At 69.0% G+C, this 115,343-nt stretch carries 84 protein-coding genes and 19 pseudogenes (1 of these 103 cut by a window edge); 47 read left to right on the top strand and 56 right to left on the bottom strand.

Translation table 11 applies throughout. From position 1 onward, the window contains the following. The 4 genes and pseudogenes from OHT74_RS40115 to OHT74_RS40100 form a co-directional block, all read right to left on the bottom strand. A protein-coding gene (locus tag OHT74_RS40115; RefSeq protein WP_266673795.1) for a TetR/AcrR family transcriptional regulator crosses the window boundary here: on the bottom strand, positions 1-652 show its 5' portion. It extends 20 nt beyond the left edge of the window; only the first 652 of its 672 coding nucleotides appear in the window; it begins with the start codon at positions 650-652; its stop codon lies off the left edge, out of view. Positions 653-716: 64 nt separating this feature from the next. Next, positions 717-1,919, bottom strand: a complete 1,203-nt coding sequence (locus tag OHT74_RS40110; RefSeq protein WP_328623126.1) for a cytochrome P450 family protein — start codon at positions 1,917-1,919, stop codon at positions 717-719. A gap of 140 nt (positions 1,920-2,059) precedes the next feature. Beyond that, positions 2,060-3,300, bottom strand: a pseudogene (locus OHT74_RS40105) (NAD(P)/FAD-dependent oxidoreductase). A 118-nt stretch (positions 3,301-3,418) separates the two neighbouring features. After that, positions 3,419-4,258, bottom strand: a complete 840-nt coding sequence (locus OHT74_RS40100; RefSeq protein WP_328623125.1) for a patatin-like phospholipase family protein — start codon at positions 4,256-4,258, stop codon at positions 3,419-3,421. Between the two features lie 398 nt (positions 4,259-4,656). Here OHT74_RS40100 and OHT74_RS40095 point away from each other — a divergent pair, with 398 nt between their 5' ends. The 4 genes and pseudogenes from OHT74_RS40095 to OHT74_RS42325 form a co-directional block, all read left to right on the top strand. Continuing rightward, on the top strand, positions 4,657-5,181 hold the full coding sequence (locus OHT74_RS40095; RefSeq protein WP_328623124.1) for a hypothetical protein: 525 nt from the start codon (positions 4,657-4,659) through the stop codon (positions 5,179-5,181). A gap of 390 nt (positions 5,182-5,571) precedes the next feature. Beyond that, entirely contained in the window at positions 5,572-5,847 is a 276-nt protein-coding gene (locus OHT74_RS40090; protein ID WP_328623123.1) for a hypothetical protein, read from the top strand. A 1,026-nt stretch (positions 5,848-6,873) separates the two neighbouring features. Beyond that, complete coding sequence (locus OHT74_RS40085) at positions 6,874-7,956, top strand: GNAT family N-acetyltransferase (RefSeq protein WP_328623122.1); 1,083 nt, start codon at positions 6,874-6,876, stop codon at positions 7,954-7,956. 103 nt (positions 7,957-8,059) lie between these two features. Then, positions 8,060-8,305 (top strand): annotated as a pseudogene (locus OHT74_RS42325) (GFA family protein); the annotation flags it as partial. A 132-nt stretch (positions 8,306-8,437) separates the two neighbouring features. On the opposite strand, the gene OHT74_RS40080 reads toward OHT74_RS42325, so the two are convergent. Further along, positions 8,438-9,469 (bottom strand): HEAT repeat domain-containing protein, encoded by a 1,032-nt coding sequence (locus OHT74_RS40080; RefSeq protein WP_328623121.1) that lies wholly within the window; start codon positions 9,467-9,469, stop codon positions 8,438-8,440. Between the two features lie 166 nt (positions 9,470-9,635). Here OHT74_RS40080 and OHT74_RS40075 point away from each other — a divergent pair. Beyond that, a pseudogene (locus OHT74_RS40075) lies at positions 9,636-10,064 on the top strand (transposase); the annotation flags it as partial. A 71-nt stretch (positions 10,065-10,135) separates the two neighbouring features. On the opposite strand, the gene OHT74_RS40070 reads toward OHT74_RS40075, so the two are convergent. The 3 genes from OHT74_RS40070 to OHT74_RS40060 all read right to left on the bottom strand — a co-directional run bounded on the left by OHT74_RS40070 (position 10,136) and on the right by OHT74_RS40060 (position 14,376). Then, positions 10,136-11,848, bottom strand: a complete 1,713-nt coding sequence (locus OHT74_RS40070) for a glycerol-3-phosphate dehydrogenase/oxidase (RefSeq protein ID WP_328623120.1) — start codon at positions 11,846-11,848, stop codon at positions 10,136-10,138. 39 nt (positions 11,849-11,887) lie between these two features. After that, a complete protein-coding gene (gene glpK / locus OHT74_RS40065) occupies positions 11,888-13,405 on the bottom strand; it encodes a glycerol kinase GlpK (protein ID WP_328623119.1) in 1,518 nt (505 codons plus the stop codon). Positions 13,406-13,527: 122 nt separating this feature from the next. After that, a complete protein-coding gene (locus tag OHT74_RS40060; protein ID WP_328623118.1) occupies positions 13,528-14,376 on the bottom strand; it encodes an MIP/aquaporin family protein in 849 nt (282 codons plus the stop codon). A gap of 315 nt (positions 14,377-14,691) precedes the next feature. Between OHT74_RS40060 and dhaK the strand changes: the two genes are divergently transcribed. Further along, positions 14,692-15,699, top strand: coding sequence for a dihydroxyacetone kinase subunit DhaK (gene dhaK, locus OHT74_RS40055; protein ID WP_267004110.1), 1,008 nt, complete (start codon positions 14,692-14,694; stop codon positions 15,697-15,699). Positions 15,700-15,915: 216 nt separating this feature from the next. Here dhaK and OHT74_RS40050 read toward each other — a convergent pair. Together OHT74_RS40050 and OHT74_RS40045 are read right to left on the bottom strand one after the other, a co-directional pair. Beyond that, positions 15,916-17,048 (bottom strand): annotated as a pseudogene (locus OHT74_RS40050) (IS630 family transposase). Positions 17,049-17,088: 40 nt separating this feature from the next. Beyond that, on the bottom strand, positions 17,089-17,616 hold the full coding sequence (locus tag OHT74_RS40045) for a nucleotidyltransferase domain-containing protein (protein ID WP_328623489.1): 528 nt from the start codon (positions 17,614-17,616) through the stop codon (positions 17,089-17,091). Between the two features lie 283 nt (positions 17,617-17,899). Here OHT74_RS40045 and OHT74_RS42320 point away from each other — a divergent pair, with 283 nt between their 5' ends. Further along, positions 17,900-18,427, top strand: coding sequence for a hypothetical protein (locus OHT74_RS42320; RefSeq protein ID WP_443047660.1), 528 nt, complete (start codon positions 17,900-17,902; stop codon positions 18,425-18,427). Here OHT74_RS42320 and OHT74_RS40040 read toward each other — a convergent pair. The 3 genes from OHT74_RS40040 to OHT74_RS40035 all read right to left on the bottom strand — a co-directional run bounded on the left by OHT74_RS40040 (position 18,375) and on the right by OHT74_RS40035 (position 19,937). Continuing rightward, positions 18,375-19,022, bottom strand: a complete 648-nt coding sequence (locus tag OHT74_RS40040; protein WP_443047659.1) for an IS5 family transposase — start codon at positions 19,020-19,022, stop codon at positions 18,375-18,377. The genes OHT74_RS42320 and OHT74_RS40040 overlap by 53 nt on opposite strands. After that, the gene (locus OHT74_RS42315; protein WP_443047763.1) at positions 18,944-19,162 is read right to left on the bottom strand and encodes a transposase; all 219 of its coding nucleotides are present in this window, start codon (positions 19,160-19,162) and stop codon (positions 18,944-18,946) included. The genes OHT74_RS40040 and OHT74_RS42315 overlap by 79 nt, the downstream gene beginning before the upstream one ends. A gap of 271 nt (positions 19,163-19,433) precedes the next feature. Further along, on the bottom strand, positions 19,434-19,937 hold the full coding sequence (locus OHT74_RS40035; protein WP_073492597.1) for a GNAT family N-acetyltransferase: 504 nt from the start codon (positions 19,935-19,937) through the stop codon (positions 19,434-19,436). A 204-nt stretch (positions 19,938-20,141) separates the two neighbouring features. Here OHT74_RS40035 and OHT74_RS40030 point away from each other — a divergent pair, with 204 nt between their 5' ends. The 4 genes from OHT74_RS40030 to OHT74_RS40015 all read left to right on the top strand — a co-directional run bounded on the left by OHT74_RS40030 (position 20,142) and on the right by OHT74_RS40015 (position 26,688). Continuing rightward, the gene (locus tag OHT74_RS40030; RefSeq protein WP_328623117.1) at positions 20,142-20,768 is read left to right on the top strand and encodes a hypothetical protein; all 627 of its coding nucleotides are present in this window, start codon (positions 20,142-20,144) and stop codon (positions 20,766-20,768) included. 752 nt (positions 20,769-21,520) lie between these two features. After that, positions 21,521-21,898, top strand: a complete 378-nt coding sequence (locus OHT74_RS40025) for a CU044_2847 family protein (protein WP_328623116.1) — start codon at positions 21,521-21,523, stop codon at positions 21,896-21,898. 18 nt (positions 21,899-21,916) lie between these two features. Further along, positions 21,917-26,155, top strand: coding sequence for an nSTAND1 domain-containing NTPase (locus tag OHT74_RS40020; protein WP_328623115.1), 4,239 nt, complete (start codon positions 21,917-21,919; stop codon positions 26,153-26,155). Between the two features lie 11 nt (positions 26,156-26,166). Further along, a complete protein-coding gene (locus tag OHT74_RS40015) occupies positions 26,167-26,688 on the top strand; it encodes an LppP/LprE family lipoprotein (RefSeq protein WP_328623114.1) in 522 nt (173 codons plus the stop codon). A 384-nt stretch (positions 26,689-27,072) separates the two neighbouring features. Here the strand turns inward: OHT74_RS40015 and OHT74_RS40010 are convergent. Together OHT74_RS40010 and OHT74_RS40005 are read right to left on the bottom strand one after the other, a co-directional pair. After that, a pseudogene (locus tag OHT74_RS40010) lies at positions 27,073-27,404 on the bottom strand (transposase); the annotation flags it as partial. Positions 27,405-27,723: 319 nt separating this feature from the next. Then, a complete protein-coding gene (locus OHT74_RS40005; protein WP_328623113.1) occupies positions 27,724-28,629 on the bottom strand; it encodes a S41 family peptidase in 906 nt (301 codons plus the stop codon). Between the two features lie 57 nt (positions 28,630-28,686). Between OHT74_RS40005 and OHT74_RS40000 the strand changes: the two genes are divergently transcribed. Beyond that, positions 28,687-29,229, top strand: a complete 543-nt coding sequence (locus OHT74_RS40000; protein ID WP_328623112.1) for an ArsR/SmtB family transcription factor — start codon at positions 28,687-28,689, stop codon at positions 29,227-29,229. A 355-nt stretch (positions 29,230-29,584) separates the two neighbouring features. On the opposite strand, the gene OHT74_RS39995 is transcribed toward OHT74_RS40000, so the two are convergent. After that, positions 29,585-29,956, bottom strand: a complete 372-nt coding sequence (locus OHT74_RS39995; protein ID WP_266671948.1) for a winged helix-turn-helix transcriptional regulator — start codon at positions 29,954-29,956, stop codon at positions 29,585-29,587. 84 nt (positions 29,957-30,040) lie between these two features. Here OHT74_RS39995 and OHT74_RS39990 point away from each other — a divergent pair, with 84 nt between their 5' ends. After that, positions 30,041-30,946, top strand: coding sequence for an NAD(P)-dependent oxidoreductase (locus OHT74_RS39990; protein ID WP_328623111.1), 906 nt, complete (start codon positions 30,041-30,043; stop codon positions 30,944-30,946). 160 nt (positions 30,947-31,106) lie between these two features. On the opposite strand, the gene OHT74_RS39985 is transcribed toward OHT74_RS39990, so the two are convergent. Beyond that, complete coding sequence (locus OHT74_RS39985) at positions 31,107-31,244, bottom strand: hypothetical protein (protein ID WP_328623110.1); 138 nt, start codon at positions 31,242-31,244, stop codon at positions 31,107-31,109. 661 nt (positions 31,245-31,905) lie between these two features. On the opposite strand from OHT74_RS39985, the pseudogene OHT74_RS39980 reads away from it, so the two are divergent. Both OHT74_RS39980 and OHT74_RS39975 read left to right on the top strand, forming a co-directional pair. Beyond that, positions 31,906-32,370 (top strand): annotated as a pseudogene (locus tag OHT74_RS39980) (IS3 family transposase); the annotation flags it as partial. A gap of 112 nt (positions 32,371-32,482) precedes the next feature. After that, positions 32,483-32,776, top strand: coding sequence for a hypothetical protein (locus tag OHT74_RS39975; RefSeq protein ID WP_266671945.1), 294 nt, complete (start codon positions 32,483-32,485; stop codon positions 32,774-32,776). 106 nt (positions 32,777-32,882) lie between these two features. Here the strand turns inward: OHT74_RS39975 and OHT74_RS39970 are convergent, their stop codons facing one another. Next, on the bottom strand, positions 32,883-33,314 hold the full coding sequence (locus OHT74_RS39970) for a hypothetical protein (protein ID WP_328623109.1): 432 nt from the start codon (positions 33,312-33,314) through the stop codon (positions 32,883-32,885). A gap of 328 nt (positions 33,315-33,642) precedes the next feature. Here OHT74_RS39970 and OHT74_RS39965 point away from each other — a divergent pair. After that, positions 33,643-33,843 (top strand): annotated as a pseudogene (locus tag OHT74_RS39965) (IS630 family transposase); the annotation flags it as partial. A 78-nt stretch (positions 33,844-33,921) separates the two neighbouring features. Here the strand turns inward: OHT74_RS39965 and OHT74_RS39960 are convergent. Both OHT74_RS39960 and OHT74_RS39955 read right to left on the bottom strand, forming a co-directional pair. Then, the gene (locus OHT74_RS39960; protein WP_328623108.1) at positions 33,922-34,254 is read right to left on the bottom strand and encodes a hypothetical protein; all 333 of its coding nucleotides are present in this window, start codon (positions 34,252-34,254) and stop codon (positions 33,922-33,924) included. A gap of 88 nt (positions 34,255-34,342) precedes the next feature. Further along, positions 34,343-36,190, bottom strand: a complete 1,848-nt coding sequence (locus OHT74_RS39955) for a ricin-type beta-trefoil lectin domain protein (protein ID WP_328623107.1) — start codon at positions 36,188-36,190, stop codon at positions 34,343-34,345. 671 nt (positions 36,191-36,861) lie between these two features. On the opposite strand from OHT74_RS39955, the gene OHT74_RS39950 reads away from it, so the two are divergent. Together OHT74_RS39950 and OHT74_RS39945 are read left to right on the top strand one after the other, a co-directional pair. Next, positions 36,862-39,897 carry an ATP-binding protein gene (locus tag OHT74_RS39950; protein ID WP_328623106.1) on the top strand — a complete coding sequence of 1,012 codons (3,036 nt, stop codon included), beginning with the start codon at positions 36,862-36,864 and terminating at the stop codon, positions 39,895-39,897. Between the two features lie 238 nt (positions 39,898-40,135). Then, on the top strand, positions 40,136-41,644 hold the full coding sequence (locus OHT74_RS39945; protein ID WP_328623488.1) for an ISL3 family transposase: 1,509 nt from the start codon (positions 40,136-40,138) through the stop codon (positions 41,642-41,644). Between the two features lie 503 nt (positions 41,645-42,147). Here OHT74_RS39945 and OHT74_RS39940 read toward each other — a convergent pair. Further along, complete coding sequence (locus OHT74_RS39940; protein ID WP_266671939.1) at positions 42,148-42,753, bottom strand: DUF1326 domain-containing protein; 606 nt, start codon at positions 42,751-42,753, stop codon at positions 42,148-42,150. A gap of 346 nt (positions 42,754-43,099) precedes the next feature. Here OHT74_RS39940 and OHT74_RS39935 point away from each other — a divergent pair. The 3 genes and pseudogenes from OHT74_RS39935 to OHT74_RS39925 form a co-directional block, all read left to right on the top strand. Beyond that, positions 43,100-43,663 (top strand): annotated as a pseudogene (locus OHT74_RS39935) (IS3 family transposase); the annotation flags it as partial. Between the two features lie 498 nt (positions 43,664-44,161). Then, positions 44,162-44,725 carry a GNAT family N-acetyltransferase gene (locus OHT74_RS39930; protein WP_328623105.1) on the top strand — a complete coding sequence of 188 codons (564 nt, stop codon included), beginning with the start codon at positions 44,162-44,164 and terminating at the stop codon, positions 44,723-44,725. A 15-nt stretch (positions 44,726-44,740) separates the two neighbouring features. Beyond that, positions 44,741-45,079 (top strand): annotated as a pseudogene (locus OHT74_RS39925) (transposase family protein); the annotation flags it as partial. 83 nt (positions 45,080-45,162) lie between these two features. On the opposite strand, the pseudogene OHT74_RS39920 reads toward OHT74_RS39925, so the two are convergent. Beyond that, positions 45,163-45,621: pseudogene (locus tag OHT74_RS39920) on the bottom strand (transposase); the annotation flags it as partial. Between the two features lie 476 nt (positions 45,622-46,097). Here OHT74_RS39920 and OHT74_RS39915 point away from each other — a divergent pair. From OHT74_RS39915 to OHT74_RS39905, 3 genes are all read left to right on the top strand, one after another. Next, positions 46,098-46,898 (top strand): maleylpyruvate isomerase family mycothiol-dependent enzyme, encoded by an 801-nt coding sequence (locus tag OHT74_RS39915; RefSeq protein WP_328623104.1) that lies wholly within the window; start codon positions 46,098-46,100, stop codon positions 46,896-46,898. Between the two features lie 432 nt (positions 46,899-47,330). Further along, positions 47,331-47,756 (top strand): transposase, encoded by a 426-nt coding sequence (locus OHT74_RS39910; RefSeq protein ID WP_328623103.1) that lies wholly within the window; start codon positions 47,331-47,333, stop codon positions 47,754-47,756. After that, entirely contained in the window at positions 47,756-48,121 is a 366-nt protein-coding gene (locus tag OHT74_RS39905) for a transposase (protein ID WP_328623102.1), read from the top strand. Before OHT74_RS39910 ends, OHT74_RS39905 begins: the two co-directional genes overlap by 1 nt. Here OHT74_RS39905 and OHT74_RS39900 read toward each other — a convergent pair. From OHT74_RS39900 to OHT74_RS39885, 4 genes are all read right to left on the bottom strand, one after another. Then, a complete protein-coding gene (locus OHT74_RS39900; RefSeq protein WP_328623101.1) occupies positions 48,078-48,623 on the bottom strand; it encodes a hypothetical protein in 546 nt (181 codons plus the stop codon). The genes OHT74_RS39905 and OHT74_RS39900 overlap by 44 nt on opposite strands. Before the next feature lie 257 nt (positions 48,624-48,880). Then, complete coding sequence (locus tag OHT74_RS39895) at positions 48,881-49,384, bottom strand: hypothetical protein (RefSeq protein WP_328623100.1); 504 nt, start codon at positions 49,382-49,384, stop codon at positions 48,881-48,883. A 365-nt stretch (positions 49,385-49,749) separates the two neighbouring features. Next, positions 49,750-50,778, bottom strand: coding sequence for an ATP-dependent DNA ligase (locus OHT74_RS39890; RefSeq protein ID WP_328623099.1), 1,029 nt, complete (start codon positions 50,776-50,778; stop codon positions 49,750-49,752). A 395-nt stretch (positions 50,779-51,173) separates the two neighbouring features. Next, the gene (locus OHT74_RS39885; RefSeq protein ID WP_328623098.1) at positions 51,174-51,839 is read right to left on the bottom strand and encodes a hypothetical protein; all 666 of its coding nucleotides are present in this window, start codon (positions 51,837-51,839) and stop codon (positions 51,174-51,176) included. Positions 51,840-52,369: 530 nt separating this feature from the next. Here OHT74_RS39885 and OHT74_RS39880 point away from each other — a divergent pair. From OHT74_RS39880 to OHT74_RS39865, 4 genes are all read left to right on the top strand, one after another. Then, positions 52,370-54,034, top strand: coding sequence for a serine/threonine-protein kinase (locus OHT74_RS39880; protein WP_328623097.1), 1,665 nt, complete (start codon positions 52,370-52,372; stop codon positions 54,032-54,034). 1,913 nt (positions 54,035-55,947) lie between these two features. Beyond that, a complete protein-coding gene (locus OHT74_RS39875) occupies positions 55,948-57,201 on the top strand; it encodes a protein-glutamine gamma-glutamyltransferase (protein ID WP_328623487.1) in 1,254 nt (417 codons plus the stop codon). A 441-nt stretch (positions 57,202-57,642) separates the two neighbouring features. Then, positions 57,643-58,524 carry a helix-turn-helix domain-containing protein gene (locus OHT74_RS39870; protein ID WP_328623096.1) on the top strand — a complete coding sequence of 294 codons (882 nt, stop codon included), beginning with the start codon at positions 57,643-57,645 and terminating at the stop codon, positions 58,522-58,524. A gap of 107 nt (positions 58,525-58,631) precedes the next feature. Next, on the top strand, positions 58,632-60,446 hold the full coding sequence (locus OHT74_RS39865; RefSeq protein WP_328623095.1) for an RNA-binding domain-containing protein: 1,815 nt from the start codon (positions 58,632-58,634) through the stop codon (positions 60,444-60,446). Between the two features lie 73 nt (positions 60,447-60,519). On the opposite strand, the pseudogene OHT74_RS39860 reads toward OHT74_RS39865, so the two are convergent. Continuing rightward, positions 60,520-60,921: pseudogene (locus OHT74_RS39860) on the bottom strand (DUF932 domain-containing protein); the annotation flags it as partial. Positions 60,922-60,996: 75 nt separating this feature from the next. Continuing rightward, positions 60,997-62,192 (bottom strand): annotated as a pseudogene (locus tag OHT74_RS39855) (IS3 family transposase); the annotation flags it as partial. Positions 62,193-62,641: 449 nt separating this feature from the next. Here OHT74_RS39855 and OHT74_RS39850 point away from each other — a divergent pair. Both OHT74_RS39850 and OHT74_RS39845 read left to right on the top strand, forming a co-directional pair. Continuing rightward, entirely contained in the window at positions 62,642-68,860 is a 6,219-nt protein-coding gene (locus tag OHT74_RS39850; RefSeq protein WP_328623094.1) for a DNRLRE domain-containing protein, read from the top strand. Between the two features lie 71 nt (positions 68,861-68,931). After that, the gene (locus tag OHT74_RS39845; protein ID WP_266671902.1) at positions 68,932-69,453 is read left to right on the top strand and encodes a hypothetical protein; all 522 of its coding nucleotides are present in this window, start codon (positions 68,932-68,934) and stop codon (positions 69,451-69,453) included. An 881-nt stretch (positions 69,454-70,334) separates the two neighbouring features. Here OHT74_RS39845 and OHT74_RS39840 read toward each other — a convergent pair. Beyond that, a complete protein-coding gene (locus OHT74_RS39840) occupies positions 70,335-71,066 on the bottom strand; it encodes a DUF2625 domain-containing protein (protein WP_328623093.1) in 732 nt (243 codons plus the stop codon). An 849-nt stretch (positions 71,067-71,915) separates the two neighbouring features. On the opposite strand from OHT74_RS39840, the gene OHT74_RS39835 reads away from it, so the two are divergent. Continuing rightward, a complete protein-coding gene (locus tag OHT74_RS39835) occupies positions 71,916-72,815 on the top strand; it encodes a phenylalanine 4-monooxygenase (RefSeq protein WP_328623092.1) in 900 nt (299 codons plus the stop codon). 171 nt (positions 72,816-72,986) lie between these two features. Here OHT74_RS39835 and OHT74_RS39830 read toward each other — a convergent pair. The 3 pseudogenes from OHT74_RS39830 to OHT74_RS39820 all read right to left on the bottom strand — a co-directional run. Continuing rightward, positions 72,987-73,439 (bottom strand): annotated as a pseudogene (locus OHT74_RS39830) (transposase); the annotation flags it as partial. A 55-nt stretch (positions 73,440-73,494) separates the two neighbouring features. After that, positions 73,495-74,157: pseudogene (locus OHT74_RS39825) on the bottom strand (IS701 family transposase); the annotation flags it as partial. 76 nt (positions 74,158-74,233) lie between these two features. Beyond that, a pseudogene (locus OHT74_RS39820) lies at positions 74,234-74,772 on the bottom strand (transposase); the annotation flags it as partial. Between the two features lie 273 nt (positions 74,773-75,045). On the opposite strand from OHT74_RS39820, the gene OHT74_RS39815 reads away from it, so the two are divergent. Genes OHT74_RS39815 through OHT74_RS39805 form a run of 3 tightly spaced genes read left to right on the top strand, consistent with a single transcriptional unit; the run spans position 75,046 to position 79,792 of the window. Further along, positions 75,046-76,482 (top strand): ATP-grasp domain-containing protein, encoded by a 1,437-nt coding sequence (locus OHT74_RS39815; protein WP_328623091.1) that lies wholly within the window; start codon positions 75,046-75,048, stop codon positions 76,480-76,482. Next, positions 76,479-78,479 (top strand): PEP/pyruvate-binding domain-containing protein, encoded by a 2,001-nt coding sequence (locus OHT74_RS39810; RefSeq protein WP_328623090.1) that lies wholly within the window; start codon positions 76,479-76,481, stop codon positions 78,477-78,479. Before OHT74_RS39815 ends, OHT74_RS39810 begins: the two co-directional genes overlap by 4 nt. Before the next feature lie 44 nt (positions 78,480-78,523). Next, on the top strand, positions 78,524-79,792 hold the full coding sequence (locus OHT74_RS39805; protein ID WP_328623089.1) for an MFS transporter: 1,269 nt from the start codon (positions 78,524-78,526) through the stop codon (positions 79,790-79,792). Here OHT74_RS39805 and OHT74_RS39800 read toward each other — a convergent pair. From OHT74_RS39800 to OHT74_RS39780, 5 genes are all read right to left on the bottom strand, one after another. Further along, entirely contained in the window at positions 79,783-80,010 is a 228-nt protein-coding gene (locus OHT74_RS39800) for a hypothetical protein (protein WP_328623088.1), read from the bottom strand. The two genes, OHT74_RS39805 and OHT74_RS39800, sit on opposite strands and share 10 nt — an antisense overlap. Positions 80,011-80,053: 43 nt before the next feature. Then, entirely contained in the window at positions 80,054-80,266 is a 213-nt protein-coding gene (locus tag OHT74_RS39795; protein ID WP_328623087.1) for a hypothetical protein, read from the bottom strand. A 20-nt stretch (positions 80,267-80,286) separates the two neighbouring features. Further along, entirely contained in the window at positions 80,287-80,550 is a 264-nt protein-coding gene (locus OHT74_RS39790; protein ID WP_328623086.1) for a hypothetical protein, read from the bottom strand. 205 nt (positions 80,551-80,755) lie between these two features. Further along, a complete protein-coding gene (locus tag OHT74_RS39785) occupies positions 80,756-80,998 on the bottom strand; it encodes a DUF6766 family protein (protein WP_443047762.1) in 243 nt (80 codons plus the stop codon). A 136-nt stretch (positions 80,999-81,134) separates the two neighbouring features. After that, positions 81,135-81,713 (bottom strand): suppressor of fused domain protein, encoded by a 579-nt coding sequence (locus OHT74_RS39780; protein ID WP_328623085.1) that lies wholly within the window; start codon positions 81,711-81,713, stop codon positions 81,135-81,137. A 624-nt stretch (positions 81,714-82,337) separates the two neighbouring features. Between OHT74_RS39780 and OHT74_RS39775 the strand changes: the two genes are divergently transcribed. After that, complete coding sequence (locus tag OHT74_RS39775; protein ID WP_266671878.1) at positions 82,338-84,365, top strand: protein kinase domain-containing protein; 2,028 nt, start codon at positions 82,338-82,340, stop codon at positions 84,363-84,365. Between the two features lie 560 nt (positions 84,366-84,925). Further along, on the top strand, positions 84,926-85,402 hold the full coding sequence (locus tag OHT74_RS39770) for a (2Fe-2S)-binding protein (protein WP_328623084.1): 477 nt from the start codon (positions 84,926-84,928) through the stop codon (positions 85,400-85,402). Here the strand turns inward: OHT74_RS39770 and OHT74_RS39765 are convergent. From OHT74_RS39765 to OHT74_RS39750, 4 genes and pseudogenes are all read right to left on the bottom strand, one after another. Further along, positions 85,338-86,114, bottom strand: a pseudogene (locus tag OHT74_RS39765) (glycosyl hydrolase family 18 protein); the annotation flags it as partial. The gene OHT74_RS39770 and the pseudogene OHT74_RS39765 overlap by 65 nt on opposite strands. Before the next feature lie 557 nt (positions 86,115-86,671). Further along, a complete protein-coding gene (locus OHT74_RS39760) occupies positions 86,672-87,253 on the bottom strand; it encodes a hypothetical protein (RefSeq protein ID WP_328623083.1) in 582 nt (193 codons plus the stop codon). Positions 87,254-87,901: 648 nt separating this feature from the next. After that, positions 87,902-88,549 carry a hypothetical protein gene (locus OHT74_RS39755; RefSeq protein ID WP_266671872.1) on the bottom strand — a complete coding sequence of 216 codons (648 nt, stop codon included), beginning with the start codon at positions 88,547-88,549 and terminating at the stop codon, positions 87,902-87,904. 580 nt (positions 88,550-89,129) lie between these two features. After that, positions 89,130-91,364 (bottom strand): arylsulfatase, encoded by a 2,235-nt coding sequence (locus OHT74_RS39750; protein ID WP_328623082.1) that lies wholly within the window; start codon positions 91,362-91,364, stop codon positions 89,130-89,132. Between the two features lie 1,287 nt (positions 91,365-92,651). On the opposite strand from OHT74_RS39750, the gene OHT74_RS39745 reads away from it, so the two are divergent. Further along, positions 92,652-93,050, top strand: a complete 399-nt coding sequence (locus OHT74_RS39745) for an STAS domain-containing protein (protein WP_328623081.1) — start codon at positions 92,652-92,654, stop codon at positions 93,048-93,050. A gap of 66 nt (positions 93,051-93,116) precedes the next feature. Here OHT74_RS39745 and OHT74_RS39740 read toward each other — a convergent pair whose 3' ends face one another. Continuing rightward, a complete protein-coding gene (locus OHT74_RS39740; protein ID WP_328623080.1) occupies positions 93,117-93,332 on the bottom strand; it encodes a hypothetical protein in 216 nt (71 codons plus the stop codon). Positions 93,333-93,631: 299 nt separating this feature from the next. On the opposite strand from OHT74_RS39740, the gene OHT74_RS39735 reads away from it, so the two are divergent. Together OHT74_RS39735 and OHT74_RS39730 are read left to right on the top strand one after the other, a co-directional pair. Then, complete coding sequence (locus OHT74_RS39735) at positions 93,632-93,847, top strand: DUF6207 family protein (protein WP_328623079.1); 216 nt, start codon at positions 93,632-93,634, stop codon at positions 93,845-93,847. 677 nt (positions 93,848-94,524) lie between these two features. Beyond that, on the top strand, positions 94,525-94,992 hold the full coding sequence (locus tag OHT74_RS39730) for a hypothetical protein (RefSeq protein ID WP_328623078.1): 468 nt from the start codon (positions 94,525-94,527) through the stop codon (positions 94,990-94,992). A gap of 742 nt (positions 94,993-95,734) precedes the next feature. Here the strand turns inward: OHT74_RS39730 and OHT74_RS39725 are convergent. Together OHT74_RS39725 and OHT74_RS39720 are read right to left on the bottom strand one after the other, a co-directional pair. Continuing rightward, positions 95,735-95,965 carry a hypothetical protein gene (locus tag OHT74_RS39725; protein ID WP_328623077.1) on the bottom strand — a complete coding sequence of 77 codons (231 nt, stop codon included), beginning with the start codon at positions 95,963-95,965 and terminating at the stop codon, positions 95,735-95,737. Between the two features lie 1,205 nt (positions 95,966-97,170). Further along, positions 97,171-97,503 (bottom strand): hypothetical protein, encoded by a 333-nt coding sequence (locus OHT74_RS39720; RefSeq protein ID WP_328623076.1) that lies wholly within the window; start codon positions 97,501-97,503, stop codon positions 97,171-97,173. 149 nt (positions 97,504-97,652) lie between these two features. On the opposite strand from OHT74_RS39720, the gene istB reads away from it, so the two are divergent. Then, on the top strand, positions 97,653-98,573 hold the full coding sequence (istB, locus tag OHT74_RS39715; protein ID WP_328623075.1) for an IS21-like element helper ATPase IstB: 921 nt from the start codon (positions 97,653-97,655) through the stop codon (positions 98,571-98,573). A 173-nt stretch (positions 98,574-98,746) separates the two neighbouring features. On the opposite strand, the gene OHT74_RS39710 is transcribed toward istB, so the two are convergent. The 5 genes from OHT74_RS39710 to OHT74_RS39690 form a co-directional block, all read right to left on the bottom strand. Then, entirely contained in the window at positions 98,747-99,250 is a 504-nt protein-coding gene (locus OHT74_RS39710) for a hypothetical protein (protein ID WP_328623074.1), read from the bottom strand. Positions 99,251-99,372: 122 nt separating this feature from the next. Continuing rightward, positions 99,373-99,690 carry a hypothetical protein gene (locus OHT74_RS39705; RefSeq protein ID WP_328623073.1) on the bottom strand — a complete coding sequence of 106 codons (318 nt, stop codon included), beginning with the start codon at positions 99,688-99,690 and terminating at the stop codon, positions 99,373-99,375. A gap of 166 nt (positions 99,691-99,856) precedes the next feature. Then, positions 99,857-100,207 (bottom strand): hypothetical protein, encoded by a 351-nt coding sequence (locus OHT74_RS39700; protein ID WP_328623072.1) that lies wholly within the window; start codon positions 100,205-100,207, stop codon positions 99,857-99,859. A 297-nt stretch (positions 100,208-100,504) separates the two neighbouring features. Continuing rightward, positions 100,505-100,687, bottom strand: a complete 183-nt coding sequence (locus OHT74_RS39695) for a LexA family protein (RefSeq protein ID WP_328623485.1) — start codon at positions 100,685-100,687, stop codon at positions 100,505-100,507. Positions 100,688-100,752: 65 nt separating this feature from the next. After that, positions 100,753-101,739: an aldo/keto reductase gene (locus OHT74_RS39690; RefSeq protein WP_328623071.1), complete on the bottom strand. Its 987-nt coding sequence runs from the start codon at positions 101,737-101,739 to the stop codon at positions 100,753-100,755. A gap of 158 nt (positions 101,740-101,897) precedes the next feature. Between OHT74_RS39690 and OHT74_RS39685 the strand changes: the two genes are divergently transcribed. Both OHT74_RS39685 and OHT74_RS39680 read left to right on the top strand, forming a co-directional pair. Then, a complete protein-coding gene (locus OHT74_RS39685) occupies positions 101,898-102,806 on the top strand; it encodes a helix-turn-helix transcriptional regulator (protein WP_328623070.1) in 909 nt (302 codons plus the stop codon). Between the two features lie 1,513 nt (positions 102,807-104,319). After that, positions 104,320-104,558 (top strand): annotated as a pseudogene (locus OHT74_RS39680) (transposase); the annotation flags it as partial. A 10-nt stretch (positions 104,559-104,568) separates the two neighbouring features. Here the strand turns inward: OHT74_RS39680 and OHT74_RS39675 are convergent. Together OHT74_RS39675 and OHT74_RS39670 are read right to left on the bottom strand one after the other, a co-directional pair. Then, positions 104,569-106,677 carry a serine/threonine protein kinase gene (locus OHT74_RS39675; RefSeq protein WP_328623069.1) on the bottom strand — a complete coding sequence of 703 codons (2,109 nt, stop codon included), beginning with the start codon at positions 106,675-106,677 and terminating at the stop codon, positions 104,569-104,571. Between the two features lie 251 nt (positions 106,678-106,928). After that, a pseudogene (locus tag OHT74_RS39670) lies at positions 106,929-107,105 on the bottom strand (spore photoproduct lyase family protein); the annotation flags it as partial. A 579-nt stretch (positions 107,106-107,684) separates the two neighbouring features. Between OHT74_RS39670 and OHT74_RS39665 the strand changes: the two are divergent. Together OHT74_RS39665 and OHT74_RS39660 are read left to right on the top strand one after the other, a co-directional pair. Further along, entirely contained in the window at positions 107,685-108,269 is a 585-nt protein-coding gene (locus OHT74_RS39665; RefSeq protein WP_328623068.1) for a hemopexin repeat-containing protein, read from the top strand. 45 nt (positions 108,270-108,314) lie between these two features. Next, entirely contained in the window at positions 108,315-109,652 is a 1,338-nt protein-coding gene (locus OHT74_RS39660; protein WP_328623056.1) for an IS630 family transposase, read from the top strand. 107 nt (positions 109,653-109,759) lie between these two features. Here OHT74_RS39660 and OHT74_RS39655 read toward each other — a convergent pair. Next, a pseudogene (locus OHT74_RS39655) lies at positions 109,760-109,953 on the bottom strand (IS630 family transposase); the annotation flags it as partial. 130 nt (positions 109,954-110,083) lie between these two features. On the opposite strand from OHT74_RS39655, the gene OHT74_RS39650 reads away from it, so the two are divergent. Continuing rightward, complete coding sequence (locus OHT74_RS39650) at positions 110,084-110,518, top strand: ester cyclase (RefSeq protein ID WP_328623067.1); 435 nt, start codon at positions 110,084-110,086, stop codon at positions 110,516-110,518. Positions 110,519-110,872: 354 nt separating this feature from the next. Continuing rightward, positions 110,873-111,334 carry a hypothetical protein gene (locus OHT74_RS39645; RefSeq protein ID WP_328623066.1) on the top strand — a complete coding sequence of 154 codons (462 nt, stop codon included), beginning with the start codon at positions 110,873-110,875 and terminating at the stop codon, positions 111,332-111,334. 44 nt (positions 111,335-111,378) lie between these two features. Here the strand turns inward: OHT74_RS39645 and OHT74_RS39640 are convergent, their stop codons facing one another. After that, complete coding sequence (locus tag OHT74_RS39640) at positions 111,379-111,714, bottom strand: integrase core domain-containing protein (protein WP_328623065.1); 336 nt, start codon at positions 111,712-111,714, stop codon at positions 111,379-111,381. A gap of 422 nt (positions 111,715-112,136) precedes the next feature. Between OHT74_RS39640 and OHT74_RS39635 the strand changes: the two genes are divergently transcribed. Further along, a complete protein-coding gene (locus OHT74_RS39635) occupies positions 112,137-112,523 on the top strand; it encodes a hypothetical protein (RefSeq protein ID WP_328623064.1) in 387 nt (128 codons plus the stop codon). Positions 112,524-112,939: 416 nt separating this feature from the next. Here the strand turns inward: OHT74_RS39635 and OHT74_RS39630 are convergent, their stop codons facing one another. Genes OHT74_RS39630 through OHT74_RS39620 form a run of 3 tightly spaced genes read right to left on the bottom strand, consistent with a single transcriptional unit; the run spans position 112,940 to position 113,865 of the window. Continuing rightward, a complete protein-coding gene (locus OHT74_RS39630) occupies positions 112,940-113,263 on the bottom strand; it encodes a hypothetical protein (RefSeq protein WP_328623063.1) in 324 nt (107 codons plus the stop codon). Further along, on the bottom strand, positions 113,260-113,628 hold the full coding sequence (locus OHT74_RS39625) for a DUF6247 family protein (protein ID WP_328623062.1): 369 nt from the start codon (positions 113,626-113,628) through the stop codon (positions 113,260-113,262). Before OHT74_RS39625 ends, OHT74_RS39630 begins: the two co-directional genes overlap by 4 nt. Before the next feature lie 39 nt (positions 113,629-113,667). Then, positions 113,668-113,865, bottom strand: a complete 198-nt coding sequence (locus OHT74_RS39620) for a type II toxin-antitoxin system prevent-host-death family antitoxin (RefSeq protein WP_266659371.1) — start codon at positions 113,863-113,865, stop codon at positions 113,668-113,670. Positions 113,866-115,343 lie beyond the last annotated feature (1,478 nt).

The following is a 115,343-nucleotide window of genomic DNA, read 5'->3' as shown; positions in this document are numbered from 1 at the left end:
CCAGGTCGAGGAGGACTGCAGCCAGTTGCTCCGCGGTGAGGCCCGGCGCGGGCAGGTCCGACGGGGGGCGCGTCGCGGCGCGCAAGCCGTCCAGGAACAGGGTCAGTTGCCGGCGCCAGGCGTGAGGTGGCCCCGCGGCTGCCAAGGAGGGGACCGAGCGGCCGAGCGTGGCCAGGCTCAGGAGCATGTCCTCGACGGTGACGTCGGGGCGCATCGCGCCGTCACGCTGGGCACGGTCCACGAGCAGGGCGATCGTTTCGTGGTTGTGGACGTGGACGGCGTCGAGGGAGGTCACCCCTTCGATCGGGGTCGTCATCAGGTCGTTGACGCCCCGGTCCGCTGCCAGCACGGTGAAGACCGCCTCCAGGTAGGAGGCCAGCCCCGCCCAGGGATCGGCTGCGCCACGGGCCTCTTCCCCGGCGTCGACCGTGCCCTGGAGCGCGTCCCGGAACACGGCGTCGATGAGGGCGGCGCGGGTGGGGAAGTGCCGGTACAGGGTAGCGTTTCCGACGCCGGCCCGGCGGGCGATCTCGTCGAGGCGGGCGTCCAGGCCCTGGGCGGCGAAGGCCTTGCGTGCGGCGGCTAGCAGCAGCTCGCGGTTGCGCCGCGCGTCACGTCGTACCGGCGCAGGCCGTTCCGTGCCCGGGGTCACTGTCCACTCCTCGCGTCGCCGGTGCCCACGTACGGTACGGATGCTAGCGCCATCGGTGGCGGCGTCACGTGGGGAGCCGCCGTGACCAGCGCACCGGCAGGGCGGCGACGCCCCTGAGCATGGTGCTCGGGCGGCGTACGAGGGAGTCGGGTTCGGTGGCCAGGGCGAGGTCCGGCAGCCGCCGCAGCAAGGTCGCCACGGCGATGCGGCCTTCGACCCGGGCGAGCGGCGCACCCAGGCAGTGGTGGATGCCGTGGCCGAACGCAAGGTGTCCCCGGGCGGCGCGGCGGATGTCGAAGCGGTCGGGGTCGGCGAAGTGCTCGGGATCGCGGGAGGCCGCGGCCAGGGAGAGCATCACGCTGTCGCCGGCCGGGATCCGGACCCCCGCGATCTCCAGGGGTTCCGCGGCGAACCGGAACGCCGCCGCGGTGACGGGCCCGTCGTGGCGGAGCATCTCCTCGACGGCGCCGTCGAGGAGGCCGGGGTCCGCCCGTAGTGCGGCGAGCTGGTCGGGGTGGCGCAGCAGGTTGAGGACACCGCCCGAGATGAGGTTGACCGTGGTCTCGTGCCCGGCGACCAGCAGCAGGAAGGCCATGCCGAGCAGTTCCTCGGCACGGAGCCCGTCGGGTGCCGCGGAGGCCCCGACGAGGGCGCTCATCAGGTCCGGCCCGGGATCACCGGCCTTGGCGGCGATGAGCGCGGCGAAGTATGCACTCATCTCCCCGGCGGCGGCGCCCGCCGCGGCGGGTGAGGACGGTGCGACGAGCTCGGTCGACCAGGTATGGAAGAGGTGCTGGTCCTGGACGGGGACTCCGAGCAGCTCGCAGATGACAGTGAGCGGCAGTGGCAGCGCGTAGTGCGCGACCAGGTCGACGGTCCCGGTCGGCGGGAGGGCGTCGAGGAGGCCGTCGGCGATCTGCTGCACGCGCGGCCGCATCGCCTCGATCCGGCCGGCGGTGAACTCGCGTGCGACCAGGGCGCGCAGGCGGGTGTGCCGGGGGGCGTCGGTCTGCAGCATGTTCAGCCCGATGGCGTTGCCGCCGTCGCTCTCCCACGTCGCGGAGTGCCGTATGTCGTTGCGCAGGCGGGGGTCCGTGAGCGCGGCGCGCACCGCGTCGCGGCCGAGGACCAGCCATACGTCACCGCTCCCGGGGATGTGGACGCGGTGGACAGGGCCCTTCTCGCGCAGTGCGGCGTGGACGGGGTGCGGGTCGGCGGTGAAGTCGGCGCCCGTGGGGGTGAGTTCATCGAGGGTCGGGGCAGGCATGGTGTTCCTCTGGTTCTCGGTGGGACGTTCTGGTGGGTGGCGGTGCGGGGCGGGGGCGGGGCGGGGCGGGGATCCACCGTGGGGGCTGCCGTCGAGCCTTCCGTGGATCGGGATGCGTTCCCCGTCCGGATCGGGGCCAGTCAGACGGGCGACGGGAGGTCGGCCCGGGGTGCGGCGCTCTCGGCCTGTACGAGCCGCGCGGCCCGCGGCCGCCCCGCCCGGCGCCCGGTGCCGCCGCGCTCCATGAGGTGGAGCTTGTAGCCTCCCTGCCTGTCGGCCTCGTCGGCGAGGTGCTTGACGACCCCCGTGCAGACTGCCTCCTTGAGCTTCGCCCCGTGACGGCCGCCGGCCTTGAACCGGACCGCGGTGTCGAACCGGTCGGCGTACTGGAACGCCCCGGTGCCCCGGCTCAGGCTGATGCACTGGGCGCCGAAGGGCTGGTTGAGCACGGCGGGCGGTTCGCCCCCGATCAGGCTGAGCACGGTATCGGCGGCCCGGGCCCCATCGGCCTGGCGGCCTGGCATCTCATCCGCAGCGGCAGACGCGACGGTGCCGCCGAGTCACCGGCCGCGACGATACGGCCGTCGTCCACGCTGATCAGTGTCTCGTCGGTGAGCAGACGGCCCTCGGGGTCGCTGCTCAGCCCGCTACGTACGGCCAGGTCCGGGACGGCGAAGCCGGCGGTCCACACGGTCACCCCGCTCGCCACCTCACGGCCGTCGGCGAGCGACACGGCGGCCCGGGTCACGGCTGTCACCTTCGTTCCGGAGCCTTCGAGCACGCTCACCCCGGGCTTCGCGAGGCGGCCGGCGACCGAGCGCCGGCCGCGGGGGTGCAGGTACGGTCCGAGAGCCCGCCGCGGACCAGCGTTACGACGCGGCCCTCCTCGGCCGGTTCGGCGGCGGTCGCGATGCCGCTCGGGCCGGCGCCGACCACCGTCACCGCGGCCGTCGCCGGCGCGGCCTCCAGGACCGGCCGCAGCCTGACGGCCTCCTCAGCGGCCTCCTCAAGGGTGGCGAGCGGGTGGGCGAACTCCGCGGCTCCGGGAACCGCCGGGTCGGCGCTGCCGCTGCCGACCGCGTAGACCAGGTAGTCGTATGACAGTGTGCCGCCGCCCGCGAGGATGGAGACCGCGGTCGGCGGCGTCGATCCGGGTGACGGTGTCCACGACCAGCCGTACGCGTTCGGTCGGCAGGTCCTCGTACGCGAGGAGCGCGCTGTCCGTCCCGCCGACCAGCTGGTGCAGCCGGATCCGGCGGACGAACGTGGGGCGCGGATTGACCAGGGTGACCCTCACATCGCCGCGCCGGGTGAGGCGGTTGGCCGCCATGGCGCCCGCGTAACCGCCACCGATCACCACGACGTTGGTGTTGCCGTTCATGATCACACTCCGGTTCGAGGGGGGCGGCGCAAGGAGCCGCACGGGTGGTTGCCCATGGGGTGGGCGGCGGCCCGTCGGGAGCGGCGGACGCCGTTGCGCTCCGTACGCGTCCGGTGCATCAGGGGGTCCACACCGCGCGGACGGTGTCCGCGCAGGAGGCCGCCTGGGCACGGCCGGCCCGGGCGGCGGCCGTACGGCGGGTCTGGTCGAGCATGTTGCGGCCGAAGGCCCTGCGGGCCGCGCGGTCGGGGGTGAGGACCACCACCAGCGCACCGTTGGCGGCGAGTTCGGCCCCCTGGGCGGTGGCGCTCGGGTGGGGACCGACGGCTTCGGGGATCGGGGTGACGGCGACGACCCGGCGAGCGCCGCGGGCCAGGTGCACGTTGGCCGTGGAGCGGCTGCCTCCGTCCATCCATCGGCCGCCGGCGACCGATACGGGCGGCCAGACCACCGGCACCGCGCAGCTCGCCGCCACGGCGTCGGGCAGAGCGATGCCCGAGGCGGAGTCGAACGTCGCCAGTTGCCCGCTGCGGGCGTCGACGGCGGTCAGCCGCAGGTCGGCGGCGGGCCAGTCGCGTACGCCCGCCAGGAGGGCGGCGACCGCTTCGTGCACGGCCGACTCGGGGACGGTGCGGGAGGCCAGCGCGGCCCGCCCGAGGCGCTGGGCGGAACGTTGCGGATCGCGTGAGCCGAGTGCGGCCCACAGGAAACGGGCCGTCTGGCGCAGCGTGACGGTGACGTCGAGTTCCGGGGCTCCGTCGAGTTCTTCGCGGTACATCTCCTCGGCCCGTATGCCGGAGGTGAGCCGCGCACCGACCACGGAGCCGGCGGAGGTCCCGATCGTCACGTCGGCGCCGGAGAGGTCAAGGCCCTCCTCGGCCAGCCCGGCCAGCATTCCGACCGTCCAGGCGAGCCCGACCGCTCCCCCGCCACCGAGTACCAAAGCCGTGGTCGTCATGATCCTCCGCCCCCTCCCGCATCCAAAACGGGGATCGGTCCCCGTTTTGCTGACAGGCAGGACGGTAGCACGGAAAGCGGGGAGCAGACCCCGTTTCTTGCAGGCGGGCAGCCCGGGCGCGTAGCCGGCGCGGGACTGCGGGATCGCGGATCGGCAGCCACATCACCACGACGCACGCATCGGTAGAGCAGAAGGTGCGGCCCGAACCGCCCTGGCGGTACAGGGACCGCTCCCGTCCTGCGCTACGTCAGCACCGACGACACCGGCGCCATCACTGTGGTCCCTGCCGGGCGCCGAGCAGTATGTGTGAGACTCCCTCTGAATGATCACTCGGGGGGAGTTTCGCGTTGAACGCGCTGTTGAAGAGGGTGTAGATCGGGCTGGCCGCGACCTTGATCGTGAGTCTGGCCTCCGTGGCCCTGCCGGACCAGATCCAGATAGACGACGAGGGGCGCATCCACCTGGGCGCGCCCACGCCGTCCCCATCCACGGCGGCGCGCGCACCGGAGTCCACGTCACCGCCCCTCACACGGGACGCCGTGGACGAGGTGATCCGGACCGCGGTCAGCGCGGCGGGCCTCGACCCGGCGCAGGGCCGCCCGACCGGCGCGGCCGGCGCCAACTCGAACAGGACGGGCTGGATGGCCGTCCGCGAGAAGACCGCCGCACAGTCGGAGGTGAACACGATCTGCGCCGACCTGGAGCGCCAGGGCTGGACGCTGAACCCGAACGGCGACCGCCCCGACGCCTCCCGCAGCTACAAGCGCGGGGGCTGGCACCTGCTGGTGAGCACGCGCGGGAAGACCCAGGCGCCGTCCACCACCTCGACCTTGACCGACTCACAGACCTACCTGACCCTGACCGGGCTCCAGCTGAACCTCTCCGACATACCCCTCCCCGAGACCACCGTCCGCATCGGCTGACCCTCACGGAGGAGTCGGCACACCCCTGGACCCGTTCGCCGCCCGGACCGACATCCAGAAGATGCAGGCCAGGAGCCAGGCCTTCCGCGACCTTCGCTTCTGAACCCACACGCTCGCGCGGCGGGCCGGCGCGCCGCGCGAGCGGCCCGCCTGGTCGAGCGCTCACGCACACTGCCACGAACCTGTTCGACAAACCCCGGGATGCTGTCGAAACTCGGCGATATCGTCTTCCTCGTCAGCGCGACGCTCTCGCATTCAGACAGCAGACGCTCTCGCTACTCGGGTTCGGGTCCACTTCCTGTGGAGGCTCACGGAAAGTGATGTCAGTGGGGTGTGGTGGTATGGCCTGACTCCGTCGTTGACCTGTTGAGAGGCCACTGTGATGCCCTGATGCCCGTATATCCGTCTCTGACCCGCGCATTGGCCGAGGCTTTGGTCGGTGTCCTGTGGTTCATCGAGGGCAGTGACGACGAAGAGATGGATCCGGACAACGCCGTGAAGGTGCTGGAGGGCATCGCGCATCTGTTCACCCAGCTGTCGAGTGATCAACGGCAGGAGTTGCTCGATCTGCTCGGGGCGATGGCCGAAGAGGAGTCCGACCCGGCCCGGCGGGAGTTCCTGGAAGGGTTCCCGGAGAGTTTCGGGCTTGTTGAGGATGCGACCTGACTGGCCGTCAAGGTAGAGCAGGACGCGCTTGCGTAGGAGCAGGGGCCAGCCTCACCACAGTTGCAGGAAGCTCCGGAGTCAAAGCCGTCCAGAGCCCGAGCGTCCACATCCGACGGATCCGCCTCCGTCCGCAGCGCCAACGCCTCCGCCGGTGCAAGGACCTCATCGCTGAGATGTCCGAAGCGTCGGGCGGTATGCACCAGGCACAGGCCGGCCAGCCCGAGCAGAGGACTGCCCGGCACAGCCCGTGTCCCGACCTGGACACACCAGTGCTCAACGAACTCCCGGTCGTCGTCGTTCAGCGCACTCCCGACCAGAACGCTCGCCGCCTCACCCTCGTACGAGCGGTCACGCAGAGCCGCTCCAAGGCCTCGGCTGCCACCTCATGGTCCTCAAAGCGCAGATGAGAGTGCATCCCGCGAGACTACGCGTCCCGCACCGCCATCCGAACGAAACGCCCGAGCCCACAGGCCAGTGTGGGTTCGGCATGCCGTCATCGCTCATGTGCGCCCGCCTCCAGATCTCGTTCCAGCCGTACGGGATCTCCGGCACGAGCCGGTGCCGCCGCTCGCACGGACACGGCTCCGGCGCCCACGCGCACCGGCCGCACAGCTCGACCCATCCGTGCCCGGTCGAGTGGGGCTCCAGCGGTCCCCTCGTCCCCGCAAGCCGGGCAGCCGGGCAGCCGGGCAGCTCAGCGCCGTTCAGAAGCGCGTTCCGCCGCCGGACGTACGCGGACAGTCGCAGCGACGGATGGCGGAACGGGGCGTCGTACCAGGCGCGGTCCGTTCCCTCCCACTAGCTCCGCAGCCACCACGGCCGAGGGTTCGCTAGTAGGCGGTCAGCACGACGGGCACGGCGGAGGCGAGGGGCACGGGAGGAAAGCGACCGATCCTTCAGGGGCAACGGGGAACGGGCCGGCACCAGGCCGCACCCATCTCTATATCCTGCGACGTCATGGCAACGCCTCCGAGTTGCCGAGGAAAATCATTGGGCTGACCGACTTGCTGCAGGCATGATCGACTCGTGGACACCTACCTGAAGACCGAGCGCCTGGCCCTGCGCCGCTTCACTGCCGATGACTCGGACCTGCTGATCGAGCTGGACAGCGACCCGGCGGTGATGCGCTACCTGACCGGCGGCAATCCGACCGCGCCGGGACTCGTCCGTGAGCGCGACCTGCCGAAAATCCTCGCTGGTTACGAGAAGTGGGGCGGCGACCTCGGACTATTCGCCGCGCACGAGAAGGACGGCGGCGCGTTCATCGGCTGGTTCCACCTGCGTCCCGAGCCGGAGGGCCCGCTGGACGAAGCCGAACTCGGCTACCGGCTGCGACAGGCGGCTTGGGGCAAGGGTTATGCCACCGAGGGCTCGCGGGCCTTGCTGGGCAAGGCGTTCACAGAGCTCGGTGTGCGCATGGTCTGGGCTGCGACGATGTCCGTGAACCACGGTTCGCGCAACATCATGGAGAAGCTCGAAATGACGCTCGCGGACACCCTGGACCCTGCCCACCGCCGACACCACGGCGCCAACGTCTCAGGAGGCCCGATGACGAGCTCACCCACGCCCGCAGGACCGCCGGAGCTCGCCGCCGGCCGCTGGCCGGAGCAGTTCGAGGAGCACATGGCCGGGATCGGCTGCCCGATGTGCGGCAACGACTTCGACGCCCAGGACATCGGGTGGGGAATCCTGCTGCGCCGAGGCGAAGTCGCCAACGCCTACCTGTGGCGGTCCGGACAGATCCGCGGCTACTGCGTCCTGATCTACCGGGACGCTCACGTCGCCGAACCCACTCAGCTTCCGGACGCGGCAGCGGCCGCTTTCTCCCGGGAGACCCTGGCCCTCGGCCGTGCCATCGAGGCCGATTACCGGCCTCTGAAGACCAACTACTGCACCCTCGGCAACGTTTTGCCCCATCTGCACACGCACGTGAACCCGCGGTACACGGCAGGGGTCGACCCTGGCCCGGGCGGGCCCCTGCCTTTCACGTTCCTCGACGAAGGCCGCCAGCAGGAGAAACAACTCCAGCACGACGCGGCCCGCCTCCGCTTGCTCCTCGACCCGGCGATCTGCCTCACCCGCCTCGACGCGGACTCGGGGCGCAACTGAGAGCGGCAAGTCCAGAGACGACCCGCAGCCGTGCAACCGCACGCTCACCCCGGCACCCACGTTCATCCCGTTCAGCGCAGCAAATCGACAAGGGAGTCGACGCATGACCACAACCATCAGGGCCACTCCGCGCACCGGGCGCTGTCAGTGCCGGGACATCCAGTTCACGGTCACCGGCGAGCCCGATTACGTCCATACCTGCAGTTGCGAGCACTGCCAGGTCCTGTCCGGCGGCCCGATGATGTCCTGGGTCTCTTTCCCCCTGGATGGCCTGAAGTGGACCGGCGCCGGGAGCGAGCCTGCCTGGCACTACACCTGGCCGGACTCCCGCCGAGGATTCTGCCCGAGGTGCGTTATGCAAGCGGAACGCTTGTCCAGAGATGTGGTGTCTCACGGATGGCGCGGTACGAACGCGTGGTGCCGGGCCGACAGCTGCCAGGGTAAGAAGCTGGCGTGTCATACACGCCGCCCACCACCGCCATCAGCAATTTGGCGCCCACGGGTCGTCGTACCCGGCCGGGTCGGGCTGTTCGGGATGGAGCATCTCTCGGATGCAGTGTCGCAGCCCCGTCTCGCCGGACCTGCTGGCAGCGGCCATCCAGGGCAGGGCGTCCATAGCGTGGGCGCGCTCGTCGGAGGCGAGGTCGTCGACGGCGGCGTAAAGATCGTCAGGGGTGGGTTCGTCGGTGAGGCAGAGCCAGCCGATCACGGCGGCCAGTCGGACCTCAGGTACCTGTGTCCGGTCCCGCCACAGCTCTCGCATCCACTCGGTGGTCGGTGGGTGGGGCTGGTTACGGGTGGCTTCGGCGGTGGCGAGGACCATGGCGGCACGGACGATCGGGTCTTGTTCGGCGCCGAGCCGGGTGCGGAAGGCGGCGCGGACCGCGCGGTCGGAGTCGGCGGCGGTCGCCAGCGCGTAGGCGGCGCGGATGCGGGTTGCGGGGCTGGGGTCGTTGAGGAGGGGCAGCAGGAGGGCGGTGTCGGCGGTGATCGCGGCCCGGGCGGCGGCGACCGACCAGCCTGCCGGGTAGCCGGTCACCTCGACGCCGTAATCGTCGTAGAGGGTGTCGTCCCGGGTGTCGGCGCGGTGGAGCAGAAGTTCGTTGCGGGAGGCGACGCCGAAGTGGCGGGCGCGGGCAGGGGAGGAGACTTCAGCGAGCGCGTCGGCACGGTGGGGGTGGCGGGTGTCGGCGGCTATCCGGATCAGGAACGGTACGGCGAGCACGGTCGCGGCCCGCATGTCGTTGGCGCACATGCCGCTCACAACGCCCGTTCCCGTGCGAAGGGGAGAGTCGCCGGTGTGCAGCAGGTGAACGGCATCTCTGACGTGATCCCCCTGTGGGAAGTGCTCCCAGGGGACTTCGTCGAGCAGGAATCCGTCCGTGGCCTCGGGCCGAATAGCGGCCGCCACCGCCCGCACGTCGAACGGGCCGCCCACGAACGAGGACAGTTCCGCCCCGTCCACCAACGCCCGGCACATCGCGAACGTCGGATCGGTCCGCCACGCGCCCACGTCACACCCCCATCTCATCGCCGATTCTAGTTGGAGCCGATCATGCCCGAGCGGGCCGGACTCGGTGCCGAAGTGCTGCGATTGCGCCGCGAGGCGGGCACCAGGCTGGCCATTTCCGAGGCAGGACGCGAGGACGGGTGATCATCAGGCCCGGTTGCTCGAGGCCGCCCTCGACGAACAGACCGTCGTGGTCCCGGAAACCGGCACCCTCGACGTGGTCATCCCGTCCCTGGCCCGCTCGCCGCGGCCCGTGACCAGCGCCGGGCCCCGGAAGGACCGGCTTCCCCAGCGCCGCCCACCTCGCCTCCTACGCCGGCCTCGCGCCGACGACGAAGCCGTCGGGGACCTCGATCCACGGCGAACAAACACCCAAAGGAGGAAACCGGCAGCTCAAACGCGCCATGTTCCTCTCCGCCTTCGCCTGCATGAACGCCGACCCGGGCTCCCGCACCTACTACGACCGGCAAAGAGCCCGCGGCAAAACCCACACCCAAGCCCTCCTCCGCCTCGCCCGCCAACGCATCAGCGTCCTCTTCGCCATGCTCCGCGACGCACCCTCTACGAATCCCGGACCCCCAGCGTCACTGCCGCATGACCACCCCAAACAGCCTCAAACCCAGCGCCCCATCCTTGACGCAGGACATAGAGACACCCCCGCGCGGCCGTTCATTTCACCGGGATGATGTCGGGGGCGCCGAGCCGCACCGCGTCGGCGGTCCGGTCGTCCGGCTGCTGCTGGGCCTCGCGCTCGGCGGCCACGCGCTTGAGGTAGTGGTCGACCTCGCGGTCCTGGTGCGCCCGGTCCCATCCCAGGTGGGGCGCCATCAGCTGGGCCACGGTCGGCGCCGCGTCGACCCCGCGGTCCCAGGACTCGATGGAGATCCGGGTGCGCCGGGCGAGGACGTCCTCCAGGTGGCGGGCTCCCTCGTGGGTCACCGCGTACACGGCCTCGACCCTCAGGTAGTCGTCGGAGCTCGGCAGTGCCTCGCCGAGCGCGGGGTCGGCCGCCACCAGGGCGAGCAGCTCGGGCGCCAGGGAGCCGTAGCGGTTCAGGAGGTGCTCGATGCGGGCGACATGGAGCCCGGAGCCCTCGGCAAGCCGGTGCCGCGAGTTCCACAGCGCCGGGTAGCCGTCTGCGCCCAGCAGCGGAACGCGGTGCGTGACGCAGTCGGGGATCTTCTCGTCCAGGGCGCGGGCGGCCTCGTCGACCGCGTCCTTGGCCATCACCCGGTACGTGGTGTACTTGCCGCCCGCCACCACGACGAGTCCGGGCACAGGATGGGCGACGAGGTGCTCCCGGGACAGCTTGCTGGTCTCCGCCGCCTCGCCGGACAGCAGGGGGCGCAGGCCGGCGTAGACGCCCTCGACGTCCTCGGGGACCAGGGGGGTGGCCAGGACGCTGTTGACGTGTTCCAGCAGGTAGGTGACGTCCTTGGAGCTGAGGGCGGGGTGGGCCTTGTCGAGTGTCCAGTCCGTGTCTGTGGTCCCGATGATCCAGTGCCGGCCCCAGGGGATGACGAACAGCACGCTCTTCTCGGTGCGCAGGATCAGACCGGTGCGGGAGTTGATGCGGTCCCGGGGGACGAGCAGGTGGACGCCCTTGGAGGCGCGGACGTGGAACTGGCCGCGGGTGCCGGCCATGGCCTGGGTGTCGTCCGTCCACACCCCGGTCGCGTTGATGACCTGCTTGGCCCGCACTTCCGTCTCGTCGCCGCTCTCCAGGTCCGTGACGACGGCGCCGACCACCCGCTCGCCCTGTCGCAGGAAGCGGCTGACGCGGGTGCGGTTGGTGGTCAGTGCCCCGTACGAGGCGGCCGTGCGGGCGAGGAACATGGTGTGCCGGGCGTCGTCGACCTGGGCGTCCCAGTACTGGATGGCGCCCACCAGAGCGTCGGAGCGCAGGGCAGGCGCCTCGCGCAGGGCCCGGTGCCTGCTCAGGTGGCGGTGGTGGGGCAGGCCTCCGGAGGTGCCGGCGGCCCGGGCCATCGCGTCGTACAGCAGCACGCCGCTGCCGACGTACGGGCGCTCCGTGACGCGGTGTTGCAGGGGGTAGAGGAACGGCACCGGACGTACCAGGTGGGGGGCGAGGAACCGGAGCAGGAGGCCCCGTTCCTTGAGTGCTTCGGCGACGAGGCGGAAGTCGAGCATCTCCAGGTAGCGCAGGCCGCCGTGGATGAGTTTGCTGGAGCGGCTGGACGTACCCGAGGCCCAGTCGCGGGCTTCGACGAGTCCGACGCTCAGGCCCCGGGTGGCAGCGTCCAGGGCGGCCCCGCTGCCGACGACGCCGCCTCCGACGACGAGGACGTCGAGTTCGCCCTGTCCCATGTCGGCGAGGGCCTGTGTGCGGCCTTGGGGTGAGAGGGCCACCGGATCGACCATGGTCTCCTCCTCAGTGCTGCGGGCGCGCGCGGCCGGAACCTATTCGACCTTGGCCCAGTCGAGCGTGCGCTCCACCGCCCGCTTCCAGCCCTCGTACCCTTCGGTGCGCCGTTCCTCCGACCACTCGGGGTTCCAGCGCTTGGACTCCTGCCAGTGGGTGCGCAGTTCGTCCGTGTCCCGCCAGAAGCCGGTGGCGAGCCCGGCCGCGTAGGCGGCGCCGAGCGCGGTCGTCTCGGCGACCACCGGACGGCTGACCGGTACGCCGAGGACATCGGCCTGGGTCTGCATGCAGAGGTCGTTGGCCGTCACTCCGCCGTCGACCTTGAGTACGTCGAGGTGGACGCCGGAGTCCTGCTCCATGGCTTCCACCACGTCGCGGGTCTGGTAGCAGATGGCCTCCAGGGTGGCCCGCGCCAGGTGGCCGTTGTCGTGGTAGCGGGCCAGGCCGACGATCGCGCCGCGGGCGTCGGAGCGCCAGTACGGGGCGAACAGGCCGGAGAAGGCGGGGACGAAGTACATGCCGCCGCTGTCCTCGACGGTGCGTGCCAGGCGCTCGCTCTCGGCGGCGTCGCCGATGATCTTCAGCTGGTCGCGCAGCCATTGCACGGCGGAGCCGGTGACCGCGATGGATCCTTCGAGGGCGTAGATCACGGGGTCGTCGCCGAACTGGTACGCCACGGTGGTCAGGAGGCCGTGCTGCGAGCGGACCAGTTCCGTCCCGGTGTTGAGCACCAGGAAGTTGCCGGTTCCGTACGTGTTCTTCGCCTCGCCGGGCGCGTAGCAGACCTGCCCGACCGTGGCCGCCTGCTGGTCGCCGAGGACACCGGTGATGGGAATGGCCTCGCGCAGCGGCCGGGAGGTGCGGGTCCGCCCGTACGCCTCCGGGTGGGAGGACGGGTTGATGGTGGGCAGCATGGCCCGGGGTACGCCGAAGAAGCCGAGCAGTTCGTCGTCCCAGTCGAGGGTTTCCAGGTCCATGAGCATGGTGCGGCTGGCGTTGGTGACGTCGGTGGCGTGGACGCCGCCGTCGGGTCCGCCGGTGAGGTTCCACAGCACCCAGCAGTCGGTGTTGCCGAAGAGGGCGTGGCCCCGCTCGGCGGCCTCCCGCACGCCGTCGACGTTCTCCAGGATCCATTGGATCTTGCCGCCGGAGAAGTAGGTCGCCGGTGGCAGCCCCGCTCTACGGCGGATGACGTCGCCCTGGCCGCCGCGCTCCAGTGCAGCGGCGATGGAGTCAGTACGGGTGTCCTGCCAGACGATGGCGTTGTAGTACGGGCGGCCGGTGCGGGGGTCCCACACGACGGTCGTCTCGCGCTGGTTGGTGATGCCGACGGCCGCCAGGTCGGAGGCGTCGAGGTTTCCGTGCCGGAGGGCGTTCTGGATCACCGAGTTGGTGCGTTCCCAGATCTCCACCGGGTCGTGTTCGACCCACCCCGAGCGCGGGAGGATCTGGGAGTGCTCCAGCTGGTGCCGCGCCACCTCGTTGCCGGCGTGGTCGAAGATCATGAAACGGGTGCTCGTGGTTCCCTGGTCCACTGCGCCGACGAAGTCAGCCATGGGGTGCCGCCTCCTCTTGGGGGTGCCGTGTGTGGGGGCTGTCGTCCGGGAGGGGACGGGACGGACGGTCGGCCGGACGTGCCGTGCCGTGGCGTGCCGTGTTCCGCCCGCCCCGGATCCGGTCAGCTCTCGTCCGGTGCCGGTACGCGTCCGGGAGGCTCCGGTTCGGCGGTCGGCAGGAACCGGCCGATGAGGAGCTTGTATATACCCGCACCCAGCACACCGCCGATGAACGGGCCGATGATCGGCACCCAGAAGTACAGGTGCCCGTACTGATCTCTCCAGGCCCCTCCGTACCCGGTGAGGAAGCTGGCCAGACGGGGGCCGAGGTCACGGGCCGGGTTGATCGCGTACCCGGCGTTGGTGCCCCAGGCCATGCCGATCGCCACGACGATCAGGCCGACGATGAACGGGGCCAGGTTGGCGCCCGGGGGCGTGCCCAGCAGGTCCGTGACCGCGAAGATCAGCAGGAGCAGGATCGCGGTGCCGATGATCTGGTCGCGCAGTGCGCCCCACTCGGTCACCGGCAGGTTGGTGTTTCCGTTGGCCGGGAGCGTGGAGAAGACGCCCTGCGTCTTGATGGTGTGACCGGGGTCGGCCTTGGCCAGCGCCTCGGTGTAGTTCCAGCGGACGATCAGGGCCGCCACGAAGGCTCCGGCCAGCTGGGCCAGCGCGTAGGGGGCGACCCTCTTCCACGGGAAGCCCTTGAAGGCCGCAAGGGCGAGGGTCACCGCGGGATTGAGGTGAGCACCGCTCAGCCTCGCCGCGACGTAGACGCCCAGGGTCACGCCGAGACCCCAGGCCCAGGCGATGCTGTCGTGGTTTCCGAGGCCGCCCGCGGGGTCCGTCAGGGCTCCGCCGGCGACCACCTGGGCCACGACACCACAGCCGAAGAGGATGAGGATCATGGTGCCGGCGAATTCGGCCGAGAGTTCGCCGACCAGCCCATGTGCTTTGAGACGCTCCTTCATGGGTGCCCGCTTCCCGCCGGTCCGAAGACCGGCATTCGACTGCCCCGAGCCCCCCGGTTTCAGCGTAAGACGGGTCGCCTGTACCGGAAAGGCGAGGGCGGTCCGGTCCCGCGGAGGCCAGTGCCCGCTTCGGATTCCTCGATCTTTCTCCGAGGCGGTCGCCCGAGCTCTCGCGGATGTCCGCGGCGTGGCAGCACACTGTTCGTGTGGCGTTTCCTCGCTGACGCGCCCGCACGGCGCCCGGCGCACGGCGCTCGGTACTCCGTGACGGCGCCGGACTGCTCACCCGCCGCTGCTTCGACCGGGAGGCACACGATGAAGATGCTGATCAACAGTCCGCAGACCGTGGTCACCGACGCCCTCCGGGGGCTGGCCGCAGCCCACCCGGACCTGGACGTGGATGCCGAGGCCCGGGTAGTCGTACGGCGGGACGCGCGGCAGGGCGGGCGGGTCGGTCTCGTCTCCGGCGGCGGGTCCGGACACGAGCCCTTGCACGCCGGCTTCGTCGGACACGGAATGCTGTCCGCCGCCTGTCCGGGCGAGGTGTTCACTTCCCCCGTGCCCGACCAGATGGTGCGGGCGGCCAAGGCCGTGGACTCCGGGCAGGGGGTGCTGTTCGTCGTCAAGAATTACACCGGAGACGTACTGAACTTCGACATGGCCGCCGAACTCGCCGAGGAGGACGGCATCCGGGTCGAGCGGGTGCTGGTCAACGACGACGTAGCCGTGACCGACAGCCTGTACACGGCCGGGCGGCGCGGCACCGGGGGCACGCTCTTCGTCGAGAAGATCGCCGGGGCGGCGGCAGAGGAGGGCGCGCCGCTGGAGCAGGTCGTCGCAGTCGCCCGGCAGGTCAACGAGGCCTCGGGCAGCTTCGGCGTGGCGCTGAGCGCCTGCACCACCCCCGCCAAGGGCACCCCCACCTTCGACCTGCCGGACGGCGAGCTGGAGCTGGGCATCGGGATCCACGGCGAGCCGGGCCGGGAGCGACGCCCGATGATGTCGGCGGGGGAGATCGCAGAGGTCGCAGTGGGCTCTGTTCTGGACGACATGGCGAACGCGGCCCCGGCCGCCGACGGGCCGGTACTGGCCCTGGTGAACGGGATGGGCGCAACGCCGCTGCTGGAGCTGTACGGCTTCCACGCGGAGGTGGCGCGGGTGCTGGCGGCACGGGGCGTACAGGTGGCTCGGACCCTCGTGGGGAACTACGTCACCTCGTTGGACATGGCGGGGTGCTCGGTGACGTTGTGCCGGGCCAACGAGGAAATGCTGCGGTTGTGGGATGCGCCGGTGCAGACGGCAGCGCTGCGTTGGGGCCGCTGACCCCCCAGGCGGTCTCCCGCCGCGCATCCGCCGAGAGCCGGACATGGGCTCTGACCGGCAGCCCTCCGACCACACGTAGCCCCTGATCCAGGGCACAGCTGCATCCCCCTTACCAGTCGTGTTGGGCGCCTGCCCGCGTGTCGGACGCGGCGCCTCACTCCTGGTGCCCCAGGGGCGGGGGTCAGGAGCCCGTCGCCGCCGCGGACTAGTGCCGCATCAGGCAACGTTCGCCCTGTCGAGGACGGCGCGGAGGCGCCGGTCGTAGGCGTGGCGGTTCCGCCAGATGATGTAGCGACGGATCACGCTGCCCTGCTCTTTGTGGTCGGCGTGGTCCGTGCCATCCAGGGTGAAATAGCGCAGGGCCGTGAACTGGGCTTCGATCCGGTTGAGCCAGGAACTGTTGGTGGGTGTGTGGGCGACTCGACGTTGTTCGCTGCCGCCCAGGTGCCAACCCGCTGGCACTTCCTTGTGGTCAGGTGCGGGGAGAAGTTGTCGCAGACGATCGCGATGCGGACCTGGGGCGGATGGAGAGTGCGCAGGTAGCGGCAGAACTCCAGGAACTGGGTGCGCTTCTTGATCGGCTTGATGTGGCCGTAGAGCTTGTCCTTGGCCAGGTCCAGGGCGGCGAACAGGTGCCGTACTCCGCCGTAGCGGTTGTAGGTCGCCTGCTGCCTGCGGCGGGGTTCGCGGTCGGGGTCCTTGTGCTTGCCGCCTCGTTCGGCCCATTGCCGGCCCGGGTGGGGCATCAGGTTGAGCGGCCCGAACTCGTCCATGCAGAAGACGACTTCGGGCTCGCCCTCCTCGAGTATGACTTCGCCGCCCGTGATCGCGTAGAGGTGTTCGACGCGGGCCTTCTTGGCGGCGTAGTCCGGGTCGCGGGAGGTCTTTCAGGTCTTCAGGCGTTGAAAGGAGACGCCTTCCTCGCGGAGCAGGGTGCGCAGGCCCTCGTGGCTGATGTCGCCAACCACCCCCTCGGCGACCAGGAAGTCCGCCAGCTTGGTCAGGCTCCAGGTGGAGAACGGCAGGTCGTGCTCGGTCGGCTTGGACTTCGCCATCTTCTTGATCTCACGCCGCTCGGGCAGCGTGAAGGTCTTCGGCCGACCGCCCTTGTACTTCGGATACAGAGAGTCGAAGCCGTCGGTGTTGAAGTTGTGCAGCACGTCCCGGACCCGGTCGCCGCTGGTGAACGACACCTCGGCGATCTTCGCCACCGGCATGCCCTGCGCACACAGCAGCACCATCTGGGCTCGCCGCCAGGTCACCACCGACCCGGTACCCCTGCGGATGATCCGCAGCAGCCGCAGACCCTCGTCGTCATCGATCTCACGGACGCGTACTCGTTCTGCCACTGCCCGAGGGTAGGGGACGGCCGACAGCCAAGACCCTCACTCAGACCAGTTGCCCCATGCCCGGAGGGCCGCCTCCAGCCGGGCGATATCCTCGGCGTCCTTGGTCCGTCGAGGCCGGGAGGGATCCCAGATCGGCGTCATCCGCTTGATCTCGATCTGGGCCTGCGGACTGACGATCGCACATTGCAGCCCACCCATACGGCCCGGCATCGAGCATTCCCTCGGGCCAGGGCGCACCGGCCCATGGGCCCCCGGCGACCACCACACGGCCGGCCATATCCCGGTCCAGGAACGTAAAGCTGTTGTCCAGCCCGTCCTTGGCGAAATCGAGCTGCAGGTCGGGTGGCGGTCCTGGGATCGGTTGATAGCCGTGCAGCAGCAAGCCTTCCGCTAGGGCCCCGGCATTGTCTGTCCAGGCGAACCAGTCAATGTCCTCATGGTCTCGCGTGACCTCGCCGAGGAAGAAGTCCATGGCCCATCCACCGCGAAGCCACACTTCGACCTCAAGAGCTCCGGCAACCTGCACGATCTCAGCGATCAGGCGGAGCTGTTGATCAGCACGTCCCATGTCCACAGCCAGGCAGGCTACGCGGCAACCGCTCAGCCCAGCACATCATTTGTCTCCCACAGGGCGGGGCAAACGATGCCTGATGCGGCACTAGCGGCCGTTGCGACGCCGCCGACGAGTGCTGGCGTCGTGGAAGCGCACCACGCCAACTCCTGACCTGCCTGTGAGAAGCCGTATCTCAACCGAACGTGATCCGTTGATTTCTGCTGGTCAGGCATGGTGTAGCTCGGAATGAGAGAGACATCCGGCGTCTTGTTTCCGCTCCGTGAGCGAGGGGTGCGCGATGGCGTCGGTGCTGGGAATGCTGGAGGAGCGGGAGACAGCGGCCCGTGTGCGGGTGGAAGGGCTACGGGAGGAAGTCGCCTGGTTGGCTGAGGTGTTGGAGGCCGCCGAGATCGAGCTGGACCGGCGGGTGATGGCGCGGGAAGAGCTGGTCGAGGCCCTGGCAGCCTCGGCTGCCGAGACCACCGCCGGGACCGAGGCCGAGGAGAAAGCGGTGCTGTCGCTCGCGCCGGTGCCGGGCTCGACGGTGCCGCCCTGGCGGGAAGGGCTGCCGGTGACGGTTCTGGCGCCGGACTATCAGCGCATTCTGGGCGTGCTTGAACAGCAGCGATCCACGGGTCACGGACCGCTTCGGGCCAAGGAGATCGCGGTGGAGCTGGGCCTTGACGCGACGCCGGCGAAGGTCGAGGGGCTGCGGTCGAAAGCCCCGCGCCTGGCGGAGCGCGGGTGGCTCCTCCTGGAGGCGTCGGGGGCGTTCAGTGCCGTCCGGCGGACCGTGGCCGTCCCAGACGCCGGCTCATCCCCGTGACCATCGACCACCGGATCATCGCCTCGCTGGTGGCGGGCAGGGTCTCGTAGTCCCGGGCCAGACGGCGGGAGTTCATCAACCATGCGAACGTGCGCTCTGCCACCCACCGCCTCGGCAGCACCACGAACCCTGCCATGTCGTCGGTGCGCTTGACGATCTCCAAGGTCAGGGCGAGTTTGTCCCGGCACCAGCCGACGAGGGAGCCGGTGTAGCCGCCGTCGGCCCACACGAGGGTGATGTCGCGGTGCAGACGGCGCAGCCGCATCAGCAGGCCCGCCGCGGCGTCCCGGTCGCCGATGTTCGCAGCCGTGACCGCGACGGCCAGGAGCAGGCCGAGGGTGTCGGTCACGATGTGCCGCTTGCGGCCCGGCACCTTCTTCCCGTCGTCGTAGCCGCGTGAGGCGGCCGGCACCGTCGCGGCGGCCCGCACCGACTGCGCGTCGATGATCCCCGCAGTGGGGTCGGCCTCGCTGCCCTCGCGCTCACGGACCGTCCCGCGCAGCCGGTCGTGGACGATCAGCCCGTGCTCGCGCCAGCGGCGGAAGCAGGCGTAGACCCGGGCCCATGCGGGGAAGTCCGCAGCATCGCCCGCCACGAGATCCCGCCCGCGACCAGGTAGCGGATCGCGTCCAACAGCTGCCGGTGGCAGTAGCCCTCGGGCCGTCCACCCCGCCCCTGGAACCAGGCCGGCACCGGCAGCAACGGCCGGACGGCCGCCCACTCCGCGTCCGTCATGTCCGACGGATACCGGCGCACCCGGTCCGGATGGTCGGCCGCGTTGCCGTACACGTGCGCGAGGCAATCGCACGACACGGCGGACGAGTTGAAGTCAACAGGCTCGGGCACGTACAACAAAGACAACAGGGCCTCCGGGAACCACTCGGAATGGGATCGCACCCCCGAGCTACCAGGAGGCCCTGCTTTCACGCACGGAAACCGCCGCAGTCACCCGATCAAGACTCCCGTTCGATCGACAGCCTTCGAGATCGGTACGGGCAACAACCACTTACGTGTCGGGATGCTCCGGCAGGGCGAGCCAGTCCGACCAGGAGATCTCGCGGCCGAGGAAGCGCGGCTGCTCGAACGGCCAGTCGGCGGCGATCCACTGCGGCACCAGCGCGTCGAGGGCCTGCTCGACCTTGCTGCCCACCAGCTCGTCCACCACCCACCAGGAGATCTCGCCGTCCGCGCCGGCCCTCTCCGGTGGGTCGATGTAGACACAGCCGAGCAGAGCTGTCTCCGCCGCGTCGAACAGCGCATAGTTGAAGGACTGGTGTGCGGCGATCTCCTTCTCGTGTCGCAACAGGTCGGCTTGGTCGGCCTCGTAGGTCATGGTGGCCGCGGGCCAGCCCCAGGCCGGGCCGAAGATGGTCCACAGCCGCTCGCGCGAACCCATGACAGCCGGATAGTCGAGCGGGGTGTCCGCCTCCCGGATCGGCCGCAGGTGATGGCCACCGCCCGGCAGCGGCACCAGGACGGGGTGGACGAAGTCATCGGGAAGCCAGCTCATAGCGCCCGACCGTAGCAGCGCGCGGCCGTCCGCTCCCCTGGATTTTCCCCGTATACCGCCAGGTCCTGCTCTCATGCCGGGCAGGGCCCCCGATCACCCGATCGAGACTCCCGTTCGATCGACAGACTCCATGATCGGTATGGCAACGGCTTCTCAGGTCACCCCGGTCCTCGCCTGTGTCGAGGCCGAACTAGTCTTCGGACCATGGCTTTGCGACCTGACGAGTTTTACGACCACGCGCTTACCGCGGCAGATGGCGAGCGTCGGCTCCCGCTCGCGCGCATGACAGGGTGGGATATCAGCCCGTTCGAACCGGACGGATTGCGCGTCGCGCCGCTGCGCCCTCCGGTTCTGCCCGAGCCTCCACGACACGGCGAGGACCCGTCGAACTGCCAGGCGTGCCGTGACCGAGGCGATGGGATCTGGCTCAACGACAGTTGGCGGCTCACCCGCATCACGGGAGTCGGTGTGCCGCTGGTGCTCATGCTGCATCCGCGTGACCACTACGACATGGCTGACCTGCCCGATGAGCTGGCAGCCGAGCTGGGGGTCCTGTCCACTCACATCGTCCGCCACGTGCAGGCCCTGCCACACATTTCGCGAGCCCACGTCTACCGCATCGGAGACGGAGGCGCGCACCTGCACATCTGGTTCTTCGCACGGCCCGAGGGACAGACCCAGCTGTACGGATCATGGATGCCCGTCTGGGACGATCTGCTGCCGGAATACCCAGCAGAAGTTGCAGAGGCAGATGCGGCGATCGTGGCAGACGCATTGGTCGCCTCCATCGGGGGTCGTCGCTCGGATGCCAGCGAATCGCCGCACGCCTGATCTGCCGGCGGACGCCGAGGCTCAACCTCGTTACTCACCGCGCCAACGCGTGGTTCTCTTCGGGAACGCTGGTCGCAGACAGGCCCGGTACCTGCTCAACGACGTCCATCGGGACCAGCTCTTCCGGTCGCACAAACAGCGGCGTGCCCGGAGCCCCAGCACGACCTAGCGGAATCCAAGCGGCCGTTCGTCAGAGTGCGTTGGTAGGAGCTGTGCACTCTTCCTGCCCGCTTGCGGCCGGCCCGTCCTGCTGGTGGACACCGATTCCACCAGCGGGGCGTCGGAGGAGTCGCTGGCAGCTCCACCCTCACTCCGGCCCGAGGAAGCCGTATCCTCGACCGTCTTGCTCGCCGCGGCAGGAAGCACTCTGGCGCAACGATCCCCCGCTCCTGCCGCTGACCTGGGAATTCACGGAACCGCGGCCAGAGCCAATTTCAACTGGCCGCTGTCACCTGGCCAAGCAGGAAGGCCCTCGCACGCCTCGCCTCGTGCCCTTCACTCGCACTCTCGTGCATGGTGCCAACAGCACCGACACTGACAGTTGTTCAGGTCGTGGCCATCCAGGCTGGAACGTGCTTCACGGCCCGCAGCGGTCCGCCAGGTCTCACCAGTGAAGCGAAATACCGTCCCGTCACTGCATCGGCGGCCGTCGCTGTCGTGTCCGCCTTGTGAATGGCCGATCTCGCCACGGGCACCTTCTGCAAGCACTAGAGTGGCGCGCATCACATTGCTGCAGGTGGCGGGGGGACTCGATGCCCGATTTGCTGAGGGTGCCGTTAGAGAGCGGCGGTTCTGTGCTGGTCGAAGTCGACGACGGGCCGCAGGCTGTGGTCAGGGTCGCCAGGCCCGGTGGGATGGTGGCTGAGGCATCGGAGACGCTGGAGCGCGGTCTGGAGAGTGTTCGGGAGGCCGCGCATGCGGTGCTCAGTAGGGTCGCTGACCTACCGCGGCAACCGGACAAGATCACTCTCGAGCTCGGGTTGAAGCTGTCGGCGGGGGCAGGTGTCTTTCTCGCCAAGACTGCTGGCGAGGGGTCGCTCACTCTCACCATGGAGTGGGACAAGCAGCATCCGGATGCTGTTCCGGTCACCCAGGCGCTCGCTGCGCGCAGCGGCGCCGTGACGGGGTAGGGCGCGAGGGGCGTCGCGGTGCCCGAACCTACTCCCAACCGCGGGATTGCCCGCCTGTGGTCGCGCGGCGCGTGGGCCACACCTCAGGGGGCCGGCTTTCTAGCAGGCCCGAGGCTCGTGCTCACGTGCGCGCACGTCGTTTCAGCCGTCGCCGGGGAACGGGAACGGAGCCCCCTCACCGTGGGGCTCACCGTCGATCTGGATTTTCCGCTTACCGGGCGGCCAGTACACCGACAGACCGCGCGGCTCGTCACGCACATACCTGTCGCGGAAGACGGCTCAGGCGACATCGCCGTCCTCGCGCTCGACGAGGACCCGCCGCTTGGGACTGAGCCCGTGCGGCTGCTGGACGTTGAGACAGTGCGCGGCCACCCCTTTCGGGCTTTTGGTTTCCCTGCCGGCGACGACGAGGGTGTCTGGTCACTCGGCTCGATCGTGGACGACCGGGGACGGGGCTGGCTGCAGTTCGAGAGCACTGGTGCCTGCGAAATCCGGCAGGGATTCAGCGGCACGCCACTGTGGGACGAGCGCTTCAAGGGGGTGGTTGGCATGGTTGTCGCCACCGACGGGCGGTTCCTTCAACGGGCGGCCTACGCCATCACCGCCGACGTCCTGTTCGAGGTTCATCCTGACCTGCGTCGCCTTGCCGCGCTGCAGTCGCCGTTCCGTGGGCTGAAGTCCTTCCGGGAGGAGGATGCCGTCCACTACTTCGGGCGGCGTGAGCAGATCAAGGCGTTGACCGAGGCGGTCACCACGTCGTCGGTCGTCCCTATCATCGGGGTGTCCGGGGTCGGCAAGTCGTCGCTCGTCCACGCCGGCCTTGTCCCCGCGCTACGCAAACGTGGGGACTGCAGCATCGCCTCGCTGGTCCCGGAGCCCGCCGCGGGTGCTGAGGTCATGCTCGCTTCCGCCCTGCTGCCACTACTCAACGCGCCGGCCGAGGTCATCAAGCCGCTCGACCGACTCGAACAGGTCGAACGGCTCGCTGGGCGGCTGCGGGAGGGGGCGAGCGCTCCGCTTGTCAGGGAGCTGCTCACCCGCAGCGGGACGACCCAACTCGTCCTGATCGTCGATCAGTTCGAAGTGCTGTTCCACTGCTCGCGAGATGCCGCCGAGAACTTGGTCGAGCAATTGGTGGGCATGACCGGATGGCGCGCCGCGGACGGCGGGCCGTTGGTGCGGCTGGTCTTCGCCCTGCGGCTGGACTTCCTGAAGGCTATGCAGCGCTTCCCGGTTCTGCAGCGGGTATGCGAGGCGTCGCCCGTGCTCGTCGACCGCCTGGCTGAGGACCAGCTCCGTGACGTGGTGCTGTCCCCGGTGGCCTCGTTCCACGGGGCCGTGCGTCTGGAGGAGCGGCTCACCGAACGGCTCCTGTCGGACGCGGGCCGCAGCCCCGGCGCGTTGCCCCTGCTCGAGTTCACCCTCACCATGCTGTGGGAGCGACAGCGCCAAGGTGTCCTCGGGCACGCCGCCTACGAGGAGATCGGCCGAGTCGCAGGCGCCCTCGCGTCGCATGCCGAGCGGGTCGTCAAGGAGCGGCTGGGCGACGTGCGTGACGAGGCGCGGCGACTGTTCGTACAGCTTGTTCGCCCGGGCGATGGAGGCCTCGACAACCCGGTCGACACCGGGCGCACCGCACGCCGTACCGAGCTGCACCCCGACTGCTGGGGAGCCGCCCAACTCCTGGCCGTCCAGCGCTTGGTACACCTCGATCGCGCGTCTGACGGCGTGGAGACGGTCTCGCTCGCCCACGAGGCGCTGCTCGAACACTGGCCCGCGCTGCGTTCCTGGGTCGACGCCGACCGCGACTTTCGGAGCTGGCAGGAACATGTGCGCGAGCGCATCGTGCGCTGGCAGCAGAGCGGCCGGGAGCACGCCTTGCTGATGCGCGGCTCCGAACTCAAGCAGGCGCGGGAGTGGCTGCGCGACCGGCCGGACGACATCCCGGAGGGTGAACGCGAATACCTCCTGACAAGCCTGGAATGGCGTCAGCGCCAGCGCTCTCGCAAAGCCATCGTCGCGGCGGCGATCGCGGTGACGATGGGAACCCTGGCTGGCGTCGGTGTGCACTCGGTACGTGGCAGCAAAGCCGCCGAATTGTCGGCCGGCCTCGTGCAGCAGGCGCAGAGCCAGGCGGTCTCCCATCGGGAGAATGCCGCGCTACTGTCCGTCGCCGCCTGGCGCACCGCACCCACCCCACAGGCACATGACAACCTGTTCGCCCGCTATCTGGCCGATGCACCGTACGACGCTGTCCTGCCCGCCGGCGGGGAGGTTGCGGAGACAGCGCTGGACGACTCCGGCCAGGTCGCCGCGGTACGCAACGGTGCGGGCCGGCTTTCCGTGTGGCGCATCGGGGCCGGCGGACCCTCTCTGGTGGTCCGCATGGACGACGTATCAGCCGTCGCGGTCAGCCCCGACGGCACCCTGCTGGCCCTGGGCGGCGCCGGCAACCGCATCAAGATCTGGGACCTGGGGGAAAACAGGACCCGGCTCACCCTGCAAGCCGCGACGAGCACCACCAGCACCGCTCAGGCGGTTGACGAACTTCGCTTCGACCGCACGGGACGCCGCCTGCTGGCCCATCCTCCACAGGACGACACGGCCCAGGTATGGGACCTCGACCGACCCACCGCCCGGCCCGTCACCCTGGAACCGCTCCGTGAGCGCTCCCCCAGTGGGTTCGTCTTCGACGCGGACGGCGAGCACGTCGTGTCCTCCGGGCCGGGAGGTCAGGGCGTCTGGGACGCACGCTCTGGCCGTCTGACGGCTGTCCCCGGTTTCAACGAGCCCGAGTTCCCCCCAGGCCCCCGCCCCGTGACCTCGACGTGCGCCGACGACAAGTGGCGACTGTCCGACATCTCCGCCGGCAGTCCCGACCCCCATCTCTTCCAGAGCCTGCCTTGCAGCTCGAAAAGCGTCTTGACCGGCGAGCTGGTCGGCGTCTCGGACCGAATCGTGCTGACACGCGAGGACGAAGCGGTAACCGTGCATGACGCCGCCACCGGACAACGGCTGCTCGTATTGGCCGAGGACGGAACCAAGGGCCGCTACACCCGCTACGCCCTGGCCGGCACGAGCCGCCGCATGGCCTTCGCCCGCGGAACGGAGGTACTGGTCACTACAGCCCCGACGCCCGGCTCGCTCTCGACCGCCGCCTTCGGCGCCCAAGGCAACGCGGACACCGGCCAGCGCGACGAGGAGGCAGCGCACTTCACCCCTTCCGGCCGCTACCTGGTCACGGTAGGCGTCGGCGGCGCAATCGCAGTCTGGGACCCGACGACCGGACAGCAGATCGCAGCCACCGGTACGGGCGGGTACCAGAGTTCCGCGAGGCTTGCCTTCGACCCCGAGGAAAAGACGCTGGCCGTGAACGACGCCTCGGCGCAGTCGATCACGCTCTACGAGCTGCCCTCCCTCCGAGTACTGCGCCAGATACCCGTCGATCTGCCCCTCGGGTCGACACCCCGGACCGCGGAGGTCCTCAACCTGGGATTCACCCGGCACGGGCGCCTAGTCGCCCTGGTGGGAGGCGCTGTCTCCCAGTGGGATGTCACAACCGGCCTCAAGACGGGTGAGACGCTGCTGTTCCGGGAGAACTCGGAGGTCGACCGGAGCCGGTACGCAACCACGCTCGCAGCCGACCCTGCGTCCGAGCGGATCGCCGTGACAACCCCGGACCTGCGGGGCGTCGAGGTCTGGGATCTCCGCGAACGACGGCGGGTCACCGTAGTCATACCCGGATTCCGCGCTCCGCTCGCCGATCGGAACGCCGTACGGTTCAGCAACGACGGCCGACGTCTGCTCCTGATCGGCAAAGACGGGAGCGCGGAGGTGTGGGACGCCAGGGATGGGCACCGTGCGACCACCATCCCCCCCGACGTCGCCCGCGCCACAGCGTTTCTCTCCGATGGTGACAAGACCGTCAGCGTCAGGCGGGGCGTGGTGGAGCTGTGGGGCCCCAAAGGACTCATAACTCAAACCCGTATGCCCGCTGCCGCTCATGTGCGGGCCGTCGTGCCCTCCCCCGACGGTAAGCGCCTACTGCTGAGCGTGCCGGTGAACACCACGCAGGAGACGGAGTCGGAGTTCGGGACGAGGGCGGTCTTTCAGCTGAGACGGGCATCCCCCAGCGACTGGGCCGCCGAACTCTGCTCACATGTCACACGCAACATCTCCCAGGAGGACCTGAACACTGTGCGGTACGGAATGTTGGAGCGGGTTCTCGTGGGGGTGGCGGGGTGCGGCGAGCGGTAAATCTCCCGGCCGTGGCGGCGGTGCTCTGCCTGACGCTGGTGACAGCCTGCGGGGCGTCGGCGGACAAGGCCCAACCGGCGCCGAGCGCGTCCGTTTCACTGTGGGGCCCCGCGGGTCCGTCGGCGGGGAAGACCTCAGAGGACGGAACGGGGTCCTTCGACGTGGACCGAGCGGTGCTCCGCATCAAGCGCCTGGGATACACAGCCGATACCGAGGCCGGCACTGTGCAGGGGCTCGGTGGCCCCCTTCGTGCGATCCACGGCCGCTGTACTGGCAGCGTCGATGGGACATGCGTTGCCGTGTTCTTCTTCTACGGTAACGAGTACGCGGGCTTTGATGCGACCGGGGTCGCCCAGTCAACGATCAAGAGCCAGGACGGGAAGTCGGTCACGCTGTCCTATCCCGTGTACCTGCCGAGCGATCCACAGTGCTGTCATTCCGGCGGCGAGCGCGATTACCAGGCGCGCTGGGAAGACGGCAAGGTGGTCTTCTCACCCCCGCTGCCCGAGCATCCGAACTACCCGGACAAGTGACGTCAACCGCTGTGTCCCATGCATCGGGCCCTTGGCTTCGTAGGTGAAGGACTCGCCGATATAGCCACCCCGACGAACGGGGAACAACGGTGTCCCCGGATAACTCACTGGCCCTGGCACGGCCGCGCCTCGCTTCCATCGACCGGTGAGCACGCTGCCAGGCACCGGGCATGCAGCGGTGTAGGGGGCTGGTGACTTTGGAGGATCGGTCATGACCGATGACCGATAGAGGTCGGATCGGTCATCGGTCAAACTGCAGGTCAAAGCAGTGCGGCTGTTGGATCGGTCACGGCGGAGACAGCCGAGCACGACGACGTGCCCGGCCTCGCCCACGCTGGCCGCTCGCGTCGAATGGGCCCCAGACTCGGCGTGCTGGCGGCAGTGGCAGATGAGGGCTGCGGCTATGCCCACGAAGGCGAGGAAGTGTTCGGCCTTGCGTTCGTATCGGCGGTGCAGCCGGCGAGCCAGGACACAGTCCGTTCGACGACCCATCGGTGACGGCCGAGCCGCCCGGAGGGCTCGATGCCACGGCGGGCGATGCGGTGGCGGATTCCGCGTTTGCGGAGCCAGCGGCGCAGGTGGTCGTAGCCTTTGTCGGCGTGGAGCTTGCCGGGGCGCCGTCGGCGAGGTCCACGCCGGGACCGGATCGGCGGGATGCCCCGCACGAGCCGTTCCAGACCGAGGCTATCGTGCATGTTCGCGCCCGAGATACCGAGTTCTCCGGTTCAGTGTGGGCTTCCTCTCGTGGGCCCGGTCGCCACTCATGCCCGGATTCTCGTGGCGGTCTGGGTCGCGGACAAGCGCCCGGCCGCAACTCTGCACCAAGAGGCAAACAAGTCAAGGTACTTCGGGGCCTGAACCGCCCGATCAAGGGGTCGTTCTCGTGTCGGTCCCTTCGGCTTCTATAGAGGTGACCCTGTGATGCGGGTGGTGCGTATGCGGGGGCGCCGGAGACTGGGCCCCCGCCGCCGGGTCAGCCGTTGACGTGGAGCGAGGGAGGCGCTGCGTGCAGTGGTGTCGATGAGCTGGACCGGGTCAGCCTGTCAGTCGGGCGAGCGCCAGTGCGTGAGCGCGGTCGAGGGAGTCGGCGGCAGCGCAAGGGACGTCCGGCTGCACACCGGTGCCCTCCCAGTTCGTGCCGGAGACGGGGTTGATGGCACGGCCAAAGGGGACGGTGGCTTCCAGGTGGGGGTGCACGGTCCACCCCTGGCACGGGTGTGCGCCGCCACGGGTGGGCTCGCCGACGACTACAGCGCGGCCGAGCTGCTGGAGGTTGTACGCCAGCTCCTCGGCGGCGGAGAACGTGCTGTCACTGGACAGCACGTACAACGGCTTGCTGCCGCCGAAGCGCGCGCCGGGAACGTGCGGCAGGCTCCAGGACTGCTCGATGCGCTCGCCGCCGCGCCAGTGCATTGTGTTGAGGTGGGTGCGCTCGTCGAGCAGGTAGCTGCAGACGAAGGCGACCGTGTCCGGGTCGCCGCCCCGGTTGGCGCGAAGGTCCACGATCAGCGCCTGGGCGCGGGAGGCCAGAGTGAGCGCGGCCCCCAGCGGTTCGGCGGCCCACTCCAGCGGGAACAGCATCGGTGCCAGCTCCAGCACGGCGACCCCGCCGTCGAGCAACTGCACCCGGGGCGCACCGCCCAGCGAGGTGTCGAAGTTCCGGCGCATGGCGTCCAGCGTGGCTGCCCCCTGCTTCGGGGGCACCGGGGCGGCGTGGTGCTTCAGTCTCAGGTGTCGGTCGCCGTTGACGGACTGCAGGTCCGCGGTGACCAGCCGGGCGAGTTCCTCGGCGTCGTTGACGTCGTAGGCGCCCTCGGTGAGGCGTCGCTGGAGCAAGCCTGCGAGTTGCTCGGCTATCTCGGGGAACACGTAGTGCTCGGTCAGCAGTCGGACTGTCTCGTCGATAACAGGGGCCGTCGGAAGATTCGTTGGAGTCGTCATGGCAGGGAGTAGAGCACGGCCCTTGCTAAAGCGTCAAAGAGTTTAGACACTTTGAGTATGCGTGATCAGCCTTCCCACCTGCCGCCTCCTGAGGACGTCCTGGAGATCGGTGCGCCTGAGCAGTTCGCGGCGCTCGCCCACCCGTTGCGTCAGCGGTTGCTCTTCGCCCTGGGCCACCGGCCCGCCACCACCAGCCAGCTTGCGGTGCAGCTCGACGCTCAGAAGGGCAACGTGGCCCACCACCTCAAAGTGCTCCGCAATGCCGGGCTGATCCACGTCGCCGAGACCCGCCAGGTCCGCGGCGGCACCGAGCAGTACTACCAGCGCACGGCCCGCTGCATGGTCGTCGCCGAACCCCAAGCGGCAGGCACCGCGGCGATGCTCGCCGCGTTCGCCCAGGAGCTGGACCTCTCACCCGCCGAGACCCACCTGACGCTGCGCCACCTGCGTCTCAGCCCCGCGAAAGCGAGGGAACTCGGTGAGACCCTCGCCCAACTGGTCGACGAGGCCGAGGAAGACGCAGAGGACCAGCCCCTGCACGGCGTGTTGGTGGCGCTCTATCAGCAGGCCCTGCCAACCGGCACCACCAGTTCCACCTAGCGGTACCAACCTCACGCGACAACACACCCAGCTCACTCGAGACAAGCCGCACCCCTTGACGTCCAACCCAGCCGCCCCAGATCAGCGTGTTGCACGCGACTACCTTCCCCTCCGGAGGACAGTAGGGGCTGGGTGAAAGGGGCAGGGGTGATCGCCTAAAGCGTCGTTATCTTTTGGCGTGATCGTTCCCAGTTCGCTGACCACAGACCGGCACCCGCCCCGCCGGGCTTCCGCCCGCTCATGCAGCGGGCGCGGCGCGCACGGGACAGCGCCGACTTCGCCGCCGGCTGGGCGGTGCCCGGCAACATCCAGCCCTCAGGAAAGGCGCGCACGCACGGGTTGGTGGCCGGGATGTTTACCCGTGTGAGGTCTCGGCTACGTCGACCGCGTCGGACCCTTCGCGACGCATCCGCTCAACCCCCCAGGTGCCGAGCGGCCCGAGCGCTTGATTGAGCGTGCGCCCGTGCTCAGTCAGGGAGTACTCCACCCGCGGCGGCACCTCGGCATAGACCTCCCGGTGCACGAGGCCGTCCTCCTCCATCTCACGCAGGTGCTGCGTCAGCATCTTCTCACTCACTCCCGGCAGACCGCGACGGAGCGCAGCGAAGCGGCGTACGTGATGGGCGTCAAGTTCCCAGAGGATCAGACCCTTCCACTTGCCGCTCACCACGTCGAGCGCAGCGTCGATGCCGCAGATGTAAGGCCCGCGTCTCGGCGCCTTGGCCATCACTGATCCCCCTTACGAAATGGTAAGTACCCCAGAAAATAGTGGGTACTTCCGAGAGTAGTGGCACTCTCCGAGCATGGAGGGGTGAACGAACAACAGAACCAATCCGCGCAAGACAGCGCTGTCACCGTGATCGGGCTTGGCCCGATGGGCCAGGCAATGACCCGTACTCTCCTTACCGCTGGCCACCCGGTCACCGTCTGGAACCGCACCGCCAGTCGGGCCGACGGCGTCGTCACCGACGGGGCGACACTCGCAGCGACACCCAGCGAAGCGGTCGAAGCGAGTGACCTCGTGATCCTCAGCCTCACCGACTACCGGGCGATGTACGGCATCCTCGACAGCGCCACGGCATCGCTCGCTGGCCGGACGCTGGTCAACCTGAGCTCGGACACGCCCGACCGCACACGCGAGGCTGCAATCTGGGCGGCGGGCCATGATGCCGCCTTCCTCGCCGGGGGTGTCATGGTCCCGGCGCCGATGGTCGGCACGGAGGCGGCCCATGTCTACTACAGCGGCCCCGACGAGGTGATGGAGAACCACCGGGCGGTGTTGGCATCGCTCGGCACGCCAAAGCATCTGGGCGAGGATCCGGGCCTCGCCCAGATGATGTATCAAGCCCAGCTCGCGGTGTTCCTCACCACCCTGTCCGCGCTGATGCACGCCACCGCGATGCTGGGCACCGCAGGAATGAAGGCCAAGGAAGCGCTGCCGGAGTTGCTCTCCTCCGCCGACTCGATCGGTGCCATCCTGAGGGCTGGCGAAGAGACCCCCGGCGCCGCGCTGGATACCGGCGAGCATCCGGGCGACCTCAGCACGGTCACCATGATGGGCGCGACGGCCGACCACATCGTCGAGACCAGCACGTCACTCGGCCTCGACCTCGCTCTCCCCCTGGCCGTGCAGGCTCACTACTGGCGCGCGATCGAGAACGGACACGGCAGCGACAACTGGACCCGCATCATCGACAGCATCCGAGAACCGCGCTGACCAAATGCCGGACCGATTGGGCCCGGCACTCCCGCTCGATGCTTGGCTACATGCGGCGCGAGGACGGCTGGGACGACAACGCCTCCGCTGGCCTCACCTAGACACCGTGCCCCCGGTCAGACCTGTTAGCCCCAACAGGTCCGCCCGGGGGCACGGGCAATCATCCCCGAGCGTACGGGGAGCACTTGGGGCTGATTGCGATCATGAAACCCGCGAGGCCGGGCGCCACGAGCAGCGGGCCGAACCAGCGCGGGGGGCGCGGCTGCTGCGGCTGGGGGTCGGTCGTGGGCGTGGTCATGGTGCAGTCCTTCCGGGCGTGCTGCGGTCGAGCCACAGGCGGAGCGGAGCGTGGACTGCCGTCCGCGCTTGCATCACGGGCTGACGGCGAGCGCACCGTGCGGGTTCGAGCACCAAGCCCCGCCCCCCGAGGCATGGCCGGGCAGGTCGTCGTACAGCAGGGCAGACCATTCGCCCCGCCCATCAAAACCGTCTGCGGGCCGGAGGCCGGTACCCGGAGGGACAGCAAGGCGTTGAACGTGTTGAACGGGCGGCCTCCGGGTGGGTCGGTGACGAGAGGAAGCGCCCGCACGAGTCAACTCCAGCGCCGGCCGGACGAACGGCCTTTCAGGCGGACTCTTCTCCGGACTTTCCGCGTGTGGCGGACTTTCGGAGCGCGGGGCGAGCGTTCCGCGCCGCCGACGGGTGGCTCCCGCTGGCCTGGCTCTGGTTAAGGGCTAGGTTGTCCCTGAGGCTGATCCTTTGGAGTGGACACCCTGACAATGGATCTTGATGGTCCAGGGAGGGATGTCCAGGTGGGACGCAGGTCTCCGTATCCGGAGGAGTTCAGGAAGGACGCTGTCGCGCTCTACCGTGCTCTCGGCTTTGAGCAGCCGGGCGTTCTCCGCCTGCAGCCGGGTCAGCTCGTCCGCCTCGCTCCCGCCCGCGTCACGACGTCCGGACAAGGAATGGCATCTCGAGCGCGAGATTCTGCGCAGGGCAGCCGCTTATTTCGCCCGGGAGGTGAAGTGAGATCCCGCCGCTGGGCCTTCATCTCCGACAACCGCGCCGACTTCGGCGTCAAGCGGATCTGCCGGGTGCTCGGAACATCCCGCGCCGGCTACTACAGGCACCTGGCCACCGAGCAGGACCGCGCCGAGCGACGGGCCGTGGAAGCCCGGACCGTGGCCGAGATCCGTGCGATCCACTCCGAACACGGTGGCGCCTACGGCGCCCCGCGCGTCCACGCCGAGCTCCGTGCCCGCGGACACGCGATCAACCGCAAGCGCGTCACGCGGCTGATGCGGGTCAACCACATCGCCGGCCGGCACCTGCGCAGGAAGAAGCGGACGACCATCGCGGACAAGACCGCGCCGCCCGTGCCGGACCTGGTAATGCGCGACGTCACCGCGGACACGCTGAACACTGGTCGAGGCCTGGCCAACCGGCGCCGCCTACGCCTGGGAGACGTCCGACCGGCGCCTGTGCTGGGCGTCGGTCGGCGAAACTGGATTCTCCGAGCGGGCTGCCACCGATCCCATGGCCATCGGAAACTCGCGCGGGGTGGACCCGCTCGCAACCCTCTTCACCGATGGCTGGGTTCGTCTCTTCGCTGCCGACCACCAGCAGGTGACCTCTGCGACCTACGACGGCGAACCCCTGGAAGTCCGTCGGGTCGGTACCGTCGCGGACGGTGCCCGGACCCTGTACGCGGTGTGGTTCCCGGACTACACGAAGGGCAGCATCACGTTGCTCCTGAGCCACGACGGCACGACGTCCAAGGCTCCGCTCCAGCTCAGCGACGCCGGCGACCGCACCTGCGCCCCCTCCTAGGACTTGTCCGGCCGGTCCTGCCCGGAGCCAGACGAAACCGGTCCGGCCCCGGGCAGGACCGGCAAACAGCGACTTCAGCATTTGTCCGGCCCCTGTCTGCGCCGGGTCACCAGCACAACCGCGGGTCTTGTACGTCCTCCGGCGAGTGCCGGTCCTCTCCCCTGCCCAGACCGGTCCGGACCAGGAAGCCAGGGTCCACCTCCCACGGCGAGGAAGCGCAGTGCACCCGCTGGGTGCCGGGGATCCCCACCTCCACGAGGACTCCGTCCCGGAACATCCACAGACCGAACAGGTCATCGTCCTCGTCATGCAGCATGACCTGCACGCAGGCGGGCTCGTTCCAGGGCAGGGACTCCAGGTCCTTGAGCACCCCGCGGCGCCGGTTCCACCGCTCGAATTCGATGTGCCAGCCCCCGACGAACATGGGGATCTGCACGAAGCAGCCCTGCCAGGTGCGGGCCTCGTCCGGCCACGTCAGCGGCTCCATCACCTCATCCTCGTACCGGGCCAACACGATGACCTGCGCCATTCTGCTCATGCCCACATGTCACACCGCGCCGGGCACCGAGGGCAAACGGTTTGGGACCCGGAGCCGTCGGGGCTCCTTCGTCGCCCGGAGTTCGCCCGAGAGCAGCCGCTCCCCAGGTAGCCGGCCTCCTCTCTACGTCAAGCGCACAGTCGTCGTGAAGTGACGCCCCCTGCGGCCACGGCCGAGTGGCATCCAGGGAGCCGAAAGAGGGGCGCTGACCTGGATGCGTCAGCGCCCTCCGGGCGGCCGGGCGGCGACGCCGACCGGACTTCGAGGGCACTCGCCCACTCGACAGCCGGGTCAGCTGCCGATGATGTCCAGGAGGAGAAGCCATTTCATACCCGAGGACGGCGTACCCGAAGTGGTTTTCTGCATGGATGAGTTCGGGCCGCTCAACCTCCAGACCCACCCCGGGAGGCAGTGGGCGGAGCGCGGCGGCCGGCACAAGGACCCCGACCGCGATCCCCGACCCCGCCGCCGGGCGCCCTACACCCGACCTCACGGGGCCCGGCACCTGTTCGCCGCCTACGACCTCGCCAACGGTCGGACCGGGTGGCGGCTCCGCCGTCCTCGCTGAGGTCCGCGCTGGTGGTCCCCTCACCGAGGCGGACATGGATCACCAGGTGCGTGGCCTCAAGGCGGTGCCCGGCCCGGGAGAAGCGCCTCCGCCTTCAAGGGGGAGTCCACCGCCGGTCAGATCGGGCTGCAGTGTGCCGGTCCCCGGCAGGGTGACGCGGGTCCCGGCGGCCGTTCCGGGGGCGATGGCCTCGAGCGTCACGCCCTGGGCTGCCAGCGCATCGGCCGCGTCCGGTGCCAGGCAGAATACGCCCTTGCCATTCACCCGCAGATCGACGCTGACCGCACCGGCTTGGACTGCCGTGACTGCGAGGACTGCTGCCACCGCAGTGCCCAGGACCAGCAGCCTCTTCTTACACCTGAAGATCTTCATCCTCCAGTTCTGTCCGGACAGACTCCGATCCGACGCACCGGTCTGCACGGAGCCGCACTCGGCGAGTGCGGCTCCGTGCACTGCCGTCTCAGCTGATCGCGATGTCGTCGATGTAGCCGCGGTAGCTGCCGGAGCCCGGGGTCTTCTGGTCGTAGCCGACCAAGATCCGGCTGATCTGCTTGCCCGCGTTCTCGTCGAGGCTGACCGTGACGTGGTTCCAGGTGTCGAGGGTGAGGGCCGTGCACTGTTCGGCGGGGCTGATCCGGTGGCCCCTTTGGTCCCAGGACCAGCTGTCACGCAGGGTGCTGCCGTCGGTAAATACCAGGTCCACGGCGGCACATGCGCTATTTCTCGACCCTTCGGCGACCGCGGCGGCGGTGACGTGGCTCTGCGGGTAGATCCAGTAGCTGAGGGCCTTTCTGTCAGGCACCGCGGTGCCTATGGCCAGCGGGCTGCCGCTCAGGTCGTAGACCTTCATGTAGGCGTCGGCGTGGTCCGTGCCGGTCCGGGTGGTTCCGGAGTACACCAGTGCGCCGGTGCCGGTGTGGGCGGTTCCATCACTGCCGATCCCTGCCTGCGGGCCGTCGACATTGTGGAGGCCTCCACCGGCCATGTCGACTGCGTGGGTCCAGGCCGGCACCGGGTCGCTCGACTCGAAGCCAGAGTGGAAGCTGCTGGCCGTGGTCGGCTTTTGCGGCTGGACGGGAGCCGGTGCGGGCTGATCTGGTGTGGTCATGCTCTTGGTCGGTCCGTCACTGATGCAGGCGGGCTGCCGTACCCATTGGCCGTTCTCGTCGAGCTTGTCCGCAGCGACACCCGAGTCGTACATCATGGTGGCTCCCGACCCGGCGGGGTAGGTGACGGTGATCTCGGCGTCGGTGGAGTAGGTCCACTCGTCCCAGCTGCCCTTGGCGAAGACGAACCGGCCGGTGTAGGTCTTGCTGACCGGGAAGGCCTTCACCCAGGTCGTGGAGTGTGCAGGCGCCGCGGGGACCACGGCGTGGTAGGTCTTCTCCTCCGTGTTGGTCGTACCGGTCTGGACCGAATGGGTGATCAGCTGGGATGCCTCGACCGCGAAGTCGGCGTGCCAGAAATCACTGGAGGAACCCAGCTTGACGGTGATGGTTTCCTTCGTGCCGTTGGCGATGGAATCCGTCGTGATGGTGGAGGTGCTGTTCGTCACCTTGTAGTCGACGGTGGTCGACGGGATCGCTGCGTCGGTGTGCTGCGCCTGCAGGCACAGGGCCACCCCTGCAGCGTTGCCGGTCACCGCCGCCTGCGTCTGGCTGTAGCTGCAGTACGGGTAGGCCGAATGCGCAAGGACGGCGGCATCACATTTGGTCAGCGCGTACTTGGCGGCCCAGTCAGTGGTGAAGTCCTTCCCGCTGCCGAAGCGGGAGCCCCACAACTGGTTCTCCTTGCCGTGACACGGCCACATGTTCAGGTAGTCGGCGTGCCCGGCGAGCCAGCTGCTCGCCACGTCCACGCATTGGTCGTCGACTACGTTGCGGATCATGAACTTCGTTCCCGAGCCCTTGAGCTGACCCGGCTCGAAATACCAGTACTGATACTTCTGGGAGCCGTCGCACCGCTGCTGCTCCACAGGCCGGATCCGCCACGTGGAGTCCCACCATCCCGGCATCAGACACAAGCCGGAATTCGTCTTGATCTGGAAACTTCCGTCACCCTGCGGTTGCAACGAAAACACCTGGTTGGAGCCGTCGTTGCGTTCATAGGCCTGCAGCCACGCCCCGGAATCGGACGAACTCCCGGGCACATCCATTGCCCGCTGGTCCTTGGCGAGCATGAAGACACAGTCCTCGGCGCTCTTGCCGTCACCGGCGTAGCGGCACTGGTGGGACGTCTCTCCGGCCGCCTGCGCCTGCTGGGCCCCCGCCCCCAGTAGGGCGGCGACCAACGCGAAAATCGTCGACACCAGGACCCCGATGGGTACCGGGGGTCTGGGGCGCCGCCTTCTGGGCACATGAGCCCGAACGGCATCGCTTCTGTGCATCTGCCACTTCCTCCTTCGTCGTGGCACCCTGCACGGTGCGCCTCCGCCTCCGGGGGATCAGAAGCGGCCCCAGGACTTCGCCGCACTAGGTGAGGGCCCATTCGTTCGATCCGACGGTCCTGCGAGGAGGGAGCCGTCGTCGCACCGCCAACGTAGGAACGGGCAGCTGCCGATACATCCGTCACCTGACGTAGGAATGCTCGGGGCCGGTGGGTGTCCGCGCCGGTGCGCGGGACGAGGGCAGTCCTGCGCCTGTGTGCCGGTGCGGCGCAATATGGGGGCGGCGAGAGTGGGGCACCGTGCGTTGGCCGGGGTGCCGTGGGCCGGGCGACGGGTTTGCGGCGTGGAGAGGGCCGGCGTCCTGGGACTCCCGGTACACGTGTACGGAATGGCATTTCAGCCGTACGCCAGGCCGATCGGGTGCGGCAGGCCGAAGTCGGAGAAAGGCCCCGGATTGGCTGTCCGACCTCCGAAGCCTCTTATGAAGCTCAAATGTGCGCCACCCGGTACGTACCGGAACGGGACTGCGTCTATTGTCTGCTGTCGTGGAGTCAGCTCGACGAGTCGCAGCCCGGCGGGCGTGACTCGCAGAGGTGAGGCCTTGGTCGAACTGCGGGAATGCGACCGTCGCCACCTGCTGTCGGGGAAGGGCACTCAGCCAGAGGCTGTTACCCCTCCTCGGGCCGCTGACTCTTCTGGACCCGACACTGCGGCACCACCGGTCGGGTCTGGCACAAGGCTGCCTGGTTCAGCAGGCAGATGGCATCACTACGGGAGAGACGGCCGTGCAATTCTTGGGGCCTCGCCTCGTCGGACGCGATGCCGAAACGGCGATGCTCACCACTCTGGCGCTACGTGCCGCGCGCGGCTCGGGGCAGGCCGCGTTCATCGTCGGCGAGGCCGGAGCGGGCAAGACAGCGGTGCTTCGGCGCGCGGCGGCAGACGCCGAAGGCGCCGGCCTCCAGTCGCTGTGGGGCTCGGCCCGGGAGCTGGAGGCGCATCGCCCGTTCGCGGTGGTATCGGCCTGCCTGGGGATCGATGACGACCCTACGGACCCGCTGCGCGCGCGGGCCGCCGAAGTCCTCTTGGGGCAGGCTCGGTACGGGCTGCCGGGCACGCTGGGAGGCGCGGATTTCCCCACTGTGGAGGCCATGTGCGTTCTGGTGGAGGAGATCTGTGCACAGGGGCCCGTAGCGCTCTTCCTCGATGATCTCCAGTGGGCCGATCGGGCCAGTGCGCTGGTATTGCAGCGGCTCGTGCAATCGGTGGCTCAGTTGCCGCTGCTGATCGTCGGGGCGCTTCGCCCGGTTCCACGGGTAGTCGAGGTCGACGTACTCGCCCGCGGGCTGCGAGGCAGCAATCGCACGGTGCTGCAGCTCGGTCCGCTGGCCTCCTCGGCCGTGCCCTTGCTGGTGGCCGACACGATCGGGCATGAACCCGGCCCTCGATTGCTTCGGCTGTGCGAGGGGGCGGCAGGCAACCCGCTGTACCTGGAGGAGCTGATCGCCGCCCTTCAACGGGAAGAGGCGATCACGCTGAACGGGGCTGTCGCAGAGGTCACGGCCGATTGCCCCGTTCCGGCGATCGACACGCTGATCACTCACCGGCTGGCGTACCTGCGTGACGAGGTCTTGCAGGTGTTGCGCGCGGCGTCCGTGCTGGGAGCCGGCTGCACGCTCCACGATCTGGGAGCAGTACTGGAGGTGCCGGCCCACGTCCTGCTCACCACCGTCGCTGATGCCGAAGCGGCCGGAATCCTGACTCCCGACGGCCCACGCCTCGTCTTCCGTCATGACCTGGTGCGCCAAGCTCTGCACGACGCCGTGCCGAGTTCCGTACGCTCGCTGCTACACATCCGGGCCGCGCAGGCTCTGACCCGGGCCGGGGCGGCGCCCGAGCGCGTTGCCGGACATCTGCTGGAAGCCGCCCCTGCGGACGGGGAGTTCTTGGTTCCCTGGATAACCGGGTCCGCAGCGCAGCTCACCGCGCGTGCGCCCGGTCTGGCCCTGCGGCTGCTGGGCACGGCGCTGAAGATCGCCGATCCCGCTGACCCACGCTACGAGCAGTTACGTCTGCACCATGTCGTCGCGCAACTGTCATCAGGTCTTCTGGCCGAAGCCGAGGAGAGCGCCCGCATCGCTCTGGCCAGACCCGCCGATCCGGGTCTGGAAGATCTGTTTCGCTGGATCATCGTGCAGGCCGCGTTCGCGCGCGGCCGCCCCGACGTCGCTCTGGCAGAAACCCGTCTTACGTGCGGAGCAGCAGGCGCGCCGACACTCGATGCGGTCCGGTTCCAAGCATTTGCATCGGTATGCCTCTTCGCCCTGGGGCGGCTGCCGGAAGCGGGAGCCGCCGCTGCCGCTGCGCGGCGAGCGGCTGCCGAGCTGGGCGACGCAACGGCCTTGGCCCATGCCCTGCAAGTGCTGGCCGCCAAGCATTTCCTGGAGGCTCCTGGCCTTGAAGCACTGGGCCTCGCCCGTCAGGCGTCGCGTCTGACACCCGAGACGATCCACCCGGCGCAGTGGCTCGGGCTGCAGCTCGCGCTGGCCAACTGCTACATGGAACTGGATCTGACCCCGGACGCGGAGCACACCTTGGCGAGCGTCCGCCCAAGCGCCGAGCACCTCGGGGGTGTTTTCCTGCCGTGGTACCACCTGTCCTGTGCGCTGCTGGCGTTCCATGCCGGCCGGTGGGAGGACGCGATCGCAGAGGTGGACGCCGGCCTCGACCCCGGAGTCCACTTCGCAATGAGCCGGGCGTTGAGAGCGCTGGCGGGGGCAATAGCCGTCCATCAAGGCCGGCGTGACGACGCCGAGACCCACATGAGCCAGGCCGCAGCGGCACAAGACAGCGGAACGGTCTCCTGGTTCTACGAGTACGTCCTCTTGTGCACCCAGGCCCTGCTGGACGAGGCGCAAGGGCATCCCGAGCGTGCCTTCCGCCGCCTGGCGCACAGCTTCGATGCCGGAATCGGGCATCTGCCCGGTCAGCTGATCCTCAGCTTCCTGACACCCGATCTGGTCCGACTCGCGCTTGACCAGGGCGACTCGCCGGCAGCCCGGCGTTACGCGCAGGCGGCGCGCTCGCGTGCCGCACACAGCGGCGCTCCCTACCATCTGGGGGACGCCTGCCGGTGCGAGGGGCTCATCGCACAGGACCCGGAGCTGCTGCTGGAAGCAGCCCGTCACTACCGTGAAGCCACACGGCCGCTGAACCAGGCGCACGCCCTCACCGACGCCGCCGAGCTGCACGCGATACGCGGCCGGCCCTCCGACGGCCGCGCCCACCTCGAGCGAGCCCTGGCGATCTACTCCGGCCTGGGCGCAGTCTGGGACGCGGCACGCGCCACCGCCCGCCTTCGCGCGGTCTCCGTGAGCCGCGGCAACCGCGGCCCCCGCAACACCGCCCGCCTGGGATGGGAAGCACTCACCTCCACCGAGCGCATCATCGCCAGTCACGTCGCTGCTGGACACTCCAACCCCGAAACAGCCGCCCGCATGTGCATCTCGCGCCGCACCGTCAGCACCCACGTCTCCAACATCCTGCGCAAGCTCGGACTGACCTCGCGAGTAGAGCTGGCGACCGAAGTAATCCGCCGCAACAGCCTGCCCGAACACCAGCGGCCCTGAACCGTCAATCAGTCGGCACAGGGCTACTCCAGAGGCATAGCAGACGCCCGCGCCCGGTCGCGTCGAACGAGGAACTGGGCAGCGACCGGTCGCCGCCTGCTCGCGCTGAACCGCACCGAACGCGAGTTCCGGGCTGGCCGGGTCTGTACGGTCAACGGCTCTGTCTCACATTCGGTGGTGACGGAGGGTGGCTAAGGTCGTTGATGTCGGTGTGAAGAACATCAACGAGCTTGTGCAGATGGTGTTTTCGGGCATATCTCCGCTGGTCATTGAGGATGTGGCCGATGAGGGCGGGCGGGTCGTGGTGAGGGCGCGGACCCCGAAAGAGCCCGCGCCCTGCCCGGTGTGCGGGGCGTCGTCGGGGCAGGTGCACGGCTATCACTGGCGGAAGGTGGCCGACGTACCGGTCGACGGCCGGCGGGTGGTGCTCCGCGTACGGGTGCGACGTCTGGTGTGTCCCACGCGCGGGTGCTGTCAGACCTTCCGCGAGCAAGTGCCCGGGGTGCTGGAGCGCTATCAGCGGCGCACTGCACGTCTGACCAGGCAGGTCAAGGCGGTGGTGAAGGAGTTAGCGGGTCGGGCGGGAGTCCGTTTGCTGGCGGCACTCGCCATGGGTCTGTCCCGTCACACAGCCCTCCGTGCCCTGCTGGGCATCCCCCTGCCGGCCGGGCGGATTCCTCGAGTGATCGGTGTCGACGATTTCGCTCTGCGCCGGCGGCACCGCTATGCCACCGTGGTGATCGACGCGGAGACCCATGAACGGATCGATGTCCTGCCCGACCGCACGGCCGGCTCTCTGGAAGCGTGGCTGCGTGCCCATCCGGGGGTCGAGGTCGTGTGTCGTGATGGATCGACGACTTACGCGGAAGCCATCCGCCGGGCCCTGCCCGACGCCATGCAGGTTGGTGACCGCTGGCATGTGTGGCACAACTTGTGCGAAGCCGCCCTGAGCGAGGTGAAGGCGCACAGCAACTGCTGGGCCACCGTGCTCGACGCACCTTTGTGTGACGGGCCGCGCGCACAGACCACACTGGAACGCTGGCATCAGGTCCACGACCTGCTCAACCAGGGCGTGGGCCTCCTCGAATGCGGCCGCCGCCTGCAACTGGCCCTGAATACCGTCAAATGCTATGCCCGAGCCGACCGGCCCGAGCGGATGCTCCGCGTCCCAAAATACCGGTCCAGCCTCGTCGATCCCCACCGCGAGCACCTGCGCAAACGCCGGGCTGAAGACCCCGCCGTCCCCGTCCAGCACCTCTTCGAAGAGATCAAGGCCCTCGGCTTCACAGGCTGCCTCAACCTCCTGCACAAGTACATCAACCAAGGCCGCGCGGACGCCGACCGCAGCCACATCTCCCCACGCAGGCTGGCCCGGATGCTCCTGACCAGGCCCGAGAACCTCAAGGCCGGACATCGCGATCTCCTGGCCCGCCTCACCGCTGCCTGCCCCGAGATGACCCACCTGGCCACCGCCGTCCGGACCTTCGCCCCGCTCCTGAAGCCTCAGCCAGAGAACGCCGACGCGCTCGATCTCTGGATCACCCAGGTCCTTACTGCCGACCTGCCGCATCTGCACGCCTTCACCCGCGGCCTCGAGCGAGACCGCAACGCCGCGATCGCCGCGATCACACTTACCTACAGCAACGACCCCACCGAGGGCATCAACACCAAGGCCAAGCGGATCGCCCGCCAGATGCACGGACGAGCAGGCTTCACCCTGCTCCGGCACCGCATCCTCCTCGGATAACGCCACCCTCAGTCACCACCGAATGTGAGACAGAGCCGTTAACTTTACGGACCCGACCCCGGATCCTCCCCGGGAGGCCCCATGCCCCACTCCGGCCGCGTACACCAGCTCCACCGCGCAGCACGCTCCAGGCGCCCACCCACCCCAACCACAGCACCTTCTTCGCGATCCTGCCCGCGACGTGGTTCTTGCTCCCCTTCCTTACCGCTCAGGAGACTGCGGGCATGGGCGATCAGGGTGTCGTTGGTCAGTTCGAAGATGAACTCCTTGGCGCAGTGTGCGCAGATACAAGGAGACGACGGGCGCGACGGCGGGGAGCATCATCGCGGCCACATCAGTCCCCACAGGACCAGGAAGCCCCATAGGTCCCGCCCCACCGTGCCCGGCCCACGTGCCATGCCTGACGAGCTGCGGACCGTCAGAACCCAGGCCAGCGCCGCCACAGCGAGCAGCGCCGCCCAGCTCGCCGGGACGACGGCCCGTCGAGCACGCGGAGGCGACATTCAGGCCGCCCAGGAGAACGGCGCCGAGAAGGCGTTCTTCCCTTCGTTTCCGAACTCAAGGCCGAAGGCGTTCACCCGCGACCTCGTCGCGACTCCGGCCGCCAGGGTGTCCGCAGGGAATCCCACCCCGCTGACCCTGACGCCCTTTCCGGTCGCGTCGAGCGGAGAGACGAAGTCCTCGACTTCGATGTCGATCGCGTCGCCGATCCTCACGCTGTGGCTCCGGCCGTCATCGGCATAGTCGATCCGGGCGACCTCCAGCCCGAGCATCTCGCCGACCAGCGGGCCGAGGTCCTGCATCGGGCCGCCTCGCTGACCGGAGAAGACCGCCCCGAGCGCTTCCGCCTGCTCCGGTGAGGCGGCCTGGTCCATGATCATGCCCAACCGCCAGTTGCCCTCGCTCATGAGCGGCGGGGCATCGGCCACCACGGCGACCGTCAGACCGCTCACGTCGACATCGCCGACCTGGCCGGAGTCCACGTGAAAGGCCAGGACCACCTGACAACGGTCGTAGTCCGCCGGAGCCGAGAGGCCGGAGGTGGAGCAGGGGCACACCATATTGCAATTGCAGTTCTCGAAATACGTCCCCTCAATGCGCCATGCCATCGGAAGCTCCCTTCCTGAGGCACAATCCTAGTCCCCATTCTTCGCCCCCGGCGATCAACCGGCAACGCGCCGAGGGTGCGCCACCGGGATGGCCACTGCCTCAGGCCCCCGGGGGCAGCGGCCGTGTCAGCGAAGCGGTACGGGGCGGTGACTAATGGGCGGTTGCATCGTGAAGCGGCAGCTCACGGCCTGATGTGCGGGGGTGACAGCGTGCTCACGATGGTCGCCGGTCGGCGCCCCCGATGAAGATCGTCTGACTGGCCGGCTGGCGATGCTCTCGGAATCTGCTGCGCCTGCCGTGGCGGTCCGCCTACGATCCGTCACCGTGCGGATACGCTGCCGGGTCGCGGCAAAGGCACCAGATCTGATCGGCCGTGACTTCACCGCGGCCGCGGTGAACACGAAGTACGTCGGCGACGTCATGTATCTGCCGGTCAGCGGCTCAAAGCCGCTCTACCTCGCGACCGTCATCGACCTAGCCTCACGCCGGCTGGCCGGGTGGGCGATCGCCGACCACATGCGAACCGAGCTCGTCATCGACGCCCTCGCGACAGCCGAGCAGACCCGCGGGAGCCTGGCCGGAGCGGTGATGCACACCGATCACGGATCCCAGTACACGAGCAGAGCCTTCGCCGAAATCTGCAGGTCAGTAGGGGTCCGGCAGAGCATGGCCGCGGCTGAGTCCAGCGCGGACAATGCCGCAGCGGAGAGCTTCAACGCCGCCTTCAAGACGGAGACGCTCAAAGGTCGCAAAGGCTGATCGAGCGAGCGTGAAGCACGACTTGACGCCTTCCGCTGGCTGACCCGATACAACACCCGACGCCGGCACTCCCGCCTCGGTCAACGGTCTCCGATCGCCTACGAGAACGACTTCCAAGCAACAGCAACTACCCTGGCCCGAGCCGCATAGACGTGTTCAAAATCCGGGGTCAAGGCCCGTCGGGCAAGCCAGCGTGAACTGCGCACGCTGGGGTCCATGAGGCGCAGCTCGCCTGCGATCGCTTCGCGCACCTCATCTGATTCTTGGCTCATGCAGGCATCTTCGCCCAGGCGGCCAAGTTCACCGCAACCGAACTACCACCCGCAGAGCACAGCTCGGGTTCGGACTGACTGCGCGCCACCTATCGAGACGACCCCTAACACGATGGTTGCCCGCTGCCGGGCCTGATGCGGGGTCTTGTGGCCGTAAGCCATCTTCTTCAGCCGGTGGCGCTCGGAGGCGGTCAGCACGACGGGCACGGCGGAGGCGAGGGACACGGGAGGAAAGCGACCGATCCTTCAGGGGCAACGGGGAACGGGCCGGCACCAGGCCGCACCCATCTCTATATCCTGCGACGTCATGGCAACGCCTCCGAGTTGCCGAGGAAAATCGTTGGGCTGACCGACTTGCTGCAGGCATGATCGACTCGTGGACACCTACCTGAAGACCGAGCGCCTGGCCCTGCGCCGCTTCACTGCCGATGACTCGGACCTGCTGATCGAGCTGGACAGCGACCCGGCGGTGATGCGCTACCTGACCGGCGGCAATCCGACCGCGCCGGGACTCGTCCGTGAGCGCGACCTGCCGAAAATCCTCGCTGGTTACGAGAAGTGGGGCGGCGACCTCGGACTATTCGCCGCGCACGAGAAGGACGGCGGCGCGTTCATCGGCTGGTTCCACCTGCGTCCCGAGCCGGAGGGCCCGCTGGACGAAGCCGAACTCGGCTACCGGCTGCGACAGGCGGCTTGGGGCAAGGGTTATGCCACCGAGGGCTCGCGGGCCTTGCTGGGCAAGGCGTTCACAGAGCTCGGTGTGCGCATGGTCTGGGCTGCGACGATGTCCGTGAACCACGGTTCGCGCAACATCATGGAGAAGCTCGAAATGACGCTCGCGGACACCATCCCTACTCCCTCCGACATGGAGATGATCGAGGGCTCCGAGCATGGCGGCGTACGGTACGAGATCACCAAGGAGCAGTGGGAGCGGCAGTAGCGCCCCAGCCGCACCCACGACGCCACCGTCGCCCGCCGCGACAAAATCCTCGAGCACCTCAAGGCAGCGGGCCTCGGCGCGCTCGCCGACCTCGGCTTCATCGGCGTCGACAAGCCAAAGAACCCTGTCGACCAGGTCATCGTCACCGGCTACAAGGCCACCCGGGCCCGCAAGCTCACTGCCGGCCACAAGCAGGCCAACCAGATCCTGGCCGCCGCCCGCGCCCCGGTCAAACACGCCTTCGCGAACCTGAAAGCCTGGCGGACCCTGACCAAGCTCCGCACCGAATCCGCCCGCGCCACCGCCCTCCTGCGCGCCCTGCTCGTGCTGACCAACCTCGAAGTCAACCCCTGACGACACGCTGACGAACGGTCAAGAACCAAGACTCCCGCTCAGGCGTGGCCCTGACAGGCCCTGCCCCCACACCCGCCCGTCCCACACAAGGCCCCCGCAGTCAGTTCCAGGGCTGCGACGAACGAATAGGGCCAGCCGGGGATCATCTGGTCAGCACTGCGACCTCGCCCGTATACGTGGCAGAACAGCAGGTCCGGGCTGGTGGGCGCGTCGGGCCGCAGCCAGTTGCTCACGTCGACCGCGAGGACGATCCGCCCGTCGGCCGCCCTCGGCAGCGGCGTCGAGGCCGGCAGTCTGCGCAGGCGGCGCGGCTCCAGCCAGCCGTGGTTGACCGCGTCGTACATCGCTCCATGCCCGCGCCGGTGCTCGGCCGTCAGCGTGAGCTCGACCAGCGACCTGACCGGCCCGTCCGTGCACAGCACCGCGTCGGTGAGCTCGAAGAGCGCATCCGCACGGGCATACAGGCACTCGTAGAACTCAACACGAAAGCGGGACAGGACACCCAACGCCTCGACGGCGGGAACATCGACAGGGAAACTCATCCTCAGCGGCCGTTCCTCGACACTTCGTTACTCGACATCTCGAAGCGTGGAGGGCGGCCGCGTCGCGCGCTCCCGGAAACGGTAGACCTCAGCAGGTCGGATGACGGGCGAGGTTAAAGATCAAGGTAAGTGGCTGTTGTTGTTCCGAACTTGAGGAGTGCTGGTCGAACGGGAGTCACCTGAACTCCCGACCCGACCGGTCCTCCCCCGCCATCGTGACCTCCGCGTCCATCACATCGAGCGGCAGCGTGACCGCGCGCACCGGGTGGACGTCACGTCGCCGAGGTGCCCGGCCGCACGGCGGGGCCAGAGCACCCACAGGCACGACGCCTGGCGTACCGCCACCACCAGCGTCCTCGCAGCAGTGCGCAGCTTGTCACCCGAGCGGTGGGAGGCGAGGACGTCCGCAATGGCCAACCGGCGGCGACTGTGAAAATCGCTGTCCAATCACCGGAGCACGGTGATAGACATCCGGCGTGGAAAAGAATCTTGAGTTCCCTGACCTGTTGCGACTGATCGATGAACGGTCGACCGCCTTCCGCGCCGTGGTCGCCGCCGCGCCCGGTCTCGACGCGCAAGTGCCGACCTGCCCCGGGTGGACGCTGTTCGATCTGGTGAAGCACCTGGGTGGGGGAGACCGTTTCTGGGCCGCCATCGTCGGCGCGGGGTCTGCCGACGCTCCCCCGGCCGAGGCCGTCGCCGCGCGCGCCGCGCTGGAAGTGCCGCAGGAGCGTGAGGCCCTGCTGGCCTGGCTGGACGCGTCGACGCAGCTTCTGCTGGGCGCCCTGCGCGCGGCGGGACCGGAGAGCGGTTGCTGGACGTGGTGGCCCGCGTCGCAGTCACCGCAGACCGCCGGCGGCACCGCCCGGCACCGGGTCCAGGAGACCGCGGTGCACACCTACGACGCCCAGCTCGCCGGGGGCTCCCTGCAGCCGCTGCCGGTCGAGCTGGCACTCGACGGTGTGGAGGAGTTCCTGTTCACCGTCTGCGCAACGCCGAGTGCCTGGCCGCACAAGCCCACGGCCTTCGACTTCCACGCCGCCGAGGGCCGCTCCTGGCGCCTCACCGTCGACGGCGACGGCGCACGCATCACCCGCATCCCCGCGCCCACCGCCGCGACCGGCGAAGACTCGGACGCAGCCGGCGCCTCCGTCCACGGCACGGCCAGTGAGCTGGTCCTCTACCTGTACGACCGGATCCAGGCCGACTCTTTGCACGTTGACGGAGACGCAGGGCTGCTCGACCTGCTCCGCGCCTGGGAGCCGGAGGAGAAGTAGGACGTAGCGGGGGCGGTTGGCCGCGCCTCGAGCCGGTAGGACACGACTCTTCGCCAGGTTCGTCAGTCGCGGCACCGGGCTCAAACCCGCAAGGCGGCCTCAGGGCGTCACCAAGCCGACCGTCTACCTGGACGGCAGTGCGAATTTGTCCGTCCCGGCGATCACGAGAAGCGACGCGGCTGCCGCCGTCCCGATCTCGTCGAGAAGTCAGTCGATCGGGTGACTGCGGCGGCTGCCGTGCATGAGAGCAGGGCCTCTTGGTAGCTCGAAGGGTGTCGAATCCAACGTGCGGTCCAGGAGGCCCTGTTGTCGCATTTCTACGGCAACGCGGGAGTGGGGTCCACTTCAGCCACTCTCGCGTGTGACTGTCTGGCTCACAGGTTCGGGAACGCCAGAGACCACGGGGCGCGCGAGCGTCGGTATCCCACGGACATGTCGGACGCCGAGTGGGCGGTGGTCCGGCCACTGCTGCCGGTGCCGGGCTGGCTGCGGGGCCGGGGCGGGCAACCGGAGGCTCATTGCCACCGCGCGATGCTGGACGCGATCCGCTACCTGGTCGACAACGGCACGAAGTGGCGGGCCATGCCTGCCGACTTCCCACCGTGGGACCGGGTCTACGCGTTCTTCCGGCGCTGGCGCAACCACGATCTGGTCCGCGAGTTCCACGACCGGCTCCGCCGCCTGGTCCGCGAGCGGGCCGGGCGGGACTCGGAGCCGGGCGCGGGCGTGATCGACTCGCAGTCGGTCAAAGCGGACGCGGTCGTCGGCTCTGACAGCCGCGGCTTCGACGGCGGCAAGCTGATCAACGGGCGCAAGCGGCACGTCGTGGTCGACACCTTGGCCTGCTGCTCGCGGTGATGGTCACTGCAGCGGATGTGGGCGACCGCGCCGCGGCCCAGGTCCTGCTCACCCAGGTCGCTGCCGCGCACCACCTGCTGGCCCTGGTCTGGGCCGACGGCGGATACACCGGCAGCCTCGTCGAGTACTGCCTCGCGGCCTTCGCCCTGGTCCTCGCCGTCGTCAAACGCAGCGACGACATGCGCGGCTTCGTTGTGCTGCCCAAGCGTTGGATCGTCGAGCGGTTCTTCGCCCACCTGATGCGAAGTCGCCGTCTCGTGCGCGACTTCGAGCGTTCCGTCGCCAGCGCGGAGGCGATGGTCTACTGGTCGATGACGATGCTCATGACCCGCCGCGTTGCCCGGCCACGTCCTTCGCGAGCGTGAATCGGCCAGGTGCCGGCTCGATCAGCCAGCCGCGCGCCGTCAGCCGCTTGGCCTTCGATCGCAGTGCCTCCACCTTTCCCGGTACGGGGTCCAGGCCGAAGCAGGCGGCCATCTCCTGGCACGTCAAAGCTCCTTGACCGAGTCGGTTACGGTCGCTGAGGGCCTGCAGGATGCGCTGGTAGTCCACCGACAGCGCCGACCAGGCCAGCCCCGCGCGCCACACCGGCACCACTGTTTTCGGCTTCGCCGCCTCCGCCGGTTCGGGCCGCGCCGGTTGCACACCGGGAGCCGGCAGACCCTCGGAGGCGGCGGGGCCGACGACGCCGTCGTTGCCCGGGGCCAGTACCTCGCCAACGCGTGAGCGGGCGATGACCCACTCGTTCCACTCCCGCTCAGCCACGGCCAGCTCCGCCTGGAGGCGGTCGGCCTCCTCCCGCAGATCGTCGACACGACGGCGAGCGGTGAGCTCACGCTGTTCCAGCAGTCCCACGACCGACGGCATCCTCGACCTCCACCAAAGCAACGACACGACACGTCACCACTGCCACGAGACCGCCGACCCTATGCCTGACCAGCGAGAACGCAGTCCTCAAGCCCGGAAAGACAACTACCTCTCACCCGTTCACCTGATGTTTCATCCCGGACTTCTCAAGGACCGGGGGCCACAGGCTCTTCCGGCTCCTTGGGCTACACCGGGGGTCCGCCGGGGCCGGCTCGTAAGGGTTCGGTGGAGCCTTCTCCAGAACGTCCAGCGGCTCATCACTCCGCCGGGGGGCCCTCCGGCTCCTCGTTCGGCGGGGCCTTCTCCGGCTCCTCTACCGGCTTATCAGACTCAGCCGGGGCCTCCTCCGGCTTATCAGACTCCGCCGGAGTGGTCCCCGTCCCCCAGGTCGACACCGGGGGGCCTTCCGGCTCCTCGTAAGGGTTCGGCGGGGCCTTTTCCGGCTCCTCCACCGGCTTATCAGACTCAGCCGGGGCCTCCTCCGGCTTATCAGACTCCGCCGGAGTGGTCCCCGTCCCCCAGGTCGACACCGGGGGGCCCTCCGGCTCCTCGTAAGGGTTCGGCGGGGCCTTCTCCGGCCCGTAATGCTCCTGCTGCGGCGGAGGGGCAAATGGGTCTACTTCGAACGACGCGGTGGTCACCTCGGTCGTCGGAGCCGCCATCGCCGTCGTGGCGGGGAGAACGACGCCTCCCGTGACCGCCGCCGCCACGATGGCCGCGACACCCAGACGGACGGAGTTCTTCCGGATCCTGCGAGCCATGGTTTTTCTCCCGCTGGTAGTGAAGAGGCGCCCACGTGGCGCCCCTCGCCTCGGTTCCAGTAGGCCGGAACCACCCCGGCGGGGTCATGCCCCGGGATTTCGGGACTTGACACCACCCGGGGACGGCCGAAACCCCGGTCTCCTCGCGACGGACCGGCCTGTCCCCTCCATGGAGAGAAGTCGCGCCCCGGGCCGAAACCGGCAGGCGAGGCGGGCCTCACCCGCTGCCACCAGGACGGCCGGACAGCGGGCGCGACGACGCTGTCCATCCCACTCACAACGCGGAGCAGCCATCGAGGGGTCCCCAGGCGAATACTCGAGGCGGCCCATTCGCCACATGTGCAGCCCGAGTCCGGTCGGCAGGCTCAGCCGGCCGCCGCAGTCGGCCCCTCACCGAACCGGGGAACGTCCTCCGCCGTCACGTCCAAGCGCAGCCGCTTGAAGCGCAGCGGGTGCCGAAATACGCCGCCCCTGTCCACCGCCCGATCCGCGCTGACCTCCACCACCAAATCGGGGCGCACGAGGACCGCATCCAGTGCCTCCCGCGACCCCCAGGCCGCCGCGAACCGCACGCCGGTCCACGGGTGCCCGGGGCCGGCGGCGGCCAGGTGATCGCCGACCTGCCTGGAGGCATCCGGGCGCAGCAGTACGGTGCGGCCGACCGCGCGCAGCCGGTCGTCCTGGTCGTGGCGGCCGAGGATCAGGAGCTGCGGGCGGGTCAGGGTGCCGGTGACGGCGCCGGTGATCGCCTCGGTGGTGTCTCGTCGGCGGATCTTGGTCCACCCTCGGTACGAGGGGAGATAGCGGCTGGTCAGAGGCTTGACCACGATGCCCTCCACCCCGGACACATCCGTCCAGGTCTCCAGCCACTTCCGGGCCTTGGCCAGGTCTGTCGTCATCGGGCACAGCGTCCACGGGGCCATCAGGGCGTGGTCGGTGAACAGCTGCTCGAGGAGAGCACGCCGGTCCTTGTACGGGCGCGATAGCAGCTCTTGCCCGTCGAGCTGCAAGACGTCGAACGCCACGAAGTAAGCCGGCCACCGGGCAGCCAGACCGGCGGCACCGCGGGCGCGGGCGGTTGCCCGGCGCTGCAACGCCTCGAACGACAACCGGCCCACCTCCACGTCCCAGACGACCAGCTCGCCATCGAGGACCAGGCCGCCCGGCAGCTGCTGCTCGGCGGCCGCCACCAAGCCCGGGAACCGATCCTGGACCAGCGACCCACGCCGGGTCTGCACCAGCACCCGCCCGCCCGGACCGGCCGCGGTAAACAGCAGCGCCCGGTGCCCGTCCAGCTTCTGCTCATACGCCACCCCGGCGCGCAGCGCAGCCGGGCCTGGCACGGACTCGGCGGCCTGCGCCAGCATCGGCTCCACCGGCGGCCTGAGCACCATCCCGGGGCCTCCCTCACGGCTTGCCCTCTTCCAGAGTCGGCCAGGCCGGCTCCACACGGTCCGGCGGGACGGCCGTGGACCCATCCATCCGAGGGGCCCGGCGGAGCCGTCAGGGCCAGCTGCGGCACGGTGACCCATGCGCCACTGGTCCCTACTTCTCCTCCTCGCCACGCTGCTCGAGGCATCCGGATACGTCACCATCCACCCCACGCCTACCCGGCCCGCAAGGTCTCCCCCGCCGCGGGTGTGGCCGACCGCAAGCAGCCCGCCGATGTGGTCGGGTAGGCGGGTCACGTTGCCGTGACCCGGCTGCCCGACCACAGTACTGTGACTGAACACGACAGTTGGCCCGTCGGGCCGACCGGATGCTCAGGTCCGCAGGCGTCAGCGAGCGGTCAGCCGCCGTGGAGGCCCCACTCGTCGAGGCCGCCGTAGACGTGAGCCTCAAGGCATTGAGGTGCGTCAAGGCCGATGGCCTCGCCGCGGTAAAGGGCGATGAGTGAGTCCGTTCCCCGCCACCAAGCGTCAGTGAGGCCCTGCACTTCAGGTACCTGCTCGTACCCGTCGAGGTTCAGGCAGTCGACTGCCTTGCCGGTGATTCTCGTGATGGCCTTGGCCCAGCGACTTGCGTGGGAGGCCAGCGCCAGGGACTCCACCCAGCCGTCCGTACTCGCATGCAGCGGTACCCATCGGGGACCGTGGATCCCGAACTCGCCACCGGGTCCGACCATGAATCCGTAGGCCATGGACACCCGACCGTTCCCGGCCGGAATCCACCAGCCCTCAACAGCCGAGCCCTCGGGAACGTCCGCCCCCAGGATGCGCGGGCCGCTCTCGTAGAACGGGGCCGGGGGCAGCGCGAGACCGCCCCACCGGTCTTGGAAGGCCACGGCACGGTCGATCTCCGCAGCCGGGATCCCGCGCTCGATCCACGCGTCGCGGTGACGCCATATGCCCTGTTGACGAACGCGGATGCCCTCCACCTCCACGAACCTCTTGGCCCTGCGAGTCAACCCGGCAGGCGCGACCGGAATCGGCGATATGGGAGTGGCGGCCGTCATAACGCCGGAGTCTAGCGGCGGGGTGCGGCTACGCCTCGGCTGGCGATCCCACCCGCCATCCTGCGGGCCAGGAGTCGCCCTCAGGGACCAACTAGCGAGCTCAAGGGCCACCTATCGCGCACAGTCACAGCCAAGCGGGCCGGTGGACTGCACACACTCGCGCCAATAATCGAACAAACGCTTGAATAGGGCTGCACGCACACCGCGGAGCACCGCCATGACCTCCCCCGCCCCCACCGCCAGACCGCAGCCCGTCACCTGGGCACCCAGCCAGACCGGACCCTGCGCAAAAATGTGGCACCCAGACCTGCCGCTACGGAGTCGGCGCCTCGCCCTTGTGCGCGGCCTGCAAGGCCGCACGGAAGGCGCAGTACGGGGGCTGAACGGTGTACGACGTCTGGCACGCACGCTGATCCGAACGGGATTCAGACACAGGCTCTGACCGGCAGAGGATCTTGCGTTCGGTAAAGTTCCGCGTGCGCCGGGCGAGTTCCGCGGCGCGGGCCGAAAACGACTGTAGGGGAATCGAGTTGGACACCGTCTTTCATCCGCTGGAGGGCGGCGACCCGCGGTCCGTGGCCGGATACCGCATCGCGGCCAGGCTCGGCGCCGGCGGCATGGGCAAGGTGTACCTCTCGTACACGCCGGGCGGACGGCCCGTCGCGATCAAGGTGATCCGGCCGGAGTTCGGCGAAGACGCCGAGTTCCGCCGCCGCTTCCAGCAGGAGGTGCGGGCCGCCGAGCGCGTGCAGGGGCTCTACACCGCGCCGGTGATCGACTCCGACACCGAGGGCCGCCACCCCTGGCTCGCCACGGCCTACGTCCCCGGGCCCTCCCTGGCCGACGCCGTGCAGCGGCACGGCGGGCTGCCCGTGCCCACCGTGCTGCTCCTGGTCGCGGGCGTCGCCGAGGCCCTGCAGGTCATCCACGGGGCCGGCATCGTCCACCGCGACCTCAAGCCGTCCAACGTCCTGCTCGCGGGCGACGGGCCCCGCGTCATCGACTTCGGCATCGCGCGGGCCGCCGACGCGACCGCCCTCACCGGCAGCGGCGTCACCATCGGCACCCCGACCTTCATGGCACCCGAACAGGCCGCGGGCGGTGCGGTCACCCCGGCCACCGACATCTTCGCGCTCGGCCAGGTCGCAGCGTACGCGGCGACCGGCCTGCCCGCGTTCGGCGAGGGCACCTCGCACGGGGTGCTCTACCGCATCGTCCACGAGCAGCCCGACCTCACCCGACTCCCGCCCCAGCTGCAGGAGTTGGTGACCCGCTGCCTCGCCAAGGACCCGGCGGCCAGGCCCTCGGTCGACGAGGTCCTCGCGCTGTGCCGGGCCGCCAACGGCGACGCGCCGCTGCGCCGCCCCGAGGCTTGGCTGCCCGGCGCGGTCGCCGCCGACATCACGCTGCGCGGGGCGGCGCCCGCACCGCCCGAGGTGACTCGGGTCCCGGCGGCCCCGGCACCGGCGCCGCCCGGCCACACGCCGACGGTGACCGCCGCGCCGCCCGCCGTCCAGGGCGCGTACGGACCGCCGACGCCGCCCCCGCCGGGCCCCTACGCCCAGCCGTCGATGCCACCGGGCTACCCGCCCCGGCCGTCCGCGCCGGGCCGCCCGACCCGGCGGCCGGGCGTGGCCGTGGCGGTCGGGCTCGCCCTGGCGCTGCTCGCCGGCGGCGGCCTGTACCTCGTGAGCCGCAACTCCGGCACGGAAGAACAGGCCGCCGGGAAGGGGAAGAGGACCTCGTCCACCCCGAAGGCCTCGCAGCCGCCGGCCGGCGTGGCCAAGGCGCCGGAGCCGGTCACCCGCACGGGCATCAACCTGCCGGAAAACTACACCCTGAGGTTCGGCGACGGTGAGCTGCGGCCGCAGGAGTCGGGCGGCTCCGCCGGCGACCTGGAGTTCGCCGGGCACTCGCTCCCGTACCGCGTGCGCACCCAGGCGGGCAACCACCTCGTGCTGCTCGACCCGGGGCAGGCCGGATCCCTGGAGACCTGCCGCGACGAGACGCGCTTCGCCAACTACATCCCCCTGGACAAGCTGTCCCCGGGCGCCCAGTTCTGCGTCCTCACCAGGGCGGGTCACATCGGCCTGATCACCTTCCGGGGGCAAACGGCCAACACCGACCCCGCCTTCCACGTCACCCTCGACGCCACCGTCTGGCGCCTGGCGGTCGCGCCCTCGTCTGCCGACTGACCCGCCCGCCGCAGCCCGGTCAGATCCCCGTCGGGGGTACGGATTTCCTCCGCGACCGGCGCCTCCACCACCGCGCGCAGGGCCAGGGTCAGCCTGTGCGGGCAGGGGCGGTAGACGCGCAGTGGCCGACGCCCCGGACGTCCCGCACCGTCGCACGGCGTAACAGCCCAGCCTGTAGGCCATGAACGGGCGGCCAGGTCCGGTGAGGACTTGGCCGCTCTGCTGTTTGCGCAGCCGCGGCAGGATTCGAGCCTGCGGCGTTCCAGAGCGAGCCGCGCAAGCTGAGCGTCAGCGGATCATCGGGATCCTTTGCCGTCTCCGTGGATTACAAGCTTCAGGTCGCGGCCAGCTGAAGAACAGCTCCTCTTGACTATTGCGCAGACAGGTACGGCCGCCCTTGACCACCGGGTGTCGTGTGGACAACCGAAGATCAGCCGGTGGCCGTAGGACATGGCGCAGACCCCGCCCGCAAGGGCCTCATCGTGTGGGGCAGTGGTGCGGCTTCGGTCAAATTGGTGATCTTCGGTTGGGGCGTCCAGGCCTCTGACGGACCCTGCGCACCTGCGGGACCAGCGGTCCAGCGGGATCGGCGGGACCTGTCGGACCAGGGTTGCCCGGGCAGCCCGGCCTACTGCCGGCCCCCGCAACGCCCGCACCGACACCGCCGGCAAAGCAGCGTCCGGACCAGCACCTATTCCTGCCAAGCCCGGGTCCCCGTGCTTCCTGATCCACCCGCCGATCACACCAGCCCCCGCCGGCCCGTGATCAGAACTCACGCAACTGAGACAGCGTCACCCCACGTGCCATAAAGCCCGGGAACAGCGATCCCACGCAAATCCCTCACCCCCAAGTCAGTGACCCCACCCGCTGAAAACAGCCTGCTACCAGCAATAACGTCCCAAAGCCCACTGTCTCTCACCCCATCACCCCAAAACCAAGAGATCGCAACCAGCCGTTGCACAGAAGGCGAGGGCGAATGACAGCCCTGGGTCGGGCAGCAGCGGAAAGTGGCGAAGATCTTGCGGTCCTTCCGGCGGGCGTTCGTCCGGTTGAGACCCGGAGGGTGTGGACCGGAGCCTCCGCATGCGGTTCGCCACCGCCGCTGCACGAAACGCTTCGACCCGGCCGACAGCGCCGTCGTGCACCACTCCTCAGGACTCCCAAGGTCACTGTTACCGGTCTCGCCGCGGGCCGTACGCCACGGGCAGGAAAACGCTGCCGCTACGTGTCCCAATGCCGGACTCGCCCGCCTTGATGACCGAATACCGCCCTATTAGACAGCGTGGCCGATTTCGAAGCCGCGGTGTTGTCGAGGAGTTGGCACCGGGCCATGATCGCTTCTCGCACAACCTGACTACCCACCCGGGAGCCGAGATGTGATAGCAAACCCCCTTCCACGGGATGAGGCTGGACGGCCTGCGGGCCGCCTTCCGGTACCTGCAACCCCGTGCAGGGTTCTGGTTCCTGAACAAGGGACGTTTCTGAAACTCACCTGCAAAGCCACTCAGAGGAACTCCGGGGCTTTTCGTCTCGGCCCCCGGACAGGCGGTTCTCAGCTTCTCCCGCACTACAACATCCGCGCAGGCACGGCCGTTCACGCCGAGTGGGTCCGCCTGGCAGCACGGCTTCATGTATGCCGCCCCGTATGCCGGACTCCGCTACTGCGCCGACGCAGAGCACGCGGTCCGACACGCGTCGTCATCACCTGATGCAGCCGACCCGGCCCGAACGGGGTGGGCGGAGCCGGCTCTGACCACGACAATCCCCGGTCGGCCGAGCAAGACATGGCCATCCGCCCGTCAACTGCCGACGGCGCACGGCCATGACCTGATCAGCAGCTCGCCGCGTTCTCCTCCACCGTGCCGCTCTCTCGCATGCCCTGCATTCCACCATCAAAGGAGTTCTTGATCTTCATGTACAAACGCTCGGGGTTTCTCGCCCTCACCACGGTCGGCGTAGTGCTGTGCACCGCTGGTCTCACGCCATCGGTCAGCCAGGCAGCCGGCAGTGCCGACGGCGAGAAGGGGTCCTACGCCGAAAAGCACGGCCTGACAGTGGATGACATCGGGCACATCAACGCACTGAACGAGAAGGCTCTGAATCTGGGTCAGCCCGGCAAGCCATCCGGAGGGTTACTGCCGAGTGCCGCCGAGTCCCTCAGGGCTTCCGCATCGGCTGGCGACAGGGTGACCCCTCCCGCCGAGCCGCTCGACAGCATGCCTGACGCGTACCGGGCCCGCGGAGACAGGGCCACTACCGGCATCAGCAACTACATACGCAAGTGGCAGCAGGCCTACAGCCGCCGCGACGGCAAACCTCAGCAAATGACCGAAGAGCAGCGAGAGCAGCTGTCCTACGGGTGCGTCGGCGTCACCTGGGTCAATTCAGGCCCCTACCCGACGAACAATCTGGCCTTCGCGTCCTTTGACGAGGACAAGTACAAGAACGCTCTGGAGACCACCGGCCCACGGCCGGGCGAGACGCGGGCCGAGTTCGAGGGGCGCATCGCCAAGCAGAGCTTCGACGAGACAAAGGGGTTCAACCGGGCTCGTGATGTGGCATCCGTCATGAACAAGGCCCTGGAAAACGCCCACGACGAGGGGGCCTACCTCAGCAACCTCAAGGCAGAGCTCACGAAAAACAGCGACGCTCTGTCCAAAGAAGACAGCCGCTCGAGCTTTTACTCAGCCCTGAGGAACACACCGGCCTTCAAGGACAGGAACGGGGGCAACTACGACCCGTCCAAGATGAAGACGGTCATCTACTCGAAGCACTTCTGGAGCGGACAGGACCCCAGGAACCCCTCCGACAAGAGGAAGTACGGCGACCCGGACGCCTTCCGCCCCAACCAGAACACAGGCCTGGTCGACATGTCGAAGGACAGGAACACCTCGCGCAGCCCCGCCAAGCCCGGCGAGAGCTACGTCAACTTCGACTACGGCTGGTTCGGGGACCAAAAAGAAGCAAACCCCGACAACACCATATGGACCCACGCCAACCACTACCACTCGCCCGGCGGCGCCATGGGGCCCATGCAGGTATACGAGAGCAAGTTCCGCAGCTGGTCCAGCGGCTACACGGACTTCGACCGCGGAACCTACATCGTCACCTTCATACCCAAGAACTGGAACACCGCCCCCGCCAAGGTGAAGCAGGGCTGGCCGTAACACCCCGCCCCTCACCACGAACACGCCCTCCGCGCAACTGCCCCGCCCCACCACATGCCACATGCGGAGCGGGGCAACCCTTCGATCACCCACACCCCCAGTTCGCGGCCCGATGACCACCCGCCCCGACCGGGTGCTGCCCATCACCCCAGGGCTCCGCTATGAGTCCTCCGCGTCGTCGACAAGGACCAGGTGGAGCCCGTCGAGGAACCGGACCGGCGTATCCCGCCTCCCCTTTTGCCACTCACGACAGGGGAGGCGGCCGGTACCTTCGTGGGGATGACGGTCGCATCGCGGGCCGGAAGCCCGGCGGCTACCACGGCCCGGGCGGACACCGGACTGCCCCGCCGTATGGCCGTCTCCCCCGCCGGAAACCAGAGGGAGACGGCCATACGGCGGTTGACGATATAGCCGAAGTGTCCGGCCGAAGGGCTGCACAGGATGTGCATGGATCGGCGCACTCTGTACATGGGCGAAACGCTGGGGGGCGTGCTGCGACGGGCTCGCACGGGCCGCAGGCTCTCGCAAGGCGCCGTGGGCGAACAGGTTGGCTACTCCGCGTGGGTGTCCCGGGTGGAAGCGGACCGGATGCTCCCGGACAACGCCGCAGTCGACGCGTTATCTGGTGTGCTGGGCCTGACCGCTGACGATGTTGGACGCGCGGGAGAAGACGTGCTGCACCGCCGAACCATGCTGGGCCTGGGCCTCGGGGTCGGCCTCGGCGCCATGCTCCCCACCCCCGCGGCCGCGCCACCCGTCGACCCGAAGGAGCTGGTCGAGCGAAGCCTGTTTCGGTTCCCCGACGCCCGCCCGGCCAGCCGCGAGTCCCTCGCCGCCGCGCTCACCACGGCCCGCACCGTCTTCCACGAGGCGCAGTACGCCGAACTCGGCCGGACCCTGCCGGCCCTGATCTCCGGCTCGCTGGCCTCGAACGCGCACGACATCGCGGCCCGCCCCTACGTGCTGCTCGCCCAGCTCGCCATCAAGAACTACCAGGGCATGGCCTGGGTCGCCGCCGAGCGCGCCCGCATGCAGGCCGGACTGACCGGCAACCCGGTGGTGATGGGCGAGGCCGCGCACTCGATGGGCGTCACCATGCGCCGCAGCGGCGACTACCAGGCTTCCATCGACCACCTCCAGCAGGCCGTGGCCCGGCTCGGCCAGCGGCCGGAAGAACTCGCGATGCGCGGCACCCTCTTGCTGACCGCCTCCTACTCCGCGGCCCAGGCCGGATGGCGCGGTCGGGCGATGGAGTTCATCGGAGAGGCCGAGGAGACCGCCAAGCGTCGGGAGGCTGCCGACAAGAAGCTGTCCAGCTGGTGAACGACTTGGTCGGGTGAGGCGAAGACCCACCTGATCACGCCCTGTGGTGTCGGTGAACTTGCGAAATGCGGCGGCGGATGGCCGGAGTGCAGGTGGATACTGCCGGGGTGCCGAAGGATCTGAAGAGCGCGCTGGCCGCGCTGGACGCCCATGAGCCGAACTCCCTGCTCGGACTGCGCGAGACCCAGTGGATCGATGCGAAGGCGGCCCCGTACCAGCTGGCCGACCCCAAGGCGGTCGAGGAGCTCACCAAGGACGTCTCGGCGTTCGCCAACGGGGGCGGCGGGGTCATCGTCATCGGCATCGCCACCCGCCCGGAACACGACGAGGAGGTCCTGGACCACATCGTCGATATCGACCCGGCCGCGGTGAACGTGGACCAGATCCGCAAGCTGATCCGTCAGTGGATCACACCGGCTCCTCGCGGCGTGCGCATTGGATGGTCCGGTGCGGCCGGCGAGCGGGTGCTGTTCATCGACGTGCCCGCGCAGGCTGCCGAGACGCTCTTCGTGGTGCCGGCGCCGGTGGGCAAGCCCGGTTCGCCGCGCACGGACACGGTCGCCGTGCCGATGCGGGACGGCGACAGCACGCACTGGCTGCCGCGGACCGAGATCCAGCAGCTGCTCTCCGCCGGAGTCCGGGCCTCCGGCATGCCCACCGCCCAGGCCCTCATCGAGCTCGTACGGCAGGCCGTGTCCGATGCCGGGCCCGATAGTGGTCTGCGGGTCGGGCAGGGCCTGCCCGACCGGGAGAGGGAGATGCGGGCAGCCTACGAGCAGCTCGCCAAAGCGGGGCTGGGGCAACCGGCCGCTGAGGCATGGGCGCAGGGCTCGGCCGCGTTGCAGGATCTGCACCATCAGCGGGACGGCGAGCCGGGCTGGGTGCTGTGTCTGGTGGCCGGGCGCCCTGCGGCCGCCGTCGCCGCGCCGGTCTGGCAGGCGATCGTCGACGCCGGCCGGCATGCACCGGGCCAGGACCCGCTCGCGGCCATCGGCTTCCCCCGCCCGCCCGAGGACATGGACACCCCGGGGGTGATCGCGGCTGACACCCGGATCGTGGACCTCGACGGCGGGTCATGGGGCGCAGGCCGCCTGGCGTGTTCGGGGCGCGGCGTGTGGCGGTGGCAGCCGCTCCCCCGCTTCGGCCTCGACCAGGGCCGGTCTGCCGAGAACTGGACCGTCGGCCAGACGCCGGCGCTGCGCCTGCGCGCACTGGTGAGCCTGCCCTGGGCCGACCCGGGCACGCTGGATATCACCAAGCCCCGGCGCTCTCTGCTCGAACAGCAGCTTCCGTACAGCGCGGTGGCCGGCGCGGTGACGTTGCTTTCCAGGCGCCGGGGCGCAGATCTGCCCGCCACTCGCTGGGAACGGGGGCCCTTCGACAACTCGGCCCGTTCCGCTGGCTACACGTGCACGATCGCCGGACCGGACGGCGGCCCGGCGTTGAGGGCGTCCGTCGTGCTCGCGCTGCCCACCGCGATGGAGTCCACCGTGGTCGCCTGCGCGGACGTCCTGATCGAGAGCCCGGCAGCGTGGGCAGCCGCCCTGGGCCCCGGCTCGGGCACGCAACTGGGCCTCGACGAGGTCCAGGCCGTGCTGCTGAGCACGTGGGAGACGGCTGCCGAGCTTCTGCCCGATCTCGTCGGCGACCCGGCCCCGCTGTCATGGGCCGGCCCGCCCACCATCGAACTGCGGATGACGTGCGAACAGCCCGCCGACAACGGCGTCCTGCCGGTCCTGGACTCGCTCGTCGACCTATCGCCGCTCGGCGCCAACGACGGCGGCCCCAGATCGCGGATGGCCGTCACCATCACCGCCGCGCCGGCGATGGGCCGCGCGGAGCGCCAGCGCCTGCTCCGGGAGGCGCTGGCGCACATGGCCCAGGCGTTCGGGTACGTCGACGCCGAGGTGGACCTGCTCTAGGCACGTCGGCGGTGCCCGTGATCACCTGCTCGGCGCGGGCGGCGTTCTTCAGGTCCGGATTCGCACAACGCGATCACCGAGTACGCCAATCACGTCGCCCCGGCACGTGGTTCCTCCCGATGCCGGCCTGGGCATCTGCCTGGAAGAGATTGCGGATCGTGTTCCACCGGCTAGTCTGGTTCGTCTTCTTCCGGGCGCTGTCGCTGCTGGCGACCGGCCACAGCTCCTCCACGACGGAGCGCAGCGTGGTGGTGGTCATCTCTGCGTCCAGCATGCGCTGGGCCGCTTTCTCGAACTCCTCGGCGTACTTGAATGTCAGGCCGAGGGGCTGCCGGGCCTGTGCGATGCGGCTGCGCGCTCCGGAGGTGTGGCGGACCGTGTAGCTGCTCTTGGCAGTTCACAGACCGGCGCGCAGGGTGTTGGCGCAGACGACACGTATGGGGGTGACGACAATCCGGAATGCGCTGCTGCCGTCGTGGGAGTTGAACGCGGCGATGTAAAGATCCACGTCGTCGCTCGGGCCTTGACTCCGGATTTTGAACACGTCTATGCGGGTAGTTGCTGCTGGTTGGAGGTTGCTCTCGTAGGCGACCGGAGATCGCTGGCCGAGGCGGGAGTGCCGGCGGCGGGTGTTGTATCGGGTCAGCCAGCGGAAGGCGTCGAGTCGGGCTTCATGCTCGTTCGACCAGCCTTTGCGGCCTTTGAGCGTTTCTCTCTTGAAGGCGGCGTTGAAGCTTTCCGCGGCGGCATTGTCCGCGCTGGACCCGATCGCGCCCATGCTCTGCCGGATCCCTGCTGACCTGCAGATTTCAGCGAAGGCCCTACTCGTATATTGCGAGCCGTGACCCGTGTGCATCACCGCTCCGGCCAGGCTCCCGCGGGTCCGCTCGGCTACTGTCAGGGCGTCAGTGACGAGCTCTGTCCGCATGTGGTCGGCGATCGCCCACCCGGCCAGCCGGCGTGAGGCGAGGTCGATGACCGTCGCGAGGTAGAGCGGCTTCGAGCCGCTGACCGGCAGATACGTGATGTCGCCGACGTACTTGGTGTTCACCTCGGTCGCCGTGAAGTCACGGGCGATCAGATCTGGTGCCTTCGGCGCCGCATGGTCCGCGAGGGTGGTGCGGTGCCGGCGGCGCAGGCGGACTCCCTCGAGCCCGATGGTCCGCGTGATCCTCGCGACCCGCTTGTGGTTCACCACTGGGCCGCCTTCCTCACGGAGCTCGGCGGTGATCCCGGGGGCTCCGTAAGTGCCGTCGGAGTCCTGGTGGGCCTTGCGTATCCGGGCTGCGAGCCAGGCCTCGGCACTCTGCCGGGCCGCTCTTGCGGCCGCGGTGCGGCGCCAGTAATAGAAGCTCGAGCGGGAGAGGCCGAGGATGTCGCAGAGCCGCTTCACGCCGTGACGGCGCTGGTGATCTTCAACGAACTGGCAGCGGTTCACCAGCGCGTCTCCGTCGCGAAATACCGGCCCGCCTTGCGGAGAATGTCGCGCTCTTCCTCCAGCTCGCGGATCCTATTCCGGGCTGCTGCCAGCTCCGCCTGAACGTCGTCACCGCCGGCCTGCGCGGCGGCCGGCTGCGTCGAGTGGGCGCCGGGCCGGCGCTCGTCGGCGGCCCGGATCCAGTTCCGCAACGTCTCGGTGTTCACCCCGAGATCACCGGCCACCGACTTGATCGTCGCTCCCGGCCTCGACCGGTACAACGCGACCGCGTCCGCCTTGAACTCGGCGGGGTAATGCTTCATCCCCACAGGGACTCCGTTCTCCTGGACCATCAAGATCCAAGTCTCTCCGGTGTCCAAAATCCGGGGACAAGGCCCTCGACCAATTGACCCTCGAAATGGTCGGGGCCACTCACCCGGTCCACAGCTCAGGCCGGCGGCGACGTTCTCCAAGAAGTGCAGGACGTTGACCGTTCCTGAGGCGACAAGGAGAGCGGCGCCCCTACGCGCCGCGCTCGCGCTTCTATATGACATAGATCACAAATATTTTCCGGAATTGAAGATTCCATCTTTGGGTGACCCTGGCCCGATTCTCCCTCTTTCGCTCCTCGTTACGTTCCTTTCGCGCCACCCGAGTGGCCTGAAATCAATACGAGTGAGGGGCAATGACGGCAATCCAGTCCGATCCCGCGGAGGAACGCGGGCGGCTATGGTCGGGGCGGAGTCTGCGTCACGTCGCGGGCTCCATCGCCCTGGTCATGGCAGTCGCCTTGGTGGACGGCACCAGCGCGGCCATCGCCGCGGAGCATCGCCACCCCACCGCCGCGAAGCCCGAGGCGGTCACGCAGGCCGCCGACATCCCGTCGGCCCGCGTGGCCGCCCGGCTGTCGGGCAAGCAGGTAGAGGCCCTCTCCGAGCGCACCGAGACCTCCACGACGTGGGTCAACAAGAACGGCTCGCTGACCACCGAGCTGAGCGCCGGCCCCATCCGCTTCAAGGACCGGGCCACCGGCGACTGGCGGACCGTCGACGTCGCCCTAGCCGCCGGCGCGGACGGTTCCGTGGCCTCGAAGTCCCACCCGCGCGGTCTGAAGCTGTCCGGTAAGGCCGGCTCCCCCAGCGCCTCGCTCAAGGCGGCCCAGTCCTCCCCCGCGACCGATCTGGTGACGTTGGGCGAGGGGGACGAGCAGATCACCCTCCAGTGGCGGGGCGGTCTGCCCACGCCGCAGATCGACGGCACCCGCGCCTCTTACGTGAACGCCGTACCGGGCGCGGACGTGGTGGTCGAGGCAACACGTACTGGTTTCGAGCAGTTCGTCGAGGTCAAGACGAAGCCCGCCACCGAGGGCTTCTCGTACACCATGCCGCTGAAGACCAAGGGGCTGAAGGTCGAGCAGCAGGCCGACGGCAGCGTTCTCTTCACCGACAAGAAGTCGAAGGAGTCGGCCACCATGCCGGCTCCCGTGATGTGGGACGCGACCGTCGATCCCGTCTCGGGCGAGCACACCCGCCGGGCGAAGGTAGCCCTGAAGGTGGTCAAGGCCAAGGACGGCGTCGACCTGGTCATCACCCCGGACGCGGGCTTCCTCGCCGATCCGAAGACCTCCTACCCGGTCACGGTCGACCCGTCGACCTCCTCGCTGGGCAGCCTGTTCGACACCTACGTCCAGCAGGGCGAGACGGTCGACTGGTCCGCCGACACCGAGCTGGACCTCGGCAACCCCGGCACCGTCAACGGTGACGGCACCCCGCGTACGGCCCGGTCGTTCATCACCTGGAACACCGCTCCGGTCGCGGACGCGCTGATCTCGGACGCCAAGCTCAGCCTGTGGAACTTCCACTCCGGGAACACCGCGTGCACCGCGCAGCCGTGGGAGGTGTGGACGGCCAACGGTCCCACCACCGCCTCCCGGTGGACGAACCAGCCCGCGATGGTGACGAAGTACGCTACCTCCACCGAGACCAAGGGCAATGCGGCCTGCACCGCGGACGGCTGGATCAACGCGGACGTCACCAGCCTGGTCCAGTACTGGTCGAACAATAAGTGGACGTACTCCAGCATGGGCCTGCGGGCCTCCTCGGAGACGGTGACCGCGCAGTGGAAGCGGGTCAATTCGGCCAATGCCTCGGCGAACCCGCCCAAGCTGGTCGTCACCTATAACTACCGCCCGAAGACCGGCACCAAGCAGGAGGCCGGCCCGCCGTACTTCTCTTACGGGGGCGCCTACACCGTCAACACGGTGACGCCGACCCTACGGGACACCTTCGTCGACGCCAACGGCGACAAGGTCAACGGCACCTTCCAGATCTTCGACTCGGCGACGGACACCCAGGTCGGGAACGTCATCGTCTCGCCGTGGGTGTCCTCCGGACAGGTCGCCTCGGTGACCGTCCCGGCCGGCGTGCTCGCGAACGGCAAGACGTACAAGTTCCGCACCTCCCCGTACGACGGTACGCACTACAACCTGGGCTGGTCGGCCTGGAAGACCTTCACGGTCGACACCGCCGCCCCCTCCGCCCCGACCGGCATCACCTCGACGGACTATCCCTCGAGCGCCTGGGTCAAGGGCGCCGGTCAGGCGGGGACGTTCTCGGTGACCCCGCCCGCGGCCGACCACAACTGGCTCGAATGGTCCCTGGACGGCGTGAACTGGACCAAGGTCGCCACCGGCGGCGCCCCGGGCGTCAAGGGACTCTCCCTCGCCCCCGCCAAGGACGGCACCCACACCCTCCAGGTGCGCGCCGTCGACACGGCGGACAACAAGTCCGAGGCGATCGAGTACACCTTCCACGCCGGCCCCGGCGGATTCGTCCAGCCCGCTCAGGGCGAGCGCACGGCCCGCCGCCTCACGCTGGCCGCCGACGCGGACGGCACCAAGTACGACAGCGTCTCATTCTCCTGGCGCCGTTCCGAGGCCGACGCCTGGACGCAGATCCCGGCCGGCCACGTTACCTCCGGCGGTACGCCGCTCACCTCGTGGCCCGTCCCGATGACGAACGGCAAGAACGCACCACTGGTGTGGAACGCCACCAACACGGTCGATCCGGACGGTACCGTCCAAATCAAGGCGGACTTCACAGGCCCGAACTCCGCGACCGGCGCCACCGAGCCGCTGTCCGTCATCGTCGACCGCAACGCGGCCGGCGCGGCCACCGACGAGGTGGGTCCCGGTTCCGTCAACCTCCTGACGGGCGACTACACCCTGTCGGGCACCGACGCCTCGGCCTTCGGGATGTCGGTGTCGCGCAGCGTCTCCTCCCGTACCCCCGACAAGGGCGCCAAGCAGGAGGGCCAAGCCGCCATCTTCGGCAAGGAGTGGGCCTCCGGAACCGTGGCCGAGGCCACCGACTCGGACTACTCCCACGTCCGGCGGATCTCCGACACCGCTGTCGACGTGGTGCTGTCGGAAGGCGAGGCGATCCACTTCGCCGCCAACGCGGCGCGCACCGGCTGGATCCCTGAGTCCGGTTCCGAGGACCTGACCCTTACGGGCAGCGTGACCGGTTCGTTCACGCTCTCGGACACCGACGGTACGGTCACCCAGTTCACCAAGCCGGACCAGGCCGCCACGACCTGGCAGGTCTCGTCCACGCTGCTGGACGGACTCGCCAACACCACCACCACGGTGGTCTCGGAGACCGTGACAGTGAACGGCAAGGCGCTGGCACGCCCCAAGCGGATCATCGCCCCGAGCTCGGCGGCCTCGGCCGCCACCTGCACCGCGATGCCGTCCACCAAGGGCTGCCGTTCGCTTGAGTTCGTGTACGCCACCAGCACCACCGCCGACACGTTCACCTACGGCGACTTCACCGGCCAGGTCAAGGAGATCCTGCTCTGGTCCACGGAGCCAGGAGCGGCCTCTGCCACCAGCCGGGCCGTGCAGTGGTACCAGTACGACGGCTCCGGACGGCTGCACGGCACCTGGCACGACGAGGTCGGCCTCAGCACCTTCACCGAGTACGGCTACGACGCCGCAGGCCGCCTGAACCAGGTCCGGAACGGCGGCGACCTGGCATGGAACTTCACCTACGGCAAGGCGGGCAACGCCGCCACCGCCGGTGAGGGCATGCTGCTGTCGGCCTCCCGCTCCGGCCTGAAGCAGGGCACGGCCGACGTCATCGAGGGCACCGCCGCCACCTCCGTCGTCTACGACGTCCCGCTCACCGGCGCCGGCGCCCCCTACGCCATGGGCGCGGCGGACGTGAAGGCGTGGAGCCAGATCGACGCCCCGACGGACGCGACGGCGGTCTTCCCGGCCGACACCGTCCCGCCGTCGTACGACGGCGCGGCGCTGACGGCCGGCTCCTATCAGCGCGCGAACGTCATGTACCTCGGCGTCTCCGGGCGCTCGGTCAACTCCGCGCTGCCCGGCGGGTACATCAGCACCACCGAGTACGACCGCTTCGGCAACACCGTGCGGGAGCTGTCCGCCGCGAACCGCGCCGTCGCTCTCGGCCTGAGCGCCGCCGACCGGACCGTGCAGGCGGATCTGGGCATCGCCCAGGCCGGCACGGCGGAGCGCGCGGTCCTGCTGTCCACGGTTTCGGTGCACAACGAAACCGGCACGCGTGAGCTGGAAGAGCTCGGACCGCTGCGACGGATCGAGCTGACGTCGGACCTCAAGTCCGGCGCCACCGTTCTCGTTCCGGCCGATAGCGCGGTGACGGCCCGCACCTGGACGGTCAAAGAGTACGACGCGGGCCGCCCCACCGACGGCACCGCCAAGATCAAGAACCAGGTCACCAAGGTCACGACCGGCGCACAGGTGCGCGAGCACCCGACCGTCCTCGGCGAGGCCCGCGTGTCGCAGACCGTGTTCGACTGGGCCAAGGGCCTGCCCGTCCAGCGGATCAAGGACGTGGGCGGGCTCGCGCTCACCGAAACGACCGAGTACGACGGCCAGGGCCGGGTCACCAAGCAGCTGCCGCCGGGCGCCTCCGGCTCCGACGCGGCGACCAAGGTGACGACCTACTGGTCCGCGACCGGCACCGGACCCTGCCAGGGCCGCCCCGAGTGGGCAGACCTGCTGTGCTCGACCGGACCGGCCGGCGCGATCACAGGCGGCGGTGCCAACCCGGCGAACCTGCCGACCAGCACCACCGAGTACGACTGGTGGGGCCACCCGGTCAAGGTGACGGAGACCGCGGGGAGCACCACCCGCACCACCACCACCGCCTACGACGGCGCCAACCGCCCGACGAGGACCACGCTCACCGGTGGCCTCGGCCAGGCGGTCCCGGACGTGACCACCGAGTACGACCCGGACACCGGCCGACCGGTCAAGACGACCTCCCCGACTGGTGGCACGATCACCAAGGCGTACGACAAGTTCGGCCGACAGATCTCGTACACGGACGCCGACGGCGGCACGACCACGACCCAGTACGACCTGCTCGGCCGTCCGGTCAAGGCCACCGACAGCACACCGTCGACCACCACCTACACCTACGACCACACCATCGAGCCGCGCGGTCTCGCCACGAAGGCCACCGACTCCGTCGCCGGTGTCTTCCAGGCCACCTACGATGCGGACGGATCGGTCAGCAGCGAGAAGCTGCCGGGCGGCTACACCGTCACCACCGCGGAGGACACCGCCGGCGCCACCACCCGCCGTACCTACACGCGCGACAGCGACTCCACCGTCGTCTACTCCGACACCGTGACGGAGTCCGTCCACGGCCAGGTCACCAGCCACGCCGGCTGGTCGAGCCAGAAGTACCGCTACGACGGCACCGGCCGCCTGACCACCGTCGAGGACACCGCGGACACCGTCTGCACCAAGCGCACTTACGCCTTCGACGGCCGCAGCAACCGCACCTCTTTGAACACCGTGTCCGCCACCCCGGGCGCGGACTGCCCGGCCACCGGAGGAACCACCACCACGCACACCTACGACAGCGCCGACCGGCTGGTCGACGCCGGCCATGTCTACGACAGCCTCGGCCGCACCACCTCGCTGCCCGGTCACGGGACGGTGGGCTACTACGCCAACGACCGCGTGCACCAGCAGACCTCGGGCAGCCAGCGCCAGACCTGGCAGCTCGACTCCTCCCTGCGCCTGCGGTCGTGGACGACGGAGACGGGCGGCGGCAGCACGTGGACCCAGACAGGTTCCAAGGTCAACCACTACGACAGCGACGGCGACAATCCGCGCTGGATCACCGAGGACACCGCCACAGGAAGCCTGACCCGCAACATCGAGTCAGCCTCCGGTGACCTGGCCGCCACCACCAACAAGACCGGCGACACCGTCCTCCAGCTGACCACCATCCACGGCGATGTGGCCCTCCAGCTCCCCCTGGACATCAGCAAGCCGCCCGTCGCCCTGGACAACGACGAGTACGGCAACCCGCGCGCCGGCCAGCCGGTGACGCGCTACGACTGGCTCGGAGGCAAGCAGCGCTCCAGTGAGACCCTCACCGGTCTCACGCTGATGGGCGTCCGTCTCTACAACCCGCTCAGCGGACGCTTCCTTTCCCTGGACCCGGTCCAGGGCGGTAACGACAACGCGTACGGCTACCCGGCCGACCCCATCAACCAGTACGACCTCGACGGCCGCTTCGGCTGGGGCAAGTTCCTCGACCGCGTCGGTACCGGACTCGCCATTGCCGGCATGTTCGGCTGCGGCGCTTGCGCGCTCGTCTCCGCGGGGATCAGCCTCGGCCGCGGCATCTACAAGGTGTCCAGGGGCGATCGCGAGGGCTGGATGGACATCGCCGGGGCGGCGACCTTCGGTGCGGGACGCGCCGTCACCCGGTTCAACAACATCCGCAGGGCCAGCCGGATGGCGAAGGCTCCCAAGGGTGTGCGAGGCCGGTCACGAGCCCACAAGCGGGCCCGGAGCAGGGCCAGCAAGGCGCACCGGCGCTACAACCGACGCGTCGTGAGGCGGGTCCACGGCGTGGACCGCTACTACGGGTACTACAGCACCGGCTACTCGCTCTACGGTGAGTGGAGGGACCACCGAGGCCGCTGATCAGCGCAAGCCGTGGGCGGGGCGGTATCCGTACCGCCCCCGCCCACGGCCGTACATCGAGAGGAGCGGGTATGCCTTCGCAAGCGTCGAAGAGCGCAGTCCCGTCGAAGAGCCCCTTCCAGTGGGCCGACCGTACGATCACCTTCGCGTTCCTCCTGGCCTCGGCTCGGGGCGACCGCGCTGAGGCCGCGCGGGAACGCGCAGAGATTGAGGAGGCCATGCGCAAGACGGCCGCCGCGACCGCCGGGCGGATCGGCACGAAGGCCGAGCCCCTGTGGGTGCGGGCCATGTCGATCCTCGGATTCCGGGCGGGCGCCTGGTTCCTGATCACAGCGCTCGTCCTCGTCGGCGGACTGCTCCTGCCCCGTTCGGAGCTGTCCGGTTACCTGACCGTGACGGTGGCGGCGTTCCCCGCCGCCCTGTGCGCCTCCCGTGAGGCCGCCCACGAGATCGCCCGCTCGGCGCTGCGCCGGGAACGTCTGACGCAGCGCGGCAAGTGCTGGTACTCCCGCGTCCAGCACGACGGGTTCGTCGCGCTGCTGGTCCTGCCCCTGTGGGCGGCCTGCGCCGCGGCGGTCCAGCCCTGGGCCTGACCCTGCGCCTGCCCTGTGTGCCGCGGCTCCCTGACGGGAGCCGCGGCACACAAGTGTCCGGCCCGGGGCTACAGGCTGAGGGCGGCCTCCGCGTTGCTCATCCACGCGGCCGAGGACGCGGGCAGGACGTCGGTAGACCTCATGGTCAGAGGAAGGGTGGGCCGGCCCGGTGTACTGCTCCGAGAGTGCTGGGCACCGGGCCTCACCCGAGCACGCCGTATCGGAACGGGCTACCCGCACACCCCAGCTCCGGCAGCAGCGCTCACACCAGTGCAGAGATCCAGTCGGCAACGACACCGGGAAAGATCACAACCAGGCCGGCTGCGACCAGGCCAACACCCGCGTACAACCCTCTGGAGGGGACACGCGCGGTTCCCTGCTCCACCCCCACAGCCACCGCACATGCCCCCAACAGCCCCGCCAGCAAGTACACATGCAGATACCCCATACACCCACAGGATCCGCTGGCCCCCACCGCCGGGGCCACGAACGGGTCAGCGGGCCGGCTGAGGCCACCTCCGCGTGATGGCGCCACTGCGCGCGCAGCTGGTCGTCGACCTGCTGTGGTGCGTTCCACGTCGGGCGTTTGCGGCCGCCCTTCCCGCCGCCCGCGCAGACCACCCGGACCCCCGTGGCGCGCGGGTACCCGTGCGCCACGTCCTACTTCAGGCTCCACCCCCATTCCAGGTCCTCCGGCAGTACCACGACTGCGGCGTCCTGAAGAGTGCCGTCGCGGGTGCCGTCGGTGCCGTCGGGGAGCACGGCCACCGCCCACGCTTCGTGCAGCTCACCGGACGCCCACCGCGGCGGCGGTCCGCTTCCGGGCCCGGTCCCCCGACTCCGGACCTTCGCCGACACACCAGGACCGACGGGGAAGCCAGTCAGACGTCGCCCAGGAACCCAGGATCGGACGGCCCCATCTGCCGGGCGAAGTCCGCTGCGACTCCGAGCACCTCGCGCATCGGCACAGGCCGCCGACTCGTGGCCGCGAGATCGGCGTGAGCTTCCTCGGACCACAGGAACGGATACACGGAAAGACCATGCCCGACAGCCAGGGCCGTGGTCTCCTCACGCCAGCCGGGCCAGCGCATTCCGTCATAGAACGTCTCCAGCCTGTCCGAGAGCAGCCAGGCGACCCACCCGGAGTGGCCCATCTCCATCGCCTCCCACGCCAGAGCGTCGGGAGCGAAATACGTCATCTGTCCAGGTGCCCCAGGGCGGCCCGCTGCCGCGGGATCGCCACCGTTCAACGCGAAGACCCCTCCAACAATGTCGTGGCCGACGACAAGACCTGTCGCGGGATGCCAGCCAGGGTCGAAGTCCGTGGGGAAGCGGTTGACCAGCGCCAGACTCGGGAGTCGCCCATCCGCGACCGAACCCGAACCCCCGCCGAACACTCGCACCCACCCGTTGTCCACGAGCAATCCCCCGGTGTTCAACGCCAGTGCACCCAGCACCGATCGCGCGCTGACCTGCATCTGCAGAAGGCATCGGCGGCCCTCGTTGATGTCTCCGGGCAGCACTTGAACCGGCACGGAGCTCGCCTTGAGAATCCCCTCAAGCTCCGGCCACGCCGGATCGTCCACATTGACCAGCTCATCGATCCCTCGCATCCGACGATGGTCGCACTCTTCGGTTTCGCCTCATCGAGTGGGCTGGACCGCGCTCTCTGGGAGGCTGGGGCGATGGATCGGGCAGCGATCGTCTGCACTTCGGGTCTGATGGCCGAATGATCGTCGCTCCTGTCGCCCCTGGACAAGCCGTCCCGTTCCGTTCATGTAGCGGCTGTTCCTGTTGGTAGCGGCTCTGTGGGGAAGGCGATCGATTCATCAGGTGGGCTCCTCGCCATGCCCCATCCCACCCAATCCGCCCGCGATGCACACCCACGACCCGCCCCACACGTCCCGGAACCACCCGCACAGACCCCAATTGCCGCGCGCGGCGGGCCGACGCGGTGAGTGCAGGAGCGCAGGCATGCCAGTACGGGGGCACCGAGCGCCTGTCCGGCCGCTGTATGGATGCTGGCCCGCTCCCAGGTTCGGCAGAGCGGGGTGCCCCGCACCAGAGGAGCCGCGTGCCCGTGCGCCGGACCTCGCTGTTGGGTGGTTGGGCGGCCCGGTGCTACTGCCGCCAGAGCGCTCCACCGAAACCCTCAACGACCACATCCTCGTACTACCTCCACCACCGGCGTGAAAGCACCGCCGCAGCCCCGGTCGCTGTGTCCTTCACCCAGCGTTGTCACAGCCCCCGGACAGGCCCACCGCACCGGTCAGGCCGCCGACCCGGCAGCTCCCGGCCAGCACCACCGGCCGGGCGCCGCGCACCTGGACCAGAACATTGAGGAGAACCGGATCGGTGAGTGCTCGCAGCCGGGTGCCGGGTCGCTGGTGTGGGTGAGGTGCACGGCGCGGCCAGCGCGGTGAAGCGGGTGGCGGTCCACGATGCAGTTCATGATCGATTGGATGAGTCTGACCCCGCTGGACGCGGGCGGCACCACGGTGGGCTGCGCCGGGGAACATCCAGGTTTCGCGGACCCGGCCTACGTGCGCCGCAGGAACCTGATCGCCGAACGGGCGGAGGGCCACCCCGTGGGCGAGCCCTCACCCAAGGTGCACTACACCGACGCCGAGCATGCCACCTGGCGCGCCGTGCACGGTGCGCTGCTGCGCGCGCAGGACCGCTGGGCCTGCCGGGAGGTTCTGGGGGCCCGGGGCGTCGCGCCGATTCCGGCTGGCGGTGTCCCGCAGCACGAGGAGGTCTCCAACCGGCTGCAGGCCCTGACGGGCTTCCGCTTCACGCTGGCGGGCGGGATCGTTCCGAACAAGCGTTTCCTGGGCGCGATGGCCAAGGGGTATTTCCATGCCGTGCAGTACGTACGGCATCCAGCGATGCCCCTGTACACGCCGGAGCCGGACGTCCTGCACGACGTGTTCGGGCACGGTATCCATCTCGCCGATCCGTTCTTCGCCGACCTGTACCGCACGGTGGGCCGGGCCGCGGCCCGGGTGGAGACGGCCGACGCGCTGGATCTGATCAGCCGCGTGTACTGGTTCACCCTCGAATACGGCACCGTCCTCGAGCAGCGGCGGCCGAGAGCGTACGGGGCGGCGCTGCTGTCGTCCTTCGGCGAGCTCGGGCGCTTCGCCCAGGCCGACCTGCGGTCGTTCGACCTCGCCGAGCTGGTCCGGATGCCGTACCAGGTCGCCGGCTACCAGCCCGTCCTCTTCACCGTCCAATCCCCGGCCCACCTCGCCGACCTGCTCCACGGGTTCCTCGACGACTTCGACGAGTCCACCCGCGATCGCTACCACCTGCCCGGCCTGTCCGAGCGCGGCTTCATGGCCCGTCCACCCGCCCGATGAAAGCGAGCGGCCGCAGCACCGCCCCACCCACCCCCGCAGAGCGGGTATCGCCGCCCTCCGAGCAGACGCGGGCCGGGTGGAGGTCACCGGGCAGTCCTCCGCAAAGCCGAGGAGCGCCTGGCGCTCGGCCACGTCCGCCCACCCGACCGGCAGATCGCCCTCCCGGCCCCGCAGGCGTTCGACGGTGTTCCGCTCCTTGTAGAGATCGGCGTCGTGGCTGACGGGCCTGCCGCCTCTCGCGCCCTTCTTCTTCCGGTGGGCGGCCTGGTCCCTCTTCTCCGGGATGACTGCCTTGATTCCGCGCTTGCGCAGGTAGGCGCGGTTTCCGCGGGATGAGTAGGCCTTGTCGCCGGCGACCGCGCCGGGCCTGGTGCGGGGACGGCCGACCGGCAGACGGACCCGCACCTTCTCGAGCACGGGGATGAATTGCGGGCTGTCCGCTGCCTGTCCGGCGGTCAGGACGAACGCGAGCGGACGGCATCTGCGGTCCGAGGCGAGATGAATCTTGCTGGTCAGCCCGCCACGGGACCTACCGAGCAGGGCTTCCTTCAGACGGAGCTTGCGGCGGCGTCGGACACGTCGACGCTCGGCTTGTCCGTTCTGTTCCTCCGGTCTGCCCCCTTTTGACGGGCCGCTTCCTGAACCCCGCCAGGCTTTTGACCTGCTGAGACTTCGGCACTGCCACCACATGGCCCACCCCGAGTTCCTCGAGGAGGCGACGAACTTCCATTCCTGGCCGTAGGCCTCGTCCGCCGTCACCCACGAGGCGGGGAGGCCCGCGGCAAGGCAGCGGGTGACCATGGCCTTCGCGAGCTCACCCTTGGTCGCGAACTCCCGGGCTTCGGGAAGCCTCGCCGCCCGGCAGCGTTCGCGGTCACTGGTCCAGGACTTCGGCAGATACAACTCCCGATCCACCAAGGCTCCGTCCGCGACGGGTGGCATAGGCGGCGAACACCCCGATCTGACAGTTGTCGGTTTCCCGAGGTTCCCGTGTACTGCCGGCCCACCCCGGCCGAGGTGGTGCCCTTCTTGATGAATCCGGTGTCGTCGATGATCAGCGCCCCACCCGGGCCTAGGCGTTCACCGACGTAGTCGCGGACTTGTCCCGGACCTCATCAGCCTCCCAGCGGGCCCCGGCAAGCAGGTGCTGCATCCCCGCGGGATCCCGGTGACCTGCCCCCTCAGCCGGCTGCCAACTGTTCTTCCGCGCCACCGGAGCCAGCAGCCCGCGCAGATACCCCCGCATCCGCCACCGCAGATCAACTCGCGAAAACCGGCCCGCCACCCGAGCGAACACGGCCTCCAGGTCAGCCGCCCACGCCTCAGCGTCTATCCCCACCATGACCTGACAACGACACAAGCCAGCTCAGGACACAAAGTCTCACTGGAGTACTAAGAGGTTGTCTTCGTCCGATGTTTCATCCCGGAATAGGCTGTTTGGCGTTCTTTTTCGGGTCGCGCCAGGAGATGGTGTTCTCGCTGGTGAGGCGGCGGGCCATGAGGTCGGTCATGGCGAGGTGGATCCGGCTTCGGAGCGGGTGGGCAGGGTTTCGCAGTCGCGGGCAAGGGAGTGCTCGGCAGCGACCTGGTCCAGGAGTCGGGTGCCAGCGGCGGAGTCCTGCACGCTGGCCGCGGCGACCAGCACGGCAAGCGGGAGACCGATGGTGTCCGTTACGATGCTCCGCTTCCGGCCTACGATCTTTTTGCCCGCGTCGATGCCCTGGTTGTGGGCGTGAACGCTGGTGGAGGTCTTGACGCACTGGGCGTCGATCACACACGCCGACGGCTCGGCGTCCCGTCCCCCCTTCTCCCGCAGCAGTTGCCTGAGCAGGCCGCCCAGCTGGACGAACACGCCTTCCTCCGCCCATTTGGCGAAGTATCCGTAGACCGTGTTCCAGTGCGGGAAGTCATGCGGCAGGTAGCGCCACTGGACTCCGGTCCGGTCCACGTACAAAAGGTTCCTGGTCGGCTGGTGACGACCTCCCGGATCGCCCCGCGGACGCGTGGTCCCCACGGGCCCCGCGCGGATGGCTGAAACACCCTCATACCGGCCCCACTTGGCGAGCGCGATTGTTTGGCGAATGCGTAATCGAGTAGGCGTACATCTGTGCGTCCGCCGTTTTCCATCGTGGTCCAGTTACCCCTGGTCCGTACGTGGTGACACCGCGTACGGATCGTCCGCTGACGACGCCGCAGCGCCACGCGGCGTCCCCTCGACCCCAGGAGCACCATGACCCCGGTCCTCTTCGTCTATGCCAAGGGCGGCCCTCCTCTGGAGTACGCGGTCCCGCGCCTCGCCGCCCACGCCGAGGTGCATGTCCTGGCGCTCGCGCCGTTGCCCCGAATCACCGAGTCGGTGTGGCTGCCCGGGTGCGCGTCGGTCACCACGGCCCCGCCGGGCGAGGGGGTGGAACTGGTCGATCTGATCTGTTCCCACGCCCGCCGCGTCGGCGCCGAGGCGGTGCTGACCCTGTCGGAGTACGCGGTGGTGGCCGTCGCCCACGCGAGCCTACGGCTCGCTCTGCGCGGTGCCGGCGAGCGGGCCGCGGGGGCGCGGGACAAGCGTCTGATGCGCCGGATCTGGCGTGACGCCGGGGTGCCCGTACCGGGGTTCGCGGAGGTCCACGCCCCGGAGGACATCACGGCCGCCTTCGAAACCCTGAGGCCGCCGCTCCTCCTGAAGGCCGCCTGGAGCGCGGGTTCCACGGCCCACCTCACCGTGTGGAACGAGCAGCAGGCCGAGGCGGCCTGGAAGACCGGACGTACCGTCATGGAAGCCTCCTCCGCGCAGGGTTATGCGGAACTGCACGCCGCGGACGAGGGCGTCAGCGATTTCCTGCTGGAGGAGATCGTGACCGGAGAGGCCTCCGATTGGTTTGCCGGGGACGGGTGGGGCGACTACGTCAGCGTGGAGGGGATCGTCGCCGACGGCCGCTACCACCCGCTGTGCATCACCGGGCGGATGCCGACCATCGCGCCCTTCACCGAGCGGGCGAGCCTGGCTCCGGCCGCCCTCCCGAACGCGTTGCAGCACCGGATCGAGGAGGTGTCGCGCGCCGCCGTCGACGCGCTCGGACTCGACACCTGCGCCACCCACACCGAGATCAAACTCGGCGCGGACGGGGCCATGTGGCTGATCGAGACCGCCGCCCGCTTCGGTGGGGTGATGACCACCCGGCAGGTGGAGACAGTCTTCGGGCTCGACATGATCGGCATGCTGGTGCGCCAGTTGCTCGGCCGGGAGGTCACCTACCCGGAGCGGATGCTGACCGAGGGCGAGGGCGCCGCCGGATCCCTCGTCGTCCTCGCCGTCGACCCCGAGGGTCGGCCCTGGACCGAACTCCCGGCCTGGGACTTCGAGGCGGTCGACTGGCCTGCCCTGGTCGCGCCAGGATCGCGCGTGGAGCTGGTGCGCGAATGCAGTCTCGCGCCGGGCAGCCCGGTCCCGCCGTACGAGGAGGCAGGAGGCGCCAATTCCATGGCCGCGCTGTGCTTCCTCACCGCCGAGTCCGGGCCGGAGCTGCTGGCCGACTGCGGCCGCATCCTCGCGGCCATGCCGAACGCCCTCACCGCTCCGTCCGTCGCCCTGACGGCCGTCCCCACCGCCGCCCTCACCGAGTCCTCCGCCCTTCCCGCCGACCGCTCGACGCCCGGGAGCACCGCATGATGAACGCCGGAACCATCACTGCCGCGCCGTCCCCCCGGGGCGCCGCCGTGGACACCCTGCTCACGCTCCCCCTGTTCGAGCAGCTGGCCGGGATGCTTGGCGGGCACCCGTACGTGAAGGTCGTCGTGGACCGCGACCAGGGGCTCTGGCACGTCCTCGACAGCGCCGTGCACTCCTTCCACGTCAACTACATAGCCACCGAGATCCAGGGGCTTACCCTCGAGCAGCTCGACGCCGAACTCGACCGCTTCAACCATGACGTCTACCAGGACCCGGCGCGGCGCTTCCTGCTCGGCGTCCTGTCGCTGCGCTCCTGGGACGGCCCGGAACGGGACGAGCCGTTCATGGTCCTGGAGACCACCGAGGCCGACACCATGGGCGCGGACCTGCTGATAGAGTTCCACGCCTTCGTACGGGCTCACCTCGATCCCGCGCTGGAGCTGCTGGTGAAGCCGGCCAACCACGGGCAGGAGAACGCCCTCGCGGCGGTGCCGGAGACCGTGGTGCCCCGTGCACGGGGTCACGCGCTCCTGGCGACCGCGCCCTTCGTGCCGTTGACGCTCGCATCGGCCACCGGCCGACTGTGCGCCTTCGCCTCGGGCGAGGAGTACCTGGCCGCCCGCGCGGACCTGACCTGGTACGACATCGTCGCCATGCCGGTGGTCCCCGACGACATCCCGCGGCTCGCCGGTTTGATCAACGCCCAGCCCACCACTCCGCTGTCGCACACCAACATGCTGGCGGCCGGCTGGGGGATCCCGAACGCCATCGTCCGCGGAGTCCTCGACACGATCGCCGACGAGAAGCTGAACGGTGCCTGGGTCCGTTACGAAATCACCGCCGACGCGTTCGTCATCGAGCGCGTCGAGGAGCCGTCGGACCTCGCCGAACCGACGTGGCACACGCAGCGGGTCCGCCTCGACGCGCCGCACGTGACGGACGTACCGCTCGTGCCGCTGTCCGCCTTACGGACCGGCGACCGGAACCGCTACGGCACCAAAGCGGCCAACCTCGGGGAACTGCACCACGTACTGCGCCACGGCTCGGGCCGGCTGACCGGCTACTACTCCGTGCCCCGCCCGCCCCGGGCCGACCTGCTCGGTCACCTGGCCGCCCGGCTGCGGATGCCCGAGGACGGCGATCTCGCCCAGTACGCGGGCGAGTTCCTGACCCGGCACGTCCGGGCGCCGGCGGGCATCGCCGTCCCCTTCTCCGTCCAACAGCGCTTCCTGGACTCCTCGCCGGCCGTGCAACAGAGCATCGGCAAGCTGAAGATGGCCCTGGAGCTGGACTCCATGGACGCCGTGGACACGGTCTGCCTCCAATTGCAGCACTTGGTGCGCACCCTCCCGGTGCCCGAGGACCTGGTGCGCGCCCTGGACACGCAGCTGGTCGAGCACCTGGCGGGCACAGGCCGCTTCGCCGTACGGTCCTCCTCGAACGCCGAGGACCTGCCGGGCTTCTCCGCGGCCGGGATCTACGAGTCCCACACCAAGGTCACCGATCTGCCGGGGCTGCTGGACGCCATCCGCCAAGTGTGGGCCTCGTTGCTCTCCCCGCGTAGCGTGCGGCTGCGCCATCAGGCCGGCATCTCCCTGGACGACACCTACATGGGAGTGATCGTCCAGCGCTTCGAGCCGTCACCGCTCGGAGGCGTCATGGTCACCTGCAATCCGACCAACCGGGCCGACTTCCGCAACGTGTACCTCAACTGCGCGCACGGCTCCACGGCCGATGTCGTCGACGGCCGGACGATGCCCCTGCAGTACCTGTACAACACGGTCGAGGGTGGCGGCCGCACGATCTCGCTGGGCGCGGCCACCGAGGACCTGGCGCAGGACACGCGAGCCCACCTGGGGCGGCTTGCGCTGGCGGGCCGCCTGCTCCAGTCCCATTTCGCCACGGACTACACCTTTGCGGGGCCGCTCGACATCGAATGGCTGCTCGGGCCGGGAGGCGCGCTCCACATCCTCCAGCTGCGCCCGTACAGCGCCTGACCCGTCCGTACTTCCCCGCGTACCGACCCACCCGAAGGTCGCCCATGCCCATCTCCCTGCGTACGCGCGTGAAGCGCCGCGTCCGTCCGCCCGCCGCGGTGCTCCGCGTCATCCGACTGAACAACGGGTTCCAGCTGCTGTTCAACCTGCTGTGGTGGATGCCGGTCTTCTACCAGTACCAGAAGCAGGCGGGCCTGTCGGACAGCCAGATCTTCGGCATCCAGAGCGTCTACTACGTGGCGTTCTGCCTGCTGGAGATACCCACCGGCTTCATCGCCGACCGCATCGGACAGCGCCGCTGCATGCAGCTCGGGGCGGCCGTGATGACCGCGGCGAACCTCCTACCGGTCGCCTCGCCGTCCTTCGCGGGATTCATGGCGCACTTCCTGGCCGTCGCCGCCGCCCGCTCACTGGTGTCCGGGGCCTCCAGCGCCTACCTGTACGAGTACCTGCACGAGCACGGTGCGAACGCACACTACGTGCAGGCCGAGGGCACCGCCCGAGCCCTCGGCCTATGGGCAAAGATCGCCTGCTGGCCCCTGGTCGGCGTCCTGATGCACGTCCGGCACGAGGCCCCTTACGTGCTGACCGCGCTCTCCACGCTCGGTTCGCTGGCCTGCGCCGCGGCCCTCCCGGCGATCGCGGCGCCGCCCCGCGGGGGCGGTCACCCGCCCGCGGAGCGCGTCGGGCTCCTCGATTCGGCCCGCCAGGCCGCGAAGGTGCTCGGAACGTCGCGGTCCCTCGGGCCTTTGATGGTGCAGGGCGTGGCCGTGTTCACGCTCGCACGCATCTGCCAGGTCAACCTCTTCCAACCGCTGCTCCTCGAAAAGGACCTCCCCGTCGCCGACCACGGTGCGGTGCTGTCGGCGATGACGGTCGCCGAGGCCGTTGGTTCGGCCAGAACCGGGTGGTTGCGCAGCAGACTGTCCGACACCACCGTGGTGACCGCCCTCAGCGTGGTCATGGCACTCACGCTGGCGGCCACCACGCTGTCGGGGGGCCTGGGCACGATCCTGTGGCTGTGCGTGTTCGCCGCCGCGGCGGGCCTGGCGTACCCGGTGCAACGTAATCTGATCAACGCGGCCATCCCGCCGACCCCCTACCGGGCGACCCTGCTCTCGGTGGAGTCCATCATCGACCGCGGCGTGTGCGCGCTGGTGGCGCTGGCCGTCGGTGCCTACCTGGCGGCGGACCGCCTCGACGCGCTCCTCGTGCACGCGGCGGCGGGCACCTGCCTGCTGCTGCTCGTCGTGGGCGTCGTCCTGGGGCGGCTGCGTCGGGACGGGGTGCGGCCGTCCACCGGTCAGCCCTGATACGGCGGGACGGCCGCGCGCGGCGGCCACCAGACCCTGGTGTGGAGGATGCCGAGGGTGTAGGCGCGCGCCACCAGAGCCGGGCGCGAGTCCGCGTCGAGTCCAACGCGCAGCCGGCACAGGTGGTGGTCCAGGGCCTGGCGCGACAGACCCAGGTCGGTGGCGACAGCTCCGTTGGACCGGCCGCCCGCCATGAGGGAGAGGACCCGCAGTTGCACGGGGCTGACCTGGACAGTGGCGCCGAACTCGACGCTGCGCGGGTCACAGCGTCCAAGGCGCCGTCAGAGCGTGATCGGTGAACGGGTCCTCGAGCAGGGTGTGGCGCTCCCTGTGCGGGCGGGACAACAGCTCCACCCCGTCCGATTGCAGGACATCGAACGCCACGAAGTAGGCCGGCAAGGCGGCCGCCAGGGGCGGGGCGCTGCGGCCGCGGGCAGCGGCCCGGCACTGCAACGCCTCGAACGTGCCGCTCACCCGGCCGCGCGGCAGCCGGGTCAGCTCGCCGGGCTGGTCAGGACGCAGTTCGGATAATCGTTGTCCGGATCGCCGAGGGCGGCCCAGAGCTTCAGGACCTTGCCTTGCGTCAAGGCGGCGTAGGGCTCGGGCTCCCGCTCACCCGTTTCGGGGTGATCGGCGTCGAAGGACATGCCGACGAAGCTTTGCTTCTTGTTGGAGCCTTGCTCCCAGGTGCCTGTTCCGGACCAGGCCAAACCGTCGTACCAGCCGACGGCGACGCAGACGTAGTTGTCGGCGGCCACTCTTCACGAGGCGTGAGGCGGTACGGCAGCGAAGTACCGCACCCACAGCGGCCGATCGCGGTCGGGCCGCAAATAGCCCATGGATCACCTTCTTCGCGAACCGCTTCCTTGCCCGGCGCACGCGACGGTCCATGCCTTCACCGCTTGACGCGACGGGCACCGCGACAGGTTCTGACCACCCAGGGCAGAGAACAGCCGCCCGCCCCTACACCACACCAGAGGACATGACCGAGACGAGGGGATGGAGTTGGCGCAGTTGCTGCTCGTTGCAGGCGGCCGCGCCAGCAATGGACTGCGCGAGCCAGGACAGGAGGAACAGTAGGGCCATCACGGTACCCATGGAGCGTGAGTACAGCTTCTGCCGCCAGTCCTTCGTACCTGCCCAGCGGGGCGAGTCGGCTCGGATGTGGTTGGCCGCCCGCGGCGCCTGGTCGCCCGCACCGGCCAGGTCGAGGGCCAGCTCACGCGAATCAAGCTGGTCAAGCGGAAGGGCTACGGCCGCGCCAACCTTGATCTGCTCCGCAAACGAATCCTTCTGGTCACCAAGCCCCGTCGCCTTCTGTGGCGTCGCCGGCTACGGCAGGTCAGGCCACGGAGGCTCGCTTCGGATCAGCCGAATCGATCGCTTGCTCCTCGAATCGAGCCTCAAGTGCCTCCAGGCCGTTCTCCCGGCGGAAGTCCTTCTCAGCATTGGTGATCGGCAGCAGCCACAGGATCTGGGCATGGGCTCCCCCGTTCCACTTGCAGATCTCGAACTCTGGCCCGAAAGGGTAGGGCAGGCTCACCAAGTAGTGGTCGCATGCCGAGTCGTCGAGCCATGGCCTGCCGATCGGAACGGTGTGCCCAATATCGAGTCGTTGATGGGCCGGCCCGCAGTGGTAGTACGCGTTCATGGTGAGGCTCTCCAGATTGAGCCACTCGTCGCGCGGCGCCGCGAGGATGAATTCCACCCCGTGACCGTCGTGCTGAGCCGCCTCCCAGCAACCTGACGTCACGTACAGCCACCAATCGCCAGGGTTGGCGGGATGAACCCGGAACACCCGAAATCCGGGCACGCGCTCCTCGATGGGCCCGTCGACACCCAGGACCTCATCGATGACGCGCCCTGGCAGCGTCTTGTGAAGGTGATCGAGAAGAGCGGAGCGTGCTGTGGCGTTCGACATCCGATCATGATGCCGAATACTTTCGGCGGCTTCGAGGACGGGTCTCAGGGCCAGAGCACCGCCCGATCACAAGATCTTCGCCAGAGCCATAAAACTTGATCGACTCCTTGATCAGGTTCGACTTGCTGTCCTTGTTGGGGTCTTCCGTGAAGCCGTCAGACAGACATGATCACTTCCCTCTCGTGGTGGTGGCCGTAGCGGCTGCTGGCCCGGGCGAGCGACGGGCATGTGGGGCAACCGGTACCCCGTCATCTGACGGCTTCGACTTGGCCTTCCTCTGACCTGGGGTGAAGTGCTTCCCGACAGGCTCAGTGGACACGGCCGGTGCGCGACCAGGCCGGACTACCACCCGCCAAGCACCCACCATGATCTCTGACTGTGGATCGTGGAGAAACTCATCGGTCATCACCGATGTCGGCTGTCACCACAGGCGTCGGTGACGGACAGGACGACCGTCCTCTGCCCCGGCCCCAGACGCCGTGCCGTCGGCCGGGTACGGGGCCCAGGAGCACTGGTTGCCAAGGGCACCCGTGTCGGGTCCCCGCATGGGCCTCGCTTGACTGGTGGACGGCGCGACGGGTAGGGAGAGGCTGTTCATTGCGCAAGGTGTGAAACGGGGGACATATGAAGCCGCTCGAAACGGGCGATCCCACCTCGCTCGGCGAGGGCCGCTACCGGCTGGTGGGACGGCTCGGCCAGGGGGGCATGGGCGTGGTCTACCTGGGCCGTTCCCAGTCCGGCCGTGCGGTCGCCGTCAAGGTCGTACGTCCCGAGTTGAGCACCGAGCCCGGGTTCAAGCGCAGATTCGCCGACGAGGTCGCGGCCGCGCGGCGGGTCGGCGGCTTCCACACCGCGCCGGTGGTCGACGCCGACCCAGACGGGGAGCCGGCCTGGCTGGTGACGGCCTTCGTGCCCGGTCCCACCCTGCAAGCGGTACTCGCGCGCGTCGGATCGCTGCCTCTGGACACGCTCACCGTCCTGGCGGCCGGCCTGGCCGAGGCACTCGAGGCGATCCACCGAGCGGGGGTCATCCACCGCGATCTCAAGCCCGCGAACATCATCGTCGCGGAGGACGGGCCGCGTGTCATCGATTTCGGCATCGCGCGCGCCCTGGACGGAACGTCCCTGACACAGACCGGGCTGCAGGTCGGCACGCCGGGATTCCTGGCACCCGAGCAGCTCACCGGTGGTGGCGCGGTCACCCCTGCGGTCGACATGTTCGCTCTAGGGGTGGTGCTCACCCAGGCGGCGGGCGGCGCCCCCTTCGGTGACGGCCCCTCCGCGGCCAGGCACTTCAAGGTGGTCTACGAGGAGCCGGACCTGACCGCGGTGCCCGGTGAACTCCGCGAAGCCATCGGCGCCTGTCTGTCCAAGGACCCGGCGGCGCGGCCCACCCCGGCCGCCTTCCTCGACACTCTCACCGTCCGCCACCCGGACGGTGGCTCCTGGCTGCCGGAGGCGGCAACGCAACTGCTCCCGCCCCCGGAACCGGCGGCGCGTCCCACCGTGCCGGACGGCCCGTCGGACACGGCGCAGGACCTCGCGGTACCGGACGCCGTCCCGCCCGTCGTCGCGGAGCCCCGTACGGAACAGCCGCGCACCGTGACGGGACCCGCGGCGCGACTCTCCCCCGCCCCTGCGCAGGTGCCGCAGGCGGATACAGAGAGGCCCCGGCGGCGCCGCGCGGTGGTGGCGGCGGTGCTCGTGGCTTCTGTCGCGGTCGTCGGCCTGTACGTGTGGCAGCCCTGGACCGACTCCACCAAGGACAATTCCAAGCCCGGCGCCGCCACGCCCACCGGATCCGCCCCTGCCCCTGCCCCGTTCCCGGCCGATCCCCTGCTGATCCGGCAGGACACCGCCCCGGGCTGGCCCGGGACCTGCCACAGCGTCATCGCCCGCCGGGACGCCGCGACAGAGAAGCCCCTGGGGCTCATCGCAGGGGTCGCAGGCGCATGCGACACCCTGCCCCAGTGGTCCCCTGACCGCAGGTCGTTCGCGTTCACCCGCAGCACACCCGAGGGCACGGCCGTCTGGACCGCCAATGCCGACGGTTCGAACGCTCGGCGGATCACCTCCATCGCCGGCGGAAGGATGTCCTGGTCGCCGGACGGCAGCCAGCTCGCCGTGCTCCGCAAGAAGGACGGTGTCCAGCAGCTGTTCGTGGTCGGCGTCGCCGACGGCACGGCCCGCCAGCTCACCTCGGGCGGGAGCCAGGTCGAGGATCCCGCGTGGTCGCCGGACGGCAAGAGCATCGCGGTCTGTCTGCAGACGGCGCCCGAGAACTGGCAGATCCACCTGGTCGACCCCGCCGCCCCGAGCCGCGCCCCACAGCAGGTGACCCGGCTGCCCCATCCGGCACTCGACCCGGTGTGGTCACCCGACGGCTCCACGTTCGCCTACACGGCGGGGACCTACGGCACGGGCACTCAGGGCGACATCCGCCTCGTGGACGCCGACGGCAGTAACGATCGTGAACTGGTCGCCACCAGCGCCCACGAGATGGACCCCGCCTGGTCCGTCGACGGCACGTGGGTGGCCTTCGTCCGCGGCCCGTACGAGAAGCCCGTGATCTGGGCCGTGCGCGCGGACAAGACCGGCGAGCGTACGCTCACCACCGGCGGCGGCGCCGAGGGGCATCCTTCCTGGCGCTGAGAGCGGAAGAGGCCTCCGGCGCGAGACCTGGACGACCTCCGGAGCCGGGACATCGGCGGCTGAGGGACTTCACGCTGGCCTCGCCAGCCACGGAGATGCCGAAGTCGATTACTCTCGGCCTCACCGCGACCGGGCGCCCGCCGGGCGAACGCGCCAAGTACACCTGGCCCATGCCCCCGGCACCCAGCCGTGCCACGATCCGGTAGCGCCCCACCATCCGGGGGTGCTCCGGCCTCAGGGCCTCTAACGATCCCACCCTCTGCCCCCTGTCCCCGCGGCACGAGAGGGCCGCTGTCGAGGTAATTGCACCATTCCGGCCATCACCATCTGGCCCGAACGACAGACAAACAGCGGCGAACTGCACGAACCGCTCCGCGCGCGCCAACAAGTCTTCGGCAGAACGTTCCTGCTCTCCCCCGGTCTCGCGGCCACCATCGTCACCAAGGACAAGCCGAGGACGCTCCACGCGTACGAGAAGTGCCCCTGCTCCTCCAGCCAGGGGAAGGAATGGCCGGAGGTGCCGGAGAAGTCGAAACCGACCAGGGTCCGCCCGCTCCCGTGTGACCCTCCGCGTCAACGGTGTCCACCACGACCTCGACCTCGACCACCGGGTCACGCTGCTCGACGCCCTGCGCGAGCACCTGGACCTGACCGGCGCCAAGAAGGGCTGCGACCACGGGCAGTGCGGTGCCTGCACCGTCCTGCTGGACGGCCGGCGCGCCAACAGCTGCCTGCTCCTCACCGTGGCCCTCGACGGCAGCGAGATCACCACCGTCGAGGGCCTGGCCGGCCCAGACGGCGCCCTCCACCCGCTCCAGCACGCCTTCATGGAGCACGACGCCTTCCAGTGCGGCTACTGCACCCCCGGCCAGCTCTGCTCCGCCGTCGGCGCGCTCCGCGAAGCCCGACGGCCTCCTCACGAGCCTGTGATTCACGGCGGTGCGGCGCCGCGCCCGCCGCACCGGCGGTGCGTCAGCGGCCCTGGAGCGCTTCCACGTTGTTGCCGAGGGTCCAGTTCTTCGAGCCGTCCCAGTTGACCGACCAGGTCATCAGGCCCTTCAGCCCGCCCCCGTAGCGGTTCCAGGCCTGCGCGACCAGGACAGGGCTCATGTGACCGCCGCCCGCGCAAGGCTGGGCGGGCAGGCCCGGGACCTGGTTGTCGTACGGGACCCGGATGGTCGTGCCCTGGATGACCAGGCCCCTGTTCAGGCAGTCGGTCTGCGCGGTGAAGCCCTGGACCGTACCGGCGGAGTAGGAGTCGCCAGAGCAGCCGTACATGCTGCCGTTGTAGTACTGCATGTTGAGCCACCACAGGCGGCCGTTGTCCCCGTACTTCTTGATGACCGGCAGGTACGCGCCCCAGATCGAGCCGTACCTCACGCTGCCGCCGGTGACGTAGGCCGTCTCCGGGGCCATCGTCAGGCCGAAGCCCGCCGACATCTGCGCGAGGATGCCGTCGATGATGCGGATCAGGTTGGTCTGTCAGGGCGAGAGGCGGGTGATGGAGCCGCTGCCAACGAGTCCGGTCTCGATGTCGATGTCGATGCCGTCGAAGTGTACTTCTTCAGGATCGGCACGATGGTCGCCACGAACCGGTCCGCGACCGCCTGTGAGCCGAGGTCGATCCCGGCCGCGGCGCCGCCGATGGACATCAGGATCGTCGCTCCAGTCTCTTTGGCCTGGGCACATCTCAGCCGGGGTCGCGACCTTGACGCCGGCGTCCATGCCGTCCTGCCACAGGGCGGTGCCTCGGAGAGGATGACCAGGAAGAGCCCGGCTGCGGCGACGCGTAGGGCGTGATGGACGACCATGCGGAGCTCCTGGGCGGTGCGGGGGCCTGGGAACGTGCTGTGCCACACCTCACGCCAAGGAAGGTCCAGATCAATCGCCAAGGGCCGGGTAGGAGGCACGAGTTGGGCGGCCCGACGCGAATCCGCGGGGTGCGTGCTGGGCATCACCCGCAGCGCACGGTGGTGAAGAACCGGGTCAGCACGGGCGCGAGGACGCGTGGGTCGATGGCGTGGTCCTGCCCGGGGAAGGAGTGCAGGGCGTAGTTGTCCCCGAGCGAGGCGAGCTGCCTGGCTACCTTTCCGGCGGGAGAGACAGGCCCGCTTCCGTCTACGCTGACCCGAGCGGAAGCCGTCCGCGACGGGGTTCCGGACGCGCCAAGGGCGCAGCGGTAGGCCGGAGCCGAGGAGATGCGGATCCGTCGGTCCTGCCGGCTTCCGCCGACGTAGGCACCGCGGTGCACGAGAGCCGGGCTCGGCCTCGGGCCGGCCGAGCCCAGGGCTCCCTGGGCTCCGACATCAGGTCGTCAGCGTGGCCGTGGCGAGGGCCCCCTGAAGGATCCGACCTCGAGGCAGGGAGAGGTCGAACAGGTTGCCCAGGATTCCCAGCAGTGTGCGCCGCATCTGCTCTTCGTCCTCTACGCCTGTGTTGCCTTCTCGGCCGGCAACGGGCAGGCCGGTCTCTGCTATGGCCGCAGTCACCCGCGTCGCCACCGCCGGGTCCCCGTCGATTCCGTCGTATCCCCATGACCCGTCCAGGTGCAGATTGAACGAGCAGGCGAGAACCTCGTCGTGGTAGTACTCGAAGAACGGCGGCACGGGCTTGCCGTTGTCCTCTTCGAACTTCACCTGGAAGACGTGCACTCCACCTGCCGAAACCCGCGCCAGCTCGTCGAACTCGCCCCACCACGCGCCGTACATGACCGCGAACGACAGGCCGGCGTGCTCGCCGTACCGCAGGCGCACGTCTTCGTCGACATCGAAGAGGTCGGGGTTTGCCACCTCCTCGGCGGTGTGCTCGCCAGACGCCCGGCGGACAACGGCGGGCACCTCCTCGAAGGCCGTCACCGCGAGCCGCTTTACCAGCTCGTCCGGGGTCACCCCTCGGGCCATCACCACGTTGTATCCGCCGAAAGGAATCCAGCGGGGCGCCGCGAGCCAGGCAATCCCGGTCTCGGGTCCGAGGGGAGCAGTGTCAGTGTCCTGCGTTCGATGAGTCATCCAAACATGATCTATGACGCCACCGACAACCCGGAGCAGCCGACTTCCCCCGGTGCCGGACCCCTCCCCAGCGGCCGAGCCGCCCGGGACGGGAGCTCGAGGATAACTCCAGCCCACCGCAGGACCAGGACAACAGCCATCGCAACGCACCTCTCTGTTCGGACGCAGGGTGCCGAGGGCTACCTGCGTACGTGAGAGGCCACCCGCGGCCACACCTCCTACGCACCTCTGGTCCGCTGCCGAGCCGCACTTTCGGGCACCGCGCGTGGCCCAGTACCCAGTGCCAGACGCGCGCGGTCCGCCAGACAGCGCCTCGCCCAGCCTCCCCTGTGGCGGCCGCCTGGGCCGCACGACTGCCTTGGCTGGTCCGCACCGCACGGATCTTGGAGAGCGGCAGCGTCTCGCCGCCGGCGTCCGCGCCGCCGGTCAGCAGCACGGACGCCGATCACCGGCCGACGAATGACGGCATCGCGGCGCGGCCACCGTGGTAACACGTGGGCCGCGCCGCCCCGCCCGGCCGGGGGGGGATCAGCCCCCGATGGGCCGGAAGATCCCGCCCGGAATGACCACCGGACGGTCGATCGCCTTGAAGCGGTACTCCATGCTCACGTCGTCGATCAGGAACGGCATCCGGTTCGCCGCGTCCTCGATCGCCATGAAGCTGATGTTCACCTTCTGCGGAGACGAACTGTAGAAGGCGTCGGGCAATGTGACCGTCACCTTCTCGTAAGAACCGTTGGTCCCGGCCTTGTTCATGCGGTCGTGCAGCTCATAGGGCGTGCCGTCCTCCGCCGTGGCCTCCACGATCAGCTGGCGGAAGCCGAAGCCGCTCGCCCCGCCGGAAACCACATCGCTGCGCACCCAGAACGACAGCACTGGAACCCGGTACGCCGGGACCGTGACCTGCTGCGAGATGCGGCTTATGCCGGTCAGGCCCTGGCCGCCCAGCTCCGCCTTGCCAGCACCCGTGTGGGCCGGCCACCCGGAGGAGTTGTTGATGGGGTGCCCTGCGAAGGGGGTCACCTTCTCGTTCCAGGACGCGTTGCCGCTCTCGAAGCCGGCGTTCGCGATTTCGGACGTGCCCGCGCTGGCGTTCGGTGCGGCCATGAACATGCTCGTGGCCGCGACGGCGGTGGCGGCGGCGAGAATGCTCGCTCTCCGCGCTCTCTTTCTCATGGATCTCCTGGCTGTTTCTCGGTTACTGAACGGGGACGCGCCGCAACAGCCGACGGCCGGCCCCCGTATGCCCCTGACGTCATGTCAAGAGGGTTCTGCGGTGGGCCCTGCCCGAGGAGTCGGTGGTCAGCCGTCTCAACCGCGGCGCACACTGTAACGCCTCGGTGTGACAAATCCGACCTTGGGGCTGGCGAGCACTGCTGTTGCGGGCCGCCATCCAAGGTTCACGGGCGAGGTCCGGCCCGCTCCCCACGCAGCAAGGCCGGGCCGCCAACGCACGCCAACACACCTGTAACGGGAGTGGGGCCGTCAGACTCGGTGCCCAGCTGGTGCCACGTGCTCATGACGGCAGTCTCGCGCATGTGATGGGGCCGGCGAACGGCCAGACGCTCGAGACCGAAGTTGAGCTTGCTCCGGGCGACAGAGGAGGGCCCCGACCCCGGCGCCAGCGGCATCGGCGGGGCGCCCGGCATCAGCACGATATGACCGCGGCGCGCCCGGACGGCCCATCACGTTACCGGGGTGGTGCCGTAGGCGATCACCCGGCTCGGCGGCGACCGGTCGCCGCCGAGCGGCCGGCTTACTGGCGGGCCATGTGCATGCGCATCTCGCTCTCGGCGTCGACGATGAGGTCGCCGGACAGGTCGACGGTGACGCTGTGGAGGGTGCCGGTGAAGTGGAATGGCGCCTGGTAGTCGGGGGTGACGGCAGAACCGGGGTTGGCGCCGCAGGCCATGCCGCCCGGGTTGATGGCGATCGGGGTGGTGACCGGCATGTCGCTCTGTCCGACGAGGCGGCCGTCGATGTAGAGCTGGGCTCGGCCGGGTGCGCCCTTGCCGTGGGTGATGTCCGGGGCGCCGGTGGGCTCGAACTCGAAACGCAGCGCGTGCCGCCCCTCGGGCAGGCTCTCGCTGGAGACCACGTGGTGCAGGGCCCGCTGGACGAAGTTGTGGGCGTAGTGCAGGTGGTTGTCCTTGACGTAGAGGGACCAGCCGCCGGCGTTGGTGCCCTGGCAGAGCAGGACGCCCTGCGCGCCGCCGGGCGGGATCTCGACGTCGGCGGTGACGCTGTGCGGGCGGTTGAGGAGCCGGGGGGCGACCGCGGCGGGCATGGCCTGGGTGCCGGAACGGAAGGTGTAGCTGGTGCGGTTCTCGGTGATCTGCGGGCGCTCGGTCATGATGCGCTGCAGGACGCTGCCGTCGATCGGCAGCACGTTGTACTTGCCGGCCTCCACGTACCACAGTGCGATCATCTCGATGAGCTTGCTGCGGTGGTCCCGGGCGAGGTTCTTGGTCTCGGCGATGTCCTCGTCGACGTGGTAGAGCTCCCAGTGGTGGGCGTCGAGGTCGTCGAGGTCCGCCATCGTGATCGGAGTGCCGAAGGGCCGCTCGGCCTCCTCGAATGAGGGGCCGGGCCAGGGGCAGACCGCGCGCCACCCGTCGTGGTCGATCGCCCGGTGTCCGAGCATCTCGTAGTACTGGGTGCGGTGGCGGCTCACTGCGTCCGCGTCGTCGAAGGTGTGTGCGAAGCTGACGCCGTGCAGGGGCGACTGGGTGACGCCCCGAATGGTCGCGGGCGCCTCGATGCCGAGCGCGTCCAGGACGGTGGGGACCATGTCGATGATGTGCGCGAACTGGTCGCGGATCTCACCGCGGGCCCGGATGCCGTCGGGCCAGTGGACGAGGAACGGGTCACTGACGCCGCCGCGGTAGGTCTCCCGCTTCCACCGCCGGAACGGCGTGTTGCCCGCCCACGTCCATCCCCACGGGTAGTGGTTGAACGTGGTCGGGCCACCGAGCTCGTCGATCCGCGTCAGGCTTTCCTCCAGTGTCTCGGGCGCGTTGTTGAAGAACTGCATCTCGTTGGTGGTGCCGGTCACCCCGCCCTCGGCGCTCGCCCCGTTGTCGGACACCACCATGATCAGCGTGTTGTCGAACTCGCCGGTCTCCTTCAGGAAGGCCAGCAGCCGCCCGAGGTGGTGGTCGCTGTGGGAGAGGAATCCTGCGTAGACCTCCATCAACCGCGCGGCAAGCCGCCTCGCCTCCGCAGACAGAGACTCCCACGCGGGCACGTCGGGATCGCGCGGGGACAGCTGCGCGCCGGAGGGCACGACGCCGAGCTGCTTCTGCCGGGCGAAGGTCTGCTCGCGGTAGGCGTCCCAGCCGTCGTCGAAGTGTCCCCGGTAGCGGTCGGCCCACTCCTGCGGCACATGGTGCGGGGCATGCGTCGCACCGAGGCACAGGTTCAGGAAGAACGGCTTGTCCGGGGCCACCTGCTTGGCGTCGGCGATGAACGACATCGCCCGCTCCACGAGGTCCTCCGTCAGGTGATAGCCCTCCTCCGGCGTGGCCGGCGGCTCGACCTGGTGGTTGTCGTACACCAGGTCCGGATACCACTGGCTCGTGTCGCCGCCCAGGAACCCGTAGAACCGCTCGAAGCCCCGTCCCAGCGGCCACCGGTCGTAGGGGCCCGCCGCCGACTCCTGCTCCGAGGGCATCAGGTGCCACTTGCCGACCATGTACGTGTTGTAGCCGTGCTGCAGCAGCATCTCCGACAGGAACCCGTTCTCGAACGGGATCTGCCCGTTGTAGCCCGGGTAGCCGGTGGCCAGCTCCGTGATCGCCGCCATGCCGTTGGCGTGGTGGTTGCGGCCCGTGATGATGCACGAGCGCGAGGGCGAGCACAGTGCGGTGGTGTGCATGTTGCTGTACAGCAGCCCGCCCGCGGCAAGCGCGTCCAGATTCGGCGTCTCGATCGGACTGCCGTAGCAGCCCAGCTGCCCGAACCCGGTGTCGTCGAACACGATGAACAGCACGTTCGGCGCACCCGCCCCCGCCCGCACCGGCTGCGGCCACGCCGGACTCGACTCATCGGTCGTCCGGCCGATCACTCCCGGAAACCCCTGCCCCGGCCTGTACTCAATCCACGACGACTGCGCCATCTGTCTCCGTCCCACCAGCGGCGCGGACACCGGTGATGTGTGTGCGGCTGTGCGGCCTGCTACGGCCCCAGAGCCCTCCAGCCGACGCGGGATCCCAATCGGACGGCCGGGCAGGAGGCCGTGGCCCTGGCAGGGGCCAGACCCCACGCTAGGCCGCCACCATCAGCACAGCGAGCGGAGAGCGCTGTCTGGTCCCCCGCGGCGCAGGCATAGCGCGACGGAGCCGGTGTAGGACTCAGTCGCCGGCTCCGCCCGGTTCCGCCCGAACCGCAGATCTGAAGCCCATGATCAGCAAATGGGATGACATCAGAGTCGTCATCGAGGACGTCCCGTGCCTCCGCCCAGGCGGCAGAGGCACGGGAAACGCCCGCATCAGCAACTCCTGCATCGGGTCGTGCAACAACCCGCCGCAGAGCCACACCACCCGAGAACGAGTCCCAGGAGCTCAACGAACCCCCATCACCCCACGTCACACCACAGCTGATCCACCCACGGAGAAAGCGGATTCCCACCGACCCCATATCGGCAGCACGTTCGATGACAGCGCACGCACGGTCCGGACTGGGAAGGAGCCCAGGTCGCGACCGAGGGGCGGGGCGCGGGGGTGCTCATGAGCGGGTTCCTCTCGCCGGGCAGCACTGTAGTGAACCGTTTCGCCGACCCGGCATTCCCGCCGACACACAGCAGCACACGGACGCCACAAGCAGTCACCAGATAGCCCTGCGGCCTGGGCAGCGAGGGTCCCGGAAGGATGCGGCACGGCTCCGTGCTGCAAGGCGCTCGCGCAACAACGGGTCGCCTACGTGGCGCCAGTCAGTACATGTACCCCTCGCGTCGCCGCCGGCCCCCAACTCGAAGCAGACCTCTTCCCTCGGCTATCGCGAGGAAAGAGGTGTCCTCCTCGCCAGGAGGCTTGCCCACCGGGTCTGACCTGCAAGAACAGACCACGTCCGATTTGGGAGGCTCCCACCTCCGGTCACACCCTCGGCCCCCCGCTGAAAGCAACCCTCCAAGCAACGGTCCAGCCTCCTCCCGGTGCAACCCCGGTCCCGGCCTCTACGCGCCTCAGCGCGCCGCACACCGGCCCTACGCCGTACCGGGCCAGGATGGGGCCCCGTAGGTCCGGAGCCTTCGGGTGACGGGAGCAGAACATTGATCAACGTGGACGTCCAGCATTGCGGCAGCTCGATTCTGATCAGCGCCAGCGGGGAGCTCGACGAGGGTGCGGGAGAAGTGCTCCAGCGCGCGCTGGACCACGTGACCATGGACGAGCGCGATCTCCTGGTGGACCTGCACGCTGTTGCGGCCATGGACGTCGACGGGCTGCTCCAGCTCCTGCACCTGCACCGGCGCGCCGAGCGCATGCGCCTACGGGTGCTGGTCACCGGCTGGCAGCCCCAGCCCCAGCAGTGCATGGCCACCGTGGCCGGCATCCCCGGCCCCCGAGCCGCCACCGGGGAGCGCTACGCCCTGGCAGGCTTCCGCCGACTCCTCGAGGAGAAGGCGCAACACGCACGGGACCACTCCGACTTCGCCGACGGCTGGCTCCCCCGCGTCTAACTTCGCCCGCCTTTCTGCGGCCCGGCACCGAGCAGCTGGCCGCCCTCCCTGGGGGCGGAGAGCACTTCAGGGGGAGGGGTCCCACGCCTCGGGGCCGGCGCCTCGCCATTCCACGAAGTCTGGGTCGGTGACGTCTACGTCCTTGGCGTTCTCCAGACCGGCGTCGGCGAGGAAGACACGGATGTCGGACGGGCGGTGTGCAACCCCGATGGCGACACTGTCGTAGCGCACCCAGCGCCGGCCCTGCTCGTCGGGCGGGTAGACGATCAGCTTGGCGGACATGCGCCCAGCCTCTTCCCCGCCCTCCCCACCGGCACCTGGCCGCGCGCGAACGGGTGACGCACGGCCATGAAGCAGATCGCGGCCATTCCCGGACAGCACCACTGGTGTCTTCGGCGGCGGGGTACGTTCGGCCATATGGGTGCGGCCCTGGCCACCGGGGCAGCGACGGGGGCCGCGCCCCGACACACCTTGAGCGGGAGAGTGTCCAGCTGGGCGGTGCCCGCAGATTCCACTCCCTCGTGCGGGTGGAGCCGGGGCCGCCGGCGAACCGCCGCGCTTCCACCGCCGTCGCAGCGGTCATGAAGCCGATCGACGAGCAGCACATCGCGGAGCCCGGCCTGGTGGTACTGGACATCACCGAAGGGGACGAGGGCACCGTCCGCGCTGTCATGGCCGCGCTGGAGGAGCACTGGGCGACCTCGGGCATCGTCCCGGTGCACCGGGACCTCGGCCAGCCAGGTGTCCGTGCCCGGGTCTACGCCGACGTCCTGCGTCCGGGGCGGGAAGGGCCGTAGCGGAGGGCTGGGCAAGCCCTCCTCTTGGGAGGCTTGCCCAGCCTCCTTCAGGCTTGCCCGGCGCCCGGCTCCCACAACGAGCGGGCGAGGCCGGTCCCGCCGCAGTGAAGACATCCGCTGCCTGGCGTGCTCCGCGCCTCGACGGCCGCGACGGCGTTTCGCACAAGCCGGGTGAAGCCATCGACGTGAGCCGGGTGCAATGCGAGTTCATGCCGCTTGCCGACCAGGACCTCCAAAGCGGCCCCGGGGGCCGGCATAGCCCAGCTCCCCGGTGACGCCACGCGTCACCGTGTGGATCAGCTCGTGGAGGTGACCCATCGTCTCCACCCCGGACAGCTCCACCCGCGCAGTGAAGAAGACATCGTCCGGCTCGATGAGGGACAGCAACGCCTCCGGCCGCTCGAACAGCACCAGACTGCCGACCGGTTCGGGGTGCGCCGCGTGAAGGCGTGCCAGCCTGAGAGCCCTTGTCGGTGGACACGAGAACGTCAATGGATTGGACAGCAGAGTGTCAGTTGCCCCGCGCCACTCACCGGGCGCCAGACGGACCAAGTTTCCCGGCGGATAATGCGGTTCGCCGCGTGGCTCAGGCCAACCGTCCAGGTCACGCCGCAGTCTGGTGTCAGCGCGGCGCGAGTGCGTGACCCCAACAGGGCCGCGAGCCGGAAGGGTGAATCGTGACCGAGATGTCTTTTCCCCCTGCATCTGCCGCATCCGCACAAGGTTTGAGTGAAGCGATGAGGTCCTTCCTCGCAGACTACGGCCGGAGTGACAGCGACCGTGGCGAAGGAGGCGGCGAAGGACGCTGGGACGAAGGGGACGAGCCGGTGCGGCTCGGCGTCTACGCCGCCCTCGCACGCCTCGTTCGGCATGGACTGGAGGTCTCGGCGCCGCAGCTGGACGACAGCGTCGGCGCCACTCTCGAGGCGCTGGCCGACCAGCCTAGGCGGCCCTCGGCACGGGCGGTGGAACTGTTCGTCGAGATCAGCGTTGTTGCGGCCGCATCGCGGGCTGCGAACGGTGAGCAGCCGCTGCTCACGGAGAACCTGCGGAGCTTTGCGACATCGTTCGAGGTGTTCGTCGATGACTGGTGGGGCGGTGTGCCGGTTCCCCCCAAGCAGCCTGGCGGCAGCCCCAGCAGGTAAAGGTGGACGAGCCGTGCTACGACAACGGCGGAATGTGGTTCCGACTGCCCAGACCTGGGCGTGACTGAAGCGCCGCGCGCACTACCAGCTCACCCGGCTGGCGTACCTGGCCGGAGGCCTGGCTGGCCTCGGCCTCTTCGGGGCTGGCGACGTCGGCAACACGATTTTCACCGGCCTGCCATGGCTTCGCGCTCTTTTCATCCTGAGTGCCATGGCCACCGGCGTGCCCCTGGCACGGGCCTGGGTGAAATGCCTTCTAGTCGACGCCCTGATTGACCGGGATCACAGCCACGAACTCACTGCCTCCCGCGGCTGCGAGGAACTACCACCCGTTGGCTTTATTCACGGGTAGTGAAGCCCGTTCGTCATGACTTCGGGAGGCACCCGCCGAGGCAGGATATCGATGTTCACGAGAACGGGAGGCAGCAAGCCACAGGGGGTCGTGAGACGCCTAGAGCGCAGGCGGCACGGATGACTTCCTTGGTGGCGGCCCTCGGGCGGCCGCCGATCCGGCCGCGCTCGCGGGCGGCGGCCAGGCCGGCCGCCGGGGGTGACGGCATCCAGGTTCTCGTGCAACGAGGTGAAGCCGATTCTGCTCGCGCGGTTCGCCATCCTCGCGGGCCAGCTGCTCGACGCCACACACCCGGGCCGGCCGCTGGTGGAGCGGGCAGCCCGGGTGGACCGGCCCGGCGTCAGCCGGGCGCGTCGTGCGACCCGGTGGTGCGGGGGCCGTGAGCCCGTCTCAGTTGCCGATGCCGGAGCTGCCGATGCCTGAATTGCCGATGCCGTGGCTGCCGATGCCCGTGTTGCCGATGCCCGCGTTGCCCAGACCCCAGTTGGCGATGCCGGCGTTGCCGATTCCGTCGTTGAAAGCGCCTGCGTTGCCGATGCCTGCGTTGCCCACGCCGTCGGCGCTGGCCGCGCCGGCGCCGCAGATAGCCAGCACTGCCGCGGCACCCAGCGCGGCCGTCACACGGAGAAGAGTTGTGTGCATCGTCGCGTACCTCCTATTTTGGGACTATTTGCCCCCTATCTCTAGCATGCGGCCGTACCGGATACGGGGATAAATGTCCGAAGCTGCCGTGTCGCCCAGATGCCTCGTCCGACGGCGTGCGGGTCACAGGTCGGCGGCCCAGAAGACCCGCCCACCGCCGAGGCAGCCGTTGTCCCGGAGCAGCGCTGTACCGATGCTCCCCGAAGGCCGGACCCAGCCTCGGGGGACGCCCGGGCCGTCGGTACGACTTTCCAGCGGTGGGCGGTGCCTCCCGTCGTCAGGTTCTGGCACACATTCCGTAAAGAATCTTGCTGACCCTCCGCCAGCAGGAGGTACGTACCATGTGAGCTGCGCGGATTCGATGTGACGAGAGGCTGGTGGAGCCCGAGCCAAGATCGTTCACGGAATGTGTGCCAGAACCCGTCGTCATGAACAACGGCTCGGCGCCGACGGCCAGGGTGACTCCCGAACTGCTGTCGAAACGCTCCTCTTCGACGTGTACAAAGCCAACCCGTCATTCAGCGGTGCGTACGTGCCGCCATCGTCCTCATCGGCCTCACCGCTGTGCTGCTCGTTCTGGCCGCATTCTGGACGTGCTTCTGAACGGCAACGGCGCGGGGTGACCCACAGCCACCGCATCCGCCGGTCAGTGGCTGGCGGTCGTGGTCCGGCGCTGGCCCAGGCGACGGCTCCCCCGCCCAGCAGGTTCAGGTACTCAGTCCAGCAGGGTGAAGTCGAGGCCGTCCACGCGTCTGGGTCCACGGTGGCATCAACACCAGCGACCCCGCACAGCGCCATGCCCTCGAATGGGCGATGGGCTCGGTAGGGCGGAAGTGGCGCAGCGCCGCGCACGCTGCCCGGACTCGTCTCGCCAGGTCGCCGAGCACTTGGCCCGGTCGGGTTCAGGGGCATCGACGGCATCTGGAGCAGGCGCATCCGCATCGCTGAGGTCCCTTACCGCCCGCACGCTGCCCGCGCCGGTGCACAACACCAATCGCCGCAGCCCGGTGACCCCCGAGGGATGCTCCGTTGCCGATCGGCCACGGCACTCGTGCGACTGAGCACTTCACTTGGCGGGTGAGCGGTTCAGTTGGCGACGTGAGCAAAGGGCAACGCCCATGAGACGGCCGGTCTTCGCTGACGAACCGGCGGGCGGCAATACGCGCCCGCTGCAAGGCCGCCGTTTACAGGCCAAGGGCCAGCAGGATCGTGACCGTCGGCGGGACCGGCGCGACCCACCCCGCCCAGCGGCCTGCCCTGGCCAGGGTGGGGTGGCGCCGGCACAGCCAGAAGGCCACCACGAGCAGTGGAGTAGCCGTCCAGGACCCAAACCAGCAGACCGTGACGACCGCCACGGTTCGAGGATGAACCTCCGCGGCCATCCCGGCAAAAGCCCCGAAGAGAAACGCCATCGGAATCAGGGCCACCGCCAAGGTCGTGACCCACCGCAACACCACGTCGGTGACAGGGGTCGCGGCGGCGCGGTCGGTGGTCAGGAAGGGAGTCGTCTCGTGCATGGGCACAGCCAATCGGCTCCGGCACCGGTTCGCTTGCGCGGGCGTACTCAGGGTCGGCAGGTCTTCGTACTCATCCTGCCCAGGCAGCTGTCCAGGCGTCGGCACCGGGCCGTCCCACGGAGCTGCGGGCCGTGGCAGGACGCCGGGCCATGGTTTACGCGGTCGAATGGGCGGAGGCCGGGCCGCCCGTCGCCTACCGCGTGCAGGAGCTGGTGCCGGGCAACCACGGCAGCGTCGGGCGCCTGGTCCCGAGGCTGGTCGGCGGCCGGGAGCTGGTCCTCGCCGCCGAATGTCTCCCGTACGTGCCGGACCCGGCCGACCTCGCCGAGCAGGCCGGACCCGGCACGTACCGGGACCTGCGGCTGCCGGCCTTCCAGGAGCGGTTCGTGGAACTGTCCGCTGCGGCCCGCCGCGAGCAGGCCACCTACAAGCAGTTCCTCCTGGACCTGCTCCAGGTCGAGATCGCCGACCGGGACGTCCGCCGCCAGCAGAGGCTCGTACGCGCAGCCCGCTTTCCACGCCCGAAGCGGCTGGAGGACTTCGACTACGAGAAGAACCCCAACGTCAGCCCCGAGGTCGTCGCCGATCTCAAGTCGCCGTCCTGGGTCCAGCAGGGTCGCCCCCTCGTCCTGATCGGCGACTCGGGCACTGGGAAGTCCCACCTGCTGATCGGGGTCGGTACGGCAATCGCTGAGGCCGGCCTGTCCGCCCGCTACACCAGCACATCCGCGCTGGTGAACGAGCTCGCCGAGGCGGAGGCGGGCCGCCGCCTGTCGTCGGTGATCGCTCGCTACAGCAAGGTTGACCTGCTCTGCCTGGACGAGTTCGGATACCTGAACCTGGACAAGAAGGGCGCCAAGCTGCTGTTCCAGATTTTCACCGAACGCGAGGAATGCAAGGCGACTGCCGTGGCCACGAATTCCCTGTTCGCCGAATGGGACAAGACCTTCGGTGACCCCCGCCTCTGCGCGGCCATCGCCGACCGGATCACCTTCCGCTGCACCCTCATCCAGACCGGCACCGAGTCCTACCGCTTCCGCGTCACCGAAGCGGAACGACGCAGCCCCTGACCGTCTCCCGGCCGGTTCAGTCGCGGCTGAAGAGAGGGGTCTCGGATCGGCAGGACCCTGGTCGCAAAGCTACTGCGCGCCACCGGCGTGCCGAACCCGTACGGCTCCGGGACCCGGCGCCCGCTTCCCTGAACGCCTTCGTGTTCCTCATGGACGCCATCGCCTCGCCGGTCTCAGCCGCGAGAGCGGCGAGGATGGTGGGGGCGACGCCGTCCCGGTGAGGGATCAGGAGCGGCTTCCGGTGAGGAGAATCCTCCCGGCACCGCGGCGCGTTGCGCCGGCTGCTCCGGGACAGGAGCTGTGGGGTTGGGGAGGGCGGGCTTGCCCGTGGCCAGGACGGCGATGTGCGGGATGTGCCGTGCGCAGGCCTGGCACACCTCTGCCAGGGTCCAGACCTGGCCGACGGCCGGGTTGTGGACGAGGACCAGCAGTGCGGAGCCGGCGCACTGGACACGGGTCTCGTGGAGGGTGCACTGCGCGCTGCCGCAGCTGCAGGTGGCGTTGGGGCGGAGGCCGGCGAGTCGTCCGTGGGCTTTGATGTGCTCGGCGGCGAATCGGCGCATGCTCGCGGTGTCCTTCGAGCGGGGCGGCATCTTGCACGCGGCGGTGCTGCAGGTGACGGACACGGTGTGGTCGAGGTGGCCGGTGAGGCGGACCGTCCAGGTCCGTCCCGGCACGCATGATCCGGGCATCAGGGTCAAGTGGGATCCCGTCGTCGTGCTGGTACTTGCTGGCGTTCCGGCCGGCTTATGAACGGACGAGGGCCCGCCAAAGGCGGGCCCTCTCCTTCCTGCCGCCACTATTCGGAGTTGTGCTGCTGAAAGTGGCTCTGAGATCCGGCGACGAAGCCATGCGAGTTATAAATATTGAAGACATTCACCGGACTACTCGAATCCAGCACATCCGGCGCTTCGTTGTCGTCTTCGTCTTCATCAGCGCTCGAATAGTCTTCCCAAGTGAGTGGAGGAAGTGAAGGCAGGAGGCTCTCAATGTGACGGCGCCCCTCAGGAGTGAGGAGAACATGGCGGTCATCAATCTGGGGATTAGCGAGCGGGACTGGGAAAACTGAAATGAATTTAAGGCGCAGAAGATTGTCCAGGGAGTAGGACCATGGCATGTATCGATCGACCCAGCAAGAACCGAGCTGCACTCCCTGCCCGTTCCAGCTTCTTCCGACCCGCAGAATCCCCCGAGTTCCTTCCTTCCATGGGTCGCGTTCCAGATGTTCTGCAGAAACTTGATCTCACCCAGCGAGAGATGTGGCGATTGGGCCATGGCGTCTCTCAGCCCGCCAGAAGGGCGCCAAGCGCCTGACTGGATGCCCCCAAGAGCATCTGCTGGGCAAGCCCGTCCGGAGAAGCCTCTAGGAAACTTCGGATCCTTTGAGCAAGCGCCCGCATCCTGCCAACATCTTGAGGCTCCGCCAAAATCACACTCTCAAGCTCGGCAGCGTTTCCGAGGAGATCATCGCACTGCCCTTCAGGAAGACCCAGGGCCGCAGAGTTATTTCGCAGAGCCTCGATAAACTCGACGATCTCTTTTGTTGCGATTCCTGCGGTTGCCGAGTTGTTCTGCGTGAAGTTCTGCTGAGACCCAGCGATGAAATTCTGAGACCCGCTAATATTCCACTTCACTGCCGCATCCTCGGAGCCTTCCACCATCCACCTCACGCAGTCGGTAGTGAACGCTCGGCGCCGCACTGTGACGGCCACCTTGACCAGCGAGCTCCATAGCGAGGCTGCCCGAAGTTGGGACCGTCCCCGCCTGATGGGATGCCTCTGGTTCGCTGAGTGGCGAACTGCAGCCGAGTCGCATCTTGATCGCATCAACGGTATCAACTCCCCATCCCTGTCGGGGCTGTTCACCCAATCCGGCGATGGCGCCACACATGTTGCAGTGGATAGAGTTCCGGACAGCGGCGCTGAGCTGCATCAACGTGAGATGTCTAACGCGGCAACGGCTCGAACCCCAGAGAGGCGGCGTACGCCGTGTTGTGAGGCATGAGCGCCATGGTCGGCGGTGTCCTGGCGCCGGACGGTGACGATGTCACCGTCGCAGATGGCAGCGTCGATCATGCTGTCGCCGACGACCTGAAACCGACGGGTTCGCCGAATCCTGTAGGACTTCCCGCAGGAACCGGCGGTGCCGGGGATGTACTCCGTGGCCGTGTTCGGCGGGGTCAGCGGTCGATGGCGGCCATGTTCGCCTCGTCGTGGCGCTCGCCCGCGGCGGGGGTGAGGTTGTCCAGCCGCTCCAGCTGGGCCGGGGTGAGCTCGATGCCGTCTGCGGCGGTGTTCTCCTCGACGCGGGCGACCCGCCGGGTTCCGGGGATGGGGGCGATGTCGTCGCCGCGGGTGAGGATCCACGCCAGCGCGGTCTGCGCCGGCGTAGCGCCGATCTCGGCGCCGATCGCCTGCACCTCGTCGACGATCGCCAGGTTGCGCTGGAAGTTCTCGCCGGTGAACCGCGGGTTGGTCTTGCGCCAGTCATCGTCGGGGAAGTCGTCAACGGAGCGGATCTGCCCGGTCAGCAGACCGTGCCCGAGCGGCGAGTAGGGGACGAAGCCGATGCCGAGTTCGCGCAACAGCGGGAGGATCTCGTCCTCGACGTCGCGGGTCCACAGCGAGTACTCGGTCTGCAGGGCCGCGACCGGGTGCACGGCGTGGGCGCGGCGGATCGTTGCGGGGCTGGCCTCGGAGAGCCCGATGTGGCAGATCTTGCCCTCGGTGACGAGCTCGGCCAGTGCGCCGACGGTCTCCTCGATGGGCGTGTTCGGGTCGACGCGGTGCTGGTAGTACAGGTCGATGTGGTCGGTGCCAAGACGCTTCAGGGAGCCCTCGACGGCGGCCTTCACGTTGGCGGCGGTGCTGTCGGTGACGCCCGGGGCCGGGCTGTCGCCGGAGTGGGAGACCAGCCCGAACTTGGTGGCCACGACGACCTGGTCGCGGCGGCCCTTGATGGCCTTGCCGACGACTTCTTCGCTGTGGAAGGGGCCATAGATCTCGGCAGTGTCGATGTGCGTGACGCCGAGGTCCAAGGCTCGGTGGATGGTGCGGATCGACTCGCTGTCGTCGAGCCCTCCGCCGGTGGTGTAGATGCCGGCCATGGTCATGGCGCCCAGGCCGATGCGCGAGACGTCCAGCCCGCCCAGCGATACGTGCTTCATCAGATACTCCCTCTTCCTGGTGGTGCGGTGTGCGGTGCAGCAGGCCCGCTATCCAGGCAACCACCCGCCGACCCGCCGCGGAGGCCCGTACAGGGGCTCGTTCGTCCAGGGGTCCAGCAGTACCCCTTTCGCTGCCCGGCAGGTCCACGCGCCGTACGGTGGATGCATGGACCGCACCAGCCAGATCCGCGAGTTCCTGCGCACCCCGCCGGGCCCGGATCACCCCCGAACAGGCCGGCCTAGCCCCCCACGCCGGGCCCCGCCGCGTTCCGGGCCTGCGCCGCGAGGAAGTCGCCCAGCTCGCCGGAGTCAGCGTCGACTACTACATCCGCCTTGAACGAGGCCGCACCCAAGGCGTCTCCGAAGCCGTCCTGGACGCGATCGCCCGCGCCCTGCACCTGGACGACACCGAACGCGCCCACCTCTTCGACCTCGCCCAGCCCACCACCGCTGCCCGGACCCGCCGCAAAGGACCCCTCGCCCCGCAACGAGTCCGCCCCGCCCTCTACCGGGCCCTGGACGCACTCAGCGTCCCCGCCGTGGTCCAGGGCCGACGCCTGGACGTCCTGGCCGCCAACCCGCTTGGGTACGCCCTGTTCGCGGACTTCGCCGCCCGCCCGCACCGCGACCGGAACTTCGCGCGCTTCGTCTTCCTCGACCAGGCTGCCCTCAGCCTCTACACCGACTGGGAACGGGTGGCCCGGGACACGGTGGCCAGCCTGCGCCTGTACGCCGGACGCCACGCCGACCACCCGCAGCTCACCGAGCTGATCGGTGAGCTGTCGCTGCACAGCGACACTTTCCGCCGGCTCTGGGCCGACCACGACGTCCGCGCACACGCCACGGGCACCAAGCGCCTGCACCACCCGCTCGTCGGCGACCTCACCCTCGATTACGTCGTCCTCGCCGCCGAAGACGACCCCGAACAGAGCCTCGCTATCTACACCCCCGAACCCGCCTCCCCCTCCGCCGAAGCACTCGGCATACTCGCCAGCTGGACCAGCACCTCCACCACCGCCGCGCCCGCGCCGGAACAGACCCCAAAGACCTACAATCCGCCCAGCTGATCTCAGCCGGCGGCGACCGGATCACGCAGGTGCAACGCCGCCTTCACCACGGCTCCGGGCCAGGACCGGAGTCCGGCTGTCACGCCAGGACTGCGGCGCTATACGGGAGTTGGAGTCCCTATTCAGTTCTGTACGCGGCTGGTGGCGTGGGCGTTGTCGTCCTTTGCCTGGGCACGGGTGCCGGGGGTGACGCAGACGAGGTCGCTGGCAGTCGCCTCGCGCCACACATACCCGGACTCACACGTGGGATCGCTGGCGCTGACCCGCCGATCCGCCGCATGGGCGTTATCGTCCTTTGCCTGGGCACGGACGCCAGGCGTGACGCAGACGTGATCCCCAGAGCCAGCAGCTTCACGCCACACATACCCCGACTTGCACGTGTCCGACTGCTGTACGCGGCTGGTGGCGTGGGCGTTGTCGTCCTTTGCCTGGGCACGGGTGCCGGGGGTGACGCAGACGAGGTCGCTGGCAGTCGCCTCGCGCCACACATACCCGGACTCACACGTGGGATCGCTGGCGCTGACCCGCCGATCCGCCGCATGGGCGTTATCGTCCTTTGCCTGGGCACGGACGCCAGGCGTGACGCAGACGTGATCCCCAGAGCCAGCAGCTTCACGCCACACATACCCCGACTTGCACGTGTCCGACTGCGAGAGCACATTCGGGACTGCGACGGCGGCGGTTGGTAGCATTATGCTTCCAACGACTGTAATTGCCGCCACTGACGCAGCGACGACAGCAGGAAGGCGCTTGCGGATACTGGCCATGCCTTTCACACTCCGCTCACAGTATCTTCGCGCTCAATGAGACATTATGAATGGGATGCCGCACTGGCTTGAAAGGCCACGTGTCCCCACATCACGACGCGAATCAGGCGTAACGCATACTTCGACCTCACCTCGAGAGGGTACTGGTCGGTTCTCGCTACCTGTCCTTCTCGAGTTTCGCCCCAACCCTTCTAGGGCGCATCTTGGGCCTATAGGGCTTATAACGCGTCATGATCGGTGTAGAGCTTGTAACACGATCATGAGTGTGGTGCGGCGTTCCCAGCGGACAGCGAGTCGTTTGAATTTGGGGAGCAGGGCGAACGTCTGCTCGACGACGTAGCGGAACTACTCACGCCTCCTTGGTCGTTCCCGCCCTCCTCGCGGCCGGGGAGACGCCGGACGACATACTCACCTCCCGCGGCTACAGCGACCTCGACCGCCTCCTCGAAGCCCTCCGCGCCCGCGACACCCGCATCGTGGAAACCCTGCTGGAAACGCAGGTACCCAGCCTCAACACACCCCTCTCCGAGGCGCCAGGCCACCGCCGGTTCTTGATCTCGTCGTGGGCTGGAGTCTGGAGCCGGCTGCACGTCCGGATCCGGGAAGAGCCTCGTCGCCACCGCAGCGCGGAAGAGCTCCGGACGGGTCCGCGCACGACCTCCTACGGTACTCCACGCCCCGCCCTTCACTGGGGAGGAGGTGTCCTTCCCGAACACCGCAGATGCGGACGAGCTGGTCGCCTGGGTGTCGCCGAGCGGGAGTGGCCGACGGTCTTCCTGCTGCCCGCCTACTCGCCCGACCTGAATCCGGTCGAGGACGTCTGGGCACACATCGAACACAGCTTGGCCAACCTCGCCGTCATGGCCCTGGACCGACTCGAAACCCTGTCCGTAACCGGCTGAAACGTCTCCAGTGCCAGCCCGACACCCTCGACGGCTTCATAGCCGGCACCGGCCTCGCCCTCGATACCCAGCCGTCACCCTGACGAGCCGAAGTCAGTACTTGTTGGCATTGGCGACGGATGCCAGGGCCTCCTTCGCGGCCGTCCTTGCGCCCTGCACTATCGTCGCGGAGGCGGGTGGGGCCGCGCCCACGAAACCCGTGCCGTTGTAGTTGAGCCGGACCACGGCGTTGCCCGTACGTACCACGAGCTCCGCGTCCCGGTACAGGTCGCCGTCCCTGGTCAAGTCGCTGCTGACGACCGTCGCCTGGTCTCCGACGTCGGACACCGATTCGGTTCTGACGTTTCCTGCGCCTTCGCCCCCCTGGGCGTTGGCGACCAACTCTGCGTACGCCTCTTGGGCCTGCTTCTTGCCGCTGCCCAGAGCGGAGTCCGAGTCGTACCGCCAAAGGGACACGTCGAGCCAGCGGTACTGGGAACCCTGGACGGGATCGTCCTCCAGACCGTTCCAGAAGCAGACGGTCGTATCGGTTTCCTCGATGACGGTTCCGTCCTTCTTGCTCACGTTGGGCACCAGCCGCTCGATCGTCGCCCGCGAGATCGTCTTGCACGGCTCGGGCAGCTTGACGACATTCGCGGGTCCGGCCTTCGGGGTCTCGACCCCGCTCGGTGAGGAGTCCGGAGAGCTCGTGCGTGCGATCCCGGGGGTCCTGTCGTCGCCGCTGTCGGAATCGGCGCCACTCCAAAGGCTCGCAGTCACCGGAATCGCCGCGGCCGCAAGGGCGAGCCCAAACGCGAGCGCCAGCCATCGGCGACGGCCCGATGGCGGCTCAGGCCCGCGCACCGGTTCCGAGGCATCGAGTGGGCCGGCAAGTGGACCGTTGCGCACGAGGTGAACCGGTCCGACCAGCTGTTCTGCCGCGTCGGACGCACTGCGGTCCGGAGAATGCGAGGACCCTGGCGGGACCCCTTCGGGCTCTTCCCCAGCTGGTGCGGGCGCGCGGTGCACTTCGGATGCCGACGCCGGGGCGGTCTGGACGACCGGCAGTTGGTGGGCATGGGATGCCTTCGGCGGTGCGGGTGGCAGGGCGTCGGTCGCCGGCTGGTCGCCGGCAGGCGGTGTGAGGGGCTTCTTCGGCAGTGTCGGAGCCGGGGTCTGCAGCAGGGAGCTGGAAGTGCGTTCCTCGACGAGCCGGGCGATCCGGTCGGGCAGCCAGCAGTGTTCGGGGAGCGGCAGCGTGACGGCGGTCTCCGCACGGCCGTCTCCGCCGTCTGCGGTCGTCAGCCGGTGGAGAAGATCGGCCACGGTGGGGCGATGGTCGGGTTGTTTGGCCAGACAGGCGGTTACCACGGGGCGCAGTTCGGCCGGGAGGCGGTCCAAGTCAGGATGTTCGTACACGGCGCGGAAGTGCAGTGCATGTGGGGTGCCGGTACCGAACGGGCCGACACCGATGGCGGTGTATGCCAAGAGGGCGCCGAGGGAAAAGACGTCGCTGGCAGGTCCGACCGATCGGCCGGTGAGTTGTTCCGGCGACATGAAGCCGGGAGTTCCGATCACGGTGCCGGTGCTGGTCAGCGCGCTGGCCTCGCTGGCCACGGAGATGCCGAAGTCGATTACTCTCGGGCCGTCGGCGGCGAGGAGCACGTTGGTGGGCTTGAGGTCCCGGTGGATGACCCCGGCGGCATGAATCGCCTCCAGGCCCTCGACCAGGCCGGCCCCCAGGGCGACTACGGACTGGGCCGGCCAAGGGCCATGAGCGCTGATTGCCTCGCCCAGGGAGAGACCGGGTACGTAGACGGTGGCCAGCCAGGCCGGCGAGCCGTCCGGGTCAGCGTCGACGACACCTGCGGTGAAGGCCCCGTTGACCCGCCGCGCCGCGGTCACCTCGCGGGCGAAACGGCGCCGGAAGTCACGGTCTGTGGCCAGCTCTGGGCGCACCACCTTCACCGCGACCGGGCGCCCGCCGGGCGAACGCGCCAAGTACACCTGGCCCATGCCCCCGGCGCCCAGCCGTGCCACGATCCGGTAGCGCCCCACCGTCCGGGGGTCCTCCGGCCTCAGGGCCTCTAACGATCCCACCCTCTGCCCCCTGCCCCGCGGCCCGAGAGGACCACTGTCGAGATAATTGCACCATTCCGGCCATCCCCATCTGGCCCTAACGACAGACAAACAGCGGCGAACTGCGCACAAACTGCTCCGCACGCGCCAACAAGTCCTCGCCTGGCTCCCGTGCTGGGACCAAGGCACCGAGTTCAACGGCGGCAGAACGTTCCTGCTCTCCCCCGATCTCGCGGCCGCCATCGTCACCGGGGACAAGCCCGTTGACGTCCCCCTGGCCGCCGCCGAGGTCTACGCGCTCGCGGGGGTCATCTGTACCTGTGTTCACCGGGACGTGACTGCTGGACTACGAAGCCGGCCGGGCAACCCGAAAGCCTTGCACCGCCCACGAGCCCCGCCAGCACATCGCTACCGGCCGCGTCCCGTCGCAGCCAGTCCGCGGAGCGCCCGTTGGGGCGGGTGGTCGGCGTCTGCCTCTCCCCCAGGACCAGCACCTCGCTCTTGATCCGCGCCCGGCGGTCGACGTTCCCCTCGTTGCTATGGAGGTGGGGGTGGATCCACCAGTGCGAGTCCGCAGGACCCTCAGGTTCTACGAAGCCGAGGCTCCGGATGCAGTGCAAATCAAGAGCGGGCGGGTCAACTGGCCAGCCTGAAGAGCGTTGCAGATGGCTTGCTGAGGGCATTCTCCATGCCGTCGCGCGCCGGGCGTCCCGTATCAGGGTCTTGAGCTGCCCCTGCCCAGCGGGGGGGGAAGGTCTGCCCAATCACGAGGTGGCCGGTCGGCGTCACGAGCGCCGGGCTGGACGAGCTGGTCTTCACCGAGCAGGTCCCGGCAATGACGAGACGGAGGCCGCGCGGCGCAAGTAGAGGAGATCGACACAGGCCGGGCCTGCCCATGGCCGCCCGACGGGCAACGCCACTTACCGCATCCTCGCCGCCGACGAAGCCCGACGGACTCCTGCCCCCGGTCGGACCCGGCGTCCTCGAGGGCGAGGCGTGGCGACCCGGGCAGACTACTGGGCCGTGCGGGTGGTCATGTCCATTGCAGGAACGATCACGCTCCGGGCGGCCCCTGCCCACGCTCGACGGGTATGGAACGTTGTCGGCGCAAGCCCGAAACTCGACCACAACACTCAGGAGGTGTTCGACAAATGGTCACCGCACCAGTGCTCTGGAACAACGACAAGGCGTACCTGTTCGACGGCGGAAACTACTACCGCTACGACGTCACCAAGGACAAGGTCGACCCCGGCTACCCGATGCGAATCGCCGGCAACTGGACGGGTCTGTTCCCCTCCCGCGTCGACGCCGGTGTGGTGTGGAACAACGGCAAGGCGTACTTCTTCCGTGGCACCGAGTACGTCCGCTTCGACATGGCGGCCGACAAAGTCGACGAGGGCTACCCGAAGAAGATCGCCACCCACTGGAAGGGGCTGTTCCCGGACCACATCGACGCAGCCGTGATGTGGAACAACGGCAAGGCGTACTTCTTCCGCGGCTCCGAGTACGTCCGTTACGACATCGCGGCGGACAGGGTCGACGCCGGCTACCCGAAGCCGATCGCCGACAACTGGCCTGGCCTGTGGGACTCGGACCTCGACGGCGGCGTCGTGTGGAACAACGGCAAGGCGTACTTCTTCCGCGGCTCCGAGTACATGCGGTATGACATCGCGGCCGACAAGGTTGACGAGGGCTACCCGAAGCCGATCGCTGGCAACTGGCCCGGCCTCCCCTAGTGTGATGCGTCAGAAATGGCGGCTCTAAGTCTGTAGCCTGATCTTATGTCGCGTCGAGGTCCTCGTGCTGTCGAAGTCGTACTGTCCGCTGAGGAACGTGCTGAGTTACTGCGTTGGGCGGACGGCGAGGTGTCGGCTCGTGCCGCGGAGCGAGCCCGCATCGTCCTGGCCTGTGCGGAGGGGAAGTCGAATACCTCTGTGGCGACAGGCTCCGGGGTGTCCGCGGAGACGGTACGCAAGTGGCGCTCGCGGTTCGCGGCCCGGCGGATGGCGGGGCTGATGGATGAGCCGCGGCCGGGCCGGCGCAAGCCGGAGCTGGTGCTGTCCGATGCCGAGCGGGCGGAGCTGACGCGCTGGACGCGGCGGGCGAAGACAGCGCAGTTCCTTGCGCTGCGGGCGAGGATCGTGCTGCGGTGCGCGGAAGGCGGGACGAACAAGGAGATCGCTGCCGAACTCGGTATCGCGCACAACACGGTGAACCGTTGGCGTTCCAGGTTCGTCCGGCTGCGGCTGGACGGGCTGACGGACGAGCCGCGTCCCGGCCGGCCGCCCTCAATCCTGCTCGACAGGGTCGAGGACGTACTCACCGCTACTTTGGAATCCACCCCGGGCAGGGACACGCACTGGTCGCGAGCCTCGATGGCCCAGCACTCCGGCCTGTCGAAATCCACCATCGGCCGGATCTGGAAGAAGTTCGACCTCAAGCCGCACCTCCAGGACTCCTTCAAGCTCTCCACCGACCCGCAGTTCATCGCGAAGGTCGTCGATGTCGTCGGCCTGTACCACAACCCGCCCGAGAAGGCGGTGGTCCTGTGCGTGGACGAGAAGTCCCAAATCCAGGCGCTGGACCGCTCCCAGCCGGTGCTGCCGATGATGCCGGGCATGCCCGAGCGACGCACTCACGACTACCTGCGGCACGGCATCACCAGCCTGTTCGCCGCCTTCAACATCGCTGATGGCACCGTCATATCCGAGCTCCACCGCCGCCACCGCGCCATCGAGTTCAAGAGGTTCCTGATCCGGATCGACAAGGCCGTGCCCACCGGCCTCGACGTGCACCTGGTGTGCGACAACTACGCCACCCACAACACCCCCGAGATCAGGACGTGGCTCGGCAAACACCCGCGTTTCCACATCCACTTCACCCCCACAGGCTCCTCCTGGATGAACCAGGTCGAGCGGTGGTTTGGCCTGCTGACCGACAAGCTCCTACGCCGTGGCGTCCACACCTCCGTCAAGGCACTGGAGAACGACATCCAAGCCTGGATCGAGCAGTGGAACCAAGACCCCAAGCCCTTCGCCTGGACCAAGACCGCCGACGAGATCCTCCACTCCCTCGCCGACTACCTCACCAAAATCAGCCCGCCAACCACCAATACCTGACAGCTACTTAGAGCCGCCATTTCTGACGCATCACACTAGTGTCCTGAGTCGGAGATTCGTCGGCAGCATGCGGCGACTCTGTCCAGGATCTCGTCGGCGGTCATCTCGAGGCCGGCCGGTACCTCACGGTCGAGCATGGCGAGGAACTTTTTGAACTCCACCGCACGGTGGCGGCAGTGAAGTGAGCCGATGACCTTGCCGGTCGCCGTGTCCAGTGCGGCGAACGAGTCGTGGTGCCCGCACGCACGCAGTCGTGGCTGCGGCGTTCGGGCACCCCGGACATCATCGGCAGCACCGGCTGGGTGCCGAATCGACGAGCTGCTCGACGGAATCGGATGGGTTCGGGAAGGGCTGGCGACGGGTTCGTTTCGGGTCAGCCCCGCGCTGGTATACCTATGCGCCGCTGATAGTCACCCAGGGAAGAGGTGTCGATGTCAACCGACCAGAACAAGGATCTCATCCGGCGATACATCGAGGCGATCGACGAGAACCGGACCGGCGACTGGGCGATCCTCGATCATTACATCGCGAACGATTTCGTTGCCCACAATGCTGTGCATCCCGGGGTCAGCCTGGACCGTGAGGGAATCAAGCACGGGGCGGAGCTCTTTCGCCTCGCAGCTCCGGAGTCCCGTCACGAGATCAAGATGCAGGTCGCGGAGGGGGACTTCGTCGTCAGCCACATCATGGGCCGCGGCGTACAGACGGGAGAATTGCTCGGAATCCCTCCGACCAACAAGGAAATCGAGACCGAGGGCATCGTGATCCATCGCGTCCGCGACGGGCAGATCGTGGAGTACTGGGCAGTGACCAACGTTGCGGGCGTGCTACAGCAGTTGGGCGTACTACCAGGGCCACCGCGATAAGCTCCGCCCCGTCGCGGCCGCCCGGGGCGCCGCGCGGCCTGTGTGCGGCAGGCACGGGATTCGACGACCGCGCCGGGCGCCACCGTGCCCGGCGGCCCCGGCGCCGGGCACGGTGGCGATGCGGGGGCAGGGCGCCTTCGGTAGACTCGTCTTCCGGAGCGAGATGGTCGATGGGCTTCACACGGCTACCGACCCCAGGCCCCGCCATCAGAACCTAACGGGCCACCATCTCCCTTCCCTATCGCCCCCAGGGTGTCCGCCCCGGGGCCCCACCACGGACCGCGTGCACGCCTACGCCTGCCGCGAACCGGCCGGTGCCACTGCTTCCCAGCCCACCGAGGAGCAGCCATGCGCATGCCCTCCCCCTCAACGTCCCGTTGCTCACGCCGGATCGCGATCGGAGCGGCCGGTGCCGCCTTGGCCGGCCTCGTGCTGGCACCAGCGGCACTGGCCGCTTCCCCACCGGCCGCCGCCGACGCCGCCGGAGCGACCGCGGTCTCGCTGAACCAGCGGAAGGCGCCGCAGCCGTATGTGTTCAGCTACCCCTACAACAACCACCTGTCGCTGGGTGGCGGGAACTTTACGGTGGGCGGCCGGGTCTACATGGTCGTCAAGCTGAACTCGGGTGCCACGCACTCCGGCAAGTGGGTCGTCGCGCGCCTCGGACAACACAACCCCGGGGGTACGTTCCACGTCGAGACGAACATCTCGGCCTCCTGCCCGCCTGCGAAGAACGGCTATGCCCAGGGCTACGACGCCAGCACCAACACGTGGTCCCCCAGGCTCCCGGTCTCGATCTGTGTCCGCTTCGACTGACGGTCCTTCGTCTGAGATGACCCCCGGAGTGTGGATACAGGGGTTCATGCTGCGAGTGAGAGCTCAGCTGTCTCGTAGGGCTGCTGTTTGAACTCCATCGGGGAGAGGTAGCAGAGCGCGCTGTCGCGTCGGCGCGCGTTGTCATAGGTGAGCCACTGGAAGATTTCCAGCCTCGCCTGTCGCATCGTCAAGAACAGCTTCCCGTGCATCGTTTCTCGTTTCAGTCCCTGCCAGATGCTCTCGGCCCGGGCGTTGTCGTAACTCGAGCCGACCCTGCCCATACTCCTGCGGATCCCATGCCAGTCGCAGACCTGGGCGAACGCGGCCGAGGTGTACTGGCCGGACTCAACCGGCCAGCCGGGACCACCCGGTGTCCCCACTCAGCCACGCGAGCAAAGAGCAGCGGCAGGCCCCGACCGTTCTGCATCGACGGCCGTACGGGCCGAGAAGGCCGCACGAGGCCGACTGGAGCGCGGAAGCCTTCCACAAGGGGCGGAGGCCCTCCAGCGGTACACCGCGAGGCAAGGCACCACCGTCATCGGCCGAGCCCGCTTCGAACGCCCCCGACCCGCTCATATAGCACATCGCGCTCCCCTACGTAAGACGTGAAAAAAGGGAGATTTATCTCTAATCTGGTCCAATTGCTGGTGCGGGAAGCGATCTACCAGTCAGCCATCGCGCCCCTGTCACTCGCGGCCAGCGACTCAAATGCCAATGAAAGGTGATCCCTGTGTCACGAACCAGGTCGAGGCGAAGCGCCGTCGTTATCGCAATAGCCCTCGGCGTCTCGGCGCTGTCCTCTGTGAACGCGCTGGCCAGGCCGGTCGCGAATGACGACGTTTCGTATGACCACTGTGGCCCGCCGGGTGCATCTCCAGGCACCTACGGGTGTGACAGCCAGACCCCGGAGACCGGCACCGACCTCCAACAGAACCTGGACTTCATCAGCGCGTACCGAAATCGCCTCCCGTACAACACTCTCGACGCCAACCAGATCGCAGACCGGGGCCACCATGTCTGCAAGCACCTCGAGACGGTCGCCGAGAGCCAGGAGGTGGGGGCCTGGCTGAACGTTGGTTGGACCTGGGACGAAGCAACCTGGCTGGTAGGCACCAGCGAGAACTTCTTCTGCCCTTCGCAACGCGGCGGTGACGTGGTCATTCCCAATGCCGAACCCGCGGGTGCCTGAGACTTGGATTAATAGGCACGGAACGCAACCCACACACGAGGGGCCAGCGCCACCACCAGGCGGCACCGGCCCTCCGCAATGCCCTAATCACTGACACCGGCATAGCACCAAGCCGCCTACATGGCCCGGCGTGAACTCCACGTCGGTGCCACCGCAGCCAGTCGCAGCGTCGAGCAGCCGGGCCCGCTCCGCCTTATCCACCGCCATACCCACCGCAGCTTCGTCGCCGTCCACCCCGCACCGGACCAACACAACCCATCCAACGACGGGGGGCAGCCACTCCGCTGGATCCTATTCCGCCTGGCTCCGATCTGAGGCTGCGGAGACCGCTCTCAGCGTATCCGGGGAGGCCTGGCCGTTCGCGAAAGCCTGAAGAACAACCGCCGGGTCTCAGGTTCCAGTCGTCTAGCGCCCGGTCAGGCCCAGAACGCGTCGGTGACCGTGATCTGGGGGTCGGTGTGGCGGCGGATGAACGTGAAGATGAGCCAGCCGCGGCCGCCGGCGAGGTCAGCGATATGGGGGCCGCCGGGGCTGGTCGAGGCCAGCGGGCGCACGGTGATCCAGTGCGGCAGGGACACGTCGGCGTCGATGCCCCGGTAGTAGGGGTCTGAGGCTGTGATCAGCTCGGCGCGTGCCGCCAGGAACAGCTGCTTGCCGTCCTCGGGCATGTTCTCGAATTGCTGGAGCGCCTCTGCCGTCCAGTCCATCTTCCAGGGCGGGCGTGGGAGCTCATCTGTCACCGGCCGGGCTCCACGGCGGCCGCCTGCCGGCGCAGCCGGCTGTACTCGGCCAGGAGCCGGGCCGACTCCTCAGGGTCCTCGGACTTCGCGGCGCGGGCTTCGAGGTCGCGCAGGTGTGCTTCCAGGCCGGGGTCGCGGGCGATGGCGTACTGCGTCCACCACAGGCGCATGAAGGCCGGCACCGGGGTGAGGTTGAAGGCGTCGCCGATCGCGCGGCGCCAGTGGGCCTCGAAGTCCGGCAGTAGATGCGGGGCGTGTTCCTGGATGGCCAGGCGCAGAGCCTGGGGGGTGCGCTCGGGCATCGGCGGCACCCTGCGGGGCTTCTCGCCGCCGGGTCCGTCAAAGCGAATGGGCTGCGCTGTCATGGCGATGGGACTCCTGGTCTGCCTGCGGTCCGGCCCTTTTCAAGCCGCGTCCTGGTCGGCGCCGGAGGCCGGCGGGCGGTGCGCCATGTACTGCTCGAACCATTCGGCGGGCACAAGGTAGGCCAGGGTCTTGCCCTTGCGGGTGATCGCAGCTGGCTCACCCGCGATCCGGGTGCGGTCGAGGATCTCGCCCATCTGCTTGCGGAGGTCGATCGTCGTGTACGTCTTCGGCTCCATCCCCCCAACCTACCCCAACTATCATAGTTGCGATAGTTCAGCAGTCCGAAGACTCCCGCTCACGAAAGCCAGCTCACCCGCGCCGACGCCGACCTCGAGCGGATTCCTCGCGACAATGCTCGACCTGACTGCCTCCCACAGGACGCCTCACAGCCAGCTCCCCCCGACAGGTCTTCTGCGAGCAGCAGCCGACCATCGCCGACCGGTGCGACACCACCACCGTCACATGCACACCCGCACCCTGAGAACAGCCACTGCAGCCACCGTTCCTGGGACTCGGAGGCAGCCGGATCCCAGGCCTCGCGCACCGGGACGCATCAGTTCAGGCGCCCAGGCGGGTCGAAGGACCGATGCCGCCGCCCGGGCTGACGCAGTCGCGGCGAGTACGGCTCGCGCTGACACGACGCTCGCGAGGGCAGGCCGGAGGCCGCGGGCGTGTCCGACGAGGCAGGCGATGGCTGGTGCGGAAACTCGGCCGACCCGGCCGACTCCGCCGGGACCGGGGCCGACGACCTATTACGCCGGGCAGTGGCCACCGCGGCAACTCCGCTCATCATCCCGCCCACGGCAGATACGGCCGCTACCGACGTACTCGCCCACTCAGCCCCCGCATCAGATGCCTGAGAATCCGCAGACGTAGAAGGCGTAAACGGATCCTGCCCCGGCTCCGCTGCGGGCTGCAAAAACACATCTGGGCTCTTCGGATCCGCCTTACCCTGCCGCTTGGGCGCCGCCGTCGCCGTCGCTGGCGCCGGCTGACTTTCAGCTACCGAACGCGTCGGGTCAGATGGAGGCGGGAAGCTGGGTCCCGATCCGGTCCCCGCGTTGAACGTGTAAACGGCGAGGATCAACGCCGCCAGCCCCAGGCCGACAACCGCGCCCGCCCACAGCCACCGCACACGCCTCGTTACGGTGCCCCACGGCCGGCCTACTCCATGGGCACTCCCTACCACGATGCACCGGTACAGGGCTGCGGGCACGGCGAGGCGTCGGGTCTTGGTGGTCATGCGAGTGGCTCCTGGTCCGGGGGTGCGGCGGGCGCTGTAATCGCCTTCCACCGCCAACGGTGCGTGACTCCATTGCGCCCCAGGCGGCCCTGCGAGTCACGGCACGGAATCTCGCGGCTTGACAGCCCGAAGACGTTGCGGGCGCGCTCTCGCGGCGTGTGCGGGAGTCGCGGCGCTGGCCACTTACGCGGCCAGGCCGCGCATCGGGATTGCGGCCGTCATCAGCGCCGACGCCGGCGCATACGCCGCTGACCTCTCTTGCCGAGTCGGCAAACGTGCCCGGCGCCTCGGCAGCCACCCCCCGCAGTCCCCTGCTTCGTGCCGAAGTCAGGTGCCGGCCACGGCAGACGGTCGAGGAGCACCAGAACCGACCAGGCCGCATGGAACATGACGGCCAGAATACTGGCCGCCCGCTTCGGGATCCGGGCGAGTCTGAGCGACCCGTACAGCAGTGGTAGGCACAGGACGGTC

Source organism: Streptomyces sp. NBC_00354 (assembly GCF_036106915.1).
Classification (GTDB): Bacteria; Actinomycetota; Actinomycetes; order Streptomycetales; family Streptomycetaceae; genus Streptomyces.
Note: the sequence above shows the minus strand (reverse complement) of the source record. Positions and strands in the feature narration are given on the sequence as shown.

Coding starts and splice junctions, on each gene's coding strand:
- OHT74_RS40110 (WP_328623126.1), bottom strand. CDS start 1,919: ATGCCTGCCCCGACCCTCGATGAACTCACCCCCACGGGCGCCGACTTC.
- OHT74_RS40100 (WP_328623125.1), bottom strand. CDS start 4,258: ATGACGACCACGGCTTTGGTACTCGGTGGCGGGGGAGCGGTCGGGCTC.
- OHT74_RS40090 (WP_328623123.1), top strand. CDS start 5,572: ATGCCCGTATATCCGTCTCTGACCCGCGCATTGGCCGAGGCTTTGGTC.
- OHT74_RS40070 (WP_328623120.1), bottom strand. CDS start 11,848: ATGGTCGATCCGGTGGCCCTCTCACCCCAAGGCCGCACACAGGCCCTC.
- glpK (WP_328623119.1), bottom strand. CDS start 13,405: ATGGCTGACTTCGTCGGCGCAGTGGACCAGGGAACCACGAGCACCCGT.
- OHT74_RS40060 (WP_328623118.1), bottom strand. CDS start 14,376: ATGAAGGAGCGTCTCAAAGCACATGGGCTGGTCGGCGAACTCTCGGCC.
- dhaK (WP_267004110.1), top strand. CDS start 14,692: ATGAAGATGCTGATCAACAGTCCGCAGACCGTGGTCACCGACGCCCTC.
- OHT74_RS40045 (WP_328623489.1), bottom strand. CDS start 17,616: ATGGGACGTGCTGATCAACAGCTCCGCCTGATCGCTGAGATCGTGCAG.
- OHT74_RS42320 (WP_443047660.1), top strand. CDS start 17,900: ATGGCGTCGGTGCTGGGAATGCTGGAGGAGCGGGAGACAGCGGCCCGT.
- OHT74_RS42315 (WP_443047763.1), bottom strand. CDS start 19,162: ATGACGGACGCGGAGTGGGCGGCCGTCCGGCCGTTGCTGCCGGTGCCG.
- OHT74_RS40035 (WP_073492597.1), bottom strand. CDS start 19,937: ATGAGCTGGCTTCCCGATGACTTCGTCCACCCCGTCCTGGTGCCGCTG.
- OHT74_RS40030 (WP_328623117.1), top strand. CDS start 20,142: ATGGCTTTGCGACCTGACGAGTTTTACGACCACGCGCTTACCGCGGCA.
- OHT74_RS40025 (WP_328623116.1), top strand. CDS start 21,521: ATGCCCGATTTGCTGAGGGTGCCGTTAGAGAGCGGCGGTTCTGTGCTG.
- OHT74_RS40005 (WP_328623113.1), bottom strand. CDS start 28,629: ATGACGACTCCAACGAATCTTCCGACGGCCCCTGTTATCGACGAGACA.
- OHT74_RS40000 (WP_328623112.1), top strand. CDS start 28,687: ATGCGTGATCAGCCTTCCCACCTGCCGCCTCCTGAGGACGTCCTGGAG.
- OHT74_RS39995 (WP_266671948.1), bottom strand. CDS start 29,956: ATGGCCAAGGCGCCGAGACGCGGGCCTTACATCTGCGGCATCGACGCT.
- OHT74_RS39985 (WP_328623110.1), bottom strand. CDS start 31,244: ATGACCACGCCCACGACCGACCCCCAGCCGCAGCAGCCGCGCCCCCCG.
- OHT74_RS39975 (WP_266671945.1), top strand. CDS start 32,483: ATGGCCATCGGAAACTCGCGCGGGGTGGACCCGCTCGCAACCCTCTTC.
- OHT74_RS39970 (WP_328623109.1), bottom strand. CDS start 33,314: ATGAGCAGAATGGCGCAGGTCATCGTGTTGGCCCGGTACGAGGATGAG.
- OHT74_RS39960 (WP_328623108.1), bottom strand. CDS start 34,254: ATGAAGATCTTCAGGTGTAAGAAGAGGCTGCTGGTCCTGGGCACTGCG.
- OHT74_RS39945 (WP_328623488.1), top strand. CDS start 40,136: ATGGTGTTTTCGGGCATATCTCCGCTGGTCATTGAGGATGTGGCCGAT.
- OHT74_RS39940 (WP_266671939.1), bottom strand. CDS start 42,753: ATGGCATGGCGCATTGAGGGGACGTATTTCGAGAACTGCAATTGCAAT.
- OHT74_RS39910 (WP_328623103.1), top strand. CDS start 47,331: ATGTCGGACGCCGAGTGGGCGGTGGTCCGGCCACTGCTGCCGGTGCCG.
- OHT74_RS39905 (WP_328623102.1), top strand. CDS start 47,756: ATGGTCACTGCAGCGGATGTGGGCGACCGCGCCGCGGCCCAGGTCCTG.
- OHT74_RS39900 (WP_328623101.1), bottom strand. CDS start 48,623: ATGCCGTCGGTCGTGGGACTGCTGGAACAGCGTGAGCTCACCGCTCGC.
- OHT74_RS39895 (WP_328623100.1), bottom strand. CDS start 49,384: ATGGCTCGCAGGATCCGGAAGAACTCCGTCCGTCTGGGTGTCGCGGCC.
- OHT74_RS39890 (WP_328623099.1), bottom strand. CDS start 50,778: ATGGTGCTCAGGCCGCCGGTGGAGCCGATGCTGGCGCAGGCCGCCGAG.
- OHT74_RS39885 (WP_328623098.1), bottom strand. CDS start 51,839: ATGACGGCCGCCACTCCCATATCGCCGATTCCGGTCGCGCCTGCCGGG.
- OHT74_RS39875 (WP_328623487.1), top strand. CDS start 55,948: ATGTACAAACGCTCGGGGTTTCTCGCCCTCACCACGGTCGGCGTAGTG.
- OHT74_RS39870 (WP_328623096.1), top strand. CDS start 57,643: ATGTGCATGGATCGGCGCACTCTGTACATGGGCGAAACGCTGGGGGGC.
- OHT74_RS39850 (WP_328623094.1), top strand. CDS start 62,642: ATGGCAGTCGCCTTGGTGGACGGCACCAGCGCGGCCATCGCCGCGGAG.
- OHT74_RS39845 (WP_266671902.1), top strand. CDS start 68,932: ATGCCTTCGCAAGCGTCGAAGAGCGCAGTCCCGTCGAAGAGCCCCTTC.
- OHT74_RS39840 (WP_328623093.1), bottom strand. CDS start 71,066: ATGCGAGGGATCGATGAGCTGGTCAATGTGGACGATCCGGCGTGGCCG.
- OHT74_RS39835 (WP_328623092.1), top strand. CDS start 71,916: ATGAGTCTGACCCCGCTGGACGCGGGCGGCACCACGGTGGGCTGCGCC.
- OHT74_RS39815 (WP_328623091.1), top strand. CDS start 75,046: ATGACCCCGGTCCTCTTCGTCTATGCCAAGGGCGGCCCTCCTCTGGAG.
- OHT74_RS39810 (WP_328623090.1), top strand. CDS start 76,479: ATGATGAACGCCGGAACCATCACTGCCGCGCCGTCCCCCCGGGGCGCC.
- OHT74_RS39805 (WP_328623089.1), top strand. CDS start 78,524: ATGCCCATCTCCCTGCGTACGCGCGTGAAGCGCCGCGTCCGTCCGCCC.
- OHT74_RS39780 (WP_328623085.1), bottom strand. CDS start 81,713: ATGTCGAACGCCACAGCACGCTCCGCTCTTCTCGATCACCTTCACAAG.
- OHT74_RS39775 (WP_266671878.1), top strand. CDS start 82,338: ATGAAGCCGCTCGAAACGGGCGATCCCACCTCGCTCGGCGAGGGCCGC.
- OHT74_RS39755 (WP_266671872.1), bottom strand. CDS start 88,549: ATGAGAAAGAGAGCGCGGAGAGCGAGCATTCTCGCCGCCGCCACCGCC.
- OHT74_RS39740 (WP_328623080.1), bottom strand. CDS start 93,332: ATGTCCGCCAAGCTGATCGTCTACCCGCCCGACGAGCAGGGCCGGCGC.
- OHT74_RS39735 (WP_328623079.1), top strand. CDS start 93,632: ATGAAGCCGATCGACGAGCAGCACATCGCGGAGCCCGGCCTGGTGGTA.
- OHT74_RS39720 (WP_328623076.1), bottom strand. CDS start 97,503: ATGCACGAGACGACTCCCTTCCTGACCACCGACCGCGCCGCCGCGACC.
- istB (WP_328623075.1), top strand. CDS start 97,653: ATGGTTTACGCGGTCGAATGGGCGGAGGCCGGGCCGCCCGTCGCCTAC.
- OHT74_RS39705 (WP_328623073.1), bottom strand. CDS start 99,690: ATGCCATGGTCCTACTCCCTGGACAATCTTCTGCGCCTTAAATTCATT.
- OHT74_RS39690 (WP_328623071.1), bottom strand. CDS start 101,739: ATGAAGCACGTATCGCTGGGCGGGCTGGACGTCTCGCGCATCGGCCTG.
- OHT74_RS39665 (WP_328623068.1), top strand. CDS start 107,685: ATGGTCACCGCACCAGTGCTCTGGAACAACGACAAGGCGTACCTGTTC.
- OHT74_RS39660 (WP_328623056.1), top strand. CDS start 108,315: ATGTCGCGTCGAGGTCCTCGTGCTGTCGAAGTCGTACTGTCCGCTGAG.
- OHT74_RS39650 (WP_328623067.1), top strand. CDS start 110,084: ATGTCAACCGACCAGAACAAGGATCTCATCCGGCGATACATCGAGGCG.
- OHT74_RS39645 (WP_328623066.1), top strand. CDS start 110,873: ATGCCCTCCCCCTCAACGTCCCGTTGCTCACGCCGGATCGCGATCGGA.
- OHT74_RS39625 (WP_328623062.1), bottom strand. CDS start 113,628: ATGACAGCGCAGCCCATTCGCTTTGACGGACCCGGCGGCGAGAAGCCC.
- OHT74_RS39620 (WP_266659371.1), bottom strand. CDS start 113,865: ATGGAGCCGAAGACGTACACGACGATCGACCTCCGCAAGCAGATGGGC.